The 113,795-nt window shown below is 63.3% G+C and carries 107 protein-coding genes and 1 tRNA gene (2 of these 108 only partly in view); 66 read left to right on the top strand and 42 right to left on the bottom strand.

Translation table 11 applies throughout. The annotated features are described in order from the left end of the window. The 17 genes from DYZ14_RS02220 to DYZ14_RS02140 form a co-directional block, all read left to right on the top strand. A protein-coding gene (locus DYZ14_RS02220) for a long-chain fatty acid--CoA ligase (RefSeq protein ID WP_154719141.1) crosses the window boundary here: on the top strand, positions 1-1,113 show its 3' portion. It extends 855 nt beyond the left edge of the window; 1,113 of the gene's 1,968 nt are visible here — the last part of the coding sequence; its start codon lies beyond the left edge, outside the window; the stop codon is at positions 1,111-1,113. Continuing rightward, entirely contained in the window at positions 1,110-1,937 is an 828-nt protein-coding gene (locus DYZ14_RS02215) for an ABC transporter ATP-binding protein (protein ID WP_154719140.1), read from the top strand. Before DYZ14_RS02220 ends, DYZ14_RS02215 begins: the two co-directional genes overlap by 4 nt. A 29-nt stretch (positions 1,938-1,966) precedes the next feature. Further along, a complete protein-coding gene (locus DYZ14_RS02210; protein ID WP_154719139.1) occupies positions 1,967-2,953 on the top strand; it encodes a branched-chain amino acid ABC transporter permease in 987 nt (328 codons plus the stop codon). Between the two features lie 4 nt (positions 2,954-2,957). Beyond that, complete coding sequence (locus DYZ14_RS02205; protein ID WP_154719138.1) at positions 2,958-4,034, top strand: branched-chain amino acid ABC transporter permease; 1,077 nt, start codon at positions 2,958-2,960, stop codon at positions 4,032-4,034. Positions 4,035-4,111: 77 nt separating this feature from the next. Beyond that, the gene (locus DYZ14_RS02200) at positions 4,112-5,398 is read left to right on the top strand and encodes an ABC transporter substrate-binding protein (protein WP_154719137.1); all 1,287 of its coding nucleotides are present in this window, start codon (positions 4,112-4,114) and stop codon (positions 5,396-5,398) included. 60 nt (positions 5,399-5,458) lie between these two features. Next, positions 5,459-6,283: an ABC transporter ATP-binding protein gene (locus DYZ14_RS02195; protein ID WP_115668971.1), complete on the top strand. Its 825-nt coding sequence runs from the start codon at positions 5,459-5,461 to the stop codon at positions 6,281-6,283. A gap of 25 nt (positions 6,284-6,308) precedes the next feature. Next, on the top strand, positions 6,309-7,478 hold the full coding sequence (locus DYZ14_RS02190) for a phenylacetate--CoA ligase family protein (protein ID WP_154719136.1): 1,170 nt from the start codon (positions 6,309-6,311) through the stop codon (positions 7,476-7,478). A gap of 134 nt (positions 7,479-7,612) precedes the next feature. Further along, entirely contained in the window at positions 7,613-8,797 is a 1,185-nt protein-coding gene (locus DYZ14_RS02185; RefSeq protein WP_154719135.1) for an acetyl-CoA C-acyltransferase, read from the top strand. Between the two features lie 9 nt (positions 8,798-8,806). Further along, on the top strand, positions 8,807-9,949 hold the full coding sequence (locus tag DYZ14_RS02180; protein ID WP_154719134.1) for an acyl-CoA dehydrogenase family protein: 1,143 nt from the start codon (positions 8,807-8,809) through the stop codon (positions 9,947-9,949). 9 nt (positions 9,950-9,958) lie between these two features. Further along, a complete protein-coding gene (locus tag DYZ14_RS02175) occupies positions 9,959-10,726 on the top strand; it encodes a 3-hydroxyacyl-CoA dehydrogenase (RefSeq protein WP_154719133.1) in 768 nt (255 codons plus the stop codon). Positions 10,727-10,736: 10 nt separating this feature from the next. Then, positions 10,737-11,900, top strand: coding sequence for an isovaleryl-CoA dehydrogenase (locus DYZ14_RS02170; protein WP_154719132.1), 1,164 nt, complete (start codon positions 10,737-10,739; stop codon positions 11,898-11,900). A gap of 41 nt (positions 11,901-11,941) precedes the next feature. Continuing rightward, complete coding sequence (locus DYZ14_RS02165) at positions 11,942-13,546, top strand: carboxyl transferase domain-containing protein (protein ID WP_154719131.1); 1,605 nt, start codon at positions 11,942-11,944, stop codon at positions 13,544-13,546. 23 nt (positions 13,547-13,569) lie between these two features. Continuing rightward, the gene (locus tag DYZ14_RS02160; RefSeq protein WP_154719130.1) at positions 13,570-15,522 is read left to right on the top strand and encodes an acetyl/propionyl/methylcrotonyl-CoA carboxylase subunit alpha; all 1,953 of its coding nucleotides are present in this window, start codon (positions 13,570-13,572) and stop codon (positions 15,520-15,522) included. Continuing rightward, complete coding sequence (locus DYZ14_RS02155; RefSeq protein WP_154719129.1) at positions 15,515-16,372, top strand: hydroxymethylglutaryl-CoA lyase; 858 nt, start codon at positions 15,515-15,517, stop codon at positions 16,370-16,372. Before DYZ14_RS02160 ends, DYZ14_RS02155 begins: the two co-directional genes overlap by 8 nt. Beyond that, a complete protein-coding gene (locus DYZ14_RS02150; protein ID WP_154719128.1) occupies positions 16,369-17,157 on the top strand; it encodes a crotonase/enoyl-CoA hydratase family protein in 789 nt (262 codons plus the stop codon). Before DYZ14_RS02155 ends, DYZ14_RS02150 begins: the two co-directional genes overlap by 4 nt. A gap of 249 nt (positions 17,158-17,406) precedes the next feature. Further along, the gene (locus tag DYZ14_RS02145) at positions 17,407-17,982 is read left to right on the top strand and encodes a cytochrome b (protein WP_445292227.1); all 576 of its coding nucleotides are present in this window, start codon (positions 17,407-17,409) and stop codon (positions 17,980-17,982) included. 8 nt (positions 17,983-17,990) lie between these two features. Beyond that, positions 17,991-18,794 carry a RibD family protein gene (locus DYZ14_RS02140; RefSeq protein ID WP_154719127.1) on the top strand — a complete coding sequence of 268 codons (804 nt, stop codon included), beginning with the start codon at positions 17,991-17,993 and terminating at the stop codon, positions 18,792-18,794. 52 nt (positions 18,795-18,846) lie between these two features. Here DYZ14_RS02140 and DYZ14_RS02135 read toward each other — a convergent pair whose 3' ends face one another. Continuing rightward, positions 18,847-19,503 carry a TetR family transcriptional regulator gene (locus DYZ14_RS02135; RefSeq protein WP_154719126.1) on the bottom strand — a complete coding sequence of 219 codons (657 nt, stop codon included), beginning with the start codon at positions 19,501-19,503 and terminating at the stop codon, positions 18,847-18,849. A 259-nt stretch (positions 19,504-19,762) separates the two neighbouring features. Here DYZ14_RS02135 and DYZ14_RS02130 point away from each other — a divergent pair, with 259 nt between their 5' ends. The 6 genes from DYZ14_RS02130 to DYZ14_RS02105 all read left to right on the top strand — a co-directional run bounded on the left by DYZ14_RS02130 (position 19,763) and on the right by DYZ14_RS02105 (position 26,253). Then, entirely contained in the window at positions 19,763-20,650 is an 888-nt protein-coding gene (locus DYZ14_RS02130) for a shikimate dehydrogenase (RefSeq protein ID WP_154719125.1), read from the top strand. Positions 20,651-20,941: 291 nt separating this feature from the next. Then, positions 20,942-21,940, top strand: coding sequence for a TRAP transporter substrate-binding protein DctP (dctP, locus tag DYZ14_RS02125; RefSeq protein ID WP_154719124.1), 999 nt, complete (start codon positions 20,942-20,944; stop codon positions 21,938-21,940). A gap of 68 nt (positions 21,941-22,008) precedes the next feature. Beyond that, complete coding sequence (locus DYZ14_RS02120) at positions 22,009-22,527, top strand: TRAP transporter small permease (RefSeq protein WP_154719123.1); 519 nt, start codon at positions 22,009-22,011, stop codon at positions 22,525-22,527. Then, a complete protein-coding gene (locus DYZ14_RS02115; RefSeq protein WP_154719122.1) occupies positions 22,524-23,825 on the top strand; it encodes a TRAP transporter large permease in 1,302 nt (433 codons plus the stop codon). The genes DYZ14_RS02120 and DYZ14_RS02115 overlap by 4 nt, the downstream gene beginning before the upstream one ends. A gap of 13 nt (positions 23,826-23,838) precedes the next feature. Next, positions 23,839-24,288 (top strand): type II 3-dehydroquinate dehydratase, encoded by a 450-nt coding sequence (locus DYZ14_RS02110; RefSeq protein WP_195949784.1) that lies wholly within the window; start codon positions 23,839-23,841, stop codon positions 24,286-24,288. Between the two features lie 78 nt (positions 24,289-24,366). Then, positions 24,367-26,253 (top strand): bifunctional sugar phosphate isomerase/epimerase/4-hydroxyphenylpyruvate dioxygenase family protein, encoded by a 1,887-nt coding sequence (locus DYZ14_RS02105; RefSeq protein ID WP_154719121.1) that lies wholly within the window; start codon positions 24,367-24,369, stop codon positions 26,251-26,253. Positions 26,254-26,308: 55 nt separating this feature from the next. Here DYZ14_RS02105 and pcaF read toward each other — a convergent pair whose 3' ends face one another. Genes pcaF through DYZ14_RS02090 form a run of 3 tightly spaced genes read right to left on the bottom strand, consistent with a single transcriptional unit; the run spans position 26,309 to position 28,906 of the window. Continuing rightward, positions 26,309-27,514 (bottom strand): 3-oxoadipyl-CoA thiolase, encoded by a 1,206-nt coding sequence (gene pcaF / locus DYZ14_RS02100; protein WP_154719120.1) that lies wholly within the window; start codon positions 27,512-27,514, stop codon positions 26,309-26,311. 1 nt (position 27,515) lies between these two features. Beyond that, positions 27,516-28,187, bottom strand: a complete 672-nt coding sequence (locus tag DYZ14_RS02095) for a 3-oxoacid CoA-transferase subunit B (protein WP_154719119.1) — start codon at positions 28,185-28,187, stop codon at positions 27,516-27,518. After that, positions 28,184-28,906 (bottom strand): 3-oxoacid CoA-transferase subunit A, encoded by a 723-nt coding sequence (locus tag DYZ14_RS02090; protein ID WP_115668952.1) that lies wholly within the window; start codon positions 28,904-28,906, stop codon positions 28,184-28,186. The genes DYZ14_RS02095 and DYZ14_RS02090 overlap by 4 nt, the downstream gene beginning before the upstream one ends. A gap of 127 nt (positions 28,907-29,033) precedes the next feature. Between DYZ14_RS02090 and DYZ14_RS02085 the strand changes: the two genes are divergently transcribed. After that, positions 29,034-29,795, top strand: coding sequence for an IclR family transcriptional regulator (locus DYZ14_RS02085; protein WP_154719118.1), 762 nt, complete (start codon positions 29,034-29,036; stop codon positions 29,793-29,795). A gap of 31 nt (positions 29,796-29,826) precedes the next feature. Here the strand turns inward: DYZ14_RS02085 and DYZ14_RS02080 are convergent, their stop codons facing one another. Then, positions 29,827-30,237, bottom strand: a complete 411-nt coding sequence (locus DYZ14_RS02080) for an acyl-CoA thioesterase (protein WP_154719117.1) — start codon at positions 30,235-30,237, stop codon at positions 29,827-29,829. Between the two features lie 106 nt (positions 30,238-30,343). Between DYZ14_RS02080 and DYZ14_RS02075 the strand changes: the two genes are divergently transcribed. Beyond that, positions 30,344-31,318: a LysR family transcriptional regulator gene (locus DYZ14_RS02075; protein ID WP_154719116.1), complete on the top strand. Its 975-nt coding sequence runs from the start codon at positions 30,344-30,346 to the stop codon at positions 31,316-31,318. A gap of 4 nt (positions 31,319-31,322) precedes the next feature. Here the strand turns inward: DYZ14_RS02075 and DYZ14_RS02070 are convergent, their stop codons facing one another. The 9 genes from DYZ14_RS02070 to DYZ14_RS02030 form a co-directional block, all read right to left on the bottom strand. Further along, positions 31,323-32,351 (bottom strand): histone deacetylase family protein, encoded by a 1,029-nt coding sequence (locus tag DYZ14_RS02070; RefSeq protein ID WP_154719115.1) that lies wholly within the window; start codon positions 32,349-32,351, stop codon positions 31,323-31,325. Between the two features lie 129 nt (positions 32,352-32,480). Continuing rightward, positions 32,481-33,410 carry a BKACE family enzyme gene (locus DYZ14_RS02065; RefSeq protein ID WP_154719114.1) on the bottom strand — a complete coding sequence of 310 codons (930 nt, stop codon included), beginning with the start codon at positions 33,408-33,410 and terminating at the stop codon, positions 32,481-32,483. 5 nt (positions 33,411-33,415) lie between these two features. Continuing rightward, positions 33,416-35,059 (bottom strand): N,N-dimethylformamidase beta subunit family domain-containing protein, encoded by a 1,644-nt coding sequence (locus DYZ14_RS02060; protein ID WP_154719113.1) that lies wholly within the window; start codon positions 35,057-35,059, stop codon positions 33,416-33,418. Between the two features lie 179 nt (positions 35,060-35,238). Continuing rightward, complete coding sequence (gene uxaC, locus DYZ14_RS02055; protein WP_154719112.1) at positions 35,239-36,630, bottom strand: glucuronate isomerase; 1,392 nt, start codon at positions 36,628-36,630, stop codon at positions 35,239-35,241. A 53-nt stretch (positions 36,631-36,683) separates the two neighbouring features. Beyond that, positions 36,684-37,973, bottom strand: a complete 1,290-nt coding sequence (locus DYZ14_RS02050) for a TRAP transporter large permease (protein ID WP_232365406.1) — start codon at positions 37,971-37,973, stop codon at positions 36,684-36,686. After that, on the bottom strand, positions 37,970-38,461 hold the full coding sequence (locus DYZ14_RS02045; protein WP_195949782.1) for a TRAP transporter small permease: 492 nt from the start codon (positions 38,459-38,461) through the stop codon (positions 37,970-37,972). Before DYZ14_RS02045 ends, DYZ14_RS02050 begins: the two co-directional genes overlap by 4 nt. Positions 38,462-38,533: 72 nt before the next feature. Next, a complete protein-coding gene (locus tag DYZ14_RS02040) occupies positions 38,534-39,511 on the bottom strand; it encodes a C4-dicarboxylate TRAP transporter substrate-binding protein (RefSeq protein WP_210209265.1) in 978 nt (325 codons plus the stop codon). A gap of 43 nt (positions 39,512-39,554) precedes the next feature. Continuing rightward, positions 39,555-40,802 (bottom strand): AGE family epimerase/isomerase, encoded by a 1,248-nt coding sequence (locus tag DYZ14_RS02035; protein WP_154719110.1) that lies wholly within the window; start codon positions 40,800-40,802, stop codon positions 39,555-39,557. A gap of 8 nt (positions 40,803-40,810) precedes the next feature. Further along, complete coding sequence (locus DYZ14_RS02030; protein WP_154719109.1) at positions 40,811-41,512, bottom strand: GntR family transcriptional regulator; 702 nt, start codon at positions 41,510-41,512, stop codon at positions 40,811-40,813. 115 nt (positions 41,513-41,627) lie between these two features. Between DYZ14_RS02030 and uxuA the strand changes: the two genes are divergently transcribed. From uxuA to glpK, 12 genes are all read left to right on the top strand, one after another. Then, the gene (uxuA, locus tag DYZ14_RS02025; protein ID WP_154719108.1) at positions 41,628-42,845 is read left to right on the top strand and encodes a mannonate dehydratase; all 1,218 of its coding nucleotides are present in this window, start codon (positions 41,628-41,630) and stop codon (positions 42,843-42,845) included. Positions 42,846-43,035: 190 nt separating this feature from the next. After that, positions 43,036-43,956 carry a sugar kinase gene (locus DYZ14_RS02020; RefSeq protein ID WP_154719107.1) on the top strand — a complete coding sequence of 307 codons (921 nt, stop codon included), beginning with the start codon at positions 43,036-43,038 and terminating at the stop codon, positions 43,954-43,956. Between the two features lie 138 nt (positions 43,957-44,094). Continuing rightward, a complete protein-coding gene (locus tag DYZ14_RS02015) occupies positions 44,095-44,379 on the top strand; it encodes a YARHG domain-containing protein (RefSeq protein WP_210209264.1) in 285 nt (94 codons plus the stop codon). Between the two features lie 162 nt (positions 44,380-44,541). Next, the gene (locus tag DYZ14_RS02010) at positions 44,542-45,333 is read left to right on the top strand and encodes a DeoR/GlpR family DNA-binding transcription regulator (RefSeq protein WP_115669063.1); all 792 of its coding nucleotides are present in this window, start codon (positions 44,542-44,544) and stop codon (positions 45,331-45,333) included. A gap of 105 nt (positions 45,334-45,438) precedes the next feature. Next, complete coding sequence (glpD, locus tag DYZ14_RS02005; protein ID WP_154719106.1) at positions 45,439-46,950, top strand: glycerol-3-phosphate dehydrogenase; 1,512 nt, start codon at positions 45,439-45,441, stop codon at positions 46,948-46,950. Positions 46,951-47,005: 55 nt separating this feature from the next. Continuing rightward, on the top strand, positions 47,006-48,082 hold the full coding sequence (locus tag DYZ14_RS02000; protein WP_154719105.1) for an ABC transporter ATP-binding protein: 1,077 nt from the start codon (positions 47,006-47,008) through the stop codon (positions 48,080-48,082). 13 nt (positions 48,083-48,095) lie between these two features. Then, positions 48,096-49,166, top strand: a complete 1,071-nt coding sequence (locus DYZ14_RS01995) for an ABC transporter ATP-binding protein (RefSeq protein WP_154719104.1) — start codon at positions 48,096-48,098, stop codon at positions 49,164-49,166. 2 nt (positions 49,167-49,168) lie between these two features. Continuing rightward, positions 49,169-50,038: a carbohydrate ABC transporter permease gene (locus DYZ14_RS01990; RefSeq protein WP_154719103.1), complete on the top strand. Its 870-nt coding sequence runs from the start codon at positions 49,169-49,171 to the stop codon at positions 50,036-50,038. Between the two features lie 7 nt (positions 50,039-50,045). Next, positions 50,046-50,864 carry a carbohydrate ABC transporter permease gene (locus DYZ14_RS01985; protein ID WP_154719102.1) on the top strand — a complete coding sequence of 273 codons (819 nt, stop codon included), beginning with the start codon at positions 50,046-50,048 and terminating at the stop codon, positions 50,862-50,864. A 16-nt stretch (positions 50,865-50,880) separates the two neighbouring features. After that, on the top strand, positions 50,881-51,162 hold the full coding sequence (locus tag DYZ14_RS01980; RefSeq protein WP_154719101.1) for a DUF2160 domain-containing protein: 282 nt from the start codon (positions 50,881-50,883) through the stop codon (positions 51,160-51,162). Positions 51,163-51,243: 81 nt separating this feature from the next. Then, positions 51,244-52,965: an ABC transporter substrate-binding protein gene (locus DYZ14_RS01975; RefSeq protein WP_154719100.1), complete on the top strand. Its 1,722-nt coding sequence runs from the start codon at positions 51,244-51,246 to the stop codon at positions 52,963-52,965. Positions 52,966-53,042: 77 nt separating this feature from the next. Next, entirely contained in the window at positions 53,043-54,539 is a 1,497-nt protein-coding gene (glpK, locus tag DYZ14_RS01970; RefSeq protein WP_154719099.1) for a glycerol kinase GlpK, read from the top strand. A 46-nt stretch (positions 54,540-54,585) separates the two neighbouring features. Here the strand turns inward: glpK and DYZ14_RS01965 are convergent, their stop codons facing one another. The 13 genes from DYZ14_RS01965 to DYZ14_RS01905 all read right to left on the bottom strand — a co-directional run bounded on the left by DYZ14_RS01965 (position 54,586) and on the right by DYZ14_RS01905 (position 67,855). Further along, positions 54,586-55,044, bottom strand: coding sequence for an SRPBCC family protein (locus DYZ14_RS01965; RefSeq protein ID WP_154719098.1), 459 nt, complete (start codon positions 55,042-55,044; stop codon positions 54,586-54,588). 18 nt (positions 55,045-55,062) lie between these two features. Continuing rightward, positions 55,063-55,896: an XdhC family protein gene (locus DYZ14_RS01960; RefSeq protein ID WP_154719097.1), complete on the bottom strand. Its 834-nt coding sequence runs from the start codon at positions 55,894-55,896 to the stop codon at positions 55,063-55,065. 11 nt (positions 55,897-55,907) lie between these two features. Then, on the bottom strand, positions 55,908-57,113 hold the full coding sequence (locus DYZ14_RS01955; protein WP_154719096.1) for a vWA domain-containing protein: 1,206 nt from the start codon (positions 57,111-57,113) through the stop codon (positions 55,908-55,910). Continuing rightward, positions 57,110-57,988 (bottom strand): AAA family ATPase, encoded by an 879-nt coding sequence (locus DYZ14_RS01950; protein ID WP_154719095.1) that lies wholly within the window; start codon positions 57,986-57,988, stop codon positions 57,110-57,112. The genes DYZ14_RS01955 and DYZ14_RS01950 overlap by 4 nt, the downstream gene beginning before the upstream one ends. A 222-nt stretch (positions 57,989-58,210) precedes the next feature. Then, positions 58,211-60,631, bottom strand: coding sequence for an aerobic carbon-monoxide dehydrogenase large subunit (locus DYZ14_RS01945; protein ID WP_154719094.1), 2,421 nt, complete (start codon positions 60,629-60,631; stop codon positions 58,211-58,213). Next, positions 60,628-61,128 (bottom strand): (2Fe-2S)-binding protein, encoded by a 501-nt coding sequence (locus DYZ14_RS01940; protein ID WP_115668927.1) that lies wholly within the window; start codon positions 61,126-61,128, stop codon positions 60,628-60,630. Before DYZ14_RS01940 ends, DYZ14_RS01945 begins: the two co-directional genes overlap by 4 nt. Positions 61,129-61,142: 14 nt before the next feature. Continuing rightward, positions 61,143-62,009, bottom strand: a complete 867-nt coding sequence (locus DYZ14_RS01935) for an FAD binding domain-containing protein (protein WP_154719093.1) — start codon at positions 62,007-62,009, stop codon at positions 61,143-61,145. 161 nt (positions 62,010-62,170) lie between these two features. Continuing rightward, positions 62,171-63,385: an MHYT domain-containing protein gene (locus DYZ14_RS01930; RefSeq protein ID WP_154719092.1), complete on the bottom strand. Its 1,215-nt coding sequence runs from the start codon at positions 63,383-63,385 to the stop codon at positions 62,171-62,173. Positions 63,386-63,533: 148 nt separating this feature from the next. Beyond that, the gene (locus DYZ14_RS01925; RefSeq protein ID WP_154719091.1) at positions 63,534-65,147 is read right to left on the bottom strand and encodes a cisplatin damage response ATP-dependent DNA ligase; all 1,614 of its coding nucleotides are present in this window, start codon (positions 65,145-65,147) and stop codon (positions 63,534-63,536) included. 6 nt (positions 65,148-65,153) lie between these two features. Further along, positions 65,154-66,164 (bottom strand): ligase-associated DNA damage response exonuclease, encoded by a 1,011-nt coding sequence (locus DYZ14_RS01920; protein WP_154719403.1) that lies wholly within the window; start codon positions 66,162-66,164, stop codon positions 65,154-65,156. 44 nt (positions 66,165-66,208) lie between these two features. Then, positions 66,209-66,610, bottom strand: coding sequence for a DUF2177 family protein (locus tag DYZ14_RS01915; RefSeq protein ID WP_154719402.1), 402 nt, complete (start codon positions 66,608-66,610; stop codon positions 66,209-66,211). A 43-nt stretch (positions 66,611-66,653) separates the two neighbouring features. Next, positions 66,654-67,334 (bottom strand): ChrR family anti-sigma-E factor, encoded by a 681-nt coding sequence (locus tag DYZ14_RS01910; RefSeq protein WP_154719090.1) that lies wholly within the window; start codon positions 67,332-67,334, stop codon positions 66,654-66,656. Continuing rightward, the gene (locus DYZ14_RS01905; protein WP_232365422.1) at positions 67,331-67,855 is read right to left on the bottom strand and encodes a sigma-70 family RNA polymerase sigma factor; all 525 of its coding nucleotides are present in this window, start codon (positions 67,853-67,855) and stop codon (positions 67,331-67,333) included. Before DYZ14_RS01905 ends, DYZ14_RS01910 begins: the two co-directional genes overlap by 4 nt. A gap of 275 nt (positions 67,856-68,130) precedes the next feature. Between DYZ14_RS01905 and DYZ14_RS01900 the strand changes: the two genes are divergently transcribed. Genes DYZ14_RS01900 through DYZ14_RS01890 form a run of 3 tightly spaced genes read left to right on the top strand, consistent with a single transcriptional unit; the run spans position 68,131 to position 71,491 of the window. Continuing rightward, positions 68,131-69,489 (top strand): NAD(P)/FAD-dependent oxidoreductase, encoded by a 1,359-nt coding sequence (locus DYZ14_RS01900; RefSeq protein ID WP_154719089.1) that lies wholly within the window; start codon positions 68,131-68,133, stop codon positions 69,487-69,489. Beyond that, positions 69,486-70,277, top strand: coding sequence for a DUF1365 domain-containing protein (locus DYZ14_RS01895; RefSeq protein WP_154719088.1), 792 nt, complete (start codon positions 69,486-69,488; stop codon positions 70,275-70,277). Before DYZ14_RS01900 ends, DYZ14_RS01895 begins: the two co-directional genes overlap by 4 nt. Beyond that, entirely contained in the window at positions 70,274-71,491 is a 1,218-nt protein-coding gene (locus DYZ14_RS01890) for an SAM-dependent methyltransferase (RefSeq protein WP_154719087.1), read from the top strand. Before DYZ14_RS01895 ends, DYZ14_RS01890 begins: the two co-directional genes overlap by 4 nt. Positions 71,492-71,495: 4 nt before the next feature. Here the strand turns inward: DYZ14_RS01890 and DYZ14_RS01885 are convergent, their stop codons facing one another. Both DYZ14_RS01885 and DYZ14_RS01880 read right to left on the bottom strand, forming a co-directional pair. Further along, a complete protein-coding gene (locus DYZ14_RS01885; RefSeq protein ID WP_154719086.1) occupies positions 71,496-72,296 on the bottom strand; it encodes an SDR family NAD(P)-dependent oxidoreductase in 801 nt (266 codons plus the stop codon). Between the two features lie 78 nt (positions 72,297-72,374). Continuing rightward, a complete protein-coding gene (locus DYZ14_RS01880) occupies positions 72,375-73,538 on the bottom strand; it encodes a dihydrodipicolinate synthase family protein (protein ID WP_154719400.1) in 1,164 nt (387 codons plus the stop codon). A gap of 293 nt (positions 73,539-73,831) precedes the next feature. Here DYZ14_RS01880 and DYZ14_RS01875 point away from each other — a divergent pair, with 293 nt between their 5' ends. The 14 genes from DYZ14_RS01875 to DYZ14_RS01810 all read left to right on the top strand — a co-directional run bounded on the left by DYZ14_RS01875 (position 73,832) and on the right by DYZ14_RS01810 (position 90,072). Next, the gene (locus DYZ14_RS01875; protein WP_154719085.1) at positions 73,832-74,911 is read left to right on the top strand and encodes a LacI family DNA-binding transcriptional regulator; all 1,080 of its coding nucleotides are present in this window, start codon (positions 73,832-73,834) and stop codon (positions 74,909-74,911) included. A 50-nt stretch (positions 74,912-74,961) separates the two neighbouring features. Beyond that, on the top strand, positions 74,962-75,963 hold the full coding sequence (locus DYZ14_RS01870) for a Gfo/Idh/MocA family protein (RefSeq protein WP_154719084.1): 1,002 nt from the start codon (positions 74,962-74,964) through the stop codon (positions 75,961-75,963). Between the two features lie 8 nt (positions 75,964-75,971). After that, positions 75,972-77,582: an acyl CoA:acetate/3-ketoacid CoA transferase gene (locus DYZ14_RS01865; RefSeq protein WP_154719083.1), complete on the top strand. Its 1,611-nt coding sequence runs from the start codon at positions 75,972-75,974 to the stop codon at positions 77,580-77,582. Then, positions 77,575-78,354, top strand: coding sequence for an enoyl-CoA hydratase/isomerase family protein (locus DYZ14_RS01860; RefSeq protein WP_154719082.1), 780 nt, complete (start codon positions 77,575-77,577; stop codon positions 78,352-78,354). Before DYZ14_RS01865 ends, DYZ14_RS01860 begins: the two co-directional genes overlap by 8 nt. Next, on the top strand, positions 78,354-79,862 hold the full coding sequence (locus DYZ14_RS01855; protein ID WP_154719081.1) for an aldehyde dehydrogenase family protein: 1,509 nt from the start codon (positions 78,354-78,356) through the stop codon (positions 79,860-79,862). The genes DYZ14_RS01860 and DYZ14_RS01855 overlap by 1 nt, the downstream gene beginning before the upstream one ends. Before the next feature lie 195 nt (positions 79,863-80,057). Next, positions 80,058-81,308: an ABC transporter substrate-binding protein gene (locus DYZ14_RS01850; RefSeq protein ID WP_154719080.1), complete on the top strand. Its 1,251-nt coding sequence runs from the start codon at positions 80,058-80,060 to the stop codon at positions 81,306-81,308. Between the two features lie 184 nt (positions 81,309-81,492). Beyond that, positions 81,493-82,371, top strand: a complete 879-nt coding sequence (locus tag DYZ14_RS01845) for a carbohydrate ABC transporter permease (RefSeq protein WP_154719079.1) — start codon at positions 81,493-81,495, stop codon at positions 82,369-82,371. Beyond that, on the top strand, positions 82,371-83,252 hold the full coding sequence (locus DYZ14_RS01840; RefSeq protein WP_154719078.1) for a carbohydrate ABC transporter permease: 882 nt from the start codon (positions 82,371-82,373) through the stop codon (positions 83,250-83,252). Before DYZ14_RS01845 ends, DYZ14_RS01840 begins: the two co-directional genes overlap by 1 nt. A 5-nt stretch (positions 83,253-83,257) precedes the next feature. After that, positions 83,258-84,373 (top strand): ABC transporter ATP-binding protein, encoded by a 1,116-nt coding sequence (locus DYZ14_RS01835; protein ID WP_154719077.1) that lies wholly within the window; start codon positions 83,258-83,260, stop codon positions 84,371-84,373. 8 nt (positions 84,374-84,381) lie between these two features. After that, the gene (locus tag DYZ14_RS01830) at positions 84,382-85,890 is read left to right on the top strand and encodes an FAD-dependent oxidoreductase (protein WP_154719076.1); all 1,509 of its coding nucleotides are present in this window, start codon (positions 84,382-84,384) and stop codon (positions 85,888-85,890) included. Further along, the gene (locus tag DYZ14_RS01825; RefSeq protein WP_154719075.1) at positions 85,887-86,660 is read left to right on the top strand and encodes a 3-ketoacyl-ACP reductase; all 774 of its coding nucleotides are present in this window, start codon (positions 85,887-85,889) and stop codon (positions 86,658-86,660) included. The genes DYZ14_RS01830 and DYZ14_RS01825 overlap by 4 nt, the downstream gene beginning before the upstream one ends. Before the next feature lie 147 nt (positions 86,661-86,807). Next, positions 86,808-88,463 carry a GMC family oxidoreductase gene (locus DYZ14_RS01820; protein ID WP_154719074.1) on the top strand — a complete coding sequence of 552 codons (1,656 nt, stop codon included), beginning with the start codon at positions 86,808-86,810 and terminating at the stop codon, positions 88,461-88,463. Positions 88,464-88,471: 8 nt separating this feature from the next. After that, positions 88,472-88,798, top strand: a complete 327-nt coding sequence (locus DYZ14_RS01815) for a Dabb family protein (protein WP_154719073.1) — start codon at positions 88,472-88,474, stop codon at positions 88,796-88,798. After that, a complete protein-coding gene (locus DYZ14_RS01810; protein WP_154719072.1) occupies positions 88,795-90,072 on the top strand; it encodes a glycerate kinase type-2 family protein in 1,278 nt (425 codons plus the stop codon). Before DYZ14_RS01815 ends, DYZ14_RS01810 begins: the two co-directional genes overlap by 4 nt. Here DYZ14_RS01810 and DYZ14_RS01805 read toward each other — a convergent pair. Both DYZ14_RS01805 and DYZ14_RS01800 read right to left on the bottom strand, forming a co-directional pair. Next, positions 90,069-91,499: a phosphomannomutase gene (locus DYZ14_RS01805; protein WP_154719071.1), complete on the bottom strand. Its 1,431-nt coding sequence runs from the start codon at positions 91,497-91,499 to the stop codon at positions 90,069-90,071. The two genes, DYZ14_RS01810 and DYZ14_RS01805, sit on opposite strands and share 4 nt — an antisense overlap. A 135-nt stretch (positions 91,500-91,634) precedes the next feature. Beyond that, positions 91,635-92,252, bottom strand: coding sequence for a GNAT family N-acetyltransferase (locus tag DYZ14_RS01800; RefSeq protein WP_232365405.1), 618 nt, complete (start codon positions 92,250-92,252; stop codon positions 91,635-91,637). Between the two features lie 529 nt (positions 92,253-92,781). Here DYZ14_RS01800 and DYZ14_RS01795 point away from each other — a divergent pair. Then, positions 92,782-94,284 (top strand): alkaline phosphatase family protein, encoded by a 1,503-nt coding sequence (locus DYZ14_RS01795; protein WP_154719070.1) that lies wholly within the window; start codon positions 92,782-92,784, stop codon positions 94,282-94,284. Positions 94,285-94,393: 109 nt separating this feature from the next. Further along, entirely contained in the window at positions 94,394-95,020 is a 627-nt protein-coding gene (locus DYZ14_RS01790) for a ribonuclease D (protein WP_115669057.1), read from the top strand. A 40-nt stretch (positions 95,021-95,060) separates the two neighbouring features. On the opposite strand, the gene DYZ14_RS01785 is transcribed toward DYZ14_RS01790, so the two are convergent. Continuing rightward, positions 95,061-95,387, bottom strand: coding sequence for a DUF6665 family protein (locus tag DYZ14_RS01785; protein ID WP_154719069.1), 327 nt, complete (start codon positions 95,385-95,387; stop codon positions 95,061-95,063). A 133-nt stretch (positions 95,388-95,520) separates the two neighbouring features. Here DYZ14_RS01785 and DYZ14_RS01780 point away from each other — a divergent pair, with 133 nt between their 5' ends. Then, positions 95,521-95,877 carry a hypothetical protein gene (locus tag DYZ14_RS01780; RefSeq protein ID WP_154719068.1) on the top strand — a complete coding sequence of 119 codons (357 nt, stop codon included), beginning with the start codon at positions 95,521-95,523 and terminating at the stop codon, positions 95,875-95,877. A gap of 3 nt (positions 95,878-95,880) precedes the next feature. Here the strand turns inward: DYZ14_RS01780 and DYZ14_RS01775 are convergent, their stop codons facing one another. Beyond that, positions 95,881-97,278, bottom strand: a complete 1,398-nt coding sequence (locus DYZ14_RS01775) for a nicotinate phosphoribosyltransferase (RefSeq protein WP_154719067.1) — start codon at positions 97,276-97,278, stop codon at positions 95,881-95,883. Positions 97,279-97,588: 310 nt separating this feature from the next. On the opposite strand from DYZ14_RS01775, the gene DYZ14_RS01770 reads away from it, so the two are divergent. Beyond that, positions 97,589-99,355, top strand: coding sequence for a hypothetical protein (locus DYZ14_RS01770; RefSeq protein ID WP_154719066.1), 1,767 nt, complete (start codon positions 97,589-97,591; stop codon positions 99,353-99,355). A 101-nt stretch (positions 99,356-99,456) separates the two neighbouring features. On the opposite strand, the gene rpsA is transcribed toward DYZ14_RS01770, so the two are convergent. Together rpsA and cmk are read right to left on the bottom strand one after the other, a co-directional pair. Beyond that, positions 99,457-101,160, bottom strand: coding sequence for a 30S ribosomal protein S1 (gene rpsA / locus DYZ14_RS01765; protein WP_154719065.1), 1,704 nt, complete (start codon positions 101,158-101,160; stop codon positions 99,457-99,459). Between the two features lie 160 nt (positions 101,161-101,320). Continuing rightward, positions 101,321-101,959 carry a (d)CMP kinase gene (cmk, locus tag DYZ14_RS01760; RefSeq protein WP_154719064.1) on the bottom strand — a complete coding sequence of 213 codons (639 nt, stop codon included), beginning with the start codon at positions 101,957-101,959 and terminating at the stop codon, positions 101,321-101,323. A 373-nt stretch (positions 101,960-102,332) separates the two neighbouring features. Here cmk and DYZ14_RS01755 point away from each other — a divergent pair, with 373 nt between their 5' ends. From DYZ14_RS01755 to DYZ14_RS01745, 3 genes are all read left to right on the top strand, one after another. Beyond that, entirely contained in the window at positions 102,333-102,719 is a 387-nt protein-coding gene (locus DYZ14_RS01755; RefSeq protein WP_115668896.1) for a TIGR02300 family protein, read from the top strand. Between the two features lie 150 nt (positions 102,720-102,869). Then, positions 102,870-102,945, top strand: a tRNA-Ala gene (locus DYZ14_RS01750). Positions 102,946-103,151: 206 nt separating this feature from the next. After that, entirely contained in the window at positions 103,152-104,327 is a 1,176-nt protein-coding gene (locus tag DYZ14_RS01745) for a TMEM43 family protein (RefSeq protein WP_154719063.1), read from the top strand. Here DYZ14_RS01745 and DYZ14_RS01740 read toward each other — a convergent pair. Further along, entirely contained in the window at positions 104,321-104,515 is a 195-nt protein-coding gene (locus DYZ14_RS01740; RefSeq protein ID WP_115668894.1) for a hypothetical protein, read from the bottom strand. The genes DYZ14_RS01745 and DYZ14_RS01740 overlap by 7 nt on opposite strands. Before the next feature lie 169 nt (positions 104,516-104,684). Between DYZ14_RS01740 and DYZ14_RS01735 the strand changes: the two genes are divergently transcribed. Further along, entirely contained in the window at positions 104,685-105,476 is a 792-nt protein-coding gene (locus DYZ14_RS01735; protein WP_154719062.1) for a YdcF family protein, read from the top strand. 13 nt (positions 105,477-105,489) lie between these two features. Here DYZ14_RS01735 and DYZ14_RS01730 read toward each other — a convergent pair whose 3' ends face one another. Then, positions 105,490-105,963 (bottom strand): hypothetical protein, encoded by a 474-nt coding sequence (locus DYZ14_RS01730; protein WP_154719061.1) that lies wholly within the window; start codon positions 105,961-105,963, stop codon positions 105,490-105,492. Between the two features lie 109 nt (positions 105,964-106,072). On the opposite strand from DYZ14_RS01730, the gene DYZ14_RS01725 reads away from it, so the two are divergent. After that, positions 106,073-106,708, top strand: a complete 636-nt coding sequence (locus tag DYZ14_RS01725) for a trimeric intracellular cation channel family protein (RefSeq protein WP_115668891.1) — start codon at positions 106,073-106,075, stop codon at positions 106,706-106,708. 34 nt (positions 106,709-106,742) lie between these two features. On the opposite strand, the gene irrA is transcribed toward DYZ14_RS01725, so the two are convergent. Next, complete coding sequence (gene irrA, locus DYZ14_RS01720; protein ID WP_115669056.1) at positions 106,743-107,162, bottom strand: iron response transcriptional regulator IrrA; 420 nt, start codon at positions 107,160-107,162, stop codon at positions 106,743-106,745. 309 nt (positions 107,163-107,471) lie between these two features. Here irrA and fabA point away from each other — a divergent pair, with 309 nt between their 5' ends. Genes fabA through fabI form a run of 3 tightly spaced genes read left to right on the top strand, consistent with a single transcriptional unit; the run spans position 107,472 to position 110,062 of the window. Further along, a complete protein-coding gene (fabA, locus tag DYZ14_RS01715) occupies positions 107,472-107,987 on the top strand; it encodes a 3-hydroxyacyl-[acyl-carrier-protein] dehydratase FabA (protein WP_115668890.1) in 516 nt (171 codons plus the stop codon). Between the two features lie 40 nt (positions 107,988-108,027). Further along, positions 108,028-109,251 carry a beta-ketoacyl-ACP synthase I gene (gene fabB / locus DYZ14_RS01710; RefSeq protein ID WP_154719060.1) on the top strand — a complete coding sequence of 408 codons (1,224 nt, stop codon included), beginning with the start codon at positions 108,028-108,030 and terminating at the stop codon, positions 109,249-109,251. 4 nt (positions 109,252-109,255) lie between these two features. After that, positions 109,256-110,062: an enoyl-ACP reductase FabI gene (fabI, locus tag DYZ14_RS01705; protein ID WP_154719059.1), complete on the top strand. Its 807-nt coding sequence runs from the start codon at positions 109,256-109,258 to the stop codon at positions 110,060-110,062. 90 nt (positions 110,063-110,152) lie between these two features. Here fabI and DYZ14_RS01700 read toward each other — a convergent pair whose 3' ends face one another. The 4 genes from DYZ14_RS01700 to pnp all read right to left on the bottom strand — a co-directional run. Continuing rightward, positions 110,153-110,365 (bottom strand): helix-turn-helix transcriptional regulator, encoded by a 213-nt coding sequence (locus DYZ14_RS01700; RefSeq protein ID WP_232365404.1) that lies wholly within the window; start codon positions 110,363-110,365, stop codon positions 110,153-110,155. 302 nt (positions 110,366-110,667) lie between these two features. Beyond that, positions 110,668-111,696, bottom strand: coding sequence for an AraC family transcriptional regulator (locus DYZ14_RS01695; RefSeq protein WP_154719057.1), 1,029 nt, complete (start codon positions 111,694-111,696; stop codon positions 110,668-110,670). 137 nt (positions 111,697-111,833) lie between these two features. Continuing rightward, entirely contained in the window at positions 111,834-112,850 is a 1,017-nt protein-coding gene (locus DYZ14_RS01690) for a class I SAM-dependent methyltransferase (RefSeq protein ID WP_154719056.1), read from the bottom strand. A gap of 71 nt (positions 112,851-112,921) precedes the next feature. Continuing rightward, on the bottom strand, positions 112,922-113,795 hold the 3' end of the coding sequence (pnp, locus tag DYZ14_RS01685; RefSeq protein ID WP_154719055.1) for a polyribonucleotide nucleotidyltransferase. 1,271 nt of this gene lie beyond the right edge of the window; the window shows 874 of its 2,145 coding nt (coding positions 1,272-2,145); the start codon falls outside the window, past its right edge; the stop codon is at positions 112,922-112,924.

Raw genomic sequence — 113,795 nt, 5'->3', positions numbered from 1 at the left:
GAAGGCCAGTTGACCAATGTGATGATCCGCATGGAAGACGCCGCTCCGTTCAAGAAATGGCTGTTTCGCTATTTCATGGAGCATGCCCGCAAGGTGGGGCCGTCGATTCTGGATGGCAAATCTGTATCGACATCTGATCGGCTGAAATACCGGCTGGGCGACCTCGTCATCTATGGGCCGCTGAAGAATACGCTCGGTTTCAGCCGCATTAGGGTCGGCTATACGGCCGGCGAGGCGATCGGGCCGGAAATCTTCGACTTCTATCGTTCGCTCGGCATCAACCTGAAGCAGTTGTACGGCCAGACCGAGGCCAGCGTTTTCATCACGCAGCAACCTGACGGTGAAGTGCGCTCCGATACGGTGGGCGTGCCCTCGCCGGGGGTCGAGGTCAAGATCGCCGAAAGTGGCGAGGTTTTCTATCGTGGCCCCGGCACCTTCGTCGAATATTTCAAGAACCCCGAAAGCACGGCCTCGACCAAGGATGCCGAAGGCTGGGTGGCGACGGGAGATGCCGGTTTCTTTGAGCCGGGGACCGGCCACCTGCGCATCATCGACCGCGCCAAGGACGTCGGCAGGATGGCGGATGGACGGCTGTTCGCGCCCAAATATGTCGAGAACAAGCTGAAATTCTATCCCAACATCCTGGAGGCCGTGGTCTTCGGCGCTGACCGCAACTTCTGCTGTGCCTTCATCAACATCGATCTGACCGCTGTCGGCAGCTGGGCCGAGCGTAACAACATCGCCTATTCCAGCTACCAGGAACTCGCCGCGCATGATCAGGTCTACGAGATGATCCGCGGCCATGTGGAAGAGGTGAACCGCTCGGTTGCCGCGGACAACATGCTGGCCGGATGCCAGATCCACCGTTTCCTGATCCTGCACAAGGAACTGGATGCCGACGACGGCGAACTGACCCGTACACGCAAGGTCCGCCGCAACATCGTCGCCGAGAAGTATGCCGATCTGATCGCGGCTCTCTACGATGGCTCCGCCACCATCAGCACGGAAACGGAAGTCACCTATGAAGATGGACGCAAGGGCATACTGAAGGCCACGCTGAAGATCGTCGATGCCAAAACCCAGACAGCGGTCGAACGGAGGGAGGCGGCATGAACGCGCAAACCCCGTTCACGGACTATACCACGACCGCCGATGGCCGGAAGATCGGCGGCGTGCTGATGGAGATGAAGAATATTACCCTGCGTTTTGGCGGGGTGAAGGCCATCACCGATATCAGCTTCGACATCCGCGAAGGCGAGATCCGCTCGATCATCGGCCCCAATGGCGCCGGCAAGTCCTCCATGCTCAACGTCATCTCCGGTTTCTATGTGCCGCAGGAGGGCGAGGTCTGGTTTCGCGGCGCACGCCGGCCCCAGATGAAGCCCTTCGATGTCGCGCGCCAGGGCATTGCCCGCACCTTCCAGAACATCGCGCTGTTCGACGGCATGAGCGTGCTCGACAACATCATGACCGGTCGCCTGACGCTGATGAAGAGCGGGCTGTTCCAGCAGGCGCTCTGGTGGGGCGCCGCACAGCGCGAGGAGACGGAGCACCGCGCAAAGGTCGAGAAGATCATCGATTTCCTGGAGATCCAGGCAATCCGAAAGACCCCGGTCGGGCGCTTGCCTTACGGCTTGAAGAAGCGGGTGGAACTGGCCCGCGCGCTGGCCGCGGAGCCCAAACTCCTGCTGCTCGATGAGCCGATGGCCGGCATGAACGTCGAGGAGAAGGAGGACATGTGCCGCTTCATCCTCGACGTGAACGATGAATTCGGCACGACTATCGCCCTCATCGAACACGACATGGGCGTCGTCATGGACCTCTCCGACCGCGTGGTCGTCATGGATTACGGCAAGAAGATCGGTGACGGCACGCCGGATGAGGTGCGCAACAACCAGTCCGTCATCGACGCCTATCTGGGGGTCGCCCATGAATAGCTCGGCTCATGATGCGGGAGGGTGGCTTCATGCCTGATACGATTTTCTTCGCCCTTGAAGTGATGATGAACGGGCTGATGGCAGGCGTCATGTACGCACTTGTGGCGCTTGGCTTCGTGCTGATCTTCAAGGCCAGCGGCATCTTCAATTATGCGCAAGGGGTCCTGGCCCTGTTCGCCGCGCTGACCTTGGTGGGCGTCATGGAAGGACAGGTGCCTTTCGCCCATCTGATCAATGCGATCTTCGGCACGAACTACCACCATTTCGGTTTTACCGTGCCGGCCGTTGCCGCAATCCTGATCACCGTCGCGGTGATGACGCTGCTCGCCGTGCTGGTCGAGCGCCTCATCCTCAAGCATCTGGTCAACCAGGAACCAATCATCCTGTTCATGGCAACCATCGGCCTTGCCTATTTCCTCGAGGGGCTCGGCGACGTGATGTGGGGCGCCGACATCAAGCGGCTCGATGTCGGCCTGCCAAAGGGTGTCAGCGAAAGCATAGAAAGTGCCACGAACGCCTGGTTCGGCTATGGTTTCTTCATCGACCGGCTGGATATCGTGGCTGCGGTGGTGGCAGCCCTGCTCGTCCTGACGCTGACCGTATTTTCCCAATATTCCAAGCAGGGCCGGGCCTTGCGGGCGGTCGCCGACGACCACCAGGCAGCGCTTTCGGTCGGCATTTCGCTGCGCTTCATCTGGGTCCTGGTCTGGTCGATTGCCGGCGTGGTCGCCCTTGTCGCCGGCATCATGTGGGGTTCGAAATCAGGGGTTCAGTTCAGCCTCTCGCTGATAGCGCTGAAGGCCCTGCCGGTCCTGATGCTCGGCGGTTTCACCTCCATTCCCGGTGCCATCGTCGGCGGCCTCATCATCGGCATGGGTGAAAAGCTGTTCGAGTTCTTCGTCGGCCCGCTGGTCGGCGGCGCCACCGAAAACTGGTTCGCCTATGTGCTGGCGCTCGCCTTCCTCGTCTTCCGGCCGCAGGGCCTGTTCGGCGAGCGCATCATCGAAAGGGTGTAAACTCATGCTGTATCGTGAAGCCGGTGATTTCAAGACCAGCTATGTGGCGGATAGCCAGACCTTTCCGATCAAGTTCGACCGCATCCGCTACTATGTCGTGGTGGCAATCGCCTTCGGCGTGATCCCGTTCCTCATCAATGACTATTGGGCCAATGCCGTCTTCGTACCTTTCCTGATCTATGCGATCGCTGCAATCGGCCTCAACATATTGACCGGCTATTGCGGTCAGGTGAGCCTAGGCACGGGCGGTTTCATGGCCGTCGGCGCCTATGCCTGCTACAAGCTGATGACGGCCATGCCCGACATGCCGATCATCGTGAATGTGGTGCTGGCAGGCTTCATCACGGCTGCGGTCGGGGTGCTGTTCGGCCTGCCGAGCTTGCGGATCAAGGGTTTCTACCTTGCGGTTGCAACGCTCGCTGCCCAGTTCTTCCTGGTCTGGCTCTTCAACAAGGTTCCGTGGTTCTACAACAACTCGGCCTCCGGCCAGATCACCGCGCCGGAACGTACCCTGTTCGGCATCGTCGTGACCGGCGCCAATACGCCCGCCTGGGCCAAGTACATGTTCTGCCTCGTCATCCTGTTTGCTCTGGCCTGGCTGGCGCGCAACCTGACGCGCGGCTCCGTCGGGCGCCGCTGGATGGCGATCCGCGACATGGACATCGCCGCCGAAATCATCGGGGTGAATCCGCTGACCGCCAAGCTGACCGCCTTCGCCGTCTCGTCCTTCTACATCGGCATCGCCGGCGCGCTGTTCTTCTCGGTCTATCTCGGCGCGGTCGAGGTGGGTGAGGCCTTCGGCATCCAGAAGAGCTTCCTGGTGCTGTTCATGATCATCATCGGCGGGCTGGGCTCGATCTTCGGAAGCTTTGCCGGTGCAGCCTTCCTGGTTCTGCTGCCGGTCTTTCTCAAGAATGTGTTCGTCGGCCAGTTCGGCTGGGCGACGGATCTGGCCGCCCATCTCGAACTGATCATCGTCGGCGGCCTGATCATCGTCTTCCTCATTGCTGAACCGCATGGGCTGAACCAGCTGTGGCGGGTTGCCAAGGAGAAACTACGCCTGTGGCCCTTCCCGCACTGACGGCGGGCCAAGTGTGAATGCCGTAGCGGAGGAGCTGCGGTCCTGAAGTGAAGTCATCTTTGTTGGGAGGAAATGAGATGAAGAAGACGCTTGCAGCCCTTTCGGCGGCGACCATGCTGATGACCAGCATGCCGGCCTCTGCCGATCTGATCGTGCCGAACCTGTCCTATCGAACCGGACCCTATGCGCCCGGGGGTATCCCCTATGCCGATGGCTTCAACGACTACTTCACCCTTCTCAACGAGCGGGATGGCGGTATCGGCGGAGAGAAGGTCGTCGTCCCGGAATGCGAGACGGCCTACAACACGGAAAAAGGCGTCGAGTGCTATGAGGCGACCAAGGGCAATGGCGCACTCGTCTATAATCCGCTGTCGACCGGCATCACCTATCAGCTGATCCCCAAGACCGCGGCCGACGGCATTCCGCTTTATACGCCGGGTTACGGCCGCACCTCGGCTGCGAACGGCAAGGTGTTCGAATGGGTCTTCAACTACCCCGCCAATTACTGGGACGCGGCAAGCGTCGCCATCCGCTACCTGCTCGACCAGAACGGCGGAGACCTGAAGGGCAAGAAGGTCGCACTGCTTTATCACAATTCGGCCTATGGCAAGGAACCGATCCGCACGCTGACCGAGCTTTCCAAGAAGCACGGTTACGATCTGTTGCAGATCCCCGTCGATCACCCCGGCCAGGAGCAGAAGAGCCAGTGGCTGCAGATCCGCCGTGAAAAGCCGGATTACGTGCTGATGTGGGGCTGGGGCGTGATGAACGCCGTGGCCATCCAGGAAGCGTCCAACATCAACTACCCGATGGAGAACTTCATCGGCGTGTGGTGGTCCGGCGCCGAGCACGATGTCATGCCGGCCGGCATGGGTGCCAAAGGCTACAAGTCGCTGGCGATGCATGGAACCGGCATGGATTACCCGGTCTACGGCGATCTCAAGAAGTATGTGATCGATGCCGGCAAGGCGAGCGGCGCGGGCGATCAGGTCGGCTCGGTCCTCTATTCCCGCGGCATGTATGCAGCGCTCGTCATCTCGGAAGCCATCCGCAAGGCCCAGCAGATCACCGGCAAGTCGGCGATCACCGCGCCCGAGCTGCGCAACGGCTTCGAGGAACTGGAAATCACCGAAGCGCGCATGGCCGAGCTCGGCCTGCCGAAATTCGGCCAGCCCTTCAAGGCTTCCTGCGCAGATCATGGCGGACCGGGTGCGGCCCTCGTCCAGCAATGGGACCCTTCTGCCAAGAAGTGGAGCCTGATCACCGACTTCATTGCGCCTGACGATGAGGTGCTGACGCCGCTGGTGATGGATGATTCCGCAGCCTACGCCGCGGAAAACAAGATCGCTGAACGCTGCAACTAAGCCTGAAGCTGCCCCGGCTTCCTGCCGGGGCAGCTCGAACCTCATGCCGGGACGACATTCATGCAGAACGCGACGAACACGAACGAGGCCTTGCTCGAGGTCAACAATATCGAGGTGATCTACAACCACGTCATCCTCGTGCTGAAGGGCGTCAGCCTGTGCGTGCCGCATCGCGGGATCACAGCGCTGCTGGGCGGCAACGGTGCCGGCAAGACGACGACCCTGAAGGCGATCTCCAATCTGCTGAAGTCCGAGCGCGGCGAGGTCACCAAGGGGTCGATCGTCTACCGCGGCGACCGCGTGCAGGATCTGTCTCCGGCGGATCTGGTGCGGCGTGGCGTCATCCAGGTCATGGAGGGCCGCCACTGCTTCGAGCACCTGACGGTTGAGGAAAACCTGATGACCGGGGCCTATACCCGGCGCGACAGCAAGGCCGAGATCCGGCGCGACCTCGACAGGGTCTACACCTATTTTCCGCGGCTGAAGGACAGGCGCAAGTCGCAGGCCGGCTATACCTCCGGCGGCGAGCAGCAGATGACGGCCATCGGCCGGGCGCTGATGAGCCGGCCGGAAACCATTCTTCTCGATGAGCCCAGCATGGGGCTTGCCCCGCAACTGGTCGAGCAGATCTTCGAGATCGTCAAGGCGGTGAACGAGGGCGAGGGGGTCGCCTTCCTGCTAGCCGAGCAGAATACCAATGTGGCGCTGCGCTATGCGCATTACGGCTACATCCTGGAAAGCGGTCGCGTGGTGATGGATGGGCCGGCCAAGGACCTGCGCGAAAACCCGGACGTCAAGGAATTCTATCTCGGCATGTCGGACAAGGGACGCAACAGTTTCCGCGACGTCCGCAGCTACCGTCGCCGCAAGCGGTGGCTGGCATGAGGACGGCAAGGCAAGGACATACATCATGAGCCATTTTGACACCCTCGAAACCCGTTCGCAGGACGAGCGAGAAGCCGGCCAGCTGACCCTCCTCAACGGCTTGCTTGAGCAACAGGGGCAGCGGCCATTGGACAATCTCTCCGGCCTCGCGTCGTTGCCGGTCTTGCGCAAGGCGGAACTGTCCGAGCGGCAGAAGGCGAGGCCTCCCTTCGGCGGCCTGCCGGTTGGCGATATCGTGCACTACTTCCAGTCGCCGGGACCGATCTACGAGCCCGGCGGCGTCAGCCACGACTGGTGGCGCATGGGCCGTTTCCTGCATGCGCTCGGTGTCGGTCGCGGAGATATCGTGCACAATTGCTTCGGCTATCACCTGACGCCGGCCGGCATGATCTTCGAAAACGGGGCGCGGGCGGTAGGGGCGGCAATCCTGCCCGCCGGCACCGGCCAGACGGAATTGCAGGTGCGGGCGGCCGCCGATATCGGCTCCACGGTCTATGCGGGGACACCGGACTATCTCAAGATCATCCTCGAAAAGGCCGATGAACTCGGCGAACGCCTGAAAATCAATCGTGCCGCCGTCTCCGGCGGTGCCCTGTTTCCCAGCCTCCGGCAGTATTACGCCGACCGTGGCATCAGTTGCCTGCAGGTCTATGCCACGGCCGAGCTTGGCAACATCGCGTATGAATCGCCCGCCATGGAAGGGTTGATCATGGACGAGGGCGTGATCGTCGAGATCGTTCGCCCAGGCTCTGACCGACCGGTGCCGGATGGCGAAGTGGGCGAGGTTGTCGTCACCTCGCTCAATCCGGATTACCCGCTCATCCGTTTTGCCACGGGCGATCTCTCGGCCATCCTGCCCGGCACGAGCCCCTGTGGACGGAGCAACCGTCGCATCAAGGGCTGGATGGGCCGTGCCGACCAGACCACGAAGATCAAGGGGATGTTCGTGCGGCCCGAGCAGGTGGCCCAGTTGGTGGCGCGCCATGACGAAATCGCGCGGGCGCGGGTGGTGGCCAGCCGCGAAGGCGAAATGGACATCATGACGGTGCAGATCGAGACGCGGGCCACCAATCCGGCTCTTTATGAGCCCAGTATCGTGGCGACACTGAAGATGCGGGCTCATGTGGAATTGCTGCCGCCCGGCGCATTGCCGAATGACGGAAAGGTCATCGAGGATCGCCGCAGCTATGAATAGGCGTGTCGGAGCCATGCCTGTCCGGGTAGTGGCGCTTTGCCATGGCCCTGTTTTTTTCAACGGCAGGGCGTACAACTCTCTGGCTGGGATTCCCGGCATCGGGATCGTGATGCAGACGGCAGGAGGAGAAGATCATGCGGCATGATGTGGTCATCGTCAGCGCAGCCCGTACGCCGATGGGCGGTTTTCAGGGAGCGCTGTCGGGAAAGACGGCTGCGGAACTGGGCGCGGTTGCGATAGCTGCCGCGCTGGAGCGTGCCAAGGTCGAGGGCGCCGATGCGGATGAAGTCCTGATGGGTTGCGTGCTCTCGGCGGGCCAGGGACAGGCCCCGGCCCGTCAGGCGGCGCTCGGTGCGGCCATGCCTGTGTCCACCCCGGCCACCACAGTCAACAAGATGTGCGGGTCGGGCATGAAGACGGTGATGATGGCGCATGATGCCCTTATGGCCGGGCACGCAAAAATCATGATTGCCGGCGGCATGGAGAGCATGTCGAATGCGCCCTACCTCCTCGACCGCGCCCGTGCGGGCTATCGCATGGGCCATGGCCGCGTGCTCGACCACATGTTCCTCGACGGGCTGGAGGATGCCTATGACAAGGGGCGCCTGATGGGCACCTTTGCCGAGGAATGCGCGCAGGCCTACCAATTCACGCGAGAGGCGCAGGATGAATATGCGCTGCAGTCCCTGTCGCGGGCGCAAGCTGCCATTGCTGAAGGGCGGTTTGTCGGCGAGATAGCAGCGGTTTCCGTGACGGAGAAGGGTGGCGCAACCACGGTTGCGACCGACGAACAGCCCGGCAATGCGCGGCCGGACAAGATTCCGCATCTCAAACCGGCCTTCCGGCCGGATGGCACGGTGACGGCGGCGAACGCCTCCTCGATCAGCGACGGGGCGGCAGCCCTGGTTCTCATGAACCTGGACGAGGCGGAAAAGCGTGGCCTCTTGCCGCTGGCCCGCATTGTCGGCCATGTAAGCTATGCCAGCGAACCGCGCCTGTTTCCGACGGCGCCGATCGGCGCCATGCAAAAGCTCTTCCAGCGCACCGGATGGTCCGCGGGTGAGGTCGACCTGTTCGAGATCAACGAGGCCTTTGCGGTGGTGGCCATGGCCGCCATGCGCGATCTCGATCTGCCTGCCGACAAGGTGAATGTGAACGGCGGTGCCTGCGCCCTTGGCCATCCGATCGGTGCATCGGGTGCGCGTATTCTGGTGACGCTGCTCGCTGCATTGCAGGAGCGCGGCGGGAAACGCGGCGTCGCCAGTGTGTGCATCGGTGGCGGCGAAGCGACCGCAATTGCCATTGAGACAATGAATTGAGCTGAGCCGATGGATTTTTCCCTGACCGAAGAACAGACCGCGATCCGTGACATGGCCGAGAGCTTCGCCCAGGACGAGATCGCGCCGCGCGCGCTCGAGTGGGATCAGGCCAGACATTTTCCCGTCGATGTCATTCGCAATGCCGCATCGCTGGGTCTCGGTGGCATCATGGTCGCGGAAGAGTTTGGCGGCTCGGGGCTGGGGCGCTTCGAGGCGGTGCTGATCTATGAAGCGCTGGCCAAAGGCTGCGCCGCCATTTCGGCTTACCTTTCGATCCACAACATGGTTGCGACCATGATCGACAAGCATGGTAGCACGGAGCAGCAAGAGACCTATCTGCCGCGGCTCTGCAGCGCCGAGATCCTGGCTTCCTATTGCCTGACCGAACCGTCCTGTGGCTCGGATGCGGCGGCTCTGACCACCCGCGCCGAGCGCGATGGCGACGATTACGTGCTCACCGGCCAGAAGATGTTCATTTCCGGTGCCGGGGCGACGGACCTCTACGTGGTGATGGCGCGCACCGGTGGGCCCGGTGCGAAGGGTGTCTCCGCGTTCCTGGTGGAAAAGGATGCAGGCGGCCTCACATTCGGTGCCAATGAAAAGAAGATGGGCTGGAACGCCCAGCCGACGCGCACCGTGATGCTGGATCGGGTTCGCGTGCGGGCGGATGCAATGCTGGGGCCGGAAGGGGCCGGCTTCAAGCTGGCCATGGAGGCGCTGGACGGCGGGCGCACCTCGATTGCCGCCTGCTCCCTCGGCGGCGCGCAATCGGCCCTGGAAAAGGCTGTCGCCTATACCAGCGAACGCAAGGCCTTCGGCCAGAAGCTGAACGAATTCCAGGCGCTGCAGTTTGCCATCGCGGAAATGGCGACCGATGTCGAGGTGTCGCGCACTTTCCTGTGGCGGGCAGCCGCCGCGCTGGACGCAAAACTGCCGGAGGCGACGCGGCTTTGCGCCATGGCCAAGAAGCACGTGACCGATAACGGTTTCGAGGTTGCGAACCGTGCGCTGCAATTGCACGGCGGCTACGGTTATCTCGCGGATTACGGCGTGGAGAAAATCGTCCGCGACCTGCGTGTCCACCAGATCCTGGAAGGGACGAATGAGATCATGCGCCTGATCATCGCGCGCTCGGTACTGGCCGAGGCTTGAGGGGGTATCATGGAGATTGCGGGTAAGACCTTCATCGTCACGGGTGCTGCTTCCGGTCTCGGCGCCGCTACCGCCGAGATGCTGATTGCCGCAGGGGCCAATGTGGTGATCGCCGACCGCGATGGGCAGGCGGGACAAGCTGCCGCCGCACGGCTCGGGGGCCAGGCACGCTTCTGCCTGACCGACGTCACGAGCGAAGCCGATGCGAAGGCGGCGGTCGCTCTTGCCGAAGGCGCCTTCGGTGGCCTACACGGGCTGGTCAATTGTGCCGGTGTGGCGCCCGGAGAAAAAGTGCTTGGCCGCGACGGCCCGCATGGACTGGAGAGCTTTTCACGCGCCGTTTCCATCAACCTGATCGGCTCCTTCAACATGGCGCGGCTCGCCGCGGATGCCATCGCGAGATCTGCACCGAATGCCGGAGGCGAGCGCGGCGTTATCATCAACACGGCTTCGGTCGCCGCCTTTGAGGGGCAGATCGGCCAGGCGGCCTATGCCGCCTCGAAGGCGGGCGTGGTCGGCCTGACCCTGCCCATGGCACGCGAACTTGCCCGCCACGGAATCCGCGTCATGACCATCGCACCCGGCATCTTCAAGACGCCGATGATGGCGGGCATGCCGCAGGAGGTGCAGAACGCGCTCGGCGCTTCGGTGCCCTTTCCGCCGCGCCTGGGAGAGCCGGCGGAATATGCGGCGCTGGTGCGGCACATCATCGAAAATGCCATGCTGAACGGGGAGGTCATCCGTCTGGATGGAGCGCTCCGCATGGCCCCGAAATGAGGAGGATTTCATGTTTCATGCCACCATGCGCTTCGATCTTGGAGAGGACGTCAGCGCCCTTCGCGACACCGTGCACGCCTGGGCGCAGGACAGGCTGAAGCCTATCGCCGCCGAGGTGGATCGAGCCAACAGTTTCCCCAATGCGCTCTGGAAGGAGATGGGGGAGCTCGGCCTGCATGGCATTACGGTGAGCGAGGATTATGGCGGTGCAGGTATGGGCTATCTTGCCCACACCGTGGCGGTGGAAGAAATCGCCCGCGCCTCGGCTTCGATCAGCCTTTCCTATGGCGCCCATTCCAACCTTTGCATCAACCAGATCAAGCTGAACGGCAGCGATGAGCAGAAGCGGAAATATCTGCCGGGCCTGGTTTCCGGCGCGCATGTGGGCGCGCTTGCCATGTCCGAGCCCGCCGCCGGCTCCGACGTCGTTTCGATGAAGCTGAGGGCCGAAAAGCGCAACAGCGCCTATGTGCTGAAGGGCAACAAATACTGGATCACCAACGGGCCGGATGCCGATGTTCTGGTGGTCTATGCGAAGACCGATCCTGACGCCGGCTCGAAAGGCATCACAGCCTTCATCGTTGAAAAGAGCATGAAGGGTTTTTCCACCAGCCCGCATTTCGACAAGCTCGGCATGCGCGGTTCCAATACCGCCGAGCTCATTTTCGATGACGTCGAAGTGCCCTTCGACAACGTGCTTGGCGAAGTGGGCCGGGGCGTGCGCGTCCTCATGTCGGGCCTGGATTTCGAACGCGTGGTGCTCGCCGGCATCGGACTTGGCATCATGGCCGCCTGTCTCGACGAGGTGATGCCCTATGTGGCGACCCGCGAGCAGTTCGGCCAGCCGATCGGCAATTTCCAGCTGATGCAGGGCAAGATCGCCGATATGTATGTCGCTCTCAATACCGCCCGCGCCTATGTCTATGAAGTGGCCAAGGCCTGTGATCGCGGCGAGGTGACCCGGCAGGATGCGGCAGGTGCCGTGCTGTACGCCAGCGAACAGGCAATGGTGCAGGCTCACCAGGCCGTGCAGGCGCTGGGGGGAGCCGGCTTCCTCCAAGACAGCGTGGTAAGCCGACTGTTCCGCGACGCCAAGCTGATGGAAATCGGTGCCGGCACGTCCGAAATCCGCCGCATGCTGATCGGTCGCGAACTGATGGCGTCCATGGCCTGATTCTGCATTGTCTGCAGGGCACGTTCACGACAGGAGGGCCGATGAGACTGAAATCCGACCATATTCCAGGGTCTGAAGGCGCGAAGAAGAACCGCGCCTCGCATCTTGGCCTTCTGGAGGAGATCCGCGCGGCTGCTGCACTTGCCGCAGAGGGTGGCGGCGAGGAAGCGCGCAAACGCCACGCAGCGCGTGGCAAGATGCTGCCCCGCGAGCGCGTCGCCAACCTCCTCGATGCCGGCTCGCCCTTCCTGGAAATCGGTGCGACGGCTGCCCACGGCATGTATCACGGTGCGGCGCCGGCTGCCGGTTTGATCGCCGGCGTGGGCCGGGTCGAGGGCCAGGAAGTCATGATCGTCGCCAATGATGCGACGGTAAAGGGTGGCACCTATTATCCGATGACGGTGAAGAAGCATCTGCGCGCGCAGGAGATCGCCGAAGCCTCTCACCTCCCCTGTGTCTACCTGGTCGATAGCGGCGGCGCCAACCTGCCGAACCAGGACGAGGTCTTCCCGGACCGCGACCATTTCGGCCGCATCTTCTTCAACCAGGCGCAGATGAGCGCCAAGGGCATCGCCCAGGTCGCCGTCGTCATGGGGTCGTGCACGGCGGGCGGTGCTTACGTGCCGGCCATGTCGGACGTGTCGATCATCGTGCGGGACCAGGGCACCATCTTTCTGGCTGGCCCGCCACTGGTCAAGGCGGCGACCGGCGAAGTGGTGAGTGCCGAGGATCTGGGCGGCGGCGATGTCCATACCCGGCTCTCAGGTGTGGCCGATTATCTGGCGGAGGACGATGCCCATGCGCTGGCACTTGCCCGCCGCGCCATCGCAAATCTCAATCGTCAGAGGCCGACAAGCGTCCAGTGGCAAGCGCCGGAAGATCCGGTCTTTGACCCCGACGAGTTGCTGGAGGTCGTACCGGCCGATCCGCGCACGCCCTATGACATCCGCGAGGTGATTGCCCGCGTGGTGGATGGCAGCCGGTTTGATGAGTTCAAGGCCCGTTTCGGCGAAACCCTGGTCACCGGCTTCGCCCACGTCATGGGCTGCCCGGTCGGCATTGTCGCCAATAATGGCGTGCTTTTTTCCGAAAGCGCCCAGAAAGGCGCACACTTCGTCGAATTGTGTTCGCAGCGCGGTATTCCGCTCGTCTTTCTGCAGAACATCACCGGTTTCATGGTGGGCCGGAAGTATGAAAACGAAGGCATCGCCCGCCATGGCGCGAAGATGGTGACGGCGGTGGCGACCACCGCGGTACCCAAGATCACCCTGCTGGTTGGTGGCTCCTTTGGCGCCGGCAATTACGGCATGGCCGGCCGCGCCTTCTCGCCCCGCTTTCTCTGGACCTGGCCGAATTCGCGCATCTCGGTCATGGGTGGCGAACAGGCCGCAGGCGTCCTCGCCACGGTCCGCCGCGAAGGCATCGAGCGCAAGGGCGGCCAATGGAGCGCCGAAGAGGAAGCCGAGTTCAAGCGCCCGACGCTGGAGTTGTTCGAGCGGCAAAGCCATCCGCTCTACGCCTCCGCCCGGCTCTGGGACGATGGCATAGTGGATCCCCGAAAGACCCGGGAGGTTCTCGCTCTGTCGCTCTCGGCCAGCCTTAATGCGCCAATCGGGGAAACCCGTTTCGGCCTGTTCCGCATGTGATGGCGATCGGGAGGACACAATCCATGTTTCGCAAGATCCTGATCGCCAATCGCGGGGAGATCGCCTGTCGCATCATCGCAACGGCGCGAAAGCTGGGCGTTTCGACGGTTGCGGTTCATTCCGATGTCGACGCGCGCGCCTTGCATGTCACCATGGCGGATGAGGCGGTTGCCATCGGCGGTGCGGCCCCGAAGGACAGCTATCTCAAGGGGGATTCCATCATTGCCGCAGCGCTGCAGACGGGCGCCGAGGCCATTCATCCCGGCTATGGCTTCCTGTCGGAAAACCCGGACTTCGTCGAGGCGGTGGAAAGGGCCGGCCTCGTCTTCATCGGTCCTTCGGCGAAAGCGATCCGCGCCATGGGTCTGAAGGATGCTGCCAAGGCACTGATGCAGGAGGCCGGCGTTCCGATCGTGCCCGGCTATCACGGAGACAATCAGGACGCGATGTTTCTTGCCGGGGAGGCGGATGCCATTGGCTATCCGGTGCTCATCAAGGCGGTGGCCGGTGGCGGCGGCAAGGGCATGAGACGCGTCGATGCGGCCGCCGATTTTGCCGATGCCTTGCGTGCTTCGAAGGCGGAGGCGGCCCATGCGTTCGGCAATGATGCCGTCCTGATCGAGAAATATGTCGCTTCCCCCCGCCATATCGAAGTGCAGGTCTTCGGGGATGGTCGCGATGCCGTGCATCTGTTCGAGCGCGATTGTTCGCTGCAGCGTCGTCATCAGAAGGTGATCGAGGAGGCCCCGGCGCCTGGCATGACGCCGGAGATGCGGGCCGCCATGGGTTCGGCGGCCGTCAAGGCCGCCAAAGCGATCGGCTATTCCGGTGCCGGAACGGTGGAATTCATCGTCGATGGGTCGCAAGGCCTTCGCACCGACCGCTTCTGGTTCATGGAAATGAATACGAGGCTCCAGGTGGAGCATCCGGTCACCGAAGCCGTGACCGGCCTGGATCTGGTGGAATGGCAGTTGCGGGTGGCAAGCGGTGAGCCCTTGCCGCTCGTCCAGGATCAGATTCAGCTGACAGGCCATGCTTTCGAGGCCCGGCTCTACGCCGAAGACGTGGCGGCAGGCTTCTTGCCCGCGACGGGCAGGCTCGCGCATCTTGCTTTCCCCGGCGATTGCAGGGCCGATACCGGCGTGTCGAGCGGCGATGAAATATCGCCGTGGTACGATCCGATGATTGCCAAGATCATCACCCATGGGCCGACCCGCGACGTTGCGCTTTCAAGGCTCCACCGCGCGCTCGAGGAAACGCAGGTGGCCGGAACCGTCACCAATCTTGCCTTTCTCACGGCCTTGTCACGCCACCAGGGTTTCGCAAGGGGTGAGGTGGATACCGGCCTGATCGAACGCGATCTGGCATTGCTGACAGCGAAAGCTCAGGATGATCCCGCCGATGAGGCCATGGCTGCGGCGGCTGTATTGTACGCGGCGGCCCTGCCGCTCGATGTGCTGGCGGGTTTTACCCTCTGGGCGCCGTTGACGCGCCGCATCACCTTGGAAGCCGGCGGCGACCTGATCGAGGCGGAGCTGACGCTTTCCGGCCCGAGCCATGCCCTCGTCCGCATCCACGACACGGAACGGCAGGCGGTGCGCCAGGGCGGTCGCTGGCATCTCGCCGGCCTTTCACGCATGCAGATCGTCGAAGCCGAGGGAATTCATGTCTTTGCCTCCGGTTTGACCACAAGCTTCCGCCGTCACGATCCGCTGGATCGCAGCGCCTCCGCGGGTCTCGGCAGTGACATGACGCTCGCTCCCATGCCGGGTCTGGTGCGTGCCGTGTTCGTGAGCGCCGGACAGGATGTGGAGATGGGCCAACCGCTGTGCGTGCTGGAAGCCATGAAAATGGAGCATACACTCAAGGCGGCCCGTGCCGGTCGCGTGGCGGAGATCTTCGTTCAGGAAGGCGTCCAGATCGCAGCGGGCGATCCGCTTGTTCTCCTGGAAGCGGAAGAGGCCGGACATGGCTGAGTTCGTCGAAATCTACGAGGTCGGCCCGCGCGATGGTCTGCAGAACGAAACGCGGCTGATCCCGACCGAGGAGAAGCTGGCCCTCATCGGGAAACTTGCCACCTGTGGCTTTCGCCGTATCGAGGCGACAGGCTTCGTCAGCCCCAGATGGGTGCCGCAGATGGCGGATGCGGCAGAGGTGATGGCCGGGGTACCGCAACGCGCGGGCCTTTCCTATGCCGTGCTCGTACCCAATCTGAAAGGCTATGGAGCGGCAAAGCTTGCGGGTGCCGGCGAAGTGGCGATCTTCGTTTCGGCCTCGGAAGGGTTCAGTCGTGCCAATCTCAATGCGTCGATTGCGGAAAGTCTCGAGCGGCTGAAACCTGTGGCGGAAGCGGCGCTCGCCGATGGCGTTCGCCTGCGGGGATATGTGTCGGTGGTCACCGATTGTCCCTTTGACGGAAAGGTCGCGCCTGAACAGGTCGCCAAGGTCGCATCGCAACTCGACGCGCTCGGCTGCCACGAGATCTCGCTTGGCGAAACGTTGGGGCGGGCAAGGCCCGAGGCCGTGGCCGCTATGCTTGACGCGGTCCTGCAGCGGTTGCCGGCATCGAAGCTGGCGGGACATTTCCACGATACCGGTGGTCTGGCGCTGCTGAACATCGATGTCGCCTTGCAGGCGGGGCTGCGCGTCTTCGATGCCTCTGTCGGGGGGCTGGGCGGCTGCCCCTATGCACCGGGTGCCGCCGGCAACGTCGCAACAGAAGCGGTGGCCCGGCATCTCACCGGACTTGGTTTCGAAACCGGCCTGGATCTCGACGCTTTGGCTGCCGCCGCCCAATTCGCCAGAACCTTGCGGAGCACATCATGAACGAGACGATCAAGGTCGATGTGGATGCGCGCGGCATCGTTCAGCTCAGGCTGAGCCGACCTGGCAAGCGCAATGCGCTTTCCGCGCAAATGATCGCGGAGCTCACCGCCTTCGCCGAGGTGGCCAGCAAGCGCCGCGACTGGAGGGCCGTCATTCTTGCCGGGGAAGGCGATGCCTTCTGCGCCGGCGGCGATCTCGATTGGATGCGCCAGCAGATGGCTGCCGACAGGCAGAGCCGGATGGCCGAGGCACGTAAACTGGCCGGCATGCTGGGTGCGCTGAACGCCCTGTCCCAGCCGCTGATCGGCGCGGTCCATGGCAGCGCCTTCGGCGGCGGTGTCGGCCTGGCCTGCGTCTGCGATCTGGTGCTGGCGACGCCGGAAACCCTGTTCGGCCTCACCGAAACCCGGCTCGGTCTGATCCCGGCCACCATCGGACCTTACGTTCTGGCGCGCCTGGGCGAGGGACGGGCAAGGCGCATCTTCATGTCCGGGAAACGCTTCAAGGCTGTAGAGGCGATGGAACTCGGCATCGTTGCGCGTCTCGTTGATGGTGACGGGCTGATGGCCGAAGCTGTCCGCGAGGCGGAGCAGTATCTGGCGGCCGCACCCGGTGCCGTGGCAGCCGCAAAGGCGCTCGCCCGATCTCTCTCGCGATCCCTCGACCCGGCGCGTATCGAGGAGAGCATCATTGCCCTTGCCGACACCTGGGAGCAGGAAGAGGCGCGCGAAGGTGTTGCCGCCTTTTTTGAAAAGCGCAAACCCTCCTGGGACAGAACGGGCTGAGGGCAATCTCAGCCGCAGCTGTGAACGGCAGGGGTGACCACGCCGGATTGTCACGGAAGTCCGCAAGCATTGCCTTTCCAAGTTGGTCCACGGACTTTCTTATCCGGAAATGAGTTTTATGCACGAAACGTCATTTACTCCGTTTCGTTCTCCCACTTATTGTCATTGCAGGTTTTTGCGGTTGTGACCCGTTCGCCCCGGCAATGTCCCCGCCTGGGTTTATCGGGTCCATTGTTGGGGGGAATATCCTTGTCCAATACGAGCGAGACGAACATCCTTTCCAAGGCGACCTGTCCGTCGGAGGCGGTCATCCGGGTCGAGCGTTATCCGGCGACATCCCGCATTCTCCACTGGGTCGTGGCAGTGCTCGTGCTCGCGACATGGCCGCTGGGCTTCTTCATCCAGTTCACCAAAAAGGAGGTGTCCCTGGATTTCTACATGGTCCACGAGAGCTTTGGCTTCCTGGTGCTGTGGCTCATGCTGCTGCGCGTCGGCAACAAGCTCATTGCCAGGCCTCCGCATCCGGAAGGGCCGGCAATAGAGCGGTTCGCGGCGGCCGCCGTTCACGGCCTTCTCTATGTGTTCCTGATCGTCATGCCGATCAGCGGCTTCCTCGCCACCAACGCGCATGGCTTTCCGCTGGTCTGGTTCGGCCTTGTGCCGGTCTGGAGCCCGCTGGACAAGGCGCCAGACATTGCCGGTACGCTTTCCGCGGTCCACGCCTGGAGTGCGTGGATCCTTTTGATGCTGTTCGCGTTGCATATCGGGGCGGTGCTGCTTCATCATGTGATCAAGCGCGACAACACACTGTACCGGATACTTTAGGGCCGATAATGCGCAGTTTGGAGATCACCGAGGCGACGTGGGAGCGGCTTCTCGCCTTGCGGCAGGGAGCCGCCGATATCACGGGGACCGACGCCGCCCATGCACTCTATTCGCCGATCGCAGGCGCGCGCGAACGATTCGTTCTGGCGCAGGTGGGGCAATCGCTCGACGGGCGCATCGCCACTCCAGCGGGTGACGCGCGCGACATTTCCGGGCCTGACGGCCTTGCCCATCTTCATCGATGCCGGGCGCTCGTCGACGCTGTCATCGTCGGCGTGGGCACGGTCAGGGCCGACGATCCGAAACTCTCGGTCAGGATGGTCAAGGGGCCGGCGCCGGTGCGCGTGGTCGTGGACTGTCACGCGGCACTGGAGGGTGGCGAGAGCCTGTTTCATGATGGCGGGGCCCCGGTGATCGTGTTTCGCAGCGCGAGCACCAAGGGCCGGCCGTTGCCGGCGGCGGAGGTGGTAGACCTTGAGCCCAAGGTCCGCGGGCTCGACCCGCGAGACATTCTCGATGCGCTTGCAAGACGCAACCTTTTGCGGGTGCTGGTCGAAGGTGGTGCCCGGACGATCGCGCGGTTCATCGATGCAGGCCTCGTCGATCGGCTGCATGTCGCCATCTCACCGATCATCATAGGGTCCGGGCCGAGCGGGATCATGTTGTCGCCGATCGAGCGGCTCGCCGGCGCCCATCGCCCGATGACCGAGGTCTACAATCTCGGCAGCGACATCCTTTTCGACTGCCGGCTGGAACGGCGAAGCGCGTCAGACCGGCAGGGCGAGGATGACTGTGTGGCCGACCCGGCATGAGCTGCGCGACGGGCCGGTGGCCGGAGGAAATCCAAGGAAAGGCCGGTGAAGATCACGCGGCGACCGATTCCGGCGCTGCGAGATAGGCGATCACGGCATCCGAGATCATCTGTTTGTGGCGCGCGTAAATTACCGGTTCGGACAGGTTGCGGTGGAAGATTGTGCCGAACGTGTATCGGTTCGAGACCCGGAAAAAACAGAAGGCGCTGATCAGCATGTGCAGGTCGATCGCGTCGACGTTGCGCTTGAAAGCGCCTTCCCGCCTGCCTCGGTCGAGGATCTCCTGGATGGTGCGGATAACCGATATGTTGAGTTCGCCGATTTCCGTCGAGCGCCGCATGTGCATGGCATGATGGATGTTCTCGATGCTGACCAGCCGGACGAATTCCGGATTTCCTTCATCATGGTCGAAGGTGGAGGAAATGAGCTGGCGCAAGGCCGTTTCCGCCGGCATGTCGGCCAGCGCGAGATCGGATTCCAGCGCGCGGATCTTCCGGTAGGCTCTTTCGAGCACAGCCAGGTAGAGGCCTTCCTTGCTGCCGTAATAATAATAGATCATCCGCTTGGAGGTGCGGGTCTTTTCCGCGATCGCGTCGACCCGGCCACCGGAGAGGCCGAATTCGGCAAACTCCGTCGTGGCGACATCGAGGATGTTTTCCCGGGTCTTTTCCGGATCGTTCTTGCGTATGTCTCTGGCGTTTCCGGCCATGATCAATCCACTCCCCCCATGATCGCCGGTAAACCCTTGGGCTTCCTCGCGAACACTCGCCGTTTCGGCTCATTCTCCCTTCGTTTCTTAGTCACCTTGTCGCTGCGATTCAACCGGGCCACAATTGACACGAACTAGTTAGTACAATAATTCGGTAAGTATGGGGACGAAGGGCGGCCGGCGGATGGGCCGCCTGTCAGAGGACGCGGGAGGGTGAGGCGATCGGCCAAGGGGCCGACTGCATCGCCAGGCGAGGACAATGACCAGACGGGACGGAACAACACGGGCGGGCCTCATAGGCTCCGGAATTCAACGCTCGCTCACCCCCGCCATGCATATGGCTGAGGGTGCCGCACTGGGCTTTGACTATCGTTACGAATTGCTCGACCTCGATCTCAAGGGCGGCGGTGCGGAATCGCTGCCACATATCGTCAGGGAGGCGGAGGAACGCGGCTTTTGCGGTCTGAACATCACGTTCCCCTGCAAGCAGCAGGTGATCGGCCTGCTGGATGAACTGTCCGACGACGCCGCAAGGCTCGGCGCGGTCAATACGGTCGTACTTCGTGACGGCCGGCGGATCGGGCACAACACCGACTGGTGGGGTTTCGCCCAAGGGCTCCGCCTCCAGCTTCCGCAACCCGACCTGACGAATGTGGTGCAACTCGGCGCCGGAGGCGCCGGAGCGGCCACCGCATTCGCCGTCCTGCAACTCGGGGCGGACGCCCTGACAATCTTCGACGTCGACACCGCGCGGGCCGAGCAACTGGCCGCCGCCATGACTGGTCACTTTCCCAATGCCGCGGTTACCGCCGGGTCGGACCTGCGGCAGGCCATGGCTGGAGCGAGCGGGCTGGTTCACGCGACCCCGACCGGCATGGACAAGCATCCGGGCCTGCCTTTGCCCGCCGAGCTTCTCTACCCTCGGCTCTGGGTGGCGGAGATCGTCTACTTCCCGCTGGAGACCGCGTTGCTGTCCGAGGCACGACGCCGAGGCTGCAGCGTGGCGGACGGTGGCGGCATGGCAGTGTTCCAGGCCGTCGGCGCGTTTTCCCTGTTCACCGGACGCAAGGCGGATGCCGAACGCATGCGGGCGCACTTTCGCTCCTTGACCGGGAACCCGCCGGCTCCGGTCGAGCGGCGCGCCTGAGAAACAATGTCGATCCTTGCCGATTCTGTGGATGCGGACGTGCCGGGGTCTCCGGCAAGCGCGGTTGTGACCGCGCAAATTGGTGCTAGGTGAAGTTCAGGAGACAAGGGATATTTCAAGACCGGATCTGCGCCGCCGGCCAAATCCGGTCTTGATCGACGTCAAGTTCGGCTACGCCTATTGACATAAACGAACTATTTCGTACAAAAGTTATAGGGTCGGTCACGCGGCCGATCCCAAGGGGAGAAGTCCCGCATCCGTGGAGGCGGAAGGGACATTGAGGAGGAAGAAATGACCACCACACTCACACGGCGCCATTTGCTTGGCGCGACCTTTGCCGTCGCCGCTGCGGCCGGCATGGCGCTGTCGATGCCGGCCTTCGCTCAGGAGCCGGTTACGCTGAAGTTCTCGGCCGTGTTCTCCGAGCAGGACATTCGCGCCGGCATGGTGAAAATGTTCGCCGACGAACTCAAGGATGGCTTCAAGGTCGAGCCTTTCTACGGCGGTACGCTTTTCAAGCAGGGAACCGAACTCGTCGCGCTCCAGCGCGGCAACCTGCAGATGGGCAACATCGCCCCCCAGGATATTTCCAAGCAGGTGCCGGAATGGTCGGTGCTGACCTCGGCCTATCTGTTCCGCGATGCGGCCCATGTCCGTACCTTCTTCGCGAGTGACGTGGGTGCCGAATTCAAGAAGATGGCCGAGGAAAAGGCGGGTGTCCACATTCTCGGGCCGACCTATTTCGGTGCGCGCCAGGTCGGCCTGAAATCCGACAAGAAGATCTCGACGCCGGCGGATATGGCAGGTATCAAACTGCGCATGCCCGGGGGCGATGCCTGGCAGTTCCTGGGTGAGGCGATCGGCGCTAATCCCATTCCGATGGCCTATGCAGAGGTTTACACCGGCCTGCAGACCGGCGCCATCGACGGTCAGGACAACCCGCTGCCGAACGTCAAGAACATGAAGTTCTACGAGGTCATGTCCCAGATCGTCATGACCTCGCATCTGATCGGCTATGACCTCCTGACGATCTCCGCGGACGTCTGGAAGGGTCTCTCGGCCGAGCAGCAGGCGAAGATCCAGGCTGCGGCCGACAAGGCGATGCAGTGGAGTGAAGAACAGCATCTCGCCCAGGAGGCGAAGCTCGTCGAAGAATTCAAGGCCGCCGGCCTTGAGATCTACGAGCCCGACCTCGATGCCTTCCGCAAGTTCGCCCAGGAAAAATACCTCGGTTCGGACCTTGCAAAGAGCTGGCCGGAGGGCATCCTCGAAAAGGTGGCCGCTCTCTGATCCGCCGTCACCCGATGCGACGAGCCGGCCATGCCGGCTCGTCTGACGCAACAGGAAAGTGACCCCGGATGAGATCGAAATTTGCCATGGTAGGCGAGTGGCTGAGAAACCGCGCCGAGAACCTCATTGCCTTCATGCTTTTGGGCATGTTCGTGATCTTCCTCATGCAGATCGCGTTCCGCTACGTGCTGAACGTCTCGATCGGCTGGACCCACGAGGCCAGTGTCGCGCTGTGGATATGGATGGTGCTGTTCGGCTCCGCCTTTGTCATCCGGGAGATCGACGAAATCCGGTTCGACCTGTTCTGGGGCCCTGCCGCTGACGGGCCGCGCCGGGTCATGCAGGTGATCTCGGCAGTTTCCCTCGTATTCCTTTTCGGCTGGTCGCTGCCGGCCGTCATCGACTACGTTACCTTCATGAAGGTCGAGAGCACCGCCTATCTGAAGATCCGCTTCGACTATCTCTTTTCCATCTATGTCGTATTCGCGGTGGCCATGATCATTCGCTATGTCTGGCTATGCGTACAGGCCATTCGCGGCAAGGCGCCGGAAAGCTTCGACCCGACCAAAGCGAGTTCCGGCGTATGAACCTTGCCAGCCCCTTTTCCCTTTCGATCGTCGCGATCACCGTCCTCGCCTTTCTCGGCCTGCCGATAGGGTTGTCGATGATCGCCGGCTCGATCTTCTACCTCATGCTCTCGGGCGCCGACATGGGGATTGCCGCCGAGCAGTTCCTCAACGGCATGTATTCCAACTATGTCATCCTGGCCGTTCCGCTCTTCGTGCTTGCGGCCGAGTTCATGAACATAGGCTCGATGACGGAACGCCTCCTGTCCTTCTGCAATGTCCTCGTCGGCCGCTTCCGCGGTGGACTGGCCCAGGTGAACGTCGTGCAGAGCATCATCTTTGCCGGAATGTCCGGTTCCGCGATCGCCGATGCCGCGGGCACTGGCGGCATGATGCAGAAGCTGATGACCAACGGCGGACGCTATACGCCGAGCTTTGCGGCGGCACTCACCGCCGTCACGGCGGTTATCGGCCCGATCATTCCCCCCTCCATTCCGATGGTGATCTATGCGCTCGTCTCCGATGCGTCTATCGGTTTCCTTTTCCTCGCCGGCATCGTGCCGGGCCTGTTGATGGCCGCCTTGCAGATGGTGCAGATCGCCATCACCGCCCGGCGGAAGAATTTTCCCGTCGAGGAGCCGGTGCCGCTGCGCGAAATCCCCGGCATCACCTGGCGCGCGCTGCCGGCGCTCCTGATGCCGGTTCTGCTGCTCGGCTGCATCTATTCCGGCATCACCACGCCGACGGAGGCCGCTGCCCTTGCCGCAGCCTACGCACTGATCATCTCGGCATTCGTCTATCGCAGCATCAGCTTTGCCGCCTTCTACAGGGCCCTCTTCGTCAGCGCCAAGACGTCCGTTTCGATCGGCATGCTGATCGCCGGCGCGCTGGTGTTCAACTATGTGGTGACGATCGAGAACATCCCGGAAAGCCTGAGGGTGATCCTCACCGGCTGGGACTTGTCGCCGACCACCTTCCTGATCTTCGTGAACATCGTGCTGCTGCTGCTCGGATGCGTCCTGGAGGGGACAGCCATCCTGCTGATCATCGTGCCGGTCTTCATTCCGACGGCCCAGGCGCTGGGCATCGACCTGGTGCACTTCGGCGTCGTCGTCGTGGTCAACATCATGCTGGGATTGGTGACGCCGCCCTATGGGTTGCTGCTCTTCATCGTCGCCAAGATCTCGGGCGCCCCGGTGCGCGACATCATTCGCGACGCTGCCCCCTTCATTCTCTGGATGGTTTTCTGCCTCGGCGTGATCACCTTCCTTCCCGACACCGTGCTGTGGTTGCCCCGGCTCTTGGGCTACCAGGGTTGATAGGAGCTCCAAGATGAACGAGTTGAAGCCGATCTACATTCTGAACGGACCAAACCTCAACCGGCTCGGACGCCGCGAGCCGGAGATCTACGGGCACGACACGCTGGCCGACGTGGAGGCCTGGTGCAGGCAGGCGGCGGGCGAACGCCCTGTCGTCTTTCACCAGACCAACAGCGAGGAGAAACTGATCGATCTCGTTCACGAGGCGATCGACGAGGCTGCCGGTATCATCATCAATCCGGCCGCCTTCACCTTCACCTCGCTGTCCCTGCTCGACGCCCTGAAGATGTTCAAGGGGCCGATCATCGAATTCCACATCAGCAACGTGCATCGCCGGGAGCCGATCTATCACCGCTCTCACGTATCCATGACGGCGACGACGGTCATGGCGGGTCTGGGAGCCAAGGGCTATCCCCTGGCGGTGAGGGCGCTTGAACTGCTGATTGCGGAGAACAAGCGGTAAGGCGTCAGGTCCGGTGTCATCCGGTTCCATGGCCTTGGAAACCCGTTGGTCCTCCCCGAAATGTGCTGGAGCACGGACATGAAAACATCGATCGCAACCGTCTCGATCAGTGGCGACTTCGAGGAGAAGCTGGCGGCGATCGCCCGTGCCGGCTTTGACGGAATCGAGATATTCGAAAACGACTTCCTGGCCTTTGACCGCTCGCCGGCCGAGGTGGGCCGCATGGTGCGCGACCACGGACTGGAGGTTACGCTGTTTCAGCCGTTCCGCGATTTCGAAGGCATGCCCGAGCCATTCCGAAGCCGTAATTTCGACCGCGCGGAACGCAAGTTCGACCTGATGGCGGAACTCGGCACCGATCTCATGCTGATCTGTTCCAACACTTCCCCGGTCTCTCTCGGCGGCATCGACCGGGCGGCGGCCGACTTTCGCGAACTCGGCGAGCGGGCGGCGAAGCGGAGCTTGCGAGTCGGCTACGAGGCGCTCGCCTGGGGCCGCCACATCCATGACCATCGCGACGCCTGGGAGATCGTGCGCCGCGCCGATCACCAAAATATCGGTCTGATCCTCGACAGTTTTCACACCTTGGCGCGCAAGATCGACGTCAGTTCGATCCGATCCATTCCGGGCGACCGCATCTTCATCGTGCAATTGGCCGATGCACCGCTGATCGATATGGACCTGCTCTACTGGTCGCGCCATTTCCGCAACATGCCCGGCGAGGGCGACCTGGCCGTCACCGATTTCATGCGCGCCGTCGCGGCGACCGGCTATGACGGCTACCTGTCGCTGGAAATCTTCAACGACCAGTTCCGCGGCGGTTCGCCAAGCGCGATCTCGGCCGATGGACATCGCTCGCTCATCTATCTGATGGACCAGGTCAAGCGGGCGGACCCGGACATCGTCATGGGCGTTCCTGCCATGCCCGATCGTGCCGAGGTGGCGGAGATCGCCTTCGTGGAATTCGCCGTCGGCGACAGCGACGGTGCGCAACTGGAAAGCCTGCTTGAAACGCTCGGCTTTAAGGCGGTGGCTGAACATAAGTCCAAGGCGGTCACACTCTTCAGGCAGGGCGGCGTGAACCTCCTTCTCAACCGGGATGAAAAGGGGTTCGCCAGCGCCTCCTATCTGGTGCATGGCGCCAATGCCTACGCGATCGCACTGATGGTCGATGATGCCAAGGCGGCCTTTGAGCGCGCCGTAGCGCTCGGCGCGGAAGTCTTCGAGCAACAGGTCGGGCCGGGCGAGGTGGTCATTCCCGCTATCCGCGGCGTCGGTGGGGGCCTGTTGTATTTCCTTGACCGCACGGGCGATCTCGGCCGCATCTGGGAGATCGATTTCAAGCCGCTGCCGGTCGCCGACGGCGACGACGTCGGCCTGACGCGGTTCGACCACGTGGCCCAGACGGTCAAGTACGACGAGATGCTGACCTGGCTGCTGTTCTACACCTCGCAGCTCAAGACGCGGAAGACGCCGATGGTCGACATCATCGATCCCGCCGGTGTCGTGCGCAGCCAGGTCGTCGAGAACGAGAGCGGCAGTCTTCGCATCACGCTGAACGGCGCGGAAAACCGCAAGACGCTGGCCGGGCACTTCATCGCCGAAAACTTCGGTTCGGGCATCCAGCACATCGCCTTCCAGACGGACGACATTTTCGCGACGGCCGAAGCTTTGCTGCGCAACGGCTTTTCGACGCTGGCGATTTCGCCGAACTATTACGACGACGTGGAGGTCCGCTTCGGCATCGACCCGGATCTGGTCGAGCGGTTGAAGCGGCACAACATCCTTTATGATCGCGACGAGCAGGGGGAGTATTTCCAGCTCTATTCGCCGACCTATGGAGAGGGCTTCTTCTTCGAGATCGTCGAGCGCCGCGGCTATCAGGGCTATGGGGCGGCCAATGCGATCTTCCGCATCGCCGCCCTTAGACGCCATCTTCGTCCCGCCGGCATGCCGACGAACTAGCCGTTCCGGGCGATGGACCTACGACCTTCCCCGAGCGCGCGTGCCCGAAGCGCCTTCAAACACGCTCGAGCGCGATGGCGATGCCCTGGCCGACGCCGATGCACATGGTGGACAGCGAATAGCGGCCACCCGTCAGTTGCAGTTCGAGCGCCGCCGTGCCGGTGATGCGGGCGCCCGACATGCCGAGAGGATGGCCGAGCGCGATGGCGCCGCCGTTCCGGTTGACGCGCGGATCATCGTCGGCAATCCCGAGCTGGCGCAGCGTCGCCAGGCCCTGGGAGGCGAAGGCTTCGTTGAGTTCGATCACGTCGAACTGGTCCTGGGTCATGCCGAGCCGGGCCATCAGCTTCTGCGAAGCAGGGGCCGGACCGATGCCCATGATGCGCGGCGGAACACCGGCGGTGGCCCCGCCGAGGATACGGGCGATCGGAGTGAGGCCATGCCTTCTCGCCGCGGCTTCCGAGGCGATGATCAGGGCTGCCGCACCGTCGTTGACGCCGGAGGCGTTGCCGGCGGTCACCGTGCCGCCCTCCTTTTTGAACGGGGTGCCGAGCTTGGCGAGCGTCTCGATGGTCGTCGCGCGCGGATGTTCATCCTTGTCGACGACGACCGGATCGCCCTTGCGCTGCGGGATCGTCACCGGGGTGATTTCCTTCGCGAGCCGGCCGTTCTCCTGGGCAGCCGAGGCCTTGGCCTGCGAGCGCAAGGCGAAGGCGTCCTGATCCTCGCGGCTGACGGAAAAGTCAGCGGCGACGTTCTCGCCGGTCTCCGGCATCGAATCGACGCCGTATTGCTTCTTCATCAGCGGATTGACGAAGCGCCAGCCGATCGTCGTGTCGTGGATCTCCGCATGGCGGGAAAAAGCCGTCTCGGCCTTCGGCATGACGAAGGGTGCGCGCGACATGCTTTCGACGCCGCCGGCGATCATCAGTTCGGCCTCGCCGGCCTTGATGGCGCGCGCCGCGGTCATCACCGCATCCATGCCCGAACCGCACAGCCGGTTGATCGTCGTGCCCGTCACGCCGACCGGCAGGCCGGCAAGCAAAAGCGACATTCGCGCGACATTGCGATTGTCCTCGCCCGCCTGGTTGGCGCAGCCGAAGATCACGTCTTCCACCGCTTCGAAATCAACGCCCGCATGTTTGGCCATCAGGGCCTTCAGCGGGATCGCGCCAAGATCGTCGGCGCGCACCGAGGACAGGGACCCGCCGAAACGGCCGATCGGCGTGCGGATATAGTCGCAGATGAAGGCTTCGGTCATGTCAGAGCTCCGGTACGACGAGGTCGGCCACCGGACCGGGCACGAGAAGCTCGGCGCCGGTCAGGGACTGCAATTGTTCGAGCGAGATCGACGGCAGCTTTTCGCGCAGGACGAAGCGGCCGTTCTCGATGTCGATCACCGCAAGGCTGGTATAGACGCGTGTCACGCAGCCGACGCCGGTCAAGGGCAGGGTGCAGCGTTCGAGAAGCTTCGGCTCGCCCTTCTTCGTCACATGCTCGGTGATGACCGCGACCCGCTTTGCCCCGTGCACAAGATCCATCGCCCCGCCGACGGCCGGCACGCCGCCCGCCCCGACGCTCCAGTTGGCCAGGTCGCCGTTCTGCGCGACCTGATAGGCACCGAGAATGGCGACGTCGAGATGCCCGCCGCGCACCATGGCGAAGCTGTCGGCATGGTGGAAGAAGGCGGCGCCCGGATTGAGCGTCACGGCCTTCTTGCCGGCATTGATCAGGTCCCAGTCCTCTTCACCGACCGCGGGCGGCTCGCCGAAGTCGAGAATGCCGTTTTCGGTGTGAAACACAGCCTGGCGGCCGGGCGGCTGGTATTGCGCGACCATTTCTGGAAAGCCGATGCCGAGGTTGACATAGGCGCCGTCTTCGATGTCCTGGGCTGCGCGCCAGGCGATCTGGACGTTGGAAAGCTTGTCGGTCATGGATAGATCGCTCCCGCGCGGTTGAGGACTTCTTCCTGCTGAGGGTCGGAAACTTCGATCACCGCCTGGACGAAGATGCCGGGCGTAATGACGTTTTCGGGATCGATCTCGCCGGGCGCGACAAGCTTCGATACCTGGACGATGGTATGGGCCGCCGCCATGCACATCAGGGGATTAAAGTTCCGGGCCGCCTTGTTGTAGGTCAGGTTGCCATGCGTGTCGCCGACATGCGCCTTGACGATCGCGAAGTCGGCCTTGAGCCAACGCTCCTGGACATAGGGCCGGCCGTCGAATTCCTCGATCTTCTTGCCCTTGGCGAGATCCGTGCCGTAGGCTGTCGGGGTGTAGAAGGCGGGGATGCCGGCCCCACCGGCGCGGATGCGCTCGGCCAGCGTGCCCTGCGGCACCAGCTCGAGCTCGATTTCGCCGGCGAAATATTTGTCCGTGAAGACCTTGGGATCGGCTGAACGCGGGAAGGAGCAGATCAGCTTCTTCACCATGCCTTGTTCGATCAGTGCCGCGAGCCCGACATGGCCGTTGCCGGCATTGTTGTTCACCACCGTCAGGTCCTTCGGGTGGCCGGTCTCGACGAACCGGTCGATCAGCGCATGAATGAGCTCGATCGGCGCGCCGGAGCCGCCAAAGCCGCCGATCATCACGGTTGCGCCATCGCCGATCTTGGCCACGGCTTCGGCCAGGCTTGGGACTGTCTTGTCCATCGCAATCTCCTCGTTTGCCGCCGATCGCAATCAAGCGGCCTATCATATTGGATAGGAAAAGGAGGACTGTTCGGCAATAATTTTGTGCGATATGATGCATTTGTTGACATATCGCACGGAATCTACGATGGCCATCACCGAGCGCGACACCATGGGCGGCCTTGCCAAGGGATTGGCCGTCATCGAAACATTCACCGCCGACCACCCGCGTCAAAGCATTGCGCAGGTGGCGGCGGCCAGTGGCCTGGACCGGGCCACCGCGCGGCGCTGCCTGCTGACGCTGGCTCACCACGGCTATGCCGATTATGACGGCAAGTTCTTCACCCTGACGCCGCGCGTTCTGCGCCTTGGCACGGCCTGCCTCGCAACCATGCCGCTGCCGCAAATGGTGCAGCCGCTCCTCGATCGGCTGTCGGACGAACTCGGGGAAAGTTCTTCGGTGTCCATCCTCGATGGGGACGAGATCGTCTATGTCGCCCGCGCCGCCCAGCGCAAGGTCATGTCGATCGCCTTGATGCCCGGCTCCCGCCTGCCGGCTTTCTGCACATCAATGGGGCGCGTTCTACTGGCTGCGCTGCCGGACGACGAGATCCGCAGCCGCCTGACTGCGCACCCGCTTACCGCCCGAACGCCGCTTACCGTCACGGACCCTGACATCCTCCTGGATCGCATCCGTGCCGTGCGCGACAAGGGCTATGCCGTCATCGATCAGGAAGTGGAACTCGGCCTGCGCTCGATCGCGGTGCCCGTTCTCAGCGCGTGGGGCATCACCGTCGCCGCACTCAACCTCGGCCTTCCGGTGCGCGGGGATGATCCCCAGGATCTCGCCGAGCGTTATCTGCCTTCGCTGCAAGCGGTGCAGGCCGAGCTGAAGGCGATGATCCGATAACGATCGGCTTCGGCCCGAAATTGCTGTCCGGCTAACCGTTGAGCTTCTCCGCACCTTCGAGGATCTCGGGCGGCAAAGGTAGCGACTGGCGCGCCGCGAGATCGAAATAGACCGACACGGCGAGAAGCTCGGCGCAAAGCACGCCGTCGGCCTTGTTCGTCAGGCTGTGGCGGGTGGAAAGCGAGGTGCGTCCCACCTTTACCACCGAGCTCCTGATTTCGAACAGGCTGCCGACCGGGAGTTCCTGGCGAAAGTCGATCTCGTAGCGGCGATCGGCCCATCCCTGCCGGCGTTCTGTAATCCAGGCGGCCGAATAGCCGCAAGCCGCCATCAGGTGCCACAGCGACTGGTCGAAGGCGGCGATGTAGAACTGCACATTCATGTGACCCATCGCATCGCATTGTGCCGGGTAGACCACGCCTTGATAAGTCAGGATTGCCATTCTTCTATTCTCCTCCGGGTCCATCGAGCCAGTCTCCGGCTTTGACGGCAAATCAATTCATGCAATAGCTGTCGCTGCAAGCATACATTTGAGGAATGGTGCATCCATGGCTGGTCCGCGACGGCGTTTCGTATGGGAACTCGACTGGAACCTGCTGCGGACCTTCATGGTCATCGTGCAGGAGAAGGGTCTGACGGCGGCTGGCGAAAAGCTCTCGCTCAAGCAGCCGACCATTAGCAACGCGCTGAGGCGTCTCGAAACCCACATGGATTGCCGGCTCATCGAGCGAAACGCCTCGCATTTTTCGGTGACCCCGGCCGGACAGCGTCTCTTCAGCGAATGCGTCGCTCTGTTCGACATCGTCTCCGGCTTGCCGCAACGGATGGAACAGCATCCGGGCGACCTCACCGGGCATATCGATATCGCGCTGGCCAGTCATGTCGTCTGCCCCTTCTTCGACGACGTGCTCGCCGCCTTCCATCGCGCCTTCCCTGAGGTGACACTGTCGATGACGGTGGCGTCCAGCCACGAGGTCGCGGCAGCCGTGGCGAACCGGGATGCCAGCCTTGGCGTCTGCCTGATGGAAGAGCGCCACCCGAAGCTGGAATACGACCTGCTCTACCGCGAAGCCTTCGGCTATTTCTGCGGTCCCCGCCATCCGCTGTTCGGAAGGTCCGACCTTGCCCTTTCGGCGTTGCGCCACGAGCCTTACGTCTCCTTCAAGACCGACCAGATGTCCGGCGCATTGTGGCCCGTCGCCCTCCTGCGCCAAAAGGAGGGATTCGAGGGCGCGGTCATCGGTACCTCGTCGCATCTGGAAGAGGTCAAGCGGCTCATCATAGCCGGCTTCGGTTTCGGCCCCCTGCCGATCCATGTGGTCGAGGACGACGTGCGCGCCGGACGCCTCTGGCGGCTGCCGCCGCTCGACGAGGCGCCGATGGTCGACGTCCATCTCGTCCATGACCCCTCGGCGCGTCGGGGACGCGCCGAGGGACTGCTCCTTGCCGAACTCCGCCAGGCGATCGCCTCGCATCCGCTCGACGAGCGATCCTATCCCGGCCCGGGGAGCGAGCGGGCCTGAGGTCTCACCCGGCCCTTCCACCGTAGCCTGTCAGGAAGGATGTGAGGTTGTCGCCGAGCGCGTCGCAGAGATAACCACCTTCCTGGACGATGACCGCCGGGCGACCGAGCTTGGCGATCGCCTCGCCGATCCGGGCGAAACCGGGGGTCGAGACCGAAAGCCCGCCGAACGGATCCTGCTCGTAAGCGTCGAGTCCCAAGGCGATGACGATCGCGTCCGGGCTGAAGGCTTCGACGCGCCGCAGGCCGGCCGACAGTGCTTCGAGAAAGCTCGAATCATCCGATTTGCGCGCAAGCGGCAGATTGAGATTATAGCCGAGGCCCGGTCCTTCGCCCCGTTCGTCGGCATGGCCCCAGAAGAACGGATAGAAACGAACCGGATCAGCATGGATGGAGACGGTCAGGACGTCGTTGCGGGCATAGAAAATGCCCTGCGTGCCATTGCCGTGATGCAGGTCGACGTCGATGATCGCCACGCGTTCGGCCGAGCGTCTCAGCCGCTGCGCGGCGATCGCCGAATTGTTGAAGAAACAGAAGCCGCCGGCGACGTCGCTGAAGGCGTGGTGCCCCGGCGGGCGGCACAGTGCATAGCTCCACCCGTCCCCCGCCAGGACTGCGTCCGCCGCAGAGGTTGCACTCCAGGCGCTCCAGCAGGCGCTTTCCCAGGTCTCGGCCGAAATCGGGCAGGAGGTGTCGGCCATGTGATAGCCGGCCTGACCGACCGCCGAGGCCGGATAGGTGCCGCCGCGGGCGATCGGATGGATGTTCGGGACCACCTCTTCCGAGGCGCCTTCGATATGCTGCCAGCGTTGGTAGATCCGCTTGAGGAAGTCCAGATATTCCGGCGTGTGGATGGCCGAGATCGGACCGAGGCCGTGGTCTGCCGGCCGCTCCACGGAGAGACCCGCGGCGCGTGAACCCTCAAGCAGCCGCTCGATCCGCTCCGGCTGTTCCGGGTTGGGCTGGCGCCCGCCGCTCGACAGGAAGAATTTCGGATCGTGGCGTTTCTGTTCTTCGGCGTAGAAGACCTTCATCAGTTCGACTCTCCTTCAAGGCGCGGCCTGCCCGACCGTCCGCCGCTTGATAACCTGATCCGGACACGCTCCTTGCCGAGCAGACCCGACGCGCGCCGTCCGTGCCGGCATTGCGATCCACCGGCCTTCCTAGAAGGCGACGCGGTCGCCGCCTTTCAATGCGAGCATGGCGCGCGCTTCCTCCGGCGTCGCCACCTCAAGCGACAGGCCCTCGAGGATGGCGCGGATCCGTCGAACCTGGGCGGCATTGGATTTTGCCAGTTCACGGCCGTCATAGAGGCTGTCCTCCAGGCCGACGCGCACGCTGCCGCCCATGGTCGCAGCCATGGTGATCATCGGCATCTGGTGGCGCCCGGCCGCCAGGACGGAGAAACGGTAGTCATCGCCGAACAGCTTGTCGGCGATCCGTTTCATATGCACGAGATTTTCCGGATCGGCCCCGATGCCGCCGAGAACGCCGAAAACGAACTGGATGAACAGCGGGCCTGAGACCAGCCCACGGTCGCGGAAATGGGCCAGCGTATAGAGATGGCCGACGTCATAGCATTCGAACTCGAAGCGCGTGCCGCAGCCCTCGCCGAGGCGTTTCAGGATCCCTTCGATATCGGCGAAGGTGTTCTTGAACAGGGTGCTGCGGGTGGCCTCGAGCAGTTGCGGTTCCCATTCGTGCTGCCATTCGCGCGGCCGATCGAGCGCAGGGTAAAGACCGAAGTTCATCGAGCCCATGTTGAGCGAGCACATTTCCGGCTCGGCTGAAAGGGCGGCCTCCAGACGGTCGTCGAGCGTCATCAGCGAGGAACCGCCCGTGGAGATGTTGATGACCGCGTCACAGGCCTGCTTGATGACGGGCAGGAAGCGCATGAACACGGCGGGATCTGCCGTCGGCCGGCCGTTGTCCGGGTCGCGCGCATGCAGGTGCAGGATCGAGGCGCCGGCCTCGGCGGCCTCGATCGACTGCGCCGCGATGTCTTCCGGCCTGTAGGGCAAATAGGACGACATGGACGGGGTGTGGACCGAGCCCGTGACGGCGCAGGTGATGATGACTTTCTTCGATCTCATGGGGCTCACGTTCTGTTGGAGGAGCCGAGGGCGCGCCTCAGCACATTATGCGTCACCTTTTCGACCATGGCGTCGCTCCGCAACAGTCCGGCTACCCATTCACAGGTGCCGGCATGGAAGACCTCGCCCGCGCCCTTGCGGAAACTGACGATCATGCCATTGCTGTAGCGCACCTTTTCGAGGTTCTCGTCGCTCACCTCGCCGTAGAGCGTCTCGGCGATGAAGCGTCCGTCCTCGTCTCCGAAGAAGCGGTCCTCGGGTGCCAGCACGTCGTTCTCCTCAACGGAGCTTGCCATGCCGAGCGCGAGAATTTCGAGGCCTTCAGGTGCGCCGCTGGTAGCAGTCGGATAGGGCCGGCCGTAGCGGATCTCGTAGTCGAGACCATCGACCTCGTAGCCGTAGATATGGCTCTCGGCGCCCAAAAGATCGCCATAGAACAAGCCCGTCCCGGCAAAGGCCCAGTGTTCCGGCCGACAGACGGGGAACCCGCGCACGCCGCGCGGCGAGCATCCGCCCCAGCCGGCATAGACGCCATTGGTGGAATTGAGGCCGAAGGTCGCGGCTCCGGGCCGGCCGATTTCGGGCGCCTCCCAGCTGTTGGTGGCCCGCGTCAGATCGCCGGTCTTGTAGACGGGGTCTTCGGCCCGGGCCCGGTACTTGTAGCAAACCTGCGTGCGCCCTTCGTCCTCGAGGCGGGTCTGCCACATGAAGTTGCCGGCAAAACGCGCGGCAAAGCCGCCGCGCTCGACGAAACGGTCGACCGCGTCGCGCATTTCCCAGGTCCAGTATTCGTCGTGTCCGACGAAGACGGCGCAGTCATAACCGTCGAGCAGGTCCGGATGGAAATGCAGCTCGTGCTGGCTGATCAGATCGATGCCGTAACCGGACCGTTCCGCCCAGCGGAAGAAATGGCTGTCATAGCTCGCCCAGCCGGACGACGCATATTTCTTCGAGTGTCCCGTCGCATAGGCCCATTCCATGTGCGGGTAGCGCGGCACCGTGCCCGGCGGCATGCTGACCTCCACCGGCACGCGCGGCGCGTCCGGCGGCAGCACGACAAAACCGCGGCACCAAGGACGCTGCGTGCTGACGCTGGTCGCATACTCGTCCCTGTTCGCCCCGGTGATTCCCTGGTAGTGATTGGAGCCACCCCAGGTGTTGTAGGCCGTCCAGGTGCCGGTCGCGGCGACCTGCAGGATACGGCCGGGCCTGGCGCCGGGTGCCGGGCACAGGATGAAGAGATGGTGGCTCTCGATCGGCTGTCCGTCGCGACCTTGCGCCGTCAGCGTCAGTCTGTAGGCGCCTGAGGCCCAGTCGGAGGGGATGCGGAAACTGTGGCTCGGCCTCCAGCCGCAACCCTCGACCGAGCACTGGTCCGGCGTCTCCTGCCAGACTGTGGGAATACCGCAAAGTGACAACACATGCTGTTCGCGCGCACCGTCCCGAATTATCTCGATATCGCAGAACGGCGCCGTCGAGCTGACGAACAGGGTCACCTCGTCGCCTGGCGCGTAGGAGAAACGGTCTGAATAGCACCAGATCTCGCCCCGTTCGCCATCCATGCCCGGATATTCGTAGTAATGCCCGCGGACCGCCTCGCGGCGCTCGGCCAGTGTCAGGCCGAAGTCTGGAAATTGCGCCTTTGCCATCCTAGCGAGCCCCTCCCGTCACGCGGCGTCACCGGCCGGCCAGACCAGCTTGGTCCGGGGCTGCTTTGCACCCGCCGTGCCACGCACCAAGAATTCCCCCGAAACGGTCATTGATCAAATAGATAGTAAAAATACCGATCATAGCTTGGAAGAATGAAGGGATGGGCGCCCTTCAGCCATCAAAGCCGGTAGGCACGCCGAGCCAGCTCGCCGGCCAGAAGCGGGGAGAGTTCGTGGGCCTCGGCTTCGTCCAGCCGATGGCTGGTGACGAGCTCGGCCAGATATGCGCAATCGGCGCGGCGGCTGACATCGTGGCGTGCCGGGATGGAGCAGAGCGCACGCGTGTCGTCGTTGAAGCCGGCCGTGTTGAAAAAGCCGGCGGTCTCCGTCGTCGCTTCGCGATAGCGACGGATACCCTCGAAACTGTCATGGAACCACCAGGGCGGGCCGAGGCGAAGCGACGGATAGACGCCGGCAAGCGGCGCGAGTTCGCGCGCATAGACGCTTTCGTCGAGGGTGAAGAGAATGAGCGTCAGTCGAGGATCCATGCCGACCGCGTTGAGCAACGGCTGCAGGGCCTCGGTGAAGTTCGTCGCGACCGGAATGTCGAAGCCGCGATCGCGTCCATATCGTTTCAGCACGCCGGCGTTGTGACTGCGCATCGAGCCGGCATGCAACTGCATGACCAGCCCGTCCTCGACCGACATGCGAGCCATCTCGGTCAGCATCTGCGCCCGGAACAATTCGGCATCGCCCCTGGTGAGCGCGCCTTTGAGAACCCTCTGATAGAGCGCGCGCGCTTCGGCCTGGCCGAGATCGGCCGTCCGGGGGGTCGGGTGGCCGTGATCGGTGGCGGTTGCGCCCATCGAGCGGAAGAAGTCGCGGCGGGCCCGATGGGCGGCCAGATAGCTTTCCCAGGTGCCGATATCGCAGCCGGTGAGCATACCGAGCTGTTCGACATTCTGGCGGAACCCTTCGGTATCGGGGTCGACCACGCCGTCGGGCCGATAGGTCGGGATGATCCGCCCCTGCCAGCCGGAGGCGCGCACCGCCTGATGATGGGCAAGATCGTCGAGGGCACCGTCGGTCGTGGCGATCACTTCGATGCCGAAACGGTCGAACAGCGCCCGCGGCCGATAGGCCGGGTCCGCCAGCCGTTCGCCGATTGCGTCGTAGTGGTGCTCGGCATTGTCCTCGCACAAGCGCTCGTCGAGGCCGAAGACCTCGGAAAAGGCATGGTCGAGCCAGAGCCGCGACGGCGTACCGCGAAACAGGTGATAATGGCGGGCGAACGTCCGCCAGATGATGCGCGGATCGTTCTCCGCGTTTTCTCCGATGCCCAGCGCCTCATAGGGCACGCCCTGGCTGACCAGCATGCGCACGACATAATGGTCGGGAATGACGAACAACTCCGCCGGGTTGGCGAAGGCCGGGTTCTCTCCCCACCAGCGCGGATCGGTATGGCCGTGCGGCGAGACGATCGGCAGGTGTTCGACGGTGCGGTAGAGGTCGCGGGCGATGGCACGGGTCGCGGGATCGGCGGGAAGCAGGCGATCAGGATGCAAGAGCATGGCGTCACTCGGGTTGGATATGGTGGGGCGGCCGAAGCCGCCCCTTGCAAGGATCAGCCCATCAGGTAGTTCGGCAGGAACAGCACGACTTCCGGGGCGAGGATCATCAGCACGACGACGGCGAGCACGGCGACGACCAGCGGAACCATCTCGACGGTGTATTCCTTGTAGGAACAATTGAGGATGCCGCACACGGTGAACATCGACACCCCGACCGGCGGCGTCATGCCGCCGAAGGTCACCAGCGTCATCATCACCAGCCCGAAATGGACGGGATCGATGCCGGCGGCGGTGATGACGGGAACGAGGATCGGCGTCAGCAGCATGACGATGACGGTTGCCTCGACCAGCATGCCGAAGACGAGCAGGAAGCCGGCGATCACGAACAGCAGCATCGACTGGCTGGAGAACAGGCCAAGCGTCACTTCCGCTATGGTCTGCGGCACGCGCTCAAAGGTGATGACATAGCCGAAGGCGCCCGACAGAAGGATGATGATCATGATCATGCCGATGTCGCGCACGCTGGCCACAAGGGCATCGACCAGCTTGGCAATCGTCAGTTCGCGATAGATGAAGAACCCGATGAACAGGGTGTAGGCGACGGCAAAGGCGCCGGCTTCCGACGGGGTGAACAGGCCGAAACGGATGCCGACCAGCAGCCAGACCGGGAAAAGGATGGCCCAGAAGCTGATGCGGAAGCCCGCGAGCACCTCGCGGAAGGTCGGAAGACGGTCGTTCACCGGCTTGTAGTCCCGCTTGCGCGCGACCCAGGCCGTGGCGAACATCAGCGCGATCGTCAGAAGAACGCCGGGTACGACGCCGGCGATGAACAGGCGGCCGATCGACACTTCGCCGAGGAAACCGTAGAGGATGAGGCCGAGGCTCGGCGGAATGGTCGCCGTGATCAGGCCGCCGATCGACAGCAGTGCACCGGTGAAGCCGCGGGAATAGCCGCTTTTGATCATCGGCTCGCCCAGCACGCGGGCCTGCATGGCGGCGTCGGCGACGGCCGAGCCGGAGATGCCGCCCATCAGGGCGCTGAGCACGAGGCTCGTCTGGCCGAGACCGCCGCGCATCCAGCCCGCCAACGTGGTCGCCAGACTGGTCAGCCGCGGCGTAATGCCGGTGCCGTTCATGAGATGCCCGACCAGGATGAACAGTGGGACTGAAAGCAGGGGAAAGGATTGGCTCGAGGCAACGATCCGCTGCACGGCGATGCTGTCCGGCAGAAAGGTCGTGGGCAGCAGGAAATAGGCCATGCTGGCGATGCCGATGGCGAAGGCAACCGGCATGCCGATCACCATGAAGCTCAGCGCAAGGATTAGGATAAGGGTGGAAATCACAAGGGATACTCCTGCGCGGGGACTTCGGGTTCAAGGGCAAAGAGCACGCCGTGGGCAAAGACCCGGCGAAAAACCGAAATGATCATCAGTGCGGCGCCGACCGGCAAGGCGAGGGTGACCAGGCCATAGCTCAAGCCGGAAGCCCCCAACTCGCGAGCCCAGTTGGACAGGGCCAGCTGCGTGCCGAGGTAGACGATATAGCCCAGGAAAGGCACGATGCAGATCAGGCTGACCCAGATCAGGATGAGCCGATAACGAGGGGAAAGCGCGTCGGGCAGCGCCGAGACCCGAATGTGTTCTCCACGCTTGATGGTCAGGTCTGCCCCGAGCATGCAGGTCCAGATCAACAAGAGCTGGGCGAGCTCCGGACCTTCCGGAAACGGAACGCCGACCGAGCGTCCGACGGCGCCGGCCAGCACGCTGATCACGGTGCCGGCCAGAAAGACGAGCGCGAGGATTTCCTCGGCGCGATCAAAGAATTTCCACATATTCCCTCTCCCGAGGCCAATGACGCGTGCTGCGCCATTGGCCATTGTGGTTTGCCGCGTCGGTGACTCGATTTACTGGGCGGCGATGAACGGCTCGAGCGCCTTGCGCGATTCCTCGAGGCCGAGCTCGGTGTAGACCCCCGGCACGCGTGAGCTGAAATCTTCGAGCTTGACGTCGGTGAAGGTCACGCCTGCCGCTTCCATCTCCTTGCGTACGCTGTCGAGCTTCTCGACCGTCATCCGGGTGGCTTCGTCACCGGCCGCGGCAAGTTCCTCGACGATGATCTTGCGCATCTCTTCCGGCTGCGCCTGGAACCACTGCTCGGATGTGGCAAGGCCGGTAAAGAGCTGGACATGGTTGGTGAGCGCGACGTTCTTGACCACTTCATGCAGCTTGATGCCAAAAGCACCGGTCAGCTGCGCTTCCGCCCCGTCGATCGCGCCAAGCTGGAGCGCGGAATAGACTTCCGACCAGGGCATCGGCACGGCGGTTGCGCCCATGGCGTTGACGGTGGCGATCCAGCCGGGCGCATCGATGGTGCGCACGCGCACGCCGGAGAGATCGGCCGGCCCCTTGACCGGGTTCTTGGAGAACATCTGGCGCGTGCCCTGGAACCAGTTGTAGTTCAGGAGGCGGATGCCCGAGGATTGCGCGAGCTTTTCAACCCATTCGGCATAGACGGGCGAGGACGTGATCGCGGCATATTTGCTGTAGTCTTCGACCAGATAGGGCGCGGAGAGGATGCCGAGTTCCTTCTGGAACGGCGCTAGGCGACCGGCGTCCACCAACACGGCGATGTTGGCGCCGTTGCGGATCTGCTCGAGGACGTCATTGTCGGAACCGAGCTGCGAACTCGGGAAGATGGTGATCTTGATCTCACCCTTGCTGCGCTCCTCGATCTTCTTCTTCGCGCCCTCCATGGCGATGACGAGCGGATCCTGCGGGTTCTGCGAGGTGGAAAGGTTCAAGGCGATTTCCGCATAGGCGGTGCCGGCAAGGCCGGCGATGAATGCGGCCGCAAGGCCAAGGGACTTCAGGGAATTCATCATAGTCTTCTCCTCCGTTACTTGATGAAATTTAGATCTTCTGGCGTCAGCCAGTCGTGCGGTCGGGCCAGAGCCCGACACGTTCACCTTCCGTGACGAACACGGCGACATGATAAAGTAGCCGGCTAAGGGCCTCTGCCTGCAGAGTTGTTCCCGTGCCGTCGACGCGGTTTCGCCAGGCCTTCCGACCGGCGAAATAGGTTTGAAAGACGATGCGCATGAAGTCATGCGCGCGATCCGCGTCGGCCCCGTGGCCAAGGCGCTCGAAACGGGCGACATAGGCCTTGCCCGCCTCGGTCTGCGGCCAGAGCAGCATGGTGTCTGTCATGACGCGGCCATCGGAGTGGACCTCGTCATAGGCGGCGCCCTTCATCGGGCCTTCGGGGTGAAAGCCGAAGCGCTCGGCGAAATCCATCATGCGGTCGGCAAGGGCGAGCGCGTCGGCATGGCCGCCGAGCCGGACATAGCGATCCAGCAGCCAACTCCATTCGCACTGGTGGCCGATTTCCCGCAAGGAGCCGTCGCGGCCTTTTGCAGGGCTGAGGTCCGCCGCGCGGAATTCGATGATCGTGCCGTTCTCGGGATCGATGAAGTGACGCCTGACCACGGCGAGCACATCTTCGGCCCGCCGCATCCACATCGCATCGCCGGTCATTTCATAGGCCTGCAATAGGGCCTCGAACATGTGCATGTGCGGGTTCTGGGTACGCAGGGCATGGGTGGCGGCACCGGCGTCGTGGCCCCCAAGATGAAAGGTGTCGTCCTCATACAGAGCGCCGGTTTCCGGATCGGTCAGGCGGTTCTCGATGAAGGACCAGCATTCCCGCAACTGGTCCGCCAGGGTCTTTGACGGCTCCACCCGTTGATAGGTCGAAAGAGCCAGCAGGACGAAGGACTGATCGTAGCTGCGCTTGACCCGGTCGGTCGCAAGACCGCTCGGCCGCCCGGTACGGTCGACCGCGCGGACATAGCCGCCATCCTGTGGATCGCGAAGATGTTCGGTCAGGAAGCGGTGGGCCGCATTGGCGCCGTCGAGCAGGCGATCGTCCCGCTTCCGCAGATAAAGATGCGAAAGCGTGAAGAGTAGGCGGGCCTGAACCAGTGTTGACTTCGGATCGTCGGCCTGGACAAGGCCGTCTTCGGTCAACCGGTCGAAGAAGCCGCCGTGAAGGGTGTCCTGGGCTTGCTCCAGCCACCATGGCATCAGCGTGCCATGGAACCATGCGGCCCATTCCGGCGCAGTTCGTTCGGCATCCCCGCCCTTTACGATCCCTTGTGCCCCTCCCGTGGCCATCACTTCCGTCAGCCTCCCGCTTCGTCGAAAAATTCGGGCATGGCCTCGGCGATCGCCGGAAGGTCCGTCAGCACGCCCTTGAGATGGGTCCGCATCTGCGCCTCGGCGGCATCCGGATCACCGGAACGCAAGGCAGCAACGACGGCTGCATGCTGATCGATCAGGCGTTCGCGTGGAAACTGGCGGGTGCTGATATGGCGCACGCGGTCCATCTGGGTCTTCAGGTCTTCCAGGATGTCCCAAATGGCCGGCTGGCCGGCGGCCTCGGCCAGAAGCCGGTGGAAGGCTTCATCCAGCTCCATGAAACGGCTGGGATCATCGCTGTCGACCACTGCGCGTTGTGCGGTAAGATTGGCCTCGAGAAGAGCCAGTATATTGGGTGTGACGGCCTGCGCTGCCGCACGAACGATATCGGCCTCGACCGCTTCGCGAACGAAGCGCGCCGTCATTACCGCCGGGACCGAAATGCGTCGGACATAGGTGCCGCGCTGTGGGCGCACTTCGACGAGGGATTCTTCGGCGAGCTTGATGAAGGCCTCGCGCACCGGCTGGCGGCTGACCTTGTAGCTGGCGGCAATTTCCGATTCCGAAATCCGAGCGCCGGGCGCAAGATCGCCCTTGACGATCCGGTCGCGCAACAGCCGGTAGAGCTGTGGCCCGACGGCCGAGCTTTGCTCCAGTGCGGCTGGTTCTGCGCGGACAAGTGCCATTCGATTTCTCCCTTCGAACTGTATAGGTCCGAACTTCCATACTAGTCAACATACAAATCAGCTGCTAGAGAACGATCGGATATCATCGACGCAGCAGGCTCAGGAGGAATGGCAGATGCGGCAGACTTGGCGCTGGTTTGGACCACGGGATCTCGTGTCGATCGACGACATGATGCAGGCCGGGGTCGAAGGGGTGGTCTCGGCGCTTCACCACGTCCCGACCGGTGCGGTATGGACGGGCGACGAAGTGAAGAAGCGCCAGGCCGAGATCGGCCGGATGAAGGACGGCAATCCGTCGGGCCTCAAATGGGAGGTCGTCGAGAGCCTGCCCGTGTCGGAGGACATCAAGAAGCAGAAGGGCTCCTGGCGCGAACACATCGCCAACTACAAGACCTCGCTCCGGGTGCTGCGCGACGCCGGGATCGAGGTGATCTGCTACAATTTCATGCCGGTGCTCGACTGGACCCGCACCGACCTCGCCTGGCGCCTGCCCAATGGCGCCACCTGCATGCGCTTCGACCTCAATGATTTTGCCGCCTTCGACATTCATATCCTCTCCCGGCCCGGCGCGGTGGAAAACTATCCCCCGGAGGTGGTGGAAGACGCGAAGCGTCGGTTTGAAGCAATGGACGACGCGGCACGGCAGGCGCTCGCCCGCAATGTCGTCTTCGGCCTTCCAGGCGCCGCGGAACACTTCACTCTGGAGGATGTCCGAGGCCATCTTGCGGAATATGCGGCGATCTCCGAAGAACGTCTCCGGAGCCACTTGATCGATTTTCTTGGCGAAGTGACGCCCGTTGCCCAGGACCTCGGCCTGCGCCTCTGCTGTCATCCGGATGATCCACCGTTTTCGCTGCTTGGACTGCCCCGGGTGATGTCGACGGAAGCCGACTATCGCAAGGTGATGGAAGCGGTCGATCTGCCGGCGAACGGCATCACGCTTTGCACCGGCTCGCTCGGTGCGAGGCCCGACAATGATCTGCCGGGAATGATGGACAGGCTGGGCGATCGCGTCCATTTCCTCCATCTGCGCAACGTCCAGCGCCAATCGGGCGACATCATGGGCAGCTTCTACGAGGCCGAGCACCTCGGCGGCGGTACCGACATGGTGGCGATGATCGCTGCCGTGCTGCGGGAGGAGAGCCGCCGGCGTACGGCCGGGCGGTCCGATTGCAGCATTCCCTTCCGCCCGGATCACGGCCAGGACATTCTCGACGACCTCGGTCGCAAGGCCCAGCCCGGCTATCCCGCCATCGGTCGCCTGAAAGGCCTGGCCGAACTGCGGGGCATCATGACGGCGCTCCAGCATCCGGTCGAGGGAATTCACCCTTGAGCGAACCCGGCTAACTGTGCCGGCGCAGAGGAAGGTTTGCGCCGGGGCGTCAGCGCGACCTTGAGCGGCAAACGCGACGATGCGAGGTCTTCTTCGCGTCGTCGCGTCGATTTATGATTGCCTCGGCGACGCCGATAGCGGAAAAGCCACGACCGGGCATGCGAAGCGCGACCGCGTAGGAGGCGAATGAATGGGGAATAAGCTGTTTCTCTCGATCGGCGAGGCGATGGTGGAACTGTCTCAGGCCGAGGGCGGCTTGTGGCGCATGGGCTTTGCCGGCGATACGCTGAACACCGCCTGGTATGCCCGCGCCTGCCTGCCGGCAGACTGGGAGGTCGCCTATTTCACCCGGCTGGGTCTCGATCCCTTTTCCGAGCGCATGCGGGACTTTCTTCAGGACAACGCCATTTCGACGCGCTTCATCGCGCGCGATCCCGAGCGCACGGTTGGCCTATACGCGATCGAACTGCATGACGGCGAGCGCAGCTTCTCCTATTGGCGCGGGCAGTCCGCGGCGCGCCGGCTCGCCGACGACGAGCAGGCGCTCAAGGTCGCCATCGCCCAATCCGACGTCATCTATTTTTCCGGTATCACGCTCGCCATTCTCGAGCCGGAACGTCGAGAGGCGCTGTTGCGCCTGATTGGCGCTGCCCGCCAAGCCGGCAAGACGACGGTCTTCGACCCGAACATCCGTCCGAAACTGTGGGAGGATACGCAGACGATGCGGGCCTGCCTGACGCGCGCCGCCGCAACGGCCTCGATCGCCCTTCCGAGTTTCGATGACGAGGCTGCCGTCTTTGGCGATAGCGATATCGAGGCATGTGCCACCCGCTGGCTGCGCGCGGGCGCTGGGGAAGTGGTGGTCAAGAATGGCGGCGGGCCGGTTGCCGTGTCCATGTCGGACGGCGCGATTGCGATCCTGACCTTCGACAGCGTGAAGCCGGTCGACAGCACCGGGGCGGGCGATTCCTTCAATGGCGGCTATCTCGCGGCGCGCCTGGCCGGTGAGGCGCCGGACAAGGCGGCGGCCCAGGGGCATGAGGTCGCAGCGCAGGTCGTCTGCCGTCCCGGCGCCCTGGTCCCGCGCGAGCAGATCCGGTCCTCGCTCTAGTCTGCCGCCATCCCGAAAGAACCACCCGTCTCGCGGCAAGGTCGGCCGGTCCGACCCAAGAATAGTCTTGATATGAGTCAATTGTGGATGACGCGGTTGTGTTAGCCTGTTCTCGTTCCACACAGGGGAGGGTTCGAAATGGGCTACATCAAGAAACTGCTAATGACCGCGATTGCCGTCGTTCCGATGTTGTTCGGCATGGGGGCTTTGGCGCCGTCAATGGCCCAGAGCGGCATGACCTGCGAACAGCTTTGGTATGAGCGAAATGCGATCTATGCCGCCAAGGGCTATTGCTTCAAGACGCAACGCGCCCGCAACGTGTTCGGACGCGGTTGCTTCCCGCCCTATGGCAAGTTGACGCCCGGCGAACAGCGCCGCGTCGCCGATATCGAGCGTTGGGAAGTCTATCAGGGTTGCCGCTGATCGGTGGGGTGTTTCAGGCTTGATCCGATTGCTGGGAGGTGGGGGCTCTGCCGTCACCTCGGGTTGGTGTGGCGGGTCGATAGGCCTTCCCATATCCGACGATGGTACTCTTGCCTGAGCTTCATTTTCCCCTAGGATGAAAGAAAATGAAAGGGGATGGCAATGCTGCTTTCCAGCCGGCAGGCGGAAATCATGACTCTCGCCAAGGCGGAAGGCCGTGTCCTGGTCGATGAACTTGCGGCCCGGTTCGCCGTGACCCCGCAGACCATTCGCAAGGACCTGAACGATCTTTGCGACGGCAAGGCACTCACCCGCATCCATGGCGGGGCGATTTTTCCCAGCGGCAACGAGAATGTGAAATACGAGGCGCGACGTTCCATCGCCGCGCCGGAGAAGCAGGCGATCGGCCGGGCCGCAGCCGCGCTGATCCCGGACAATTCCTCCCTGTTCATCAATATCGGCACGACGACCGAAGCGGTGGGAGAGGCATTGGTGGACCATCGGGAACTGATGGTCATTACCAACAACATCAACGTCGCCAATCGCTTGCGCGTTTTTCCGCTGATCGAGGTGGTTATCGCCGGCGGGGTGGTGCGTGGTTCGGACGGTGGTATCGTCGGCGAGGCGGCCGTCGATTTCATTCGTCAGTTCAAGGTCGATTTCGCCGTCATCGGCGTGTCTGCCATTGATGAGGATGGCGCACTTCTCGACTTCGACTATCGCGAGGTCAAGGTCGCCCAGGCGATCATTGCCAATGCCCGCCATGTCATCCTCGTTTCGGATGCCTCCAAGTTCGAGCGCACCGCACCGGTGCGCATCGGCCATATTTCACAGGTCCATACCTTCATCACCGACCATTGTCCGGTCGAGTCTATTCGCAGGATCTGTGCCGAGAACGACGTGCAGTTGGTGGAAACACAAAGCCAGCAGGAATTCAGCGACGGCCGGCGCTGAATTTTCCTGAATGTTCGTTTGACATTCGTTTATGCTTCGATTTAGATATCCAAACTTTCGCAATTGCATGAAATTGTGCAGTGCGAAAATGGGATCGGGGGGCGAATGTCGGGCGAGACGGTTTTCGACATCTTTGTCGTCGGTGGCGGTATCAACGGCTGCGGCATCGCGCGCGATGCGGTCGGGCGCGGTTATTCGGTCGCGCTTGCCGAGATGAACGACTTCGCCTCGGGCACGTCGTCCGGCGCCACCAAGCTGATCCACGGCGGCCTTCGCTATCTCGAATACTACGAGTTTCGCCTTGTGCGCGAGGCGCTGATGGAGCGCGAAATTCTCTGGGCCATGGCGCCGCATGTCATCTGGCCGCTGCGTTTCGTCCTGCCCTTCCAGAAGGGCGGCGTTCGCCCCGCCTGGCTGATCCGTCTCGGCCTTTTCCTCTATGACCACCTCGGCGGCCGCAAGCTGCTGCCGGCGACGAAGACGCTCGATCTGCGCCGCGATCCGGCCGGACGGCCGCTGAAGCCGGTGTTTTCCAAGGCCTTCGAGTATTCCGACGGCTGGGTCGACGATGCCCGCATGGTGGTGCTCAATGCGCGGGACGCCGCCGACCGCGGTGCGACGATCATGAGCCGCGCCCGTGTTGCCTCGGCCCGCCGCGAGAACGGACTTTGGTCCGTCACGCTCATCGACCAGTCGACCGGCAAGTCGCGCGCCTTCAAGGCGCGCATGTTGGTCAATGCGGCCGGCCCGTGGGTCGACCAGGTGCTCGCGGGCGCCTTCGGCCGCAACAATGTCCACAATGTCCGGCTCGTCCAGGGCAGCCATATCGTGGTGAAGAAGAAGTTCTCCGACAAGCGCGCCTATTTCTTCCAGAACCCGGACAACCGCATCATTTTCGCCATCCCTTACGAGAATGATTTCACGCTGATCGGCACGACGGATCGTGACTATACGGATGATCCGAAAAATGTGAAAATAAGCGAAGAGGAAATCGCGTATCTCTGCAATGCGGCGAGCGAGTATTTCGCCGAGCCTGTGCGCAAGGACGATATCGTCTGGAGCTACTCGGCCGTCCGCCCGCTCTATGATGATGGTGCATCCAAGGCACAGGAAGCGACCCGCGATTATGTGCTGAAGCTCGACCAGAGGGCCGACGAGGCACCGTTGCTGAATGTGTTCGGCGGAAAGCTGACGACCTATCGGCGGCTGGCCGAGCATGCGCTGGAAAAGATCGGTGAGGCGATCGGCGCCAGGGGTGGCCCATGGACGGCGAAGAGCCGATTGCCCGGCGGCGACTTCGACGCGACGGCCTATCCGGCGGAAGTCGACAAGCTGCTGAAGGTCTTTCCCTTTCTGGAGCAAGGCCATGCCGAGCGACTTGTCCGCTGCTACGGCACCGACGCAAAGGAGATGCTCGCGGGCGCAAAAGGATCGGAAGATCTGGGGCGCCATTTTGGCGGCTCGCTTTACGAGTGCGAAGTCCGCTGGCTGATCGGGCGGGAATGGGCCTGTAGCGCGGAAGACGTGCTGTGGCGCCGCACCAAACAGGGTTTGTTCCTGACGGCCGGGGAGGCCGTGGAACTGGAGACATACATGGCGGACGCTGTCGCCCGCTAAGCGGCGAGTGCCTGCTGGAAGATAGCCGACGGTTCGGAGGAGGCCCGAGGAATAGATGCTTGAATTGCGCAATGTCTCGAAGATGGTTGCCGGCGAATATCATATTCGCCCGACCGATCTCGTCTTGCAGCGAGGGTCGCTGAACGTCCTGCTGGGGCCGACGCTCTCCGGCAAGACCTCGCTGATGCGCTTGATGGCCGGTCTAGACAAGCCGACGGGTGGATCGATCCACCTGGATGGCGTCGATGTCACGGGCGTACCGGTGCAGAAGCGCAATGTCGCCATGGTCTATCAGCAGTTCATCAATTATCCGGCATTGACCGTTTACGAGAACATCGCCTCGCCGATGCGGATCGCCGGCAAGGATTCCGCGACCATCGACCGCGAGGTGAAGAAGGCCGCCGAGCTTCTGCGGCTGACGCCTTACCTCGACCGGACGCCGCTCAACCTCTCCGGCGGCCAGCAGCAGCGCACGGCACTGGCGCGCGCCATCGTCAAGAACGCCAACCTGGTCTTGCTCGACGAACCGCTCGCCAACCTCGACTACAAGCTTCGCGAAGAACTGCGCGAGGAACTCCCGAAGATCTTCGCCCAGTCCGGTGCGATCTTCGTCTATGCCACCACCGAACCGTCCGAAGCGCTGCTTCTCGGTGGCAATACCGCGACCCTGAGCCAGGGTGCGGTGACGCAGTTCGGCGAGACTATCCGGGTCTATCGCCATCCGCTCGATCTCCTGACCGCGCGCACCTTCGCCGATCCGCCGCTCAACACCATCGAGCTGGTTAAGTCGGGCGGCCAGTTCCTGCTGGGCGACCGCCCGGTCCTGCCGGTTCCGGCGCATTTGGCCGCGATCGCCGACGGTCCGGTGACGATCGGTTTTCAGCCGCATCACCTCTATCTGCACCGCAATGACCACGCGACGACCGCGCTTTCGGCAACCACCCTGGTCTCGGAAATCGCCGGTTCGGAGAGCTTCATCCACCTCAATTTCGCCGGAGCACGCTGGGTCATGCTGGCCCACGGCATCCACGACATCGATCCGGATCACGAGCTCGAAGTCTTCATCGATACGCGCCACCTGATGGCGTTCGGCTCCGACGGGCGCGCGCTCGTCGATGTCGCTGCGGCGTGAGGGGGAAGAGACCATGGCACGCATCAATCTCGACCATATCCGCCACGCCTACAGCCCCAAGGCCAAGGCCGCCGGCGACTACGCGCTGAAGGAAGTCCATCATGAATGGGCCGATGGCGGCGCCTATGCCCTGCTCGGACCCTCCGGCTGCGGCAAGACCACGCTGCTCAACATCATTTCCGGGCTTATTCACCCCTCGGACGGCCGCATCCTGTTCGACGGCGTCGATGTCACCGCGCTCTCGACCGAGGCGCGCAACATCGCCCAGGTGTTCCAGTTCCCGGTCGTCTACGATACCATGACGGTCTACGACAATCTCGCCTTCCCGCTGCGCAACCGCCATGTGCCGGAAGCCGACGTCGATCGCCGGGTCAAGGAAATCCTCGAGATGACCGATCTCGCCGGCATGGCTGGCAGGCGCGCGCAGGGGCTCACCGCCGACCAGAAGCAGAAGATCTCGCTCGGCCGCGGCCTGGTGCGCTCCGACGTCAACGCGATCCTGTTCGACGAGCCGCTGACCGTCATCGACCCGCATATGAAGTGGGTTCTGCGTTCGCAGCTGAAGCGGTTGCACCGCCAGTCGGGCTTCACCATGGTCTATGTGACCCACGACCAGACCGAGGCGCTCACCTTCGCCGACAAGGTCGTCGTCATGTATGACGGCGAGATCGTCCAGATCGGCACGCCCGCCGAACTGTTCGAGCGCCCGAGCCACACCTTCGTCGGCTATTTCATCGGCTCGCCGGGCATGAACTTCATGCCGGCCGCAGTGAACGGCTCCACGGCCGTCGTCGGCGAACAGACCATTGCGCTGAGCGGCGTGCCGAAACTTGCCGAGGGCGCCAGGATCGAGCTCGGCATCCGGCCGGAATTCGTCCGCCTCGGCCGCGAGGGCATGCCGGTCAAGATCACCAAGGTCGAGGATACCGGCCGCCAGAAGATCGTCCGGACCCAGTTCTGCGGCCATCCGCTGTCGATCGTCGCGCCCGAGGATACCGAAATCCCGAGCGAGGCACGTGTCACTTTCGAAGCCCAGGCCATCGGCATCTATGCCGACAGCTGGCGCGTCGGGCAGGAGGGCTGATCATGGAAAAGACCTTCAACAACAAGGCCTGGTTCCTGGTCCTTCCGGTTCTGCTGCTCGTGGCCTTCTCGGCCGTCATCCCGCTGATGACGGTGGTCAACTATTCGGTCCAGGACACCTTCGGCAACAACGAGTTCTTCTGGGCCGGCACCGACTGGTTCACGGAAATGCTGTCTTCCGACCGCTTCTGGAACGCGCTTGGCCGCAACCTGATCTTCTCCATGGTGATCCTCGCCATCGAGGTGCCGCTCGGCATCCTGATCGCCCTCAACATGCCGAAGACGGGGCTGGGCGTGCCGGTCTGCCTCGTCCTGATGGCGCTGCCGCTGCTCATTCCGTGGAACGTGGTCGGCACGATCTGGCAGGTCTTCGGCCGCGTCGACATCGGCTTCCTCGGTCACTACCTGACCGTTCTCGGCATCGACTACAACTATACGCAGGACCCGGTCGACGCCTGGGTGACGGTCATCGTCATGGACGTCTGGCACTGGACGAGCCTCGTCGTGCTGTTGTGCTATGCCGGTCTCGTCTCCATCCCGGATGCCTATTACCAGGCCGCCAAGATCGACGGTGCCTCGCGCTTCTCGGTGTTCCGCTACATCCAGCTGCCGAAGATGAAGCGCGTGCTTCTGATCGCCGTTCTGCTGCGCTTCATGGACTCATTCATGATCTATACCGAGCCTTTCGTCGTCACCGGCGGCGGCCCGGGCAACTCGACGACCTTCCTGTCGATCGATCTGGTCAAGATGGCGGTCGGCCAGTTCGACCTTGGCCCGGCGGCTGCCATGTCGATCATCTACTTCCTGATCATCCTGCTCATGTCGTGGGTCTTCTACACGGTCATGACCAGCCACGACGCCCAGGCCAAGTGAAGGGGATATGAAGATGAACCACGACAAGAGCCGCTTCTCCTTCCTGATCCCGACGATCTACATCATCTTCCTGCTCCTGCCGATCTATTGGCTGGTCAACATGAGCTTCAAGGAAAACAATGAGATTCTCGGGGCCTTCTCGCTCTTTCCGCAGAACCCGACGCTCCGGAACTACATGGTGATCTTCACCGACCCGTCCTGGTACAACGGCTATATCAACTCGATCATCTACGTAGTGATGAACACGGTGATCTCGGTCGCAGCGGCCTTGCCGGCGGCCTATGCCTTCTCGCGCTACCGCTTTCTCGGCGACAAGCATCTGTTCTTCTGGCTGCTCACCAACCGCATGGCGCCGCCCGCGGTCTTCGCTCTGCCATTCTTCCAGCTCTATTCGGCCTTCGGCCTGATCGACACGCATATCGCCGTGGCGCTCGCGCACTGCCTGTTCAACGTGCCGCTGGCGGTCTGGATCCTCGAAGGCTTCATGTCGGGCGTGCCCAAGGAGATCGACGAGACGGCCTATATCGACGGCTATTCCTTCCCGCGCTTCTTCGTGAAGATCTTCATGCCGCTGATCGCGAGCGGGATCGGTGTCGCCGCCTTCTTCTGCTTCATGTTCTCCTGGGTCGAACTGCTGATCGCCCGCACCCTGACGACGACCGACGCCAAGCCGATCGCCGCCACCATGACCCGCACGGTGTCGGCCTCGGGCATGGACTGGGGCGTGCTGGCAGCGGCCGGCGTGCTCACCATCATCCCGGGCGCGCTCGTCATCTATTTCGTCCGCAACTACATCGCCAAGGGCTTTGCCCTGGGCCGCGTCTAAGGGAGGGAGGCAGACAATGAACTTCTCATGGATGGCATGGACGCTGCCGACGGCGCTGTTCTTCATCGGCATCTTCACGCTGATCGCCTGCATGGCGGTCTGGGAGTACTTCTCGCCGGGCGGCAATCCCCGCATCGGCGTCCTGCGGTTCGAAACGACGCGAGGCGACCGTTTGTTCATCTCGCTGCTCGGATCCGCATTCATCCATCTCGCATGGTTGGGGCTGGGAGGTCCGAACCTGTGGTGGGCTCTTGCCTTGTCGGTGGTCTACGCGATCGGCGTATTCCGTTTCGTCTGAGGCTTGAAAAACGGATGGCGGGCCGCTTCCGCCATCCCGGACTACGAAGAGACTGCAATCGCAACCTTTGGGAGGAAAATCATGCGAAAGCACCTTTTGACGACGACCGCAGCCATGCTGCTGGCGATGACCGGCTCCGCCTTTGCCGGCATGGAAGAGGCCAAACAGTTCCTGGACAAGGAGGTCGGTGACCTTTCGGCGCTGTCGCGCGCCGACCAGGAAAAGGAAATGCAGTGGTTCGTCGATGCCGCGAAGCCTTTCGCCGGCATGGAAATCAAGGTGGTGTCGGAAACCATCACCACGCACGAATACGAATCCAAGGTTCTGGCCCCGGCCTTTACCGCGATCACCGGCATCAAGATCACCCACGACCTGATCGGTGAAGGCGACGTCGTCGAAAAGCTGCAGACGCAGATGCAGTCAGGCGAAAACGTCTACGACGCCTATGTCAACGATTCGGACCTGATCGGCACCCATTGGCGCTACCAGCAGGCCCGTTCGCTCACCAAGTGGATGGCCAACGAAGGCAAGGACGTAACCAATCCCGGTCTCGACCTCGACGACTTCATCGGCCTGAAGTTCACCACCGCTCCGGACGGCGACCTCTACCAGCTGCCCGACCAGCAGTTCGCCAACCTCTACTGGTTCCGCTACGACTGGTTCAACGACGAGAAGAACAAGGCCGACTTCAAGGCCAAGTACGGCTACGACCTCGGCGTGCCGGTCAACTGGTCGGCTTACGAAGACATCGCCGAGTTCTTCACCGGCCGCGAGATCGACGGCAAGAAGGTCTATGGTCACATGGACTACGGCAAGAAGGACCCGTCGCTCGGCTGGCGCTTCACCGACGCCTGGCTCTCCATGGCCGGCAATGGCGACAAGGGCCTGCCGAATGGTCTGCCCGTCGACGAATGGGGCATCAAGGTCGATGAGAACTCGCGTCCGGTCGGCTCCTGCGTTGCCCGTGGCGGCGACACCAACGGCCCGGCTTCTGTCTACGCCATCCAGAAGTACCTCGACTGGTTGAAGGCCTATGCACCGGCATCCGCCCAGGGCATGACCTTCTCGGAATCCGGTCCGGTTCCGTCGCAGGGTGAAATCGCCCAGCAGATGTTCATGTACACCGCGTTTACCGCCGACCTCGTCAAGGACGGCCTGCCGGTCGTCAATGCCGACGGCACACCGAAGTGGCGCTTCGCTCCGAGCCCGCATGGCGTCTACTGGAAGGACGGCATGAAGCTCGGTTATCAGGACGTGGGTTCCTGGACGCTGCTGAAGTCCACCCCGGACGATCGCGCCAAGGCGGCCTGGCTCTATGCCCAGTTCGTCACCTCGAAGACCGTGGACGTGAAGAAGAGCCATGTCGGTCTGACGCTCATCCGCGAGTCGTCGATCCAGCATGAAAGCTTCACCGAGCGCGCTCCGAAACTCGGCGGCCTGATCGAGTTCTACCGTTCGCCGGCCCGTGTCCAGTGGTCGCCGACCGGCACCAACGTTCCGGACTATCCGAAGCTGGCCCAGCTGTGGTGGCAGGCGATCGGCGACGCATCCTCGGGTGCGAAGTCGGCGCAGGAAGCCATGGACTCGCTGTGCGCCGAGCAGGAAAAGGTCATGCAGCGCCTGGAACGTGCCGGCGTTCAGGGTGACATCGGTCCGAAGCTTGCCGAGGAAAAGACCCTCGAAGAGTGGAATGCCGACGCCGTGGCCAAGGGCAACCTCGCGCCGCAGCTGAAGGTCGAGAACGAGAAGGAAAAGCCGATGACCGTCAACTACGACGAACTGGTCAAGAGCTGGCAGAAGTAATCTTCCCTCGTTAGCATGACAAGGGACCGGGGCGCGAACCACGCGCCCCGGTCTTCATCCAAGGAGACGAAAGCCCGATGAGCGGATATATTCTGGCAATCGACCAGGGAACCACATCGACCCGGTCCATGGTTTTCGACCAGGACATGCAGATCGTCGGGGTCGCCCAGCAGGAATTTACCCAGTTCTTCCCCGATTCAGGCTGGGTCGAGCACGATGCCGAGGAAATCTGGCAGAGCGTGCTGTCGACCACCCGCATGGCGGTGGCCAAGGCCGGCATCACGCTGCGCGACATCACCGCGATCGGCATCACCAACCAGCGCGAGACCGCCGTGGTCTGGGACCGCAAGACCGGCGAGCCACTGCATCGCGCCATCGTCTGGCAGGACCGCCGCACCGCCCGTTTCTGCGAGGAGCTGAAGACGAAGGGCCTGGAGCCGCTCTTCACCGCCAAGACGGGCCTGCTACTCGATCCGTATTTTTCCGGCACCAAGCTTGCCTGGATGCTCAATTCGGTCGAAGGGCTGCGCGCCCGTGCAGAAAAAGGCGAGGTCTGCTTCGGCACGGTCGATAGCTGGCTCATCTTCCGGATGACGGCCGGCCGCGTGCACGCGACCGACGCCACAAATGCCTCGCGCACGCTGATCTACGACATCGGCGAAAACCGTTTCGACGACGAGCTTCTCGACATCCTGGCCATCCCGCGTACCATGCTGCCCGAGGTCAAGGACTGCGCCGACGAGTTCGGCGTGACCGACCAGGAGGTCTTCGGTGCCGAAATCCCGATCCTCGGCGTTGCCGGCGACCAGCAGGCAGCCGTGATCGGCAATGCCTGTTTCGAGCCCGGCATGATGAAGTCGACCTATGGCACCGGCTGCTTTGCGCTTCTGAATACCGGAACCGATCGCGTCGCCTCGTCCAACCGGCTGCTGACGACGATCGCCTATCGGCTGAACGGCGAGACGACCTATGCGCTGGAGGGTTCGATCTTCATCGCCGGTGCGGCCGTGCAGTGGCTGCGCGACAGCCTGGGCTTCATCGGCAGTTCCGCCGAGACCGACGGCCTGGCCGCCAAGGCCGATCCGCACCAGCACGTCTATCTCGTGCCGGCCTTCACCGGACTCGGCGCGCCCTATTGGGATGCCGAAGCCCGCGGCGCGATGTTCGGCATGACCCGAAACACCGGTCCTGCAGAATTCGCCCGCGCCGTGCTCGAAAGCGTCGCATACCAGACCTATGATCTGCTCGAGGCGATGAAAAAGGATTGGGATGGCGCGAGCGACAGGACCGTCCTTCGCGTCGATGGCGGCATGGTTGCATCCGACTGGACCATGCAGCGTCTGGCCGACATTCTGGCCGCACCCGTCGACCGTCCGCAGATCCTCGAAACCACGGTTCTCGGCGCCGCCTTGCTCGCCGGCTCCCGCGCCGGTATCTGGCCGGATCAAAAGGGCTTTGCCGAGCACTGGAAGCGCGATCGGCGCTTCGAGCCGGGCATGGACGACGCGGAGCGCCAGATGGCTGTCGCCGGATGGCGCGATTGCGTGTCGCGCTGCCTCACCAAACGCGACTGAGGATCGCGCGCCCCGAGGTTTCGGGCCATCGGGGCACGCTTGCGGCTCAGGCGACAGCGACCGAATTGCCGACCAGTTCGCCGAACTTGGCGAAGAATTCGCCGGCGAGTTTCTTCGAGGTCGAATCGATCAGCCGGCTGCCCAGCTGGGCGATCTTGCCGCCGACCTCGGCCTTCACCGTGTAGGATAGGATCGTCGCGTTCGGTCCGTCGGCCGCAAGCGAGACGTCGGCGCCGCCCTTGGCAAAACCGGCAAGGCCGCCCTTTCCTTCGCCGGCAATCGTATAGGAAAACGGCGGATTGAGGTTCTGCAGCTCGACCGCGCCCTCGAACTTCGCCTTGATCGGCCCGATCTTCAACACCACCTTGGCGGTCATGGTTGTGTCGGAGGTCTTGTCCAGGCTCTCGCAGCCGGGGATCGCCTGGCGCAGGATCTCCGGGTCGTTCAAGGCCTGCCAGACTGTCTCGACCGGCGCTTCGATGCGTTCGCTGCCATTCATGTCCATGATATGTTTCCTCTTCCCTTAAGCCTGTTGTGCCGTTTCGCCGCGCTGGCCGCGACGGCGGATCGAAATGATCTCCGCGAGTACCGAGAGCGCGATTTCCTCCGGGGTAATCGCGCCGAGATCGAGCCCGGCGGGCCCTTTCACCCGATCGAGGGCGGCCGGCTCAATGCCGACCTCCATAAGCTCCTGCTTCAGCGCCGCCATCTTCCGATGGCTGCCGACGAAACCGATATAGTCGGCCCTGGCCGCGACGGCGGCCTTGAGCGCCGCCTCGTCGCCCCGTCCTTGCGTCGAGACGACAAGGTAGCGCTCGCCCCTGGTCTCGGGCTCGATGGCGAAACCATCGACCAGATGGTCCACGTCCGGCGATTCACCGAGATCGTCCGCAGGCGCCGCCAGCGTCACGTTGAAGCCGAGCGGGCGAGCCTGCGCGGCAAGCGCCAGCGCCACCGGGCTTGCCCCGAACACGATGAGAGAGGGGCGTGGCAGCACCGGCTCGACAAAGACGTCCATGGTGCCCTGGCTCGGGCACATGTTGCGGGCGAACTGCACGCCGCCGCGGGCTTCGCCGGGCTTCACGCCGAGATCGGCGAGCAGGTCGCCGGGCTGGATCGAGACCAGCCGCGCCTTGCCGTCGCGCAGTGACTGGGTCGCGGCCCGAAGTACCGCCCCGCGGGCGCAGCCGCCGCCGATCCAGCCGGCGGCGATCATGCCATCCGGCCGGATGATCGCCTTTGCCCCGGCCTTCGCCGCCGTTACCGAGACCGTCCTGACCACGGTCGCCAGCACGAAGGCCTCTTCCGACGATTTGAGTTTCGCCATGAGATCCATCACATCGACATGCATGGTCATGCTCGCCTCCTTCACAATCTGGCCAGATAGGGTTCGAGCGCCGCAAGGCTCTCCAGCGAATGGGCCGGCGCGTGCAGATCGACATGCGGCAGGGCGGCCTTGATGCCGGCGGCCTCCGGCGCATAGCCGTCCCAGCCCATCATCGGATTGAGCCAGACGATGCGCTTGCAGCGCCGGCCGAGCGCCGCCATCTCCGCGCCAAGCTTCGCCGCGTCGCCGGTCTCGTAGCCGTCGGAGACGATCATCACGCAGGTGCGCGAATGGATGACGCGGGCGGCGTGGTGGCGGTTGAACGTGGCGAGGCAGTCGCCGATCCGCGTCCCGCCGCCGGACCCTTGCGCCATCATCGACAGCCGGTCGAGCGCACGCGCCGGATCGCGCTCCTTCATGGCGTCGGAGACATGAGCGAGGTGCGTGTGAAACAGGAAGGCCTCCGCCTCGCGGAAATTGTCGAGAACGCCGTGGATGAAGCGCAGGAAGACGCCGGTATACATGCTCATCGAGCCCGAGGCGTCGAGCAACAGGACGAGCCTGAGCGGCTTTTCGCGCCGCTCGCGCATCACCAGAGACACCGGCACGCCGCCGTGGCCGATATTGCGGTGAATGGTGCGGCGAAGGTCGATGCGATAGCCGTGTCTGCGGGCCAGGTCGCGCCGCGTCAGGCGCGCCTGCATGGCGCGCGCCAGTTGCGCGGCGACCGCATGGGCGCGCTCGATCTCTTCCGGGTTGGCAAGCTTGCGGAAATCGCTCTTGGCAATGTTCTCGATGACCGAGGCGCCTTCCATCCGGCCTTCGCCGGACTGGTCCGCGCCGTCTTCGCCGGAGGAGGGCACCTGGTCGGTCGCCTCGTTGCCTCGTTGCGATGCCTGCGGATCCTGCAGGCTCTTGAGCGCGGGGTTGGCAGAGGGCAACGGCGTGCCGGAAACGGCGGAACGTCCGCGCACCCGTTTGGCCAGCCAGAAGGCGTCGAACAACCCGTCGAAGCGCTGCCATTCGCTCTTGCGGGCGCAGAACAGCTGCTTGAAGGCCTGCCGCAACAGCGATGGACGGGTCGCATAGCCGGCCGCCATCAGCGCGGCCGCATCCTTGCCCTCGGAGAGCCCGACGGCAAAGGCATTGTCCCGCAGGGTCTTGAGAAAAGCCGCAAGCTTTTCCGACACCAGTCCGGAGACGGCGTCCATTTCGTCCTGGTTCATCGGCTGGCCGCAACAGCTCATGCGACCCTCCCGAGCAGACGTTCGGTGACCTCGCGGCTGATCCGCGTCCGATCCTCGCGGGTCTTCAACAGGCAAAGCAGCGTGTCGTGCAGGGCCTCCGGATCGTCGTGCAGGTCGCGCAGGTTAAGACCCACCAGCGCGGCCGCCCAGTCCAGCGTTTCGGCGACGCCCGGAACCTTGCGCAGATCCTCCTTGCGGATCGCCTCGACCATCCGGGCGATCTGCAGCGCCAGCGAGGCGCCGATGTCGGAGAGATGCGCCATGATGATGCGCGCCTCGCGGTCGGGCTCGGGATAGTCGACATAGTGGTAAAGGCAGCGGCGGCGCAGCGCATCGGAAAGCTCGCGCGTTCCGTTCGAGGTCAGCACCACATGCGGGATGGTCGTCGCCCGGATCGTGCCGAGTTCGGGAATGGAGACCTGGAATTCGGAGAGCACTTCCAGCAGGAAGGCCTCGAATTCCTCATCGGCGCGGTCCACCTCGTCGATCAGCAGAACCGGCGCCTTCTCCTGCCGGATCGCCGCCAGAAGCGGCCGCTCAAGCAGATATTTCTCGGAGAAGATCTCGTCCTCGGTCTCCACGGCGTCGCGACTCTGATGCGCCTGGATCGCCAGGAGCTGCCGCTGGTAGTTCCATTCATAGAGCGCCGCCGACTGGTCGAGACCCTCGTAACACTGCAGTCGGATCAGCCTTGTGTCGTAGAGGTCGGCAAGGGCAGCCGCCACTGCCGTCTTGCCCACCCCGGCCTCGCCCTCGAGCAGCAGAGGCCGCTTGAGAAAGGCCATGAGCGAAATCGCCGTCGCCAGCTCGCCGTCTGCGACGTAGCCGACCCTGGAAAGTCCTGATGCGATTTCATCGCGGTTGAGCTTGCTCATGGTTCGTATCGCTTCTTTCGATGGTCACAGAACGCACGGCCTGACTGCCGGATTGCCCCACAGGACGGGAAAACACTCCCCTCCCAACCCTCCCCACAAGGGGGAGGGCTTAACCCAGCCGAACCCTCGGCGGATAAAAGCGAGCGCTTTCGGCTCGGTCTTCTCCCCCCTTGTGGGGGAGATGGCCGGCAGGCCAGAGAGGGCCTTTTCTCGTCGCCTCCCTCAGCCCGTCAGCCCCAGCGACTTCGCCGCTTCCCAGTTGCGCCAGAAGTCGTGGGGCATCTGGATATGCGTCGACCCGAGGAAGGAGAAGGCATCGTTCACGGCGTTGGAGAAGGCCGGCACGCCGCCGACATTCGGGCTTTCGCCGACACCCTTGGCGCCGATCGGATGGTGCGGCGAGGGGGTGACGGTATGGTCGGTTTCCCAATGCGGGGTCTCGACCGCGGTCGGGATGAAGAAGTCCATGAACGAGCCGCCGAGCACGTTGCCGGTGGCGTCGTAGCGGATCTCCTGGCCCATCGCGATTGCGAAGGCTTCTGTCAGCCCGCCATGCACCTGGCCCTCGATGATCATCGGATTGATGCGGGTGCCACAATCGTCCAGCGCGTAGAAACGGCGGATCTTGTAGACCCCGGTATCGACATCGATGTTCATCACGCAGAAATAGGCGCCGAAGGGATAGGTCATGTTCGGCGGATCATAATAGCTCACCGCCTCGAGACCCGGCTCCATGCCCGGGGGCACGCTGTGATAGGCCGCCCAGCAGATGTCCTTCATCGACTTGAATTTCTCCGGCAGGCCCTTCACCCTAAAGCCATCGACATCCCATTCGAGGTCGCCTTCGTGCACTTCCAGCATGTAAGCCGCGATCATCTGTGCCTTGGCGCGGATCTTGCGGGCCGCCAGTGCGATCGCAGCGCCGGCGACCGGCGTCGAGCGCGAGCCGTAGGTGCCGAGACCGTAAGGCGCCGTATCGGTATTGCCTTCCTCGACCATGATGTCGTCGGCCGGGATACCGATCTCGGTGGCAATGATCTGCGCCCAGGTCGTCTCGTGGCCCTGGCCCTGGCTCTTGGTGCCGACGCGGGCAATGCCCGAGCCGGTCGGATGCAGGCGGATCTCGCAACTGTCGAACATGGCGATGCCGAGGATGTCGCAGTTCTTCGACGGGCCTGCACCAACGATTTCGGTGAAGAACGAGACGCCGATGCCCATGATCTCGCGGGTCTCGCCGCGCTTGAAGGCTTCGCGCTTCTCCGCCTGCTCGCGCCGGAGACCCGCATAGTCGATGGTCTCCATGCCCTTCTTCATGGCGGTGTGATAATCGCCCGAATCATATTCCCAGCCGAGCGCCGAGTGATAGGGAAACTGCTCCGCCTTGATGAAGTTCTTCAGGCGAAGCTCGGCCGGATCCATGCCGAGCTTCTGCGCCAGGATGTCCATGCCACGCTCGATGCAATAGGCGGCCTCCGTCACCCGGAAGGAGCAGCGATAGGCGACGCCGCCCGGCGCCTTGTTGGTATAGACGCCGTCGACGGCCAGATGCGCGACGGGGAAGTCGTAGGAGCCGGTGACGATGTTCATGAAGCCGGCCGGCCATTTCGACGGGTCGGCGCAGGCGTCGAAGGCCCCGTGGTCGGCGAGCACGTGGACTCGAAGGCCCGTGACCTTGCCTTCCTTGGTGGCGGCGATTTCCGTCGTCATGTGATAGTCGCGGGCAAAGGACGTCGTGGTGAGGTTCTCCATCCGGTCCTCGACCCATTTGACCGGCTTGCCGGTGACGATGGTGGCGACTGCTGCACAGATATAGCCCGGATAGGCGCCGACCTTGTTGCCGAAGCCACCGCCGATATCCGGCGCGATGACATGGATCTTGTGCTCGGGGATCTTCGAGATCAGGGCCACAACGGTGCGGATGACATGCGGCGCCTGGAACGTGCCCCAAATGGTCAGTTCGCCTTTGATCTTGTCGAAGGAACAGACGCATTGGCAGGTTTCGAGCGGCGAGGGATGGGTGCGGTGATAGGAGATCATCTCCTTGATCGTCACCTCCGCCTTGTCGAAGGCGAGATCCGTCAGTTCCCGGTCGCCGACCGTCCATTCGAAGATGTGGTTGTGGTGCTTGCGGGGGCCGTGCGCCCCTTCCGTCTTGCCGGCGAGATCCTCGCGCAGCACCGGTGCATCGGCATCCATGGCGGTGAAGGGATCGATAAGGGGAGGCAGGGCCTCGTACTCGACCTCCACCGCGCCGATCCCGTCATCCGCGGCATAGCGGTCGGTGGCGACGACGAAGGCGACTTCCTGGTTCTGGAACAGCACCTTGCCATCGGCCAGCACCATCTGCACGTCGCCGGCGAGCGTCGGCATCCAGGCCAGGTTGACGGTCTTCAGCGTTTCCGCCGTCAGGACCGCAAGCACGCCGGGCACCTTCAGCGCCTTCTCCGTATTGATCGACTTGATGCGCGCATGGGCGTGCGGCGAGCGGACGAAATCGCCGTGCAGCATGCCGGGCAGCTTCACGTCGTCGACGTAATTGCCCTTGCCCTGGGTGAAGCGAATGTCCTCGACGCGCTTGCGCTTGCAGCCCATGCCTTCGAGACGCGCTTCTCTCTGTTCCCGCGTGGGAGTCATGTCGTTCATTCTGCTGCCTCCTGAAAATCGGTGCCGTTGATCTTGGCGGCGGCGTACTGGATCGCCTTGACGATGTTCTGGTAGCCGGTGCAGCGACAGAGATTGCCGGCGATGCCGTAGCGGATCTCCTCCTCGGTGGGGTTGGGGTTTTCCTGCAGCAGGCGGTGCGCCCGCACGATCATGCCCGGGGTGCAGAAGCCGCATTGCAGGCCGTGCATCTGCCGGAAGCCTTCCTGAAGCGCCGAAAGCGTACCGTCGTCATTGGCAATGCCCTCGATCGTCAGGATCTCGGTGCCGTTTGCCTGCACGGCGAACATGGTGCAGCTCTTTACCGAACGCCCGTCGATGTCGACGGTGCAGGCACCGCAATGGGTGGTCTCGCAGCCGATATGCGCGCCGGTCAACAGCAGCTGTTCGCGGATGAAATGGATGAGGAGAGTGCGGGGCTCGACGAGGCCTTCGACCTCCGCTCCGTTCACCACCATCTTCACATGGGTCTTCGCCATAATCTTTCTCCTCCTCAGGCCGCCGCACGGGACGCGGCGCGCGTGAGCGCCCGCATGACCATGATGCCGCCGACATGGGTGCGATATTCGCTGGTACCGCGTGCATCGGCCGCCGGGTTCATCACCGCGCGTGCCGCCGTTGCCGCCGCCTTCAGTGCCGCCTCGTCGAGACTCGTTCCGATCACGGCTTGCGCCGCCGCGTCTGCCAGCACAGGCGTCTCGGAGAGGTTGGTGAGCGCGATCGAGCATGCAGTGACCTTGCCGCCCGCCATGGTGAGGGTCACGGCGGCAGCCGCGGTGGCATAGTCGCCGACCTTGCGCTTCAGCTTCTCATAGGCATAGCCGTGGCCGACCGGTTGAACCGGGATGGAGATGGCGGTGAGGATTTCACCGGGCTCGAGCGCGGTGAAATAGGCGCCCTGGTAGAAATCTGTGGCGGCCACGTCGCGGGTGCCGTCCGGCCCTTCCAGGCGATAGCTGGCGCCGAGCGCCATCATCACCGCCGGCATGTCGTTGCCGGGATCGCCGTTGGCGACATTGCCGCCCAGCGTGCCGACATAGCGAACCTGCGGATCGGCGATCATCAGCGCGGTCTCTTTCAGGATCGGCAGATGCAAGGCGATGTCGGCGGAATGAATGATGTCGTGCTGCGTGGTCATCGCACCGATGACGAGCGCATTGCCGTCGCGACAGATGCCCTTCAACTGGCCGATGCCGCTAAGATCGATCAGATGTTCGGGCGTCGCGAAGCGCAGCTTCATCATCGGGATTAGGCTATGGCCGCCGGCGAGCGGCCGGGCCTCCTCGCCGAGTTCGGACAATAGTTTCACAGCATCGGCGAGCGTTGCTGGCCGATGGTATTCGAATTCGCCTGGTATCATGGTTTCCTCCCATTCGCCGGTCGGGCGTCGACACGAACGATGGAGGAAGGGTGTTCGCGCTTTTGATGATGCGCAAGCGGCGGGCTCCGATCCCGTCACGAAGCTCGCTGTTTCGCACGAATTGCGGCAATTGCCGCACGAACTGCGTCAGGCGTTCTGACTTACTGGCGCATCGCTGCGCCGCGTGCCAGCCCGAGCCGCGCCTTCAGTTCGGCGATCTTGGCACGGCTTACCGGAACGACGTGCGCCACAGGTCCGTCGAGCTCGACAATGGCGCCGTCGCCTTCCTTGCGCATGAAGCTGACATGCGGCAGCGCGATGATGTGGCTGCGGTGGACACGGGTGAACAGAGCCGGGTCGAGCCGGGCCTCGGCCTCGGAAATCGACCAGGGACACATGCGCTCGCGCTGCCCGTCATGGATCAGTGTGTAATGCGCGTCGGCCCTTATGCTGCGGATTTCCGATATGTCGATGAGGAGCGTGCCGTCGGCACTCGAAACCGGCACGCGGCTGACGGGCATTGTCTTGGGCTGGCCGATGCCGCCGAGCGGCTGGGCGCGTGAGGCGGGTTGATCGGCGCGGCGTGCCGGGCGGTCTTCGAGGCCGGCCAGCGGATCGACGGTGCCGATATCGGCTTCGTCGTAATCGGGGGTGGCCGATCGCTGCCGCTGTTCCGGAACAAGGAACAGCAGGAACCCGGCGGCGATGACGAAACAGAGGAGCGCCACCACGAGCGACAATAATTGTGGCGACGCGACCAGTCCGCCGAACTCGTGGCGATGGCCCGTGGCTGCGGGCACGAAATGCATGCCGTGCATCGCGGTATAGTGCATGCCGGAGACCGCGACGCCGAAGGCCATGGCGCTCAGTGCCAGGAGCAGACCACTCTGACGGGCAAGATAGATCTTCAAGCCTCCATAGGCCGCGGCAACCGCGATAGCCAGCGACAGCACGAGCATGGCGTAGTCGTGTTCGATGGCAAAATTCCCGGAGAGCCCGTGGATGCCGACATAGTGCATCGAGGCGATGCCGAGCCCGAGCAGCAGGGCCGAGGCGCTCACGCGTGTCCTGGACGGCGTGCCGATGCTGACGAAAAACAGCGATATGCCGACCACCAGGGCGCACAGCAGGAAGGAGATGACGGTCGGCAGGACGAGATAGCTTGCGTCCGCCGGGATCGGCGCCGCCAGCATGCCGACGAAGTGCATGGTCCAGATGCCGATGGCCAGAAACGCTGCGGCACCGGTCAAAAGCAGGCGCGGATTGGCGCGCGGTGCCGTGCGGATGCGGCCCGCAATGCCGAAGCCCGTATAGCCGCCCAGGATCGCGACGGCGACCGAAAGCGCCACGAGAAATGGATCGTGTCCTGCAAACATCAAAGCGTCAGGCCGCCATGTTCCTCCACCGGCGACCGCCTCCTGACGGGAAGGTACAACTGCGGCAGCGAGATTGGCAAGCCGAGCGTGAACACCGGCTGGTCATACAGGCTAAGGAGGCATCCCAGGGAGCGGCCGCCCTCCTGTTTCAGTCGATCATCGCCAGAAGCGTGTCGAGCCGATCGGCATCGCGCGGCAGCTTGTCCTGGCGGAGCCGGGCGATGCGCGGAAAACGCATGGCTACGCCCGATTTGTGACGGGGTGAACGGGCAATGCCCTCGAAGGCAACCTCGACGACGAAGCCGTGATCGGGCTCTGCCCTGAGCGCCCTGACCGGACCGAAGCGGTCGACGGTATTGTTGCGCACATAACGGTCGAGAATCTCCAGCTCGGCATCGGTGAAGCCGAAATAGGCCTTGCCGACCGGTACCAGCACGTCGCCGGTCTCCCCCTTGGTCCAGACCCCGAAGGTGAAATCGGAATAATAGCTGGACCGCTTGCCGTGCCCGCGTTGCGCATAAATCAGCACCGCATCGGCGTTGAACGGCTCGCGCTTCCATTTGAACCATGGTCCCTTGGCCCGACCTGCCTGGTAGACGCTGTCCAGCCGCTTTATCATCACGCCCTCGATCACCGGATCGGGCGGATCGATGCGCAGGCGTTCAAGCTCGTCCCAGCTGGAAAACGGCACCAGCGGCGAGAGATCGAAACGGGTCGGCTGGCTGGCGTCGATCAGCCCGGCCAATCGCTCGCGACGCTGGACGAAGGTCTCGGAGCGCACGTCTTCCTCCCCCTGGAAGAGGATGTCATAGGCGCGCAGGAAGGCCGGATATTCCCCCAGCATCTTCGCAGAGACCGTCTTGCGGTTCAGGCGCTGCTGCAGGTCGGAGAAGGTGCGGGTGGGTTCATTGGAGCGCAGCGTTCCGCCGACCAGAAGTTCACCATCGATCACGCCCTCGAAATTCGCCGCCTCGACGATATCGGGGAAGGAATGGGAAATGTCGTCGCCGGAGCGCGAATAGAGCCGCGTGCGGCTGCCGGAGCGCGAAAGCTGGACGCGGATGCCGTCCCACTTCCATTCCGCCGCAAAGTTGGCCGGGTCGAGGTTCTCCAGATCGCCCTCGCCAACCGGGGTCGACAGCATGACCGAGTGGAAGATCGCCGGACTGGCGAGCGCCGGCTTGTCCGCTCTGCCTTCCAGCCAGGCAAACAGGGTCCCGTAGGGAGGCGAAAGGCCATGCCAGAGCGTTTCGATCTCGGTGATGTCCTTGTTTCCGAACGTCGCCAGCGCCTGCTTGGCAAGCCGGGCGGAGACCCCGATCCGTAGGCCGCCGGTGACGAGCTTGAGAAAGGCGAAGCGGCCGGAACTGTCGAGCCGGTCGAGCAGATCGCGCACCGCGTTGCGGATTTCAGTTCGCCCGAGCGACCGTATCTTCTCGACCACAGCCGAAAGTCGCGGTTCCTCGGCTCCGCTCTCCGGCTTGTCTTTCTCTCCGTCCCAGACGAGTGCAATCGTTTCCGCGAGATCGCCGACATAGTCATAGGAATAGCGAAACAGCACCTCGTCCATCCGCTCGAGCACCAGTTCGCGCAGGATGGCCGGCTTGACCGCGCCGATGTCGAGCGTGCCGGCGAGCGCCGCCAGGGCGTAGCCGCGATCAGGATCCGGCGTTGTGCGGAAGTAGTCGACGAGCAGGGTGAGCTTGCCGTTGCGGCTCGGGGTCAGAACCAGGCGGTCGAGCAGGTCGGAGAAGGCCTTCATCGCGCGTCAGTCCCCCTCATCCTCGTAGCCCACCAGATGCAGCGGCCGTGCCGCTATCCCCTGGAGCTCGCACCATCTGACCAGCGCCTCCTCGCCGCCATGGGTAACCCAGACCTCTCCCGGTTTGAGCTCGGTGATCGTCGCCGTCAGTTCCGGCCAGTCGCAATGGTCGGAGATCATCAGCGGCAGTTCCACGCCCCGTTGCTTGGCCCGCTGGCGCACCATCATCCAGCCCGAGGCGAACACCGACAGCGGATCGGCAAAGCGCCGCGCCCAGCGATCGTTGAAGGCCGAAGGCGGGCCGACGATCACGGCGCCGCGAAAGTCTTGCGCATTCTGGTCATCGTCGGTCGGGGGCCGCAGATCGCCGAGATCAATGCCCTGGCTTTCATAATAGGCGCAGAGCTTCGACAGGGCGCCATGAATGTAGATCGGCCGGTCATAGCCGGAGCGGCGCAACAGCGAGATGACCCGTTGCGCCTTGCCGAGCGCATAGGCGCCAACCAGATGGCTGCGTTGCGGAAACTGGCGTAGCGAGGTCAACAGCCTGGCGATCTCGTCGGTGGGGTCGGGATGGTGAAACACCGGCAAGCCGAAGGTTGCCTCGGTGATGAATACATCGCAGGCCACCGGTTCGAAGGGCGTGCAGGTCGGATCGGCGCTTCGCTTGTAATCCCCGGACACGACGATCCTCATCCCGTCCTTCTCGACGGCGATCTGCGCCGATCCGAGCACATGTCCGGCCGGATGGAAGCTGATGCCGACGCCGTTGAGGACGAGGCGCTCGCCGAAATCGATCGCCTGCTCGCTGCCGCAGAACTCCGCGCCGCAGCGAATGCGCATGATGTCGAGGGTCTGCCGTGTCGCCAGAACCTTGCCGTGCCCCGGTCGGGCATGGTCGGAATGCCCGTGGGTGATCAGCGCCCGCTCCACCGGCCTTATCGGATCGACGTAGAAGTCGCCTGCCGGGCAATAGAGGCCCGCTTGGGTCGGATGAAGCAGGGTTTCGGGCTTGATCATGAGACTTCAGATAGGGCGATCGCGTGCCCCTACCAGAGGCGTCACGAAGCCAGGCGCGTGGCGGCGAAGTAACCCGCCGTGGCGGCAGCGGCGGTCAGGAAACTGCCCCAGGCCATGTCGACGATGCTGACCGTGATCGACCAGTCCTTGAGTGTCGCAAGATTGGTCATGTCATAGGTGCCATAGGCGATCAGGCCGAGCAGCGCACCGCCCGCCACCGCCGTCAGCCAGCCGCCGCCGGAGACGGCGGGCAAGACGGCGAAATAGACGATGCCGGCAATGTAGAAGAGATAGAACAGCCCGGCTGCCGTGAAATTGGGGGTCGCCAACAAGAGATCGCCGATATGGCGGCGATAGAATCCGATGGCGATACGCGACAGCCAGACATAGTCGAGCCCGAAAAACACGACGGCGGTGGCGACATAGGCGATGGCATAGGTCATCATGATCCGATCCATGGTCGTTGCGTTCGGAAGTGCGCTGGGCTCAGATGCCGAGCACAGGCTGCACCAGCCGCATCAGGTAACTGCGGAATTTAAGCGGCGCGTCGGTGACGGCCAGGCAGATGCAATCCTCGTCCGGTGTCGCCACCGGCTGATGCTGCAGGCTTTCGTCCGCTTCCTCCAGGTCGCCGCGCTTAAACAGCGCATCGCCATCCTGAAAACTGCCCTTCAACACCAGCGTCAGTTCCCGCCCGCCATGCGAATGTTCGGGCACGGGCTTGCCGGCGGGAATCCTGAGGAGTCGCACGCTGGTCTCGCGGTCGCCTGTCGGGATGCGGATATGATAGGCGCCCCGCCCCAGCGCTTTCCATTTCAGGTCGGCGAGATCGCCGCCGAGATAGGAGCGAAGCGGTTCCGGGATGACCACGTCTCCCGCGGCCGTCGCCGACTTTGCCGGTGTCCGCGCCGCGGCCGTCGCGGTTGCGGTCGACGCCTTGTCTTCGCCAAGCCGTGCCTTCATCGCCGCCCAGCTCGTGTCGTCTGCGACATCGGTGCACGCCATCTCCAGCATTTCGCCGCCGGCATGTTCCATGAAGTCGAGCCGGCGACGGCAGGACGGGCAAAGCGCAAGATGGGTGGCAACGGCGATGCTCCAGCCTTCGGCGAGCGTGCCTGACGCATAACCCAGGAGGAGTTCGTCGCTGATATGGTGCTGAATGCTCATGTGTGATCCTCCAGCGCGGCGCGGAGTTTGGCGAAGGCGAGACGGATGCGCGATTTGACCGTTCCCATGGGAAGGCCGAGCTTGGCTGCGATCGTGCTGTGCGAGGCCTCGTTGAAAAAAGCGAGTTTGAGCAATTCAAGCTGCTCGCTCGGCAGCATCTCCATGGCGCGGTGAAGCCGGTCGGCTTGCTGCCGACCTTCAAATTCGACATCGGCGGGGGGCACGTCGTCGGGAACGAAGGCCGGGTCAGTCGGGTCGAAGGTCGGCCGCTTCTCCTTGCGATAGGCGTCGGTCCTGAGGTTTCTGGCGATCGTGAAGATCCAGCTCGACACGCTGCCACGGGCCGGGTCGAATTGATGCGCCTTGTTCCACACGGCCAACATTGTTTCCTGCATCAGTTCTTCCGCGGCCTGGTTGTCGCGGGCGAGCTTGGCCATATAGGCACGCACCCGCGGCCCATAATGGCGGAACAGTGCCTCGAAAGCCTCTATGTCCTTGCTCTGCCCGACAGCTGCCAGCATTTGCGTAAGTGTCTGCTGTGATGTTTCGTCGTCGGTTACGCGCGTCAATGCGGATCTTTTCCCATGGCTGAGGTGCGCGGCTTTGATCTGCCCCGCTATTCCTCTCATAGCATTGCGACCCGCGTCCGCCGATATGAAAAATGCTGTTGTCATGACGTCGATTACGGGCAGCCCTTCGACCCGGATCACCATCCCCCGATTTTTTACCCGCCATCGATCCGGTCGTCGGCCCGGTGCGTAATGGGACCCGACGAGACAAGAAAGAGGAAGACACGATGGATACGGGCTTCGGCAAGGTGACATTTTCGGGCAGGCGCAGGATCGCGGTGGTCGGGACGGGAATCTCCGGACTTTCCGCTGCCTGGCTGCTTGGCCGAAATGCCGATGTCGTACTCTATGATTCAGAGCGCCGTCCGGGTGGCCACTCGAACACGGTGATGGCACCTTCAGCGGCAGGCGACTTGCCCGTCGATACCGGATTCATCGTTTACAATGATCGCAACTATCCCAATCTGGTCGCGCTTTTCGATCATCTGAAAGTCCCGACGCTTGCCTCCGACATGTCGTTTTCCGCCTCGCTCGACGGCGGCGCCTTCGAATATTCCGGGTCCGGCCTCAAGGGGCTGATCGGCCAGAAGACCAATCTTCTGCGCCCGCGCTTCTGGTCGATGGTCTCGGATGTGCTGCGCTTCTACAAGGAGGCTCCGGGGCTGCTCCAGCGTCCCGACCTGGCCGATGTCAGCCTTGGCGACTACCTGGCGTCGAGCCGTTATGGCGCCTCCTTTATCGAGGATCATCTGTTGCCGATGGGCGCGGCGATCTGGTCGACGACGGCCGGCGAAATGCGGCTCTATCCGCTGCATGCCTTCATCCGCTTCTTTGCCAATCACGGCCTGCTGTCGCTCGATGATCGACCGCGCTGGCGAACGGTGGCCGGCGGCAGCCGCGAATATGTGAAGCGTCTGCTCGCCGATTTCTCCGGCGAACTCCGCCTCGGCCGATCCGTGCGGCAGGTTCACCGTGACGCACTTGGTGTCGAACTGACCGATGGGGAGGGCCATGTCGAGCGTTTCGACGACGTGGTGATCGCAACACATGCCGACCAGGCTTTGGCCATTCTGGGCGACGCCGATAAGGCCGAGCGCGAGACGCTTGGTGCTTTCCAGTACACTCCCAACGTCGCCGTGCTGCATTCCGATCCGGCCCTGATGCCGAAGCGCCGGCAGGTCTGGTCGAGCTGGAACTACATCGCCGATCGTGGCGACGAGGACGGCAAGGCCTTGTGCGTCACCTATTGGATGAACCGGCTTCAGTCTCTCGATCCGGCCCGGCCTTTGTTCGTCACCCTCAATCCCAGCCGTACCATCGATCCCCGGCATGTGATCAAGGTGATCGACTATGCGCATCCGCTCTTCGACCTGAAGGCCATTGCGGCCCAGCGTCGTCTCTGGCAGATTCAAGGCAACAGGCACACCTGGTTTTGCGGTGCCTATTTCGGCAGCGGATTCCACGAGGACGGGCTTCAGGCCGGCCTCGCCGTGGCGGAGGCGCTCGGCGGCGTGAAGCGCCCCTGGACGGTCGAAAACGAATCCGCCCGCATCGACCATGTCCGTCAGCTTGAGGCAGCCGAATGAGCTATCTCTCCGCAATCTATACGGGACATGTGCTGCATGTGCGGCACCGACCGAGGAAGCACACGCTGCGCTACAGCGTGTTCTCCCTGCTGATCGATCTCGACGAATTGCCGGATCTCGACCGGAACCTCTCCCTGTTCGGGAACAATCGCCGGGCCGTGTTTTCGTTGCGCGACACGGATCATGGCGACGGAACCGTCGGAGGGCTGAAGGCCTGGGCCGAGAGCCATCTGAAGAGCGCCGGCGTGTATCAACCGGACATGAAGATCCTCATGCTGTGCTATCCGCGCATCCTGGGTTTCGTCTTCAATCCGCTGACCGTCTACTTCTGCAACAGGGCGGATGGTTCGCCGGCGGCCATCCTCTACGAGGTGTGTAACACCTTCAAGGAGCGGCACACCTACGTCATCCCGGTGGATGGCGATCCCGGCGCCGTGAAGCATGCCTGCGCCAAGGAAATGTATGTCTCGCCGTTCATGCCGATGGATTGCACCTATCATTTCCGCATCCAGCCGCCAGGCCCGCAGGTCTCGGTCAACATCAGCGAGACCGATGGCGAGGGTCCACTGCTCTTTGCCTCCTTTGCCGGAAAGCGGCGCGCCCTTTCGGATCGGGCGCTTGCGGCCATGTTGCTGTCCTATCCCCTGATGACGCTGAAGGTCCTGGCAGGCATCCACTGGGAAGCCCTGCGTCTCTGGCTGAAGCGCATACCGGTCCATCGCCACGTGGCCGCATCCGAGCCGATAGCCAGTACGATTGTGTTGAACAATGGAATGGAAAAGCCATGAGCCACGCCGAGCAGGAAAGTTCGACATTCACCGCCGTCCGTCCGTTCTGGCAGAAAATACTGTGCCGTTTCGCGGACCGGATCGAAAAAGGGCGCCTTGTCCTGCAGTTCGACGGTGGCGTCGAGCATGTGGCGATGGGCCAAGCCCCTGGTCCGAAGGCCGTGCTGAACGTGCGCCGCCCGCACGCCCTGATGCGCATCCTCACCGGGGGTACGCTCGGTTTTGCCAAGGCTGTCATCGAAGGCGATGTCGACAGTCCGGATATTGGGGCGGCGCTTGAACTCGCGGTCGTCAATGAAGACGCTTTTTCTCGGCTGATGGCGCCCTCTTCGCTGATCGGCGGGATCGCCCGACTGCGGCACCGGTTGCGGCGCAATTCGGTAAAGGGTAGCCGGCGAAACATTTCGTTCCACTATGACCTCGGCAATGCGTTCTACGCGCTGTGGCTCGATCGAACGATGACCTATTCGTCCGCGCTCTACGATCGCCCGGCGCAGAGCCTGGCCGACGCCCAGGAGGCCAAGTATGCGCGCATTGTCAGGGAACTCGGGATTGGTCCGGACGATCATGTGCTGGAGATCGGTTGCGGTTGGGGCGGGTTTGCCGAATACGCCATCCGTTCCACCGGTTGCCGCGTGACGGGCCTGACGCTTTCTGTCGAGCAGGCAAAGTTCGCCCGCGACCGGCTGGAGCGCGCCGGCCTTTCCGATCGCGCCGACATTCGCCTGGAGGACTATCGTCATTGCCGGGGTGAATTCGACAAGATCGTTTCGATCGAGATGTTCGAAGCGGTCGGCGAGGAGAACTGGCCTGTCTATTTCGAAGCGGTGCGTGACCGCCTCAAGCCGGGTGGGAGTGCGATGGTGCAGTCGATCACCATCCACGACGACCGCTTTCACAGCTATCGGCGCAATGCCGACTTCATCCAGACCTATATCTTCCCCGGCGGCATGCTGCCCTCGGTCGAGGCTTTCAACGCCGGCGCGCGGCGGGCCGGGCTGGAGGTCGGCCACATGCTGGCCTTTGGGGCGGATTATGATCGGACGCTGCTGGCCTGGGACCACGCCTTCGTCGCCAACTGGCCGAAGATCGAGACACTCGGCTTCGACCGGCGGTTCTACAGGCTATGGCGTTTCTATCTGCACTATTGCGCGGTCGGCTTCCGCGTCGGCCGCATCGATGTCGTGCAGTTTCGCCTCGACAAGCCGTTCTGAACGGTCAGGTCTGCGGCCCCAACATCCGGCGCGTCAATGCGAAACGCAGGCGCGCCGGAAGCGCGTGCAGCAGTTTCATGGCGACAGCCATCTTCCACGGAAAGACGATTTCGTATCTGCCGGCGACTAGACCGGCAGCGATCGTGTCGGCGGCCTCCTCGGCTGAAATGAGGAAAGGCATGGGAAAGTCGTTCTTGCGGGTCAGCGGCGTGTCGACGAAACCGGGGTTGACGACCGACAGCTTCACGCCATGCGTCAGGAGTTCCGGATAGAGCGCCTCACACATGACGTTGAGTGCCGCCTTGGTTGCGCCATAGCTCGCCGCGCCCGGGAGGCCGACATAACCGGAAACCGAGGCCACGACCGCGATCTGGCCGCTCCTCCGGGCAATCATCGCCGGCATGATTCTTTCCAGGCACTGCGCCGTGCCGATCAGGTTCAGCTCGACCATCGTGCGAAAGCGAGTGCTGTCGAAATCTGCGGCATAATCGCGGAAATAGGTGCCGGCGGCAAGGACCGCGAGATCGATGGATCCGAGCCGATCCTCGATGGCTTGCACGGTTTCATCGACCGCCGCCTTATCCGTCACGTCGAGCGGGAAGGCGACCATCCGTCCATTGCTTTCGGCGGCCAGCGAAGCAAGCTCGTCGGTGCTGCGGGCGCTGACCGCGACTGTCCAGCCGTCGCGGGCAAGACGCAGCGCCAGAGCTCGGCCGATGCCGGAACTCGCGCCGGTAATCCAGGCAATGCGGCGTGATGCGGCTTGGCTCGCGCTTGCCCGCGGCGTCGTGCTGATCGTATCCATGAGAACCTCTCGTGCCGTTTACCTATCCTCCGTTACGGCAAACGGCTTCAATCGGTTCAGATCCGAGGGTGTGGTCGGTCAACGCCCGCCATTAACGGCGACGAAGTTCTCCATGCGCAGCAGCGCCAGTTCCGGCTGGTCCAGCACATCGGCCTGGTCGGCGAGGCGGAAGACGTCGCAATAGTGCAGGATGCCGCGCGCCGACTGCATGCCGGCCGGCATGGTGAAGTGGTCCTGGTGGCCGTTCAGCCAGGCGAGGAAGACGACGCCTGCCTTGTAATACTGAGTCGGCGCCTCGAAGATCTTGCGCGACAGCGGCACTGTCGGTGCCAGAACCTTGCGGAACTCCGCGCGATCGCCCTTGGCCAGCGCTGCGAGCGCATGCGAGGCTTGTGGAGCCACCGCGTCGAAGATGCCGAGCAGGGCGTGGCTGTAGCCGTCCGGGCCGTCCTCGATCAGGTCGGCATAGTTGAAATCGTCGCCGGTGTAGCACAGCACCCCTTCGGGCAGCCGTTTTCGCAGCGCGATCTCTTTGGCATTGTCGAGCAACGAGATCTTGATGCCTTCGACCTTGTCGCGGTTCTCGTCGATGATCGAGATCACGGTATCAAGCGCCTCGTCGAAGCGGTCGCTGCCCCAGTAGCCGGCAAGCTGCGGGTCGAACATGCTGCCCAGCCAGTGCAGGATGACCTTGTCCTTCGCTTGGCCGAGGATGCGGCGATAGACGACGCGGTAGTCGTCCGGAGATTTCGCCACGCGCGCCAAAGCCCGGCTGGCCATCATGATGGCTCGGCCACCATTCGCCTCGACGTAACCCATCTGGGTCTCGTAAGCGCGGATTACGTCGTCGAGTGAACGCGCGTCGGATGGAGCGAGATGGTCGGTGCCGGCGCCGCAGGCAAGGTCGGCTCCGGGAACGTGGCGCGCCTCGGCCAGCGAGCGGCGGATGAGTTCCTGTGCTCCCGCCCAGTCCAGTCCCAGGCCGCGCTGCGCGGTATCCATCGCCTCCGCGATCTTGAAGCCGAGGCTCCAGAGATGATGGCGGAAGGCCATGGTCCGATCCCAGTCGATCGCCGGTGCGCCCCAGGGATCGCTGTCGCGAAACGGGTCCGAGACGACGTGCGCGGCAGCATAGGCAATGCGGTTGAAGCGCGGCGGTGCGGCGGGCCGTGCAGTCGGCCTTCCAACCAGGCGATAGTCCCCGATCGTGCCGTCCGACTTCGGCAGGGTAATGGTCTGCATCATGGCTTCCTCCTCCATGGTTCGATCGCTCAATAATTTAGATCGTTCCAAATGACAAGTCTTGACGACTGGATCATTTGGCTCCTTTGAGTGCCGTCTGATCCCTCAGAGCAGGCACAACGCTGGCGAGGAATTGCGAATAATGTCGTATAAACAATTCTGAAGCGGTCGAGTTTCGCCTTCTTCGGGAAGCCATTGATCACGATTAAAGGAAAAACGCCTTTCTGGCTTGACAGATTTGGATCGTTCCAAATAAGAGTCCAATCCAGATTGAGATTCGGGAGGATCCGCAGATGGGAGAAAGGGTGACGGTCATCGACATCGCACGCGCCGCCGGCGTGTCGAAGTCAACCGTGTCTCTCGTCCTGCAGGGCAGCCCGCTGGTCAACGAGGGAACGCGCGCCAGGGTCAACGCGGCGATCCGCGAGCTCGGCTATGTCTATAATCGCGGCGCGGCCAATCTGCGCCAGTCGAACGCCAAGTCGAAGATCATCGGCGTGGTCGTCAACGACTTGACCAACAGCTTCTTCGCCGAGCTCGCCGTCGGAATCGACATGACGGTCCAGTCGGCCGGCTTTGTCCAGTTCCTCGCCAATTCGGCGGAAAATCCCGATCGCCAGCGCGAGGTCGTCAATTCCATGCGCGAGCACGGCATATCCGGCCTGATCATCTCTCCGGCACGCGGCACCGCCGCAGCGGACCTCAAACCTCTGGCTGCGGCCGGCATTCCGGTGGTCGCCGTGGTGCGCAACGTGCCGGGCGCGCGGGTCTCCTCGCTGTTGTCGGACAATGCCGCGGGCGCCAAGGCGGCGGTCGAGCATCTGGTTTCGCTGGGCCATCGGCGCATCGCTTTCCTGGGCGGCTTTCCGGATACGACCGTCTTTGCCGAGCGCCTTGGCGGCTATCGCGAGGCGCTGCGTGCGGCCGGTCTTGATTGCGGCGACGATCTGGTCATGGCCTCCGCTCCTTCGCGCGTCGGCGGCATGGTGGCGATCGAGCGCTGTCTGGCTCTCGCCAATCGCCCCACCGCGGCGCTGTGCTTCAACGACGCGGTCGCCTTCGGCGTCTGCGACGGCCTGCGCAAGGTCAGGCTCGATCCGGGCGCGGATTTCGCCGTTGTCGGCTTCGACGACGTCATCGAGGCAAAGACGGCGGTGCCGGCCCTGACGACGGTATCGATCGACCCGCAGGGCATGGGTCGCCGGGCCGCGCAACTGCTGCTGAAACAGATCAATGCCGGAAAGGTGGAGCCCGAGGCCGTTATCAGCCCGGCGCATCTGGTGGTTCGCCGCAGCTGCGGCTCAAGTGGTGCCCTGGGAGAGGGACATATCGGCGGATTGCCAATGGAGGGCGCGGCGACAGTCGCGCTTTGAGGAAATTGAGAAGTCGGCGCGGCCGGGAGGGCAGCGCGGGAGGAGGAAGCATGGTTCGCTGGGGCCTGATCGGCGCAAGCACGATCGCACGCGAATGGGTCATCGGAGCAATCCGCGCCAATGGCGGCGAATTGGCATGCGTTCTGAGCAGCAATGCCGAACGCGGAAAAGCCTATGCCGCCGACAACGGCATCTCCCGTGTCGCCGCGACACTCGACGAGATCGTCAATGATCCAGCAATCGACGCCGTCTACATTTCGACCACCAACGAACTGCATCGCGACCAGGCCATTGCCGCCGCCCGTGCCGGCAAGCATGTGCTCTGCGAAAAGCCGCTGGCGCTCTCCCTCGACGACGCGCGGTCGATGATCGCGGAAGCCGCAAAGGCCGGTGTCGTTCTCGCCACCAATCACCATTTGCGCAATGCCGCGAGCCACCGCGCCATGCGCGCGGCGATCGCCGAAGGTCGGATCGGCAGGCCGCTGGCCGCCGGTGTCTTCCATGCGGTCTATCTGCCGCCCCACCTGCAGGGCTGGCGCCTCGAACGGCCCGATGCCGGCGGCGGCGTGATCCTCGACATCACCGTGCATGACGCCGACACCCTGCGCTTCGTGCTGAACGACGATCCAGTGGAAGTGACTGCCTTCAGCCAGTCGGCCGGCATGGGCCAGTCGGGCCTCGAAGACGGCGTCATGGGCGTGATGCGCTTCAGGTCGGGCCTGATCGCCCAGTTCCACGATGCATTCACGACGAAATTCGCCGAAACCGGCTTTGAGGTGCATGGCACGGAAGGATCGCTGATCGCCCGCAATGTCATGACCCAGCGCCCCGTCGGCAGCGTCGTGTTGCGCAATGCCGAGGGCGAGCGCGAGCTGCCGCTCGACCAGCAGGATCTCTACAGCCGGGCGATTTCAAATTTCCATGCCGCGATCGCCGGCAAGGGCTCCCCATCGGCCACCGGCGAAGACGGCCTCTGGTCGCTGGCGACCGGTCTCGCTGTGGTCAAGTCGGCGGCAAACGGCGCGGCCGTCAAGATTGAAACCGGACTTTGAGCAGGACCATGAGCAAGCAGATCACCCCGGCAGAAGCCGCCGCCCTGATCCCCGATGGCGCCATCGTCTCCGTCTCGTCCTCGAGCGGCCTCGGCTGCCCGGACCTGATGCTGAAGGCGATCGGCGAACGCTTCGAGACAACCGGCCATCCGCGGAACCTGACGACCCTGCATCCGATCGCCGCGGGCGACATGAGCGGCATCAAGGGTATCGACCATATCGCCCGCAAGGGCCTCCTGGCGCGCATCATCGGCGGCTCCTATCCGTCCGGCCCCTCGACCTCCGAGCCGCCGCTCATCTGGCAGATGGTCAGCGGAAACGAGATCCCCGCCTACAACATTCCCTCCGGCATCCTGTTCGACATGCATCGCGAGGCCGCCGCCAAGCGGCCGGGCGTGATCACCAAGATCGGTCTCGAAACCTTCGTCGACCCGGACCACCAGGGTTGTGCCATGAATGCGCCCGCGGCCGAACAGCCGGTCGTCAGGAAGATCGCGTTCGAAGGCGAAGAATGGCTTTATTTCCCGGCGATCGTTCCGCAGGTTGCCATCATCCGTGCCACCACGGCCGACGAGCGCGGCAACCTCACCTATGAGCACGAGGGCGCCTATCTCGGCGGCCTCGACCAGGCGCTCGCCGCCCGCAACAATGGTGGCATCGTCATTGCCCAGGTCAAGCGCATGACCAAGGACGGCTCGCTGAAGCCGCATGACGTGCGCGTGCCCGGCATGCTCGTCGACTATGTCATCGTCGATCCGGACCAGAAGCAGACGACCCAGACGCTCCACGATCCGGCGATTTCGGGGGAGATCTTCCGCCCGCTCGACAGCTTTCAAGTGCCGGAATTCGGCATCCAGAAGGTCATCGCCCGCCGCGTGGCGCAGGAGTTGGAAGCCGGAAGCTGCGTCAACCTCGGCTTCGGTATTTCCGCCAATGTACCCCGCATCCTGCTCGAAGAGGGCCTGCATGGCGCGGTCACCTGGGTGATCGAGCAGGGTGCCGTCGGCGGTGTGCCGCTTCTGGATTTCGCTTTCGGCTGCGCCTCGAACGCCGACGGCTACATGCCGTCGCCCTACCAGTTCACTTACTTCCAGGGTGGTGGCTTCGACGCCTCGCTTTTGTCCTTCCTCGAGATCGGTCGCGACGGCTCGGTCAATGTCTCCAAGCTCGCCTTCCGCCCGCATGTGACGGCCGGCGCCGGCGGCTTCGTCGACATCACGGCGCGGGCCAGGAAGATCGTCTTCTCCGGTATGTTCAATGCCGGCGCAAAGCTTTCGATCGCCGATGGCCGCCTGGTCGTGGAAAAGGAAGGAAAGCTCAAGAAGCTGGTCAACGAGGTCGAACACGTCACCTTCTCCGGCCACCGTGCCGTGAGCCAGGGCCAGGACATCACCTATGTCACCGAACGCTGCGTGATGAAGCTGACGCCGGACGGCATCATGCTGACTGAAATCGCGCCGGGCATCGACCTCGAAAGCCAGATCCTCGCCCAGTCCGAATTCCCGCTGATCATCTCGCCGGACCTCAAGGGCATGGATCACGAGCTGTTCCGCGATGCGCCGATCGGCCTGACGCTTCCGCAAAAGCCGAGGCGGGTGCTGGAGGTGTCCCATGACTGAGACCCGCATCCGGCTTGCCGTCGAAGCTTCGGTTGCCATCATCACCTTGGCGCGCGCCGACAAGCTCAACGCGCTCGACCTCGACATGCTCGGCGATCTCTCGGTCATTCTCGACCGGGTCGAGGCCGACAGTGCCGTTCGCGTTGTCATCCTGACCGGCGAGGGCAAGGCCTTCTCCGCCGGTGGCGACATTGCCGCCTGGGGCGGCATGGAGCCAGAACAATTCGGCCACCAATGGGTGCGCCATGGCCACCGCATCTTCGATCGGCTGGCGACGCTGCGCATGCCGGTGATCGCCGCCATGAACGGCCATGCGCTGGGCGGCGGGCTGGAACTCGCCGGCGCCGCCGACATCCGCATCGCCGAGCGCCAGGCGAAGATCGGCCTGCCGGAAACGTCTCTCGGCATGGTGCCCGGCTGGTCGGGCACGCAGCGGCTGGTGCGCCGCTTCGGCGCGCAGATCGTGCGGCGCATGGTGCTGGGCGGCGAAATGTTCGTGGCCGAAGAGGCACGCGCAAACGGTCTGGTCGACCTCGTCGTCGACACCGGCGAAGCGCTGAACGCCGCCAAGGACTATGCCGCGCGGATCGCGGCACGCGGCCCCGCGGCCGTCGAGATATCGAAACTCATGCTGTCCATCGCCGGCGGCGAGGACAATGGCGCGGCCGTCGAGGCGCTGGGATCGATCCTGGTGGCCAAGACCGGCGACCTGAAGGAAGGCGTGTCCGCCTTCAGGGAAAAACGCGCCGCCGAATTCAAGGGAGAATGGTAATGCCGGTACTGGTCACGCCCAGGAAGATCGAAGACGCCACGGTTCGCGAATTCTCCATGCTGATCGACGGCAAATGGGGTGCCGGCGCCGACGGCCGCACGCTGGAGCGAGTGGCCCCGGGTCACGGCGTGGTCGTCAGCCGCTACCAGCAGGCAAGCGCCGCAGACGCGGAGCGTGCCATCCTTGCCGCCCGCAAGGCCTTCGACGATGGCCCCTGGCCGCGCATGACGGCCGCGGAACGCTCCGGCATCCTGCTGAAGGCTGCCTCCCTGATCGAAGAACGGCTGGACGAGATCGCCTATCTCGATGCGGTCGAGGCCGGCAAACCGATCACCCAGGTCAGGGGCGAGATCGCCGGTGCCGTCGACATCTGGCGCTATGCCGCAGCCCTTGCCCGCGACCTGCACGGCGAGAGCTACAACACGCTCGGCGACGGCACGCTCGGTGTCGTGCTGCGCGAGCCGATCGGCGTCGTCTCGATCATCACGCCGTGGAACTTCCCCTTCCTGATCGTCGGCCAGAAGCTGCCCTTCGCGCTCGCCGCCGGTTGCACCTGCGTCGTCAAGCCCTCCGAACTCACCTCCGGCTCGACCCTGGTTCTCGGCGAAATCCTGATCGAGGCCGGCGTGCCCGCCGGCGTCGTCAACATCGTGGTCGGCACCGGCCCGGAAGTCGGCGCGCCGATGACCACCCATCCGGCGGTCGACATGATCTCCTTCACCGGCTCGACCGGCGTCGGCCGCCTGACCATGGCCAATGCGGCCCAGACGCTGAAAAAGGTCTCGCTCGAACTCGGCGGCAAGAACCCGCAGATCGTCTTTCCCGACGCCGATCTGGAGGCCTTCATCGACGCGGCCGTGTTCGGTGCCTGGTTCAATGCCGGCGAATGCTGCAATGCCGGCTCGCGCCTGATCCTGCACAGGAGCATCGCCGACGACGTGGTCGCCCGCATCGCCCAGCTTTCCAATGCCGTCAAGGTCGGCGATCCGCTCGACCCGACGACCCAGGTCGGCGCGATCATCACCCCGCAGCATCTGGAAAAGATCTCCGGCTATGTATCGGGGGCTGCGGCCGGCGGCGCCAACGTCGCCTATGGCGGCTCGACCATCGATTTCGGCATGGGCCAGTTCATGACCCCCACCATCCTCGACAAGGTGACCCCGGACATGGCGGTCGCCCGCGAGGAGGTCTTCGGTCCCGTCCTTTCGGTCCTCACTTTCGAGACGACGGACGAGGCGATCCGAATCGCCAACGCCATCGACTACGGCCTGTCCGCGGGGGTCTGGAGCCGCGACTTCGACACCTGCCTGACGGTCGGCCGCAAGGTCCGCGCCGGCACGGTCTGGATGAACACCTTCATGGACGGCGCGTCGGAACTGCCCTTCGGCGGCTATCGACAGTCGGGTCTGGGGCGCGAACTCGGTCGCCACGCGGTCGAGGACTACACCGAGACCAAGACCCTCAACATGCATATCGGCGCGCGCACCGGCTGGTGGATGCCGCGGTGAGAAAGGTCGGAACACATAGGATTAAATCGATTTAAAAATGTGTTTCGCCGTTATTGACCTTGGTCAATTTTGACTTCTTTAATGCCTTTGCGGTGGGAGACCGCATGAATACCGGAGCTGTCGCGGACGCGGCGGATCCACCCAAACGGCGGGGAGGAGTTCCGCCGCATCGACTTGCAAAATGGGAGGAATACAATGCGCAAGTTCTTGACTACCACGACTGCAGCAGCCCTGATCGCCACGATGGCCGCCGGCATCGCCCGCGCCGCCGACAATGTTGAAGTCCTGCATTGGTGGACTTCGGGCGGCGAAGCCGCGGCCCTTGACGTCCTGAAAAAGGACCTCGAAGGCAAGGGCATTTCCTGGACCGACATGCCGGTCGCCGGTGGCGGCGGTACGGAAGCGATGACGGTGCTGCGTGCCCGCGTCACGGCCGGCAATGCGCCGACCGCCGTGCAGATGCTCGGCTTCGACATTCTCGACTGGGCCAAGGAAGGCGCACTCGGCAATCTCGACGAAGTCGCTGCCAAGGAAGGCTGGGACAAGGTCATCCCGACCGCCTTGCAGCAATTTTCCAAGTATGACGGCCACTGGATCGCCGCCCCGGTCAACGTCCACTCGACCAATTGGGTCTGGATCAACAAGGCAGCTCTCGACAAGGCTGGCGGCAAGGAGCCGGCGAACTGGGAAGAGCTGGTGGCATTGCTCGACAAGTTCAAGGAACAGGGCATCACCCCGGTCGCCCATGGCGGCCAGCCCTGGCAGGACGCGACGATCTTCGACGCTGTCGTGCTTTCGCTCGGCAATGATTTCTACAAGCAGGCCTTCATCGACCTCGATCCGGCAGCGCTTTCCGGCGACAAGATGAAGGAAGCCTTCGAGCGCCTGGCCAAGCTCCGCTCCTATGTCGACGACAACTTCTCCGGACGCGACTGGAACCTCGCCTCCGCCATGGTCATCGAGGGCAAGGCTGGCGTTCAGTTCATGGGCGACTGGGCCAAGGGCGAATTCATCAAGGCCGGCAAGAAGCCGGGCACCGATTTCGTCTGCATGCGCTTCCCCGGAACGCAAGGCTCCGTCACCTTCAACTCCGACCAGTTCGCCATGTTCAAGGTCGCCGACGACAAGGTGCCGGCACAGTTGCAGATGGCCTCCGCCATCGAGAGCCCGGCCTTCCAGTCGGCCTTCAACGTGGTCAAGGGTTCGGCGCCTGCCCGTACCGACGTCTCGGACGAAGCCTTCGACGATTGCGGCAAGAAGGCGATCAAGGACCTGGCGGAAGCCAACACCAACGGCTCGCTGTTCGGCTCCATGGCCCATGGCCACGCCAACCCGGCCTCGGTGAAGAACGCCATCTACGACGTCGTCACCCGCGCGTTCAACGGCGAGCTCAACGCCGACGAAGCCGCCGAGGAACTGGCGGCTGCGGTCGAAGGCGCAAAGTAAGGCCAGGGGACGGGGTATCTGCCCCTCACCCTGACCCTCTCCCCGCACGCGGGGAGAGGGGACGGCCAGCGCGGTGCCGCATATCCCTTCTCACCGCTTGCGGGGAGAAGGTGCCGGCAGGCGGATGAGGGGCATCTCCCCTCGCCAGAACTTGAAAATACACAAGAAAACGGTGGTAACGACCATGGACAGCCACAGCCGGCTGCAGGAGCTTTTGCCAAAGCTCGTGCTGGCACCCAGTTTCCTTATCGTGCTCGTCTTCGTCTACGGCTTCATCGCCTATACGGGCTTCCTGTCGATGACGGACAGCAAGATGCTGCCGTCCTACAATTTCGTCGGCCTCGCCAATTACACCAAGCTCTGGGCCCTGCCGCACTGGTGGCGCGCCTTGACCAACCTAGCCATCTTCGCCTCGCTCTACATCGTCATCTGCTCGGTGCTGGGCCTCGGGCTTGCCATCCTGCTCGACCAGAAGATCCGCGCCGAGGGCCTTTTGCGGCCGATCTATCTCTATCCGATGGCGCTTTCCTTCATCGTCACCGGCACGGCGTGGAAATGGTTCCTTGATCCCGGCATCGGCCTTGAGAACACCATGCACCTCTGGGGCTGGGAGAGCTTCGCCTTCGACTGGATCAAGGACCGCAACTACGCCATCTACTGCGTGGTGCTGGCCGCCGTCTGGCAGTCCTCCGGCTTCGTCATGGCGATGTTCCTCGCGGGACTGCGCGGCGTCGACAACGAGATCATCAAGGCCGCGCAGATCGACGGCGCCTCCACCGCCACGGTCTATCGCCGCATCATCATCCCGCTGATGCGCCCGGTCTTTCTTTCGGCCTTCGTCGTGCTCGCGCATCTCGCCATCAAGGCCTACGACCTCGTCGTGGCGCTGACCGGCGGCGGGCCGGGGCAGGCGACCGAAGTGCCGGCGACCTTCATGTATTCCTACACGTTTACCCGCAACCAGATGGGCATCGGCGCGTCCTCGGCGATCATCATGCTGATCATGATCTTCTCGATCATCGTGCCTTACCTCTATTCCGAAATCCGCGGAGGAAAACGCTGATGAGCGCGTCGAGCCCCGACAATGTCATCTCGCACGGCCGCCTGACGCGGGCGCTGATCTACGCGGCGCTGATCCTGTTCGCCGTTTACTACATGCTGCCGCTCTACGTGATGGTGGTGAATTCGCTGAAACCCCTGGAGGAGATCCGCCAGGGTGGCATGCTCAACCTGCCGAAGGTCTGGACGATCGAGCCCTGGCTGTCGGCCTGGTCGACAGCGCAGATCGGCGTCCAGCCGACGGGCCTCAAGCCCTTCTTCATCAACTCGCTCCTGATGGTCGTTCCGGCCGTGGCGATCTCGACGATCATCGGCGCGCTCAACGGCTATGTGCTGACCAAGTGGCGCTTCCCGGGCTCGAACGTGTTCTTCGGGCTGCTGTTGCTCTCCTGCTTCATCCCGTTCCAGATCGTGCTGATCCCGATGGCCCGCATCCTCGGCATCCTTGGGCTGGCCGGATCGATCTGGGGCCTGATCATGGTGCATGTGATCTACGGCCTCGGCTTCACCACGCTCTATTTCCGCAACTATTACGAGGCCTTCCCGACCGAGTTGGTCAGGGCGGCGCAGATCGACGGGGCGAGCTTCTTCCAGATCTTCCGCCGTATCCTTCTGCCGTCCTCCGGCCCGATCATCGTCGTCTCGGTCATCTGGCAGTTCACCAATATCTGGAACGACTTCCTGTTCGGCGCCTCGTTCTCCGGCGCCTCCTCGACGCCGATGACGGTTGCGCTCAACAACCTCGTTTCGTCCTCGACCGGGGTCAAGGAATACAATGTCCACTTCGCGGGCGCGATCCTCGCCGCCCTGCCCACCCTCATCGTCTATATCGTCTCCGGACGATATTTCGTGCGCGGCCTGATGTCCGGCGCCGTGAAAGGATAACCATCATGTCGTTTCTGCAGATTTCTCACCTCCGCAAGTCCTACGGCGCGCTCGAGATCCTGAAGGACATCAATCTCGAGATCGAGGAGGGTGGCTTCCTTGTGCTGGTCGGTCCGTCCGGTTGCGGCAAGTCGACCCTGCTCAACACGATTGCCGGGCTGGAGCCGATCACGTCCGGTGAGATCTCGATCAATGGTCGCAACGTCGCCGGCCTGCCGCCGTCGAAGCGCGACATCGCCATGGTGTTCCAGTCCTATGCGCTCTATCCGAATATGACGGTGGCCGGAAACATCGCCTTCGGCATGGAGATCCGCAAGGTTCCGAAGGAAGAGCGCGAAAAGGCGATCGCCGGGGTGGCGGAGATGCTGCAGATCGGCCATCTGCTCGACCGCAAGCCGAGCCAGCTCTCGGGCGGCCAGCGCCAGCGCGTCGCCATGGGCCGCGCCCTGGTGCGAAACCCGCAGGTCTTCCTGTTCGACGAGCCGTTGTCGAACCTCGATGCCAAGCTGCGCGTCGACATGCGCACCGAGATCAAGCGCCTGCACGCCCGGATGAAAACGACCATCGTCTACGTCACGCACGACCAGATCGAGGCGATGACGCTGGCCACCAAGATCGCCGTGCTGAAGGACGGCGTGTTGCAGCAGTTCGGCTCGCCGGCGGAGATCTACAACAACCCCGCCAACATGTTCGTCGCCGATTTCATGGGGTCCCCGGCGATGAACCTCCTGACCGCCAGGGTCGAGAACGGGGCAGAGGGCCTCGCGATCACGCTCGATCGTCCGGGCAGCACGCCGCTCTCCCTGCCGCTTGCTGCCGACAAGGCGGCGCTCGCCGCCCATGCCGGCCGCGACGTGGTTTTCGGCATCCGCCCCGAGGCGCTGACGGACCCCGACGGTTCCGACCGTAATGCCCGGACGCTGGTCGAAGGCGAATGCCTGATCGAGGTGGTGGAACCCGCCGGTTCCGACACCTTTGCGGTCACCAAGCTCGGCGGCAAGGAAGTCGTCGCGCGTCTGAGGGCCGATGCCCGCATCGTCGCCGGCCAGACGGCCAAGCTCGCCTTCAATCTCGACAAGGCAGTCTTCTTCGATCCGAAGACCCAAAGCCGGATCGCCTGAGCACGGCCATGACAGAGACGCCCGACATCGTCATCATCGGCTCTGGGATCGGCGGCTCGACGGTTGCCGCGGGGCTCGCGCCGTCCGGCGCCAGGATCCTGATTCTCGAGGCCGGCGACCATATAGCCGACCGGCCGGAAAACCGCGACCAGCGGGCAATCTTCCAGCGTGGCCACTTCCGCCCGAAGGAGATGTGGTACGAGGCCGACGGCACGGCCTTCAATCCCGGCAACTACTACAATGTCGGCGGCAATTCGAAATTCTACGGTGCGGTCCTGGTGCGCTACCGCGCCGAGGACTTTGCCGAGATGAAGCATCGCGAGGGCGTCTCGCCGGCCTGGCCCTTCCCCTACGAGGAGCTGGAGCCCTGGTACACCGAGGCGGAACGGCTCTACCAGGTGCACGGTGCGCTCGGCGAGGATCCGACCGAGCCCGCTCATTCGGCGCCCTATGCCTTCCCGTCGGTACCCGACGAACCGGCCATCGCCGTAGTCCGCCGGAAGCTCAAAGAGAACGGCCTCAATCCCTATTCCCTGCCGCTCGGCCTCGATCTCGACCGCTGGCTTGCCAAGGCAAAGACCCCGTGGGACGCGCATCCGAACGCCCAGGACGGCAAGATGGACGCCGAGACGACGGCGCTGGCGCTGGCGCTTGAGTATCCGAATGTCACGCTGCAGGTCCGCTCGCGCGTCACGCGGCTGGAGACGTCGGAGGACGGCCGCCGGATCGTCGCCGTGCATGTGCTGCGCAACCGCGTCGCGGAGAGGATCGCGCCGCGTCTCGTCATCCTCTCGGCCGGCGCCGTGCAGTCGGCGGCCCTTCTGCTGCGCTCGGCGGATGATCGCAACCCACGCGGTCTGGCGAACTCGTCCGACCAGGTTGGCCGCAATTTCATGAACCACAATTCGAGCGCCGTACTGGCGATCTCGCCCTTCTACCGCAACACGTCGGTCTACCAGAAGACCTTCGGTTTCAACGATTTCTATCTTTCGGACGGCATGGGCGGGGCGCCGCTCGGCAATGTCCAGCTGCTCGGCCGCGTCTCCGGCCAGATCCTCAAGGCCAACATGCCCAGGGTGCCGGAATGGCTACTGGACCGCGTGTCCCGCCACGCGATCGACTTCTACGCCATGAGCGAGGACATTCCGCACCCGGAGAGCCGCGTCATGGTCGATGGCGACCGGATCATCCTCAAATGGCACCGCACCAACTGGGATGCCCATCTCGATCTCGTCGCCCATCTGAAACGCGCCCTCAAGGCGGCCGGCTTTCCGATCGTGCTGTCGCGCCCCTTCGACAAGCGCACGCCGTCGCACCAATGCGGAACGGTGCGGATCGGCGATGATCCGGCGACCGCACCGCTCGACGTCTGGTGCCGGTCATTTGACCATCCCAACCTCTTCGTCGTCGATGCCGCCTGCTTGCCAACCTCGGCCGCCGTCAATCCCGCCCTGACGATTGCCGCCCAGGCGCTGCGCGTCGCCGCCCATATCCGCAAGGAGGACCTTGCCGCATGACCCGTTCCCGTCCTCTCGCCATCGTCACCGGCGGCCGTCGCGGCATCGGCCTTGGCATTGCCCTGGCGCTGGCCGCCGATGGCTTCGACATTGCCGTCACCGGGCTTGGGCCGCTTGCCGTGGAAGACGGCGTTCTTGTCGAGCTCGAAACGCGGGGTGTCGATGCCGCCTATTTCGAAGCCGACCTTGCCGAGGTTGCCGGCCATGCCGCGACCGTCGAAAAAATCATGGCGCGCTTCGGTCGCATCGACTGCCTCGTCAACAATGCCGGCATGGGTTCGGTCGTGCGCGGCGATTTCCTCGGGCTGACGCCGGAGAATTTCGACCGCATCATCGCCACCAACCTGCGCGGCACCGTGTTCTTCACCCAGGCGGTGCTGAAGGCCATGCTGGCACAGGCGGCCCCTGCCGCGGCGCGCGCGATCGTCAACATCACCTCCGTCTCGGCGGAGCTCAGTTCACCGGAACGCCTCGACTACTGCATGAGCAAGGCCGGGCTTTCGGCCTTCAGCAAGGGGCTCGCCCTCTATCTCGCGGAAAAGGGCATCGGCGTCTTCGAGATCCGCCCCGGCATCATCCGCACCGACATGACCGCCGGTGTCGCCGGCAAGTATGACGCCCTGATAGCGGACGGGCTCGTGCCGATGAAGCGCTGGGGCGAACCGGACGACATTGGCGGCGTGGTCTCGGCGCTTGCCTCCGGCCGCTTCGCCTTTGCCACGGGCTCGGTGATCGATCTCGATGGCGGACTGTCGATCGGAAGGCTGTGATATTACCTCCCCCTTGAGGGGGGAGGTCGCGGCGTAGCCGCGGGTGGGGGTGACCGGCCGATTGCGTATTGGTTCACCCCACCCCGGCACTGCGTGCCGACCCTCCCCCTCAAGGGGAGGGTGGACGAATGACTTGAGGAAGATGCGATGACCTACGACTACATCATCACCGGCGCCGGCCCGGCCGGCTGCGTGCTCGCCAACCGGCTCTCCGAGGATCCGGACGTCAGCGTTCTGCTGCTTGAGGCGGGCGGCGGGGACTGGAATCCGCTGTTCCACATGCCGGCGGGCTTTGCCAAGATGACCAAGGGCGTCGCCAGCTGGGGCTGGGAAACCGTGCCGCAGAAGCACATGAAGGGTCGCGTCCTGCGCTATACCCAGGCCAAGGTCATCGGCGGCGGCTCCTCGATCAATGCCCAGCTGTACACGCGCGGCAATGCCGCCGACTACGATCTCTGGGCCGCGGAAGACGGTTGCGAGGGCTGGGACTATCGCTCGGTGCTACCTTATTTCAAGCGCGCTGAGGACAACCAGCGCTTCGCCGACGACTATCATTCCTATGGCGGCCCGCTCGGCGTCTCCATGCCGGTCTCGGCCCTGCCGATCTGCGACGCCTATATCCGCGCCGGCCAGGAACTCGGCATCCCCTATAATCATGACTTCAATGGAAAGCAGCAGGCCGGCGTCGGGTTCTACCAGCTGACCCAGCGCAACCGCCGCCGCTCCTCCGCCTCGCTCGCCTTTCTGTCGCCGATCAAGGATCGCAAGAACCTGACGATCCGCACCGGCGCCCGCGTCGCCCGCATTGTGCTGGAAGGCACCCGCGCCGTCGGCGTCGAGGTCGTCACCGGCCGGGGTGTCGAGACGATCCGCGCCGAGCGGGAGGTGCTGGTTTCCTCCGGGGCCATCGGCTCGCCCAAGCTGCTCCAGCAATCGGGAATCGGCCCGGCCGATCACCTGACGTCGGTGGGCGTTCCGGTTCGGCATGACCTGCCGGGCGTCGGTTCCAACATGCAGGACCATCTCGACCTGTTCGTCATCTCCGAATGCACCGGCGACCACACCTATGACGGTGTGGCCAAACTCCATCGCACGCTATGGGCCGGCATCGAATATTTGCTCTTCCGAACCGGGCCGGTCGCCTCTTCGCTCTTCGAGACGGGCGGCTTCTGGTATGCCGACTCTGAGGCGCGCTCGCCGGACATCCAGTTTCATCTGGGTCTCGGTTCCGGCATCGAGGCCGGCGTCGAGAAGCTGAAGAATGCCGGCGTGACGCTCAATTCCGCCTACCTCCATCCGCGCTCGCGCGGCACGGTGCGGCTCTCCTCCTCCGATCCGGCGGCAGCGCCGTTGATCGACCCGAACTACTGGGAGGATCCGCACGACCGCAGGATGTCGATCGAGGGGCTGAAGATCGCCCGGGAAATCATGAGTCAGGCTGCGTTGAAGCCGTATGTTATGGCCGAACGGCTGCCCGGCCCCAAGGTCATGACCGACGAGGAACTTTTCGACTACGGTTGCGCCAATGCCAAGACCGACCACCACCCCGTCGGCACCTGCAAGATGGGCACCGACGCCATGGCCGTTGTCGGGCTGGACCTGAAGGTGCGCGGGCTTGAGGGTCTTCGTGTCTGCGACAGTTCGGTCATGCCGCGGGTTCCCTCCTGCAATACCAATGCCCCCACCATCATGGTGGGCGAAAAGGGCGCCGACATCATCCGCGACCGCGCACCGCTTCCGCCGGCGGTCTTCACCCATGAACGCAACGACCAGCGCCCCCGGGCGCGGGCGAACATCCGATAGGGCCTTCCATGATCCGGCACTGCGTCTTCATCCGCTTCAAGCCCGAAACGACGAAGGAAACCAAGGCGGCAATCTATGCCGAGATCGCCGCGCTGAAACCGCGGCTGCCAGGATTTCTCGCCGCCCATATCGGCGACAATGTCAGCCCGGAGACTGGCATGGACAAGGGCTATGGTGAGGGCTTCATCGTCGATTTCGATGGACCAGCGGCGCGGGACGCTTATCTTGCCGATCCGGAACATCAGAAGACCGGCGCCAGGATCGTCGACAACGCCGTCGGTGGCCTCGACGGCATTCTGGTCTATGACATCGAAATAGCGGACCGAAATTCGTGACCCTGACCAACCCACGCGCCTTCCTGACATCGCTTTTCGAGGCGGCAGTCCATGCCGCCGACCCCTATGCGGCGATCAGGGCGCATCTGCCGGAAAAACCCAAGGGCCGCACCATCGTCATCGGCGCCGGCAAGGCGGCGAGCCAGATGGCGGCTGCCTTCGAGAAGCTGTGGGATGGCCCGCTCGAAGGGCTGGTGGTCGCACGCCACGGCCCGATCGAACCTTGCCAGCGCATCACGGTGCTGCAATCGGCGCATCCTGTTCCGGACGAAGCGGGGTTGCGGGCGTCGGATGCTCTGCTGAAGAAGGTCGAAGGCCTCGGCGAGGACGATCTCGTTGTGGCACTGATCTCCGGCGGCGGTTCGGCGCTGCTGCCCGCCCCGCCGAATGGGCTGACGCTTGGCGACGAGATTGCGGTCAACAAGGCGCTGCTTGCCTCCGGCGCGCCGATTTCGGTGATGAATGTGGTGAGAAAACATGTCTCGCGCATCAAGGGCGGACGCTTGGCTGCAGCCTGCGGGCCGGCCCGCGTCGTCAGCCTGATCGTCTCCGACGTGCCGGGCGACAATCCGGCCTTCGTCGCTTCAGGGCCGACCGTGCCGTCGAAATCCTCCCCCGCGGAGGCGCTGGCGATCATCGCCGAATATGGGATGCAACTCCCCGCCGCCGTCATGGCCCATCTGAAAACCGAAGCTGCGGATGCGCCGGAACCGACAGACCCGGTCTTTGCCCGTAACGAGGTCCACGTCATCGCTTCCGCCCGCGTCTCGCTGGAGGCGGCCGCGCACAAGGCGGAAGAACTCGGCATCCCGTCCGTGATCCTCTCCGATGCCATCGAGGGCGAGGCCCGCGACATCGGCCGCATGCATGCCGCGATCGCGCGGGAGGTTAAGGAGCGGAACCGCCCCTTCGCCCGGCCGGTGGTGATTCTCTCCGGCGGCGAGACGACGGTGACGATTTCCAATGACCGCTACGGCAAGGGCGGCAGAAACAGCGAACTCCTGCTGTCGCTGGCCCTCGACATCGACGGAACGGCCGGCATTCATGCTCTGGCGGCCGATACCGACGGCATCGACGGCTCGGAAAACAATGCCGGCGCCTTCGCCGACGGCACGACGGCGGCGCGGATCCGCTCCGCCGGCGGCGATCCGCGGGCATTTCTTGGCGGCCATGACGCCTGGTCGGCCTTCTCGCTCGCCGACAGCCTGTTCGTTCCGGGCCCGACCGGCACCAATGTCAATGATTTCCGCGCAATGCTGGTGACGGACGACTAGGCAGCCGGCGTCCACGCGGCGAGCGTCGCAAGCCCCTTGGCGAGCAGCGCTTCGGCCGCCACCTGATCCGTGGCCTCGACATAACAGCGCATTTCCGGCGCATTGCCCGAGGGGCGGAAGTGAACGACGCTGTCGTCGGCAAGGGTAACCCGCAGCCCGTCGATGTCGCTGACCGACTTGACCTGGCCCAGCGGCGCGACGAATTCCGCAAGATTGTCCGCCGAGGCTCTGAGGTGTGACATCAGCGCTGCGCTGCGCTCGACGGCAAAATTCTCCAGCCGGTCGCTGAGCGCGATCGGCAGGCTGTAGGCCGCCGCCAGCGCCGAGAGTGACTGCCCGGCCTTGACCGCCATGCCGAGCACGGCGAGCGCCGGCAGGAAACTGTCGCGCGTCGGAAGCGCCTTGAGCACGCCGGTCCCGACGGAAAAATCCGATCCCAGCATCAGGCCGCCATTGGCCTCGAAACCGATGACGCCCTCCTTGCCGGCAGCCAGCGCTTCCTCCATCGCGGCAATCACGAAGGGCGAACCCACCCGCGTGCGCACTACGTCGAAGCCGCCGGCGGCTTCCAGGCCGGAATTGGAGGTGACCGGCGTCGCCACCAGTTTTGCTCCGAGAAAGCGCGTGGCTACCAGGCCGAGAAAGTCGCCGCGCAACGGCCGGCCGTGCTCGTCGGCCACCAGCGGCCTATCGCCGTCGCCGTCCGTCGAAACAACCGCGTCGAGCGACAGCTCGTCGGTCCACTCGGCCATCAGGTGGATCGTCTCGTCGGAGACGGCTTCGGTGTCCACCGGGATGAACTGCTCTGAACGGCCGAGCGGAAAGACGGTCGCGCCATAGTGCTCGAACACCTTGACCATCATGTCGCGGGCGACGGTGCTGTGCTGGTAGATGCCGATCCTGAGACCTTCGAGCGCGCCGGCGGGCAGCACGGCCATGTTGCGGGCCAGAAAGAGTTCCCTCGCCGCCTGTTCGTGGTTCTCGCCCGAGCCGGCCTCCACCAGATTGGCGACGGCATCGTCGGAGAGCCTGTCGGCGAGCGCGGTGATTGTCGCTTCATCCGCCTTGGTGATTTCTTCGCCGGCACGATAGAACTTGATGCCGTTTCTGTCTGCCGGGATATGCGAGCCCGTCACCATGACACCCGCCGCGCCGATCTTGCCGCCATAAAGCGCCAGTGCCGGCGTCGGAATCGGACCGCAATCGACCGGCGTCAGACCGGCACGCTTGAGCGCGGCCATGACGGTAGCGACGATTTCGGGGCTCGAGGGGCGGAAGTCCTGGGCGACAACGACCGGGCTGCCGGGAATGGCCAGTTTCTCGTCGAGCAGAAAGCGGGCAAAGGCGGTGGCGTAGAGTGCGGAGACGCTGCCGACCAGTTCCGTCGAAAGTCCCCGCAAGCCGCTCGTCCCGAATTTCACTGCCATGCCGCCTTCTCCTCTACCTGCCGCGCATTCTGTCGCCATCATAGGTAGGGCGATCGTGTGGATGAGGCAATGTCGGCTGTCTGCAGGGGCCAATGCGGCGACCCGTCCGGAACGGTTAAACGAACAAGAATGACCTCATTCGCCGCCGGTTGCTCGTTGCGCAAAGGCTTCAAACTGTTCACCGCGAATCATATGGATCTGTTCATCGCGGCAGTGTTGGATCCCGACGCGCTCGTAGAAGGCCTGGGCGGAGACATTCGCCCGGTCGACCGAAAGCCGGAGATGGCGGGCGCCCCTCGCATATCCGCGGCTGGCTGCGGCCTGCAGCAGGCGCTCTCCGATTCGCCTTCCGCGAAAGGCGTCATCGACATAAAGATCCTGAACATAGATGCCGGGTTTCCCGCGCCAGGTGGAAAAGCTTGAAAAACTCAGGCACATGCCGGCAAAGCGCCCGTCGACTTCGGCGATCAGTGCTTCGAAGGCGGGATTTGGGCCAAAACCGTATTGGAGTAGGTCTTCCGGTGTGCTTTCGATCTTGTGTTCGTCGCCGGTATGGCGTGCAAGCGCCAGCAGCGCCTCGTGCAGCAGGCGGGCGTCGTCGGCCCGGGCCTCGCGGATCGTCACAGTCACATTGCCGTTCACAGGATCTCCCTCGAAAGCTTGGCAGGCCGATAAGAGCCGAATCCGGTTCGCGCCATACGGACATTTATCCGTCATTGTCGGCAATGATCCAATAGAGCGGTCGAATGCCACCCATAGATTTCAGGAATGGGAAAAGCTGGGGACCAAAACGAAAAGAGCCTGGCGCGGGAGGAGGTGCGCCAGGCTCTTAAACTTGATCGGCAATTGGGAGGAGGAGGAGTATTGCCGATCCTATCTAGCGGCACTGGGAGGAGGAGTGCGCCGCTTCGATGGTTGTAATATATTCGCATCCGCAGAGAATGCCAGCTTCATTGCTGCAATGCAGCAGTGCGTTTTTCGCATGGCTTGGAGGCGGCTAAGCCCTCGCGATGGCCAAAATCCCCTGAAACTAGGGGCGAAAAGCGTTGGCGCCTTCCGAAACAGGTCATTTCTTGGGCGGGTTCGCGTGCCGCTCGTCGCTGTAACGCAGAGAGGCCTGGCGGCAAGCCATCGATCAAGCGGCGGCAATTTCTTCATCCAGCCCAGCTTGTCGGCAATGTCGGATTTTTCATTTGCTTACTGCGGCGGAGCGGGGAAACTGCGCCGGCCGGTGGAAACCTCGACCGGAGCCACAGACGATTTCCCGCCGGAGCCGCATCGCATGAAGCCGAACATCCTGCTCATCACCGCCGACCAATGGCGAGGCGACTGCCTGTCCGCGATCGGCCATCCGACGGTCCGGACGCCGAATATCGATGCGCTGGCCAGAGAGGGCGTGTTGTTCCGCCGCCACTATGCCGGCACGGCGCCCTGTTCGCCGGCCCGTGCGACGCTCTATACCGGCCTTTACCAGGCGAATCACCGCGTCTGTCAGAACGGCTCGCCGCTCGATGACCGCTTCGACAACCTGGCGCTTGCCTCGCGCCGCGCAGGCTATGATCCGACCCTGTTCGGCTATACCGACGTTTCGCCCGATCCGCGCTCTGTCGATCCCCACGACCCGGTCCTGACCAGCTATGAGGGCGTGCTGCCCGGTTTCACCGTTGGCCAGATCCTGCTCGAGCACGAGAAGCAATGGCTTTCCTGGCTGCGCTCGAAGGGCCGGACCGGGGCTCTCGCCCGTGATGTTCATAGGACGGAACATCTGGGCGCTCCCCCCGCCTATTCGAGCGACGAGACGCAGACGGCATTCCTGACCGACGCCTTCCTCGCCTGGCGCGAGATCCAGGATCGTCCGTGGTTTGCCCATATCTCCTTCCTGAGGCCCCACCCGCCCTTCTGCGTGCCGGAACCCTATGCCAGCATGTTCGCGCCCGGCGACGGGCCGGCCTATGCCCGCGCCGCCGATCGGCAGGATGAGGCGGATGTGCATCCGTTCCTGCGTTTCGCCATGTCCAGCCAGCAGAAATCGAGCTTCGTTCTTGGCGCCGAAGGGCCGGTCAGCGACTGGACGGCTGCGGATATCGATCGCATCCGCGCCACCTATTACGGCATGATCGCCGAGGTCGACGCCCAATTCGGCCGGATCGTCTCGGCGCTTCGCGACGGCGGCGATTGGGACAAGACCATCATCGTCTTCACCTCCGACCATGCCGAAATGATGGGTGACCACTGGAGCCTCGGCAAGGGTGGCTATCACGACGGCAGCTACCACATCCCGCTCGTCATCCGCGATCCTGCGGCCATCGCAGCCGCCGGTCGGCAGGTCGATGCGTTCACCAGCGCCGCCGACATCATGCCGACGCTCTGCGAACGGCTTGGTCTCATGCCGCGCAATCACCAGGACGGCCGCTCCCTCCTGCCTTTCGTCACCGGTCACGAACCGGAACGCTGGCGGGACGCGGCCTTCTTCGAATTCGATTTCCGCGACGTGGTGAACGCTACACGGGAGGCGCAGTTCGGCCTGCGTTCCAATGAGTGCAACCTGTCGGTGCTACGCGACGAGGCATTCAAATACGTGCATTTTGGAGGGATGCCGCCGCTGTTGTTCGACCTCAAGGCAGACCCGATGGAACTGCGCAATGTCGCGGAAGACCCGGCCTTCCTTGCGGTTCGCCTGCTTTATGCGGAAAAACTGCTGGCGCTTCGAGCGGCCCATCTCGACCAGACCCTGGCCTTCACCGAATTGACGGCCGAGGGTCCGGTGAGCCGGCCGACGGTGTAATCCGCATGGCGCCGCCGGCGATCGTCCGCTTCGGCGAAAGCGGTAGTGCTTTGCGCTGCTTTCGGCTATAGCCGGCGGCAACGACATTGATTGCGACCTGGAGACAATGATGGCAGCGACGATTCGCTATCACGAAGGTGACATTTCCTCGGCCGATGCGGCCCGTTATACCGGCGCGATCGCCATCGATACGGAGACATTGGGCCTCGTGCCGCGCCGCGACCGCTTGTGTGTGGTGCAATTGTCGCCGGGCGACGGAACCGCCGACGTCATCCGCATCGCCGCCGGACAGAAGGAGGCGCCGAACCTGGTCGCCATGCTCGCCGATCAGAGCCGCGAGAAGATCTTTCATTTCGGCCGCTTCGACATTGCCGTGTTGTTCCATACCTTCGGCGTCACCACCACCCCGGTCTTCTGCACCAAGATCGCCTCGCGCCTCAGCCGCACCTACACGGACCGCCACGGCCTGAAGGACAATCTCAAGGAAATGTTGGAAGTGGATATTTCCAAGGCGCAGCAGTCGTCGGATTGGGCGGCCGAAATGCTGTCGCCGGCACAACTCGAATATGCCGCCTCGGACGTTCTTTACCTCCATGCCCTGCGTGACAAGCAGATCGCGCGGCTGGTTCGTGACGGACGCATCGAGCACGCCAAGGCCTGCTTCGAATTCCTGCCGACACGCGCCAAGCTCGATCTGCTCGGCTGGGAAGAAACCGACATCTTCGCCCATAGCTGATTATTGTTCGCTCAGGTAAGGCCGAGGGACAGGAACTCCATCAGCGTCTTGGCCCCGCGCCGACCCGAGCCAGCACCTCGGGCGGGATCCGGTAACGCTCGACGGCATCCGACTGGCTGCAAAAGCCGCAGATCTCCCGCTGAATGAAAAACGCCCAGACCAGCTCGGCGGCCTGGTCGATGAGGACCTGGGTCTGCTGGGTGTCGACACCCTCCGCCCTTGCCTGCGCCAGGGCCGCGAGGGCAGCTTCCACTTTCCGGCCGGCGCGGCCAAGGGCATCGGCTTTCTCGGCGGCAAGCTCGTAGTCCAGCGCCAGCAGGCCCGTGCCATTGGAGGTGCTGAAGGAGGAGGGCGGGCGAAAGCTCATGTGATCCGGTCACGATTTTGTCCTGACGGAAAGATGGAGCGTCCGGTCGCCGCTGGCAATGGCGTCAAGCCTGCGCAGCATTTGTTAACGAATCCGGCGCATCCTTCCGGGCCACGGAAACAAGAACAAAGACATGAATGCGACCATGATGGAAGCATCGACAAAACCTGCGGACGCAGCCCGGACGGGTGCGGCGAGCCCGGTCGAAGCACATTCGCCTGGCGATAGCGGCGCCGTCGGCGAGATCTTCAGTCATTGGCTCGAACAGGCCGGCAGTCCCGCCACGAGTGCCACCACCGGTATCCTTTGGGACGATGAAGAGGAACCGCAGGCCCCGGCCGCGGCGCAAAAGGCCTATGTTCCGGCCACATGGCTTGATGCGCTTGGTGAGGGCCATTCCGAGCCGCGATCGGACCGTTCGGACCAGATTTCCGCGGTCAATTCCGACGACAACGGCCTTTACCGCATGTTCAGGACCGTTTCGCCCTGACGCTTAAGGCTGCATGGCGGCAGCGGCGTTTTGGCGAACCTCTTCGAAGCCCCAATCCTTCAGAATCCGTCCGTCCTGCCAGACGGGCTTGAGCAGGTTTTCCCGCTGTCCGAGCTCGGAGAGCGGAATGGCGAGAATGTCGGTTCCGTCGCGCACGATGGCCTGACGACCGGCCGTCAGCGGTCGTTCGCGCGGATTGGCGGGTCGGCGACCGATGTCGTGCCAGGAGCCGGCCTCATCTTGCAGGGCGCTGGCGAGCATGGTGAACGACAGGGTATCGCGGCTGAGTTTCTGCAGAAGCGTCGAGCCGACGCCGAAGGTGATGTTTTCGGCAGCAAAGCCCATGCCTTCCAGGCGTCCCAGGATCATCTGTATGTCCTGCAGCGTCACCCCGTCCGACTGGATGACGCGCACGGTGTCATCGAGCACCTTGAAACCCTTGCCGTTGAGGCGCGTACCATAGGCATAGGCCAGTTGGGCCACGACCTGGACCGGCGTGTCGATCGGATCGCCGCTATCGGGGCGGACGATCAAGGTGGCTCCGGCAGCCCTCACCTTGGTCTGCAGCGTCTTGCCCCAGATCTCCGAAACGGCATTGTGCAGGTCGTAGCTGTCCGAGACGACCGAATAGGCGCCGAAGCGGCCGAAACGGTCGATCATGTTGGAGTAGGCGTCCGTCTCCCGGCTCTGTCCCCAGGCGGTCATCGTCGTGTGTTCCGAGGCGGGCACCGAGCGGCCGGCCATCAGGGCCCCGTAACAGCGGCGCGCCTGGCGGATCGCCGGCAGCGAATCGGACATGTGGAAATGAACCAGATGTGCGACCCCGCCAAGAGCGGCCTGTTCCAGGCTGGTCGTGCTCCGGGCGCCGAAATCGCTGACCATGGTCGCCATCAGTTGGTCGGCTTGATCGGAAGTCCGCTCGAGGAATGGCCGGATGGTCTGGCTCAGGCGCCAGGAGAGCGTCGCGACTGTCGAGGGATACCAGACCGCGCGCAGAAGCGCCGTCTCCATATAGGAGGTCAGCCAGGCAAGCTGGGGATCGGTATTGACCACCTGCATCACCGGAACACCGCGCCGGATTGCGACCCCTTCCGGCAGGGCTTCGATCCTCAGCGGCAGGTGCCCGCCATGGGCGTTCAGCACGCGCAGCCAGCCCGCTCGATCGAAAGGCTGGCCGTGCAGCGTGGCGAACTCCTCGGCCTCATCGATGTCGGCCATCGTGACGGCTTGCGACAGGTAGTCCTTCAGGAACATCTGCAGGCCGAAGAACATCACCTCCGGCTTGTAGGAATGGCCGCGCGTCGTGACGTAGCTGGAGATCGCCCGTGTGCCCTCGGGATATTGCAGGTAATGCCCCAGCTTGTAGCTGTCGGTGTTCAGAATGGGATTCTGGTTGTTCATCGGGCAGCATCCGGCGATCTGTTGTCGGGCAGTAATCCTGCTCGTGCGGGATTGGCATTGGCCAAAAGCTGTACGCGACACCCACTGGGGCGGCAAGGCAAGACGTCGCAATTATGGTTAATGCTTTGTTAACACTTGTGCCGCAGGGTACGGGATCAAGGACAGGGCAGGCCGTCCTTGAAGGCGCCGTCGTCGTCGACGGGTCCAATCCGGTCGCATGAGCGAACCGTTATTGCCAGTGATACGTCAGCCAATTGCAGGATGGGGAGCTGCCATGCTGCCTCCGGTCAATGCCGTTACCAATTCATCCATGGCCTTCCAGGACCCGCGTGCCGCGCACGACGGTGCGGCCGAGGAAGCAGTCCGGCCGCGGCCCTTGGTGCCGCAGGCCGCAAACGCACTGGAGCAGAGCGCGGCGATCGCCGGCCGCCTCAATCTTCTCATGCTGTCCGGCCGGGAGCAGGTGTCCGAAAACCTGGTCCTGCTGGTCAACCTGCTGGGCGCTCGGCTCGGCATGGAGCGGCTGGAGGGCGAGGCCCCGAGGGCCTATATCGGGCGTCTCGTCCAGGCGTTGGGCGAATTGGCGCCGCAGGCTCGGCAATCGGTCCAGCGACAGTTGTCGCAGATGTTCGGCGGCTTGCAATTGCGCACGTTGATGGAAGCCTTCCGCAATCCGGCCGGGCCGGAGGCGGCCACGCTTGCAATCTATCTGGAGCTTCACCGCATCAAGGACAAGGATCTTGCCGCCCGCACGGTGATTACGTCCTATCGGCAGAACGCGGGAGAGAGCCGCCCGGCGACAATGCCGCTTGCGGCCCCGATCGTTGCGGCCCCCATGAGCCCCGCCGCTACCACGGTGCAGCCGAGCGGCCCGCCTGCACGGCCGCAGCAAGTGCCACAGCAGCAGGCCACGCGAAGTGAAAATATGCGGTTCGATGGCGAGGTGCCCGAGGACCCGATGGCGCCGGTCGCGCGCGGCCGGCTTTTCAGCATGCCGGACGAGCGATCCAGCAAGGTACTGAAGCTCGCGGCGGCCCGCGCGCTGCAGACCGCGATGGCCCATGGCGGAGCGCGTATAGAGCCACGTTTGCCGGCAGAACTCGCGACCCCGGAGCTGCGCCGGGGCAGCGATGGCATCGATCCTCCAAAGGACCTCACGACGCGCCAGGACGGCAAGCGTGTCAGTGAGGCCGATGTGCTGATCGTGCAGAACCAGAGGGGTGCCGAGGAGCCCGGCGAAGCCGCCGGGACCGTCGGGCGCGTGATTCCTGCCGAAATGATAGAGGCCGAAGCCGGACCGGTTTCCTCCAAAACCGCTTCACATGCCGAAAAGGCTGATCCGATTGCACCTCTGCCGTCGGCGGAGTTTGGCGAGGAGCAGCCGGGCACCCAGGAACAGCCGAAGGCGCAAGCCAAGACAGAGACGCTTTTCGTCCTCAAGGGTTGGACGGAGGAGGATTTGAGCGGCGCCGAAGCGCTTCTGCCTCCGCCTCTGCCGACAGATGGTGAAGTCGCCCCCGATCCGGCGCGCGTGTTCGGCTTTGGGCAAGCAGGCAGCACCGAGAATGAAAAAGCGCCGCAGGACATCGGCCTCACCGCAGGCCAGGACGACATCGGTGCCGGGGAGGCCGGTCATGCGGAGCACGCTGTCGATGACGCGCCGGAAGAGCTGGAAAGTGCCGCCGCCAATGCTGAAGGCGTCGAAGGTGAACCATCGCCCCAGGAGAGCACCGCAAGCGAACTCCCCGATTCCGAGATCGCCTTGCAACGTCAGACCGTCGCCGGACGTGAAGGCGTACCGCTGCCGGTGATCAACTATCTCTTCGCTGCCGACGAACTCGCCGAGAAGATGGAATTGAAGCACCGCTTCAACGACGAGCAGGGCGAGGAAGCAAAGGACGATGGTGCCGAGGATTTTGCCGAAGAGCCAGGCGATGACGAAACGGAGGGCGAGGAGCAGGAGGACACCGGCGCCCGGCAAGAGCTGAGCGACGACGGAGGGGCGGGCCAGATCGCGGCTGGTGTCGAGGGCGAAACGCCGAACGATCTCTATTGGCGGATGGCCGGCTGGTCCTGAGGCCGGCGGCGGCCCGGGTACGCCTGCTGCACCTCATTCATCCCAAAGAAAAGCCCGCCGGTCGATGACCGGCGGGCTCTTCATTTCAGTCGTGTCGAGGCTTATTCGCCGCCGCGGTTCTTCAGAGCCGCGCCGAGGATGTCGCCGAGCGAAGCGCCCGAGTCGGACGAACCGAACTGTGCGACGGCTTCCTTCTCTTCAGCGATTTCCAGGGCCTTGATCGACAGCATGACCTTGCGATCCTTCTTGGAGAAGTTGGTCACGCGGGCATCGACGGTCTGGCCGACCGAGAAGCGTTCCGGACGCTGCTCGTCGCGGTCGCGGGAGAGATCGGCACGACGGATGAACGAGGTGATGTCTTCGTGGTTGACGAGCTTCACTTCGATACCGCCATCGTTGATGCCGATGACTTCGCACGAGACGACGGCGTTCTTGCGCAGGTCGCCGGAAGCGGCGGCGTCACCGACCGAGTCCTTGCCGAGCTGCTTGATGCCGAGCGAGATGCGTTCCTTCTCGACGTCGACGTCGAGAACGACGGCCTTGACCACGTCACCCTTGTTGAACTCCTCGATGACCTGTTCGCCCGGACGGTTCCAGTCGAGGTCGGAGAGGTGAACCATGCCGTCGACGTCGCCTTCGAGGCCGATGAACAGGCCGAATTCGGTCTTGTTCTTGACTTCGCCTTCGACTTCGGTGCCGGCCGGGTGGCTGTAGGCAAATGCCTGCCACGGGTTCTCGAGGGTCTGCTTGAGACCGAGCGAGATACGGCGCTTCGACGGATCGACTTCGAGAACGACGACGTCGACGTCCTGCGTGGTCGAAAGGATCTTGCCGGGATGAACGTTCTTCTTCGTCCAGGACATTTCCGAGATGTGGATCAGGCCTTCGATGCCCGGCTCCAGCTCGACGAACGCACCGTAGTCGGTGATGTTCGTGACGGTACCGGAGATCTTCTTGCCAACCGGGTACTTGGCGGCGATGCCATCCCACGGATCCGACTCGAGCTGCTTCATGCCGAGCGAGATGCGGTGGGTTTCCTGGTTGATACGGATGATCTGAACCTTGACCGACTGGCCGATGGACAGGATTTCCGAAGGATGGTTGACGCGACGCCATGCCATGTCGGTGACGTGCAGCAGGCCGTCGATGCCGCCGAGGTCAACGAACGCACCGTAATCGGTGATGTTCTTGACGACGCCGTCAACAACCTGGCCTTCTTCGAGGTTCTGAACGATTTCAGAACGCTGCTCGGCACGCGACTCTTCGAGAACCGTACGGCGCGAAACAACAATGTTGCCGCGACGCTTGTCCATCTTGAGGATTTCGAAGGGCTGCGGGTTGTGCATCAGCGGGGTAACGTCGCGGATCGGACGAATGTCCACCTGCGAACGCGGAAGGAAGGCAACGGCGCCGTCGAGGTCAACCGTGAAGCCGCCCTTGACCTGGTTGAAGATGACGCCTTCAACGCGCTCGCCGGCTTCGAACTTGGCTTCGAGCTTGATCCAGCTTTCTTCGCGACGAGCCTTTTCGCGCGACAGAACAGCTTCGCCGAGAGCGTTTTCGATGCGCTCGACATAGACTTCGACTTCGTCGCCGACCTTCAGCGTGCCGTCCTTGGCACGGGCGCCGAATTCCTTGAGCGCGATCCGGCCTTCGACCTTGAGGCCGACGTCGACGATCGCGACATCCTTCTCGATGGCCGTGATGATGCCCTTGGTGACATAGCCTTCTGCCAGATCGGTCTTGGCAAAGGACTCTTCGAGCATTGCCGCGAAATCATCGCGCGAGGGAGTAGAAACAGACATGAAATCTCCTAAACGCGTCCAATCGAGGACGCGGTATGCGCCGGGGGGTTCGAGTTTAACGAAGCCTGACAGATCGTCCGCCCTTCAAAGGGCTGTCCGGCGCGGGGACGATCATATCGGCTGGTTCGATCAAGGTTCCCGGCAAGCCGGGTTCCGCAGTTCAATCTGTCTTCAAGGCAGCGTCGATGATGTCTCGGGCCGCCCGGAATGCCGCGTCTATACTCATTTCCGACGTGTCTAGCAAGTGCGCATCGTCCGCAGGTTTCAAAGGACTGTCGGCGCGCTCCATGTCGCGCGCGTCGCGCTTCTTCACGTCGGCAAAGACCGTGTCAAACTCGGCCGAACCGCCCGCGGCGATGATCTCGTCGTAACGGCGCCGGGCGCGCACGTCGGGCGAGGCGGTGACGTAGAGCTTCACCGGCGCGTCGGGGCAGACGACCGTGCCGATGTCGCGGCCGTCGAGCACGGTGCCGGGCTCCCTGGCGGCGAACTTGCGCTGGGCAGCGACAAGGGCGCGGCGCACGGCGGGCATGACGGCGATCCTGGATGCGGCCTCGCCGATGGTGTGTTGCGCAAGAACGGAGCGGTCGAGCCCGGCGAGTTCGATCTCCAGTGCCGTCTTTTCCGCGACTGCCTCGTCGTCCAGCGGCAGGCCGGCATCGAGCAGCGCCTTGGCGACGGCACGGTAGGTCAGGCCGGTATCGAGATGATGGAAGCCGTAATGCTCCGCGACCAGCCGCGAAAGGGTTCCCTTGCCCGCCGCAGCCGGCCCGTCAATGGCGATGGTGAAAGACGTCATTGTAAACTCTGCCTTGCCCGATTTCGAATGTCGTGGTCCGCCCGGACACCCTGGCCCCGGCTGCCCTCATATTGTCGCGGAGGAAGGGGCGCCACCGGCGGGCGGTAAGCTCCAGGCGCCATGCAGGTTTTCCTCCGGCCGGCCTTCGTGCGAAACATCGGAGGGGAACGCCGACGCTGTTTTCGCGCTGGTTAACACATGGCGGCGACACGGTCATCCCCGGATGGCCAAAAAGCCCGCCGACGGCTTGCGAAGTTTGCCTTTGACAGAAGAGATTGCAACGACTATGGGGACCCGCTAACAGTTTCACCGGGTAAGACCGGATTGACCGCACGCGCCGGTATATTCTTCAGGACTTCAAGAGGCTTTGACAGTGGCGAAAGCAGAACTTGGCACCAAACGCACCTGCCCGGACACGGGGAAGAAATTCTACGATCTGAACAAGGATCCGGTCGTATCGCCTTACACCGGCAAATCCTGGCCGCTTTCCTATTTCGAGGAGACCTCGGTCGCCACGATCATGGAGAAGGCGGAAGAGGAAGAGGTGGCTGAAGTCGACGCCGAAAACACCGAAGTCGAGCTCGTCTCGCTCGAGGACGCGGACGACAACGGCGGCAACGACGACATTCCGGATATCGGCGACGACGATGTCGAGCTCGATGACGATGATGACGACACCTTCCTCGAAGCCGACGAAGACGATGACGACGACGACATGACCGGCATCATCGGCGTCACCGGCGACGACGACGAAGTCTGATCGACCGCTGTCAGGCTCGGAAAACGAAAAAATTTCCGAGCCTGCAATTTTCGGCTTGCCATCTCCGAACACCGGAAGTAATAAGCCGCCACCCCGCCGGACAGTTTGTTCGACAGGGTCCCGGAACCGGCACTGCCGGACCCATGGTATGGGGCTATAGCTCAGCTGGGAGAGCGCTTGCATGGCATGCAAGAGGTCAGCGGTTCGATCCCGCTTAGCTCCACCAAATCTTCCCTGAACAGAACCTATCCGTTTGGACAGCCTCGCCTTTCGTGTCGCAGGCTGCCCGGTTCGTTTCTGCTGTCGGCCCCTTTGCCAAAACAAGTCAGGCACCAGGCCCGCGCGTCGCTTGCCGCAGTCCGGAGATTCCCCTAGGGAATCGCCTACAGGCATCGAGCACGCGATATCGTGTTGCCGAAGGGCGAGGGTGACATGAGCTTCACGGAAACGACACGGACATCGTGGTTGGCGCGGTTGAAGAACGCATTGATCGGTGCTGTCATCGGCATCGTCCTGGTCGGGGCTGCCATCTGGGCTCTCGTCTGGAACGAAGGCCGGTCGATCAAGGCCTATCGGGCGCTGACCGAAGGCGCCGGCATTGTTCTGTCGGTCAGTGCCCACGAAATAACGCCCTCGAACGAGGGAAAGCTCATTCATATCTCGGGCAGGGTGACGCCGGACGGCATCCCGGCCGATCCCGAATTCGGCATTTTCGCCGACGGCGCCGTGGCGGTCCTCCGCGAGGTCGAGATGTACCAGTGGGTGGAGAAGAGCGAATCGCGCTCCGAAACCAAGCTGGGTGGCAGCCAGGAAACCGTCACGACCTATACCTACACAAAGGAATGGAAGTCCGGACGCGAGAATTCGGGCGACTTCCGCCAGCCGGAGGGCCACGAGAATCCGGATCCGGCGGTCGACGACCAGTCGTTTGCCGTCGAGAGCGCCAAGGTCGGCGCCTTTGCCGTGTCCGGCGAGAGGGTCACAGGCCTCGGCACGCAGACCGACCTTAGGCTGACGGAAGCGGACGTTGCGCGCGCTGAACAGGTTCTGTCCGGGCAAGTGCATCTCGACCGTGCCGGATTCTATGTCGGCATGGACCCTGCCCAGCCGCGGGTCGGCGATCTGCTTGTCCGATACAGCCGGGCGGATCTTCCCGAGGCGAGTTTCGTGGCGGCGCAGAACAAGGGCTGGCTAGAACCGTTCACCGCCTCGAATGGTCGGGAAATCTTCCTGAGCGCAGCCGGTAAGGCGAGCGCTGCGGAAATGTTCGATACCGCCCAGGCTGAAAACACGATGATCATGTGGCTGATCCGCCTCGGTGGAATGATCGGCCTTATGGTCGGGTTCAGTCTGTTCTTCTCGATTCTCGGCGTCATCGCCGACGTCGTTCCGCTCGCCGGCTCGCTGGTGCGCTTCGGCACGGGGATGATCGCCTTCGTGCTGACCGTGCTGGTCGGGCCGTTGGTCATCGCCATCGGCTGGTTCGCCTATCGGCCGCTATTGTCGATTGGACTGTTGTTGGCCGGCGGGCTCATTGCCTTCGCCGTGGTCTGGCTTCGTCGGCGTGCGGCCGGCCGGCCGAACACCGCTCCGTCGGCGGCTCAATAGAAGAGCTCGCCCCGATCCTCTCTCGTTGCCTGGTCGATCTGGAACCAGTCGGTGATGCGATCGATGTCCAGCTCCGCTTCGCCGTTGCGGAGTTGAACGCGCAGCTTGTCGCCTGATCTTCCAAGAGGCACGCCGATAAAGATCCGGCTATTGCCCGCCTCGTCGAGTGTATCGATTGCGAAGCGCATGAGCCCCCCAAAATTCAATCGCGTAAAAGTCTTTATTTTCGAGTGTCGGAGGCTTAAGTGACCTGCCTTGAGCGAGGCTGTCGCCGCAGGAATGCCTCATAGGGTCGGGCCCTGGGCGGCCTGCCGCGCGCTGCGGCATGCGGAGCCCCGGACACCAAGGGTGGAAAGAATGTTCATCGTTTCCAAGCTGTTCTGGGTCTTCGCCCAGCCGCTGTCGCTGGCTTTCCTGGCAATCCTGCTCGCCGTCGTCGCGATCCTGAGTGGTCTTCGCCGTGTCGGCCTGGCGCTTTCAGCCTTGGCGGCCCTCGTCCTGTTCGTGACGCTCTATACGACGACCGGTTCCTTCGTTCTGCAGGGCCTGGAGGCACGCTTTCCAAAGCCTGAAGGTGATCCGCAATCGCTCGGGTGCATGATCGTGCTCGGCGGTGCCTTTGAGACAGAGGTGACGACGACCCGCGGCGGGATCGAGATGAACCAGGCGGCCGACCGCTTTGTCGAGGCCCTGCGCCTTGCCCGCCGCTTCCCCGAGGCGGTCATTCTCGTATCCGGCGGTGACGGGTCCCTGAGCGGTGACTATGAGGGCGATGCCGTCGCCTCTGCCCGCTTCTTCTCGACCTTCGGCATCGCTTCGGACCGGCTTGTGCGCGAGACGGCATCGCGCACCACCGCGGAAAATGTCACCAATAGCCGTTCGCTGCTTTCGGATAGACGGTTGGACAACTGCCTGCTGATTACCTCGGCCTTTCACATGCCGCGCGCCATCGGCCTGTTTCGCGCGGCGGGCGTGCCGGTCACGCCCTGGCCGACGGACTACCGCACCAGCGGCACGGTCACGCTTGGCGTGGATTTGACCCAGCCCACGCTCAATGCGCAGCAGGCCGCGACCGCCATGCGCGAGGCCATCGGCCTTGCCGCCTATTACCTCACCGGCCGGATCAAAGTGTTGTATCCGGGCCCTTGAACGCCCCTTGGTATCATTTCTTCGAAATGGTCAGGAACTTGGTGCCCCTCACGCGCACCGTGATTTCACACGGCGCCTCGTCGGTGCGCTCGCAAAAGCGCGGATGCATCTGCATCACGAAGACCATGTTGCCGAAGCGCTTGATGAAGTCATAGCCGTACATCTTGGCTGTGGCGATCATGAAGTAACCGCCCTCCTTCACCTGCAGATAGAAGTTATAGGGACAGCCGTCGTCGGTGCAGTCCGGGCCGCGCACGCCGTCGCAGACGAGTTCGCCATCATTGACCACGACATCCTTGATCCCGTCATTATTGATGTCGAGTCGGGTGACGAAGGCAGGACCGAACTTCGCCTCGGCGCAACGCTTCTGGAAATGTTGCTTTTCATAGATCTCGGGATCACTGATGAGTTGCTGCTGGCCGTATGATGCGGAATTCGCGGTCAGCAAAAACGCGATTTGCAGAAAGGCAAGAAGCAGGTATTTCACGGCAAACGTCCCGGGAAGATGAAGTCTCTTTCTTCTACCCTATGTCGCGGTGCTTGTGCGGCCCTGACGCCGTTACGGTTTCCAAACGCTTTCGCCGGAAAGGGATGAAATGACGCTGCTTGGATTTCTCGACTATGCCGGTGTCGCCGTGTTCGCCGCGACCGGGGCGCTTTCCGCCTCGCGCAAGGATCTGGACGTGATCGGATTTCTCTTTCTGGCGGCCGTGACTGGAATTGGCGGGGGAACCCTGCGCGACCTCGTGCTTGGCACTGTTCCGGTCTTCTGGGTGCGCGATCCGGGCTATGTCCTCGTCTGCGCCTTCGTCGGCGTGCTGGTCTTCTTCACCGCCCATCTGTTCGAATCGCGTTACCGGCTTTTGATCTGGCTCGATGCCATCGGGCTTTCGGCCTATTGCGTGATGGGGGCTGCCAAGGGGCTTGCCGCGACAGGATCGCCCACGGTGGCGATCGTCACCGGCACGCTGACCGCCACCTTCGGCGGCATTCTCAGGGATATCATCGCCGGGGAGCCCTCGGTGCTGCTGCGTCCGGAAATCTATGTTACCGCGGCCTTGGCGGGAGCCTGTGTCTTCACCGCAGCCACGGCCTTCGGTCTGCCGCTTCTTGCCGCCTCGGTTCTGGGTGCGGCCACTGCGTTTGCCATCCGAGGCGGCGCACTGCGCTTCGGTTGGAGCATTCCGCGCTACAACTCACGGCCCGGCCGGTCACCGGAGGACGTATTGTAGAGCCGAAAAGGGAAAGGCGGGAAGCGCCGGGCGTTCAGCGGTTCTTCGGCCGCAGGCGGATCAACACGTCGACATGGGCGATTTCCATGCCCTCCGGCGGTTCCGGCAAATTCTCGATCGAAATATTGTTGAGCGGGATGTCGAGAACCTCGTTCTCGCCCTCGACGAAGAAATGGTGATGGTCGGACACGTTGGTGTCGAAATAGGTTCTGGTGCTTTCCACCGTGAGCACGCGGATGAGGCCCGCCTCGGTGAACTGGTGAAGCGTGTTGTAGACGGTGGCGAGCGAAACCGGCACGCGGGCGGCAAGTGCCTCCTCATGCAGTTCTTCGACGGTCAGGTGACGGTCGCCCTTGGCGAACAGCAGGCTCGCGAGTGCAATGCGTTGCCGTGTGGGCCGCAGGCCGCACTCGCGCAATTTCAGTTCCGTATGTCTACGGTCTTCCGTCGTCATCAAGACGATCTCCGCATTGCCAGTTGGTCCTTCGACGGACTTCATCCGAGGATATAACTTTTACGCGCCGCCCTTTCAATAGTTTCTACCGGACAAGGGGTTTACAAAGTGCCGAAAAAGCCGCGATCTGGTTGTTTTTGATCTGGTCCTGAAAGGGTGGTTCCTGTATGCGACGGCTAAAGTCATCCAATGGCGGCGGATTGGGTCAGCCCTCCGCGACTTCATGTCGGCTATTGTGAGACTTCAATTTGTCCCTATCTTGCTCTAAGGGTCCGTGAACGCGAAGCCTGAGGGGGGAAGAAGAAGAAAATGGCACCAAGACAATCCAGCTATAATTACGAGGAAATCCTCGCCTGCGGTCGCGGCGAACTTTTTGGCCCCGGCAACGCCCAGCTTCCGCTGCCGCCGATGCTGATGGTCCACCGGATCACCGACATTTCCGAAACGGGTGGCGAATTCGACAAGGGCTATATCAGGGCCGAGTATGACGTCCGTCCGGACGACTGGTATTTTCCCTGCCATTTCCAGGGCAATCCCATCATGCCGGGCTGTCTCGGCCTCGACGGCATGTGGCAGTTGACCGGCTTCTTCCTCGGCTGGCTGGGCGAACCCGGCCGCGGCATGGCGCTGTCCACCGGTGAGGTCAAGTTCAAGGGCATGGTGCGCCCCACCACCAAGCTGCTCGAATACGGGATCGATTTCAAGCGCGTCATGCGCGGTCGGCTCGTGCTGGGCACCGCCGATGGCTGGCTGAAGGCGGATGGCGAGACCATCTACCAGGCGACCGACCTTCGCGTCGGTCTGTCGAAGGAAAAGACGGCCTGAAAGGGCTCTGTCCAATTGCGAGATTGAGAAGGTCTGAGAGATGAGACGGGTAGTTGTAACGGGACTTGGGATCGTGTCCTCCATCGGCGCCGACGCCGCGGAGGTGACCGCATCCCTGCGCGAGGCAAAGTCGGGCATCAGCTTTTCTCCCGATTTCGCCGAGCACGGCTTCAAGTGCCAGGTCTGGGGCAAGCCCGCGCTGGATCCGACCGAGCACGTCGACCGTCGCGCCATGCGATTCCTCTCCCAGGGCGGTGCCTGGAACCATGTCGCCATGAAGCAGGCGATCGCCGATGCCGGTCTGGAAGAAGCCGACTACGCGCAGAACGAACGCGTCGGCATCATCATGGGTTCGGGCGGCCCCTCCACCCGCACCATCGTCGAGGCCGCCGACATCGTACGCCAGAACAACAGCCCCAAGCGGATCGGTCCTTTCGCCGTGCCGAAGGCCATGTCTTCGACGGCGTCCGCGACACTCGCCACCTGGTTCAAGCTCCACGGTGTCAATTACTCGATCTCGTCGGCTTGCTCGACCTCGGCTCATTGCATCGGCAACGCCTATGAGATGATCCAGTGGGGCAAGCAGGACATGATGTTCGCGGGCGGCCACGAGGATCTCGATTGGACCATGTCCGATCTGTTCGACGCCATGGGCGCCATGTCCTCCAAGTTCAACGATACCCCATCGACGGCATCGCGGGCCTATGATGCTTCGCGCGACGGTTTCGTCATCGCCGGCGGTGCGGGCGTGCTGGTGCTCGAGGAACTGGAACACGCCAAGGCGCGCGGTGCCAAGATCTACGCCGAAATCGTCGGCTATGGCGCGACTTCGGACGGCTACGACATGGTCGCGCCGTCGGGCGAGGGCGCCATTCGCTGCATGCGCCAGGCGCTCTCCACCGTGAAGGGTGAGGTCGACTACATCAATACCCACGGCACCTCGACGCCGGTCGGCGACAGCAAGGAAATCGGCGCGATCCGCGAAGTGTTCGGGTCCAGGATTCCGCACATCCAGTCGACCAAGTCGCTCACCGGCCATTCGCTGGGTGCTGCCGGCGTGCAGGAATCGATCTATGGCCTGCTGATGATGCAGGAGCGCTTCATCGGCGAGAGCGCTCACATCACCGAGCTCGACCCGGAATTCGATGGCGTGCCGATCGTTCGCAAGCGCATCGACAATGCCAAGATCGACACCGTTCTGTCCAACTCCTTCGGCTTCGGCGGCACCAACGCAACCCTGGTCTTCCAGCGTCAGAATGGATAACGGAATGATTGCTTCCATGCAGGGAAAACGCGGCCTCATCATGGGCGTCGCGAACAGCCACTCGATCGCCTGGGGCATCGCCCAGGCTCTGAGCCGCGCCGGCGCGGAACTGGCCTTCACCTATCAGGGCGAGGCGCTCGGCAAGCGGGTGAAGCCGCTGGCAGCCGAGCTGGGTTCGGACTTCCTTCTGCCTTGCGATGTGGAGGATATTTCTTCCGTCGACGCCGTGATCGGCGCGCTCAAGGAGAAATGGGGCAAGATCGATTTCATCGTTCATGCCATCGGCTTCTCCGACAAGAACGAGCTCAAGGGGCTGTATGCCGATACCAGCCGGGAAAATTTCACCCGCACGATGGTGATCTCGTGCTTTTCCTTCACCGAGATCGCCAAGCGCGCGGCCGAACTGATGTCGGAAGGCGGCGCCATGCTGACGCTGACCTATGGCGGCTCGGTGCGTCTGATGCCGAACTATAATGTCATGGGCGTGGCCAAGGCTGCTCTCGAGGCTTCGGTGCGCTATCTGGCGGGCGATTACGGCCCGCGCGGCATCCGCGTCAACGCCATCTCGGCCGGCCCGATCCGTACGCTCGCCGGGGCCGGAATCTCCGATGCACGCGCCATGCTCTCGTGGCAGCAGAAGAATGCGCCGCTGCGTCGCACGGTGACGATCGAGGATGTCGGGAACTCGGCTCTTTATCTGCTGTCGGACCTGTCGCGCGGCGTGACCGGCGAAATTCACTACGTCGATGCCGGCTACAACATCACCTCGATGCCTGTGCTCGAGACGCTGCGAAGCACCGACGCGGAATAGTCGCTCTTCGGGAAACGAAAAATGCCTGGCGCGACCTCATATCGCGCCAGGCATGAACACGGAGTGGTCCGCCAGCCGGAAAAACCCGGCTTACTCCGGTCTTGGATTGTGCTCCAGTTCGATCGAGCCCATCAGGATGGCCATGCTGACCGCATGCAGCCGATTGCGCGCGCCGAGTTTCCGTTCGGCGGATGACAACATCCCCTCGACCTCGATCTCGGGCAGCACCAGCAGATTGCAGATGTCCAGCGGACGCTTGCCTTCCGCGAGCATCGTCAGGCACTTCACTTCCGCATCGGTCAATGCGGTTCTCGAACCGGACGGCTGTCCGGCGGATGTATCGCTATTCGCCATGATGTTCTGAGATCGCCAAGATTGAATCGGTGCTACGTCGCGGTAGTCTCACTGCGACATGCATACTCTCGGCTATATAGAGTAAAATACGACGCCCGCAATTCGCGGCGCACGCCAAAAACTTACCATCGCACGCGATGGTCTTTGCCACCGTTTGCTTCTGATGTCAGCTTAATGTCAGCAATTCTGCCTGTCGCGTGGCAATTGTCAATAGCCAAAGCGCACTTCGCGATCAGCCTCGTGACTGGCGATCAGGCACTCCTGCGTCCGCGCAATTCGCTGGGCGTACGACCGAACCAGCGCGCGACCGACCGCGTGAACGCACTCGGCGCCGAATAGCCCAGCCGATAACAGATCTCCGCGATCGGCAATTCGCTCTCGGTGAGCAGATTGAGACTCAATTCGCGCCGGAGATCGTCACGGATCTCGGCCAGGCTGGTGTGCTCTTCGGCGAGTCGGCGCTGGAAGGTGCGCTCCGATATGCCGAAATGTGGGGAGATCTCGCTCAAGGATGGATTGGACTCCGCCATGCGCAAGATCAGGAACTTGCGAACCTGATCAATGAAGCTTCCCTCCTGATGTGTTGCATTCGGCCACATGGATCGGCACTGGATGTCCATCAGCGAGAACAGTCTGGCGTCGGCCTTGGGATTGTGCACGTCGAGCAGGCTCGCGGGGATGCGCAATGCGTTCTCCCGGCAGCCGAAACGGAGCTTCCTGGTGAGATAGTCGCGAAACACCTGCGGCGATTTCGGCCGAGGCCGTTCCAGGTCGACCTCGACAAGATCGGTCTGGCTCCCGACAATATCGCGCAGCCGCCGCATCGTCAGGGCTATTCCCATGTCGACATATTGGTCGCGCTTCACGATGGCCGGAGCAAACGACCAGGAGAAGGACGCGCCGCGGTCATCGATGTTCAGGTGCAGATTGCTGGCATAGGTCGCATATTGCATGTGCAGGGCGAGAAAACGCACGAAGTCGCGCACGGTCGGCGCCGTCATCAACCCGTAGCCGAATGGCCCGGTCGAGCCCGCGACGAAGCGGTCGACACATTTCAATCCGAAGGCCTCGTCATCGGCCAACAGTGCGCAGGCCTCCAGCAACCGGCATATCCGGTCGAGGCTGATGCGTGCCGTCAGGCTCTGGAACATATCCGGATCGATCTTGAGGGCGCTGCAGATTGGCGCGATATCGATACCGTAAGACTGCGCATGCGCCTGAATCGCAGACGCGACGCCTGCAACGGCCGTAAGTTCGTCGGCGATCGATTTATTAGCCATTGAATATCTGGCGTCCAATGATAAGCCAATGACGTCGCAGGTTAAGTCGCATTCGACAGTTTGTCGAGGGACAAGGCATCCGGAAGAGCCGGATGCCGTTCGATGACAGCTAGTGTCCGATAAAGGCCGTGCTCGGCCTACTTCTTGGCCCAGAGAACCTTGAAACGGGCATTTCGACACGTCTCGCCATGTTCACGAAAATCTTCGGCGAGGATGCTCTCATAGGGCAGGCCGCGATTGGCAACCAGCAGCAATTGCCCGCCGCCGCGCAGGGCTTGGGCTGCCGCCTTGATCATCGTCTGGCCGAGGCCCGGTTCCGCAGCATGTCCCTGGTGGAAAGGTGGGTTCATGATGACGAGATCGTATTTCTCCTTGGCGGGTTCGCGGGTGAGGTCCTGCCAGAAGAAACGCGCCGGGAGCTTGGGGCAGTTGGCCGCCAGATTTGCCTTTGCGCATTCCAGGGCCTCAAAATCGGCCTCGAACAGATCGATGCGTGCGGTGCGCGGTGCGCGTTCGGCCAGCATGATCGACAGATAACCCCAGCCGGCGCCGAAGTCCGCGGCATTGCCGTCGAAGCTCTCAGGCAGGCGGCTTGCCAGCAGTTCGGAGCCGTCGTCGACACGATCATGGGAAAACATGCCGGCGCGCGTGTGGAAGCGTCCGTCCACCAGCGTATCGCGCGCGCCAAGCTTGGCGACAGCTGCGCTTGCATCGTCCGGTGCGTTGAACCACAGAGCGACACCGTGGTATTTCGGCATGTGCTCGGCCTCGATACCGAGGCCGCCAAGACGCTTGCGCATCGGCTGCACCCCATCTTCCTTGCCGCCGGCAACCACGATCAGTCCGCCCGCCTTGACCCGCTTGAGGGCTTCCGCAATGCGATTGTCGTTCTCGCCCCGATGCTTGCCGAGCAGCACCAGCGCCCCGTCGAAATTCTCGCCCTCTACCCGGGAAATCGGCTCGAGCCGTGCCGCCTGCAGCCTCAGGAACTCGCCGCGATGGCCCTGTACCGGCACGAGCTTCGCCGGAAATTCCGCAGGCGCCGCAAAGCCGGCCTCCGCTCCGAGGAAAAGGAAGCGTTCACCGTCGCCAGGTGCGGCAACCGTGCCGCTGGCAAAGGGATGGAACAGGGTTTTCAGCGTTTCGCGGCTCATGGCAGATTCTCCGGGCGAATAAAAAAGGCGCGGAAGGGTTTCCGCGCCTTGGTTCAAAGGTGAGGGGCCGCTTATTCGGCGGCTTCGCCCTCGTCCTTCTTCTTCTCGGCGACGACTTCCTTGCCGGTCGTCTGGTCGACGGCCTTCATCGAGAGGCGGACCTTGCCGCGCTCGTCGAAGCCCATCAGCTTGACCCAGACCTTGTCGCCTTCCTTGACGACGTCGGAAGTCTTGGCAACGCGGTCGGATGCCAGCTGCGAAATGTGCACGAGGCCGTCACGCGAACCGAAGAAGTTGACGAAGGCACCGAAATCGGCGGTCTTCACAACGGTACCTTCGTAGATCACGCCGACTTCCGGCTCAGCCACGATCGAGTGGATCCACTTGCGGGCCGCTTCGATCTCCTTGCCGGAGGACGAGGCGATCTTGATCGTGCCATCGTCTTCGATGTTGATCTTGGCGCCGGTCTTTTCGACGATTTCGCGGATCACCTTGCCGCCCGAACCGATGACTTCACGGATCTTGTCGACCGGGATGTTCATCACTTCGATGCGCGGGGCGAATTCGCCGAGCTGGCTACGGCCTTCGGTGATGGCGTTCGCCATTTCGCCGAGGATATGCTTGCGGCCGCCCTGAGCCTGGGCCAGAGCCACCTTCATGATCTCTTCGGTGATACCGGCGATCTTGATGTCCATCTGCAGCGAGGTGATGCCATCCGAGGTGCCGGCAACCTTGAAGTCCATGTCGCCGAGATGGTCTTCGTCACCGAGAATGTCGGAGAGAACGGCAAAACGGTCGCCTTCGAGGATCAGGCCCATGGCGATACCGGCGACCGGCTTGGCCAGCGGAACACCTGCATCCATCAGCGCCAGCGAGGTGCCGCAAACGGTTGCCATCGAGGACGAGCCGTTCGACTCGGTGATCTCGGAGACGACACGCAGCGTG

Origin of the sequence: Ciceribacter sp. T2.26MG-112.2, assembly GCF_900492205.1 — a bacterium.
In the GTDB taxonomy this organism is placed as follows: domain Bacteria; phylum Pseudomonadota; class Alphaproteobacteria; order Rhizobiales; family Rhizobiaceae; genus Allorhizobium; species Allorhizobium naphthalenivorans_A.
This window is presented reverse-complemented; position numbering and strand designations above follow the sequence as displayed.

Bases quoted from the DNA above. Each gene is read 5' to 3' on its own strand.
- DYZ14_RS02215 (WP_154719140.1), top strand. From the start codon at position 1,110: ATGAACGCGCAAACCCCGTTCACGGACTATACCACGACCGCCGATGGC.
- DYZ14_RS02210 (WP_154719139.1), top strand. From the start codon at position 1,967: ATGCCTGATACGATTTTCTTCGCCCTTGAAGTGATGATGAACGGGCTG.
- DYZ14_RS02205 (WP_154719138.1), top strand. From the start codon at position 2,958: ATGCTGTATCGTGAAGCCGGTGATTTCAAGACCAGCTATGTGGCGGAT.
- DYZ14_RS02200 (WP_154719137.1), top strand. From the start codon at position 4,112: ATGAAGAAGACGCTTGCAGCCCTTTCGGCGGCGACCATGCTGATGACC.
- DYZ14_RS02195 (WP_115668971.1), top strand. From the start codon at position 5,459: ATGCAGAACGCGACGAACACGAACGAGGCCTTGCTCGAGGTCAACAAT.
- DYZ14_RS02190 (WP_154719136.1), top strand. From the start codon at position 6,309: ATGAGCCATTTTGACACCCTCGAAACCCGTTCGCAGGACGAGCGAGAA.
- DYZ14_RS02185 (WP_154719135.1), top strand. From the start codon at position 7,613: ATGCGGCATGATGTGGTCATCGTCAGCGCAGCCCGTACGCCGATGGGC.
- DYZ14_RS02180 (WP_154719134.1), top strand. From the start codon at position 8,807: ATGGATTTTTCCCTGACCGAAGAACAGACCGCGATCCGTGACATGGCC.
- DYZ14_RS02175 (WP_154719133.1), top strand. From the start codon at position 9,959: ATGGAGATTGCGGGTAAGACCTTCATCGTCACGGGTGCTGCTTCCGGT.
- DYZ14_RS02170 (WP_154719132.1), top strand. From the start codon at position 10,737: ATGTTTCATGCCACCATGCGCTTCGATCTTGGAGAGGACGTCAGCGCC.
- DYZ14_RS02165 (WP_154719131.1), top strand. From the start codon at position 11,942: ATGAGACTGAAATCCGACCATATTCCAGGGTCTGAAGGCGCGAAGAAG.
- DYZ14_RS02160 (WP_154719130.1), top strand. From the start codon at position 13,570: ATGTTTCGCAAGATCCTGATCGCCAATCGCGGGGAGATCGCCTGTCGC.
- DYZ14_RS02155 (WP_154719129.1), top strand. From the start codon at position 15,515: ATGGCTGAGTTCGTCGAAATCTACGAGGTCGGCCCGCGCGATGGTCTG.
- DYZ14_RS02150 (WP_154719128.1), top strand. From the start codon at position 16,369: ATGAACGAGACGATCAAGGTCGATGTGGATGCGCGCGGCATCGTTCAG.
- DYZ14_RS02140 (WP_154719127.1), top strand. From the start codon at position 17,991: ATGCGCAGTTTGGAGATCACCGAGGCGACGTGGGAGCGGCTTCTCGCC.
- DYZ14_RS02135 (WP_154719126.1), bottom strand. From the start codon at position 19,503: ATGGCCGGAAACGCCAGAGACATACGCAAGAACGATCCGGAAAAGACC.
- DYZ14_RS02130 (WP_154719125.1), top strand. From the start codon at position 19,763: ATGACCAGACGGGACGGAACAACACGGGCGGGCCTCATAGGCTCCGGA.
- dctP (WP_154719124.1), top strand. From the start codon at position 20,942: ATGACCACCACACTCACACGGCGCCATTTGCTTGGCGCGACCTTTGCC.
- DYZ14_RS02120 (WP_154719123.1), top strand. From the start codon at position 22,009: ATGAGATCGAAATTTGCCATGGTAGGCGAGTGGCTGAGAAACCGCGCC.
- DYZ14_RS02115 (WP_154719122.1), top strand. From the start codon at position 22,524: ATGAACCTTGCCAGCCCCTTTTCCCTTTCGATCGTCGCGATCACCGTC.
- DYZ14_RS02110 (WP_195949784.1), top strand. From the start codon at position 23,839: ATGAACGAGTTGAAGCCGATCTACATTCTGAACGGACCAAACCTCAAC.
- DYZ14_RS02105 (WP_154719121.1), top strand. From the start codon at position 24,367: ATGAAAACATCGATCGCAACCGTCTCGATCAGTGGCGACTTCGAGGAG.
- pcaF (WP_154719120.1), bottom strand. From the start codon at position 27,514: ATGACCGAAGCCTTCATCTGCGACTATATCCGCACGCCGATCGGCCGT.
- DYZ14_RS02095 (WP_154719119.1), bottom strand. From the start codon at position 28,187: ATGACCGACAAGCTTTCCAACGTCCAGATCGCCTGGCGCGCAGCCCAG.
- DYZ14_RS02090 (WP_115668952.1), bottom strand. From the start codon at position 28,906: ATGGACAAGACAGTCCCAAGCCTGGCCGAAGCCGTGGCCAAGATCGGC.
- DYZ14_RS02085 (WP_154719118.1), top strand. From the start codon at position 29,034: ATGGCCATCACCGAGCGCGACACCATGGGCGGCCTTGCCAAGGGATTG.
- DYZ14_RS02080 (WP_154719117.1), bottom strand. From the start codon at position 30,237: ATGGCAATCCTGACTTATCAAGGCGTGGTCTACCCGGCACAATGCGAT.
- DYZ14_RS02075 (WP_154719116.1), top strand. From the start codon at position 30,344: ATGGCTGGTCCGCGACGGCGTTTCGTATGGGAACTCGACTGGAACCTG.
- DYZ14_RS02070 (WP_154719115.1), bottom strand. From the start codon at position 32,351: ATGAAGGTCTTCTACGCCGAAGAACAGAAACGCCACGATCCGAAATTC.
- DYZ14_RS02065 (WP_154719114.1), bottom strand. From the start codon at position 33,410: ATGAGATCGAAGAAAGTCATCATCACCTGCGCCGTCACGGGCTCGGTC.
- DYZ14_RS02060 (WP_154719113.1), bottom strand. From the start codon at position 35,059: ATGGCAAAGGCGCAATTTCCAGACTTCGGCCTGACACTGGCCGAGCGC.
- uxaC (WP_154719112.1), bottom strand. From the start codon at position 36,630: ATGCTCTTGCATCCTGATCGCCTGCTTCCCGCCGATCCCGCGACCCGT.
- DYZ14_RS02045 (WP_195949782.1), bottom strand. From the start codon at position 38,461: ATGTGGAAATTCTTTGATCGCGCCGAGGAAATCCTCGCGCTCGTCTTT.
- DYZ14_RS02040 (WP_210209265.1), bottom strand. From the start codon at position 39,511: ATGATGAATTCCCTGAAGTCCCTTGGCCTTGCGGCCGCATTCATCGCC.
- DYZ14_RS02035 (WP_154719110.1), bottom strand. From the start codon at position 40,802: ATGGCCACGGGAGGGGCACAAGGGATCGTAAAGGGCGGGGATGCCGAA.
- DYZ14_RS02030 (WP_154719109.1), bottom strand. From the start codon at position 41,512: ATGGCACTTGTCCGCGCAGAACCAGCCGCACTGGAGCAAAGCTCGGCC.
- uxuA (WP_154719108.1), top strand. From the start codon at position 41,628: ATGCGGCAGACTTGGCGCTGGTTTGGACCACGGGATCTCGTGTCGATC.
- DYZ14_RS02020 (WP_154719107.1), top strand. From the start codon at position 43,036: ATGGGGAATAAGCTGTTTCTCTCGATCGGCGAGGCGATGGTGGAACTG.
- DYZ14_RS02015 (WP_210209264.1), top strand. From the start codon at position 44,095: ATGGGCTACATCAAGAAACTGCTAATGACCGCGATTGCCGTCGTTCCG.
- DYZ14_RS02010 (WP_115669063.1), top strand. From the start codon at position 44,542: ATGCTGCTTTCCAGCCGGCAGGCGGAAATCATGACTCTCGCCAAGGCG.
- glpD (WP_154719106.1), top strand. From the start codon at position 45,439: ATGTCGGGCGAGACGGTTTTCGACATCTTTGTCGTCGGTGGCGGTATC.
- DYZ14_RS02000 (WP_154719105.1), top strand. From the start codon at position 47,006: ATGCTTGAATTGCGCAATGTCTCGAAGATGGTTGCCGGCGAATATCAT.
- DYZ14_RS01995 (WP_154719104.1), top strand. From the start codon at position 48,096: ATGGCACGCATCAATCTCGACCATATCCGCCACGCCTACAGCCCCAAG.
- DYZ14_RS01990 (WP_154719103.1), top strand. From the start codon at position 49,169: ATGGAAAAGACCTTCAACAACAAGGCCTGGTTCCTGGTCCTTCCGGTT.
- DYZ14_RS01985 (WP_154719102.1), top strand. From the start codon at position 50,046: ATGAAGATGAACCACGACAAGAGCCGCTTCTCCTTCCTGATCCCGACG.
- DYZ14_RS01980 (WP_154719101.1), top strand. From the start codon at position 50,881: ATGAACTTCTCATGGATGGCATGGACGCTGCCGACGGCGCTGTTCTTC.
- DYZ14_RS01975 (WP_154719100.1), top strand. From the start codon at position 51,244: ATGCGAAAGCACCTTTTGACGACGACCGCAGCCATGCTGCTGGCGATG.
- glpK (WP_154719099.1), top strand. From the start codon at position 53,043: ATGAGCGGATATATTCTGGCAATCGACCAGGGAACCACATCGACCCGG.
- DYZ14_RS01965 (WP_154719098.1), bottom strand. From the start codon at position 55,044: ATGGACATGAATGGCAGCGAACGCATCGAAGCGCCGGTCGAGACAGTC.
- DYZ14_RS01960 (WP_154719097.1), bottom strand. From the start codon at position 55,896: ATGACCATGCATGTCGATGTGATGGATCTCATGGCGAAACTCAAATCG.
- DYZ14_RS01955 (WP_154719096.1), bottom strand. From the start codon at position 57,113: ATGAGCTGTTGCGGCCAGCCGATGAACCAGGACGAAATGGACGCCGTC.
- DYZ14_RS01950 (WP_154719095.1), bottom strand. From the start codon at position 57,988: ATGAGCAAGCTCAACCGCGATGAAATCGCATCAGGACTTTCCAGGGTC.
- DYZ14_RS01945 (WP_154719094.1), bottom strand. From the start codon at position 60,631: ATGAACGACATGACTCCCACGCGGGAACAGAGAGAAGCGCGTCTCGAA.
- DYZ14_RS01940 (WP_115668927.1), bottom strand. From the start codon at position 61,128: ATGGCGAAGACCCATGTGAAGATGGTGGTGAACGGAGCGGAGGTCGAA.
- DYZ14_RS01935 (WP_154719093.1), bottom strand. From the start codon at position 62,009: ATGATACCAGGCGAATTCGAATACCATCGGCCAGCAACGCTCGCCGAT.
- DYZ14_RS01930 (WP_154719092.1), bottom strand. From the start codon at position 63,385: ATGTTTGCAGGACACGATCCATTTCTCGTGGCGCTTTCGGTCGCCGTC.
- DYZ14_RS01925 (WP_154719091.1), bottom strand. From the start codon at position 65,147: ATGAAGGCCTTCTCCGACCTGCTCGACCGCCTGGTTCTGACCCCGAGC.
- DYZ14_RS01915 (WP_154719402.1), bottom strand. From the start codon at position 66,610: ATGACCTATGCCATCGCCTATGTCGCCACCGCCGTCGTGTTTTTCGGG.
- DYZ14_RS01910 (WP_154719090.1), bottom strand. From the start codon at position 67,334: ATGAGCATTCAGCACCATATCAGCGACGAACTCCTCCTGGGTTATGCG.
- DYZ14_RS01905 (WP_232365422.1), bottom strand. From the start codon at position 67,855: ATGCTGGCAGCTGTCGGGCAGAGCAAGGACATAGAGGCTTTCGAGGCA.
- DYZ14_RS01900 (WP_154719089.1), top strand. From the start codon at position 68,131: ATGGATACGGGCTTCGGCAAGGTGACATTTTCGGGCAGGCGCAGGATC.
- DYZ14_RS01895 (WP_154719088.1), top strand. From the start codon at position 69,486: ATGAGCTATCTCTCCGCAATCTATACGGGACATGTGCTGCATGTGCGG.
- DYZ14_RS01890 (WP_154719087.1), top strand. From the start codon at position 70,274: ATGAGCCACGCCGAGCAGGAAAGTTCGACATTCACCGCCGTCCGTCCG.
- DYZ14_RS01885 (WP_154719086.1), bottom strand. From the start codon at position 72,296: ATGGATACGATCAGCACGACGCCGCGGGCAAGCGCGAGCCAAGCCGCA.
- DYZ14_RS01880 (WP_154719400.1), bottom strand. From the start codon at position 73,538: ATGCAGACCATTACCCTGCCGAAGTCGGACGGCACGATCGGGGACTAT.
- DYZ14_RS01875 (WP_154719085.1), top strand. From the start codon at position 73,832: ATGGGAGAAAGGGTGACGGTCATCGACATCGCACGCGCCGCCGGCGTG.
- DYZ14_RS01870 (WP_154719084.1), top strand. From the start codon at position 74,962: ATGGTTCGCTGGGGCCTGATCGGCGCAAGCACGATCGCACGCGAATGG.
- DYZ14_RS01865 (WP_154719083.1), top strand. From the start codon at position 75,972: ATGAGCAAGCAGATCACCCCGGCAGAAGCCGCCGCCCTGATCCCCGAT.
- DYZ14_RS01860 (WP_154719082.1), top strand. From the start codon at position 77,575: ATGACTGAGACCCGCATCCGGCTTGCCGTCGAAGCTTCGGTTGCCATC.
- DYZ14_RS01855 (WP_154719081.1), top strand. From the start codon at position 78,354: ATGCCGGTACTGGTCACGCCCAGGAAGATCGAAGACGCCACGGTTCGC.
- DYZ14_RS01850 (WP_154719080.1), top strand. From the start codon at position 80,058: ATGCGCAAGTTCTTGACTACCACGACTGCAGCAGCCCTGATCGCCACG.
- DYZ14_RS01845 (WP_154719079.1), top strand. From the start codon at position 81,493: ATGGACAGCCACAGCCGGCTGCAGGAGCTTTTGCCAAAGCTCGTGCTG.
- DYZ14_RS01840 (WP_154719078.1), top strand. From the start codon at position 82,371: ATGAGCGCGTCGAGCCCCGACAATGTCATCTCGCACGGCCGCCTGACG.
- DYZ14_RS01835 (WP_154719077.1), top strand. From the start codon at position 83,258: ATGTCGTTTCTGCAGATTTCTCACCTCCGCAAGTCCTACGGCGCGCTC.
- DYZ14_RS01830 (WP_154719076.1), top strand. From the start codon at position 84,382: ATGACAGAGACGCCCGACATCGTCATCATCGGCTCTGGGATCGGCGGC.
- DYZ14_RS01825 (WP_154719075.1), top strand. From the start codon at position 85,887: ATGACCCGTTCCCGTCCTCTCGCCATCGTCACCGGCGGCCGTCGCGGC.
- DYZ14_RS01820 (WP_154719074.1), top strand. From the start codon at position 86,808: ATGACCTACGACTACATCATCACCGGCGCCGGCCCGGCCGGCTGCGTG.
- DYZ14_RS01815 (WP_154719073.1), top strand. From the start codon at position 88,472: ATGATCCGGCACTGCGTCTTCATCCGCTTCAAGCCCGAAACGACGAAG.
- DYZ14_RS01805 (WP_154719071.1), bottom strand. From the start codon at position 91,499: ATGGCAGTGAAATTCGGGACGAGCGGCTTGCGGGGACTTTCGACGGAA.
- DYZ14_RS01795 (WP_154719070.1), top strand. From the start codon at position 92,782: ATGAAGCCGAACATCCTGCTCATCACCGCCGACCAATGGCGAGGCGAC.
- DYZ14_RS01790 (WP_115669057.1), top strand. From the start codon at position 94,394: ATGGCAGCGACGATTCGCTATCACGAAGGTGACATTTCCTCGGCCGAT.
- DYZ14_RS01785 (WP_154719069.1), bottom strand. From the start codon at position 95,387: ATGAGCTTTCGCCCGCCCTCCTCCTTCAGCACCTCCAATGGCACGGGC.
- DYZ14_RS01780 (WP_154719068.1), top strand. From the start codon at position 95,521: ATGAATGCGACCATGATGGAAGCATCGACAAAACCTGCGGACGCAGCC.
- DYZ14_RS01775 (WP_154719067.1), bottom strand. From the start codon at position 97,278: ATGAACAACCAGAATCCCATTCTGAACACCGACAGCTACAAGCTGGGG.
- DYZ14_RS01770 (WP_154719066.1), top strand. From the start codon at position 97,589: ATGGCCTTCCAGGACCCGCGTGCCGCGCACGACGGTGCGGCCGAGGAA.
- rpsA (WP_154719065.1), bottom strand. From the start codon at position 101,160: ATGTCTGTTTCTACTCCCTCGCGCGATGATTTCGCGGCAATGCTCGAA.
- cmk (WP_154719064.1), bottom strand. From the start codon at position 101,959: ATGACGTCTTTCACCATCGCCATTGACGGGCCGGCTGCGGCGGGCAAG.
- DYZ14_RS01745 (WP_154719063.1), top strand. From the start codon at position 103,152: ATGAGCTTCACGGAAACGACACGGACATCGTGGTTGGCGCGGTTGAAG.
- DYZ14_RS01740 (WP_115668894.1), bottom strand. From the start codon at position 104,515: ATGCGCTTCGCAATCGATACACTCGACGAGGCGGGCAATAGCCGGATC.
- DYZ14_RS01735 (WP_154719062.1), top strand. From the start codon at position 104,685: ATGTTCATCGTTTCCAAGCTGTTCTGGGTCTTCGCCCAGCCGCTGTCG.
- DYZ14_RS01725 (WP_115668891.1), top strand. From the start codon at position 106,073: ATGACGCTGCTTGGATTTCTCGACTATGCCGGTGTCGCCGTGTTCGCC.
- irrA (WP_115669056.1), bottom strand. From the start codon at position 107,162: ATGACGACGGAAGACCGTAGACATACGGAACTGAAATTGCGCGAGTGC.
- fabA (WP_115668890.1), top strand. From the start codon at position 107,472: ATGGCACCAAGACAATCCAGCTATAATTACGAGGAAATCCTCGCCTGC.
- fabB (WP_154719060.1), top strand. From the start codon at position 108,028: ATGAGACGGGTAGTTGTAACGGGACTTGGGATCGTGTCCTCCATCGGC.
- fabI (WP_154719059.1), top strand. From the start codon at position 109,256: ATGATTGCTTCCATGCAGGGAAAACGCGGCCTCATCATGGGCGTCGCG.
- DYZ14_RS01695 (WP_154719057.1), bottom strand. From the start codon at position 111,696: ATGGCTAATAAATCGATCGCCGACGAACTTACGGCCGTTGCAGGCGTC.
- DYZ14_RS01690 (WP_154719056.1), bottom strand. From the start codon at position 112,850: ATGAGCCGCGAAACGCTGAAAACCCTGTTCCATCCCTTTGCCAGCGGC.